The 109,386-nt window shown below is 71.1% G+C and carries 103 protein-coding genes and 1 pseudogene; 36 read left to right on the top strand and 68 right to left on the bottom strand.

The window, feature by feature from the left end:
• Positions 1 to 771: 771 nt before the first annotated feature.
• The 5 genes from AC2EAQ_RS18570 to AC2EAQ_RS18550 form a co-directional block, all read right to left on the bottom strand.
• Positions 772 to 1,074 carry a hypothetical protein gene (locus tag AC2EAQ_RS18570; RefSeq protein ID WP_484645926.1) on the bottom strand — a complete coding sequence of 101 codons (303 nt, stop codon included), beginning with the start codon at positions 1,072 to 1,074 and terminating at the stop codon, positions 772 to 774.
• A 234-nt stretch (positions 1,075 to 1,308) separates the two neighbouring features.
• Positions 1,309 to 1,791, bottom strand: a complete 483-nt coding sequence (locus AC2EAQ_RS18565; RefSeq protein ID WP_484645925.1) for a DUF6714 family protein — start codon at positions 1,789 to 1,791, stop codon at positions 1,309 to 1,311.
• Between the two features lie 155 nt (positions 1,792 to 1,946).
• The gene (locus AC2EAQ_RS18560) at positions 1,947 to 2,648 is read right to left on the bottom strand and encodes a hypothetical protein (protein ID WP_484645924.1); all 702 of its coding nucleotides are present in this window, start codon (positions 2,646 to 2,648) and stop codon (positions 1,947 to 1,949) included.
• 158 nt (positions 2,649 to 2,806) lie between these two features.
• Complete coding sequence (locus AC2EAQ_RS18555; protein WP_484645923.1) at positions 2,807 to 3,256, bottom strand: hypothetical protein; 450 nt, start codon at positions 3,254 to 3,256, stop codon at positions 2,807 to 2,809.
• A gap of 138 nt (positions 3,257 to 3,394) precedes the next feature.
• Positions 3,395 to 3,697: a hypothetical protein gene (locus AC2EAQ_RS18550; protein WP_484645922.1), complete on the bottom strand. Its 303-nt coding sequence runs from the start codon at positions 3,695 to 3,697 to the stop codon at positions 3,395 to 3,397.
• Between the two features lie 396 nt (positions 3,698 to 4,093).
• Here AC2EAQ_RS18550 and AC2EAQ_RS18545 point away from each other — a divergent pair, with 396 nt between their 5' ends.
• A complete protein-coding gene (locus AC2EAQ_RS18545; protein WP_484645921.1) occupies positions 4,094 to 5,557 on the top strand; it encodes an AAA family ATPase in 1,464 nt (487 codons plus the stop codon).
• Between the two features lie 7 nt (positions 5,558 to 5,564).
• A complete protein-coding gene (locus tag AC2EAQ_RS18540; protein ID WP_484645920.1) occupies positions 5,565 to 7,067 on the top strand; it encodes a vWA domain-containing protein in 1,503 nt (500 codons plus the stop codon).
• Positions 7,068 to 7,109: 42 nt separating this feature from the next.
• Here AC2EAQ_RS18540 and xdhC read toward each other — a convergent pair whose 3' ends face one another.
• The 4 genes from xdhC to gcl form a co-directional block, all read right to left on the bottom strand.
• Positions 7,110 to 7,934, bottom strand: a complete 825-nt coding sequence (xdhC, locus tag AC2EAQ_RS18535; protein WP_484645919.1) for a xanthine dehydrogenase accessory protein XdhC — start codon at positions 7,932 to 7,934, stop codon at positions 7,110 to 7,112.
• 412 nt (positions 7,935 to 8,346) lie between these two features.
• Positions 8,347 to 9,243, bottom strand: a complete 897-nt coding sequence (glxR, locus tag AC2EAQ_RS18530; protein ID WP_484645918.1) for a 2-hydroxy-3-oxopropionate reductase — start codon at positions 9,241 to 9,243, stop codon at positions 8,347 to 8,349.
• A gap of 22 nt (positions 9,244 to 9,265) precedes the next feature.
• Complete coding sequence (gene hyi, locus AC2EAQ_RS18525; RefSeq protein WP_484645917.1) at positions 9,266 to 10,045, bottom strand: hydroxypyruvate isomerase; 780 nt, start codon at positions 10,043 to 10,045, stop codon at positions 9,266 to 9,268.
• A 5-nt stretch (positions 10,046 to 10,050) separates the two neighbouring features.
• The gene (gene gcl, locus AC2EAQ_RS18520; protein ID WP_484645916.1) at positions 10,051 to 11,841 is read right to left on the bottom strand and encodes a glyoxylate carboligase; all 1,791 of its coding nucleotides are present in this window, start codon (positions 11,839 to 11,841) and stop codon (positions 10,051 to 10,053) included.
• Positions 11,842 to 11,962: 121 nt separating this feature from the next.
• Between gcl and AC2EAQ_RS18515 the strand changes: the two genes are divergently transcribed.
• Together AC2EAQ_RS18515 and AC2EAQ_RS18510 are read left to right on the top strand one after the other, a co-directional pair.
• Positions 11,963 to 12,871, top strand: coding sequence for a LysR family transcriptional regulator (locus tag AC2EAQ_RS18515; RefSeq protein WP_484645915.1), 909 nt, complete (start codon positions 11,963 to 11,965; stop codon positions 12,869 to 12,871).
• A 149-nt stretch (positions 12,872 to 13,020) separates the two neighbouring features.
• Positions 13,021 to 14,940, top strand: a complete 1,920-nt coding sequence (locus AC2EAQ_RS18510) for a diguanylate cyclase (protein ID WP_484645914.1) — start codon at positions 13,021 to 13,023, stop codon at positions 14,938 to 14,940.
• A 16-nt stretch (positions 14,941 to 14,956) separates the two neighbouring features.
• On the opposite strand, the pseudogene AC2EAQ_RS18505 reads toward AC2EAQ_RS18510, so the two are convergent.
• From AC2EAQ_RS18505 to uraH, 6 genes and pseudogenes are all read right to left on the bottom strand, one after another.
• Positions 14,957 to 15,187 (bottom strand): annotated as a pseudogene (locus AC2EAQ_RS18505) (4-oxalocrotonate tautomerase); the annotation flags it as partial.
• 28 nt (positions 15,188 to 15,215) lie between these two features.
• Positions 15,216 to 15,938, bottom strand: coding sequence for a class II aldolase/adducin family protein (locus AC2EAQ_RS18500; protein WP_484645913.1), 723 nt, complete (start codon positions 15,936 to 15,938; stop codon positions 15,216 to 15,218).
• A 5-nt stretch (positions 15,939 to 15,943) separates the two neighbouring features.
• Positions 15,944 to 17,449 (bottom strand): nucleobase:cation symporter-2 family protein, encoded by a 1,506-nt coding sequence (locus AC2EAQ_RS18495; protein ID WP_484645912.1) that lies wholly within the window; start codon positions 17,447 to 17,449, stop codon positions 15,944 to 15,946.
• A 28-nt stretch (positions 17,450 to 17,477) separates the two neighbouring features.
• Entirely contained in the window at positions 17,478 to 18,689 is a 1,212-nt protein-coding gene (locus tag AC2EAQ_RS18490; RefSeq protein WP_484645911.1) for a urate hydroxylase PuuD, read from the bottom strand.
• Between the two features lie 171 nt (positions 18,690 to 18,860).
• Complete coding sequence (locus AC2EAQ_RS18485; RefSeq protein ID WP_484645910.1) at positions 18,861 to 19,817, bottom strand: Bug family tripartite tricarboxylate transporter substrate binding protein; 957 nt, start codon at positions 19,815 to 19,817, stop codon at positions 18,861 to 18,863.
• A 160-nt stretch (positions 19,818 to 19,977) separates the two neighbouring features.
• Positions 19,978 to 20,334, bottom strand: a complete 357-nt coding sequence (uraH, locus tag AC2EAQ_RS18480; RefSeq protein WP_484645909.1) for a hydroxyisourate hydrolase — start codon at positions 20,332 to 20,334, stop codon at positions 19,978 to 19,980.
• A gap of 156 nt (positions 20,335 to 20,490) precedes the next feature.
• On the opposite strand from uraH, the gene AC2EAQ_RS18475 reads away from it, so the two are divergent.
• The 4 genes from AC2EAQ_RS18475 to AC2EAQ_RS18460 are packed head-to-tail and all read left to right on the top strand — an operon-like array spanning position 20,491 to position 25,136.
• Positions 20,491 to 21,159, top strand: coding sequence for a GntR family transcriptional regulator (locus AC2EAQ_RS18475; RefSeq protein WP_484645908.1), 669 nt, complete (start codon positions 20,491 to 20,493; stop codon positions 21,157 to 21,159).
• Positions 21,156 to 22,118 (top strand): allantoinase PuuE, encoded by a 963-nt coding sequence (puuE, locus tag AC2EAQ_RS18470; RefSeq protein ID WP_484645907.1) that lies wholly within the window; start codon positions 21,156 to 21,158, stop codon positions 22,116 to 22,118. Before AC2EAQ_RS18475 ends, puuE begins: the two co-directional genes overlap by 4 nt.
• Positions 22,119 to 22,131: 13 nt before the next feature.
• The gene (gene uraD, locus AC2EAQ_RS18465; protein ID WP_484645906.1) at positions 22,132 to 23,904 is read left to right on the top strand and encodes a 2-oxo-4-hydroxy-4-carboxy-5-ureidoimidazoline decarboxylase; all 1,773 of its coding nucleotides are present in this window, start codon (positions 22,132 to 22,134) and stop codon (positions 23,902 to 23,904) included.
• Complete coding sequence (locus AC2EAQ_RS18460) at positions 23,901 to 25,136, top strand: M20/M25/M40 family metallo-hydrolase (protein ID WP_484645905.1); 1,236 nt, start codon at positions 23,901 to 23,903, stop codon at positions 25,134 to 25,136. The genes uraD and AC2EAQ_RS18460 overlap by 4 nt, the downstream gene beginning before the upstream one ends.
• Before the next feature lie 30 nt (positions 25,137 to 25,166).
• Here AC2EAQ_RS18460 and AC2EAQ_RS18455 read toward each other — a convergent pair whose 3' ends face one another.
• Positions 25,167 to 28,601, bottom strand: coding sequence for a PAS domain-containing protein (locus tag AC2EAQ_RS18455; protein ID WP_484645904.1), 3,435 nt, complete (start codon positions 28,599 to 28,601; stop codon positions 25,167 to 25,169).
• A 188-nt stretch (positions 28,602 to 28,789) separates the two neighbouring features.
• On the opposite strand from AC2EAQ_RS18455, the gene AC2EAQ_RS18450 reads away from it, so the two are divergent.
• From AC2EAQ_RS18450 to AC2EAQ_RS18440, 3 genes are read left to right on the top strand one after another with little or no spacing between them, the layout of a single operon-like run.
• Complete coding sequence (locus tag AC2EAQ_RS18450) at positions 28,790 to 29,845, top strand: ABC transporter substrate-binding protein (RefSeq protein ID WP_484645903.1); 1,056 nt, start codon at positions 28,790 to 28,792, stop codon at positions 29,843 to 29,845.
• Positions 29,842 to 30,663 (top strand): ABC transporter ATP-binding protein, encoded by an 822-nt coding sequence (locus tag AC2EAQ_RS18445; protein ID WP_484645902.1) that lies wholly within the window; start codon positions 29,842 to 29,844, stop codon positions 30,661 to 30,663. The genes AC2EAQ_RS18450 and AC2EAQ_RS18445 overlap by 4 nt, the downstream gene beginning before the upstream one ends.
• The gene (locus AC2EAQ_RS18440) at positions 30,660 to 31,430 is read left to right on the top strand and encodes an ABC transporter permease (protein WP_484645901.1); all 771 of its coding nucleotides are present in this window, start codon (positions 30,660 to 30,662) and stop codon (positions 31,428 to 31,430) included. The genes AC2EAQ_RS18445 and AC2EAQ_RS18440 overlap by 4 nt, the downstream gene beginning before the upstream one ends.
• 21 nt (positions 31,431 to 31,451) lie before the next feature.
• Here the strand turns inward: AC2EAQ_RS18440 and AC2EAQ_RS18435 are convergent, their stop codons facing one another.
• Both AC2EAQ_RS18435 and AC2EAQ_RS18430 read right to left on the bottom strand, forming a co-directional pair.
• Positions 31,452 to 32,438 (bottom strand): tripartite tricarboxylate transporter substrate binding protein, encoded by a 987-nt coding sequence (locus tag AC2EAQ_RS18435; RefSeq protein WP_484645900.1) that lies wholly within the window; start codon positions 32,436 to 32,438, stop codon positions 31,452 to 31,454.
• Between the two features lie 69 nt (positions 32,439 to 32,507).
• Complete coding sequence (locus AC2EAQ_RS18430; protein ID WP_484645899.1) at positions 32,508 to 33,596, bottom strand: tartrate dehydrogenase; 1,089 nt, start codon at positions 33,594 to 33,596, stop codon at positions 32,508 to 32,510.
• A gap of 116 nt (positions 33,597 to 33,712) precedes the next feature.
• Here AC2EAQ_RS18430 and AC2EAQ_RS18425 point away from each other — a divergent pair, with 116 nt between their 5' ends.
• Entirely contained in the window at positions 33,713 to 34,633 is a 921-nt protein-coding gene (locus AC2EAQ_RS18425; protein WP_484645898.1) for a LysR substrate-binding domain-containing protein, read from the top strand.
• Here AC2EAQ_RS18425 and AC2EAQ_RS18420 read toward each other — a convergent pair.
• Positions 34,625 to 35,518, bottom strand: a complete 894-nt coding sequence (locus AC2EAQ_RS18420; RefSeq protein ID WP_484645897.1) for a LysR family transcriptional regulator — start codon at positions 35,516 to 35,518, stop codon at positions 34,625 to 34,627. The genes AC2EAQ_RS18425 and AC2EAQ_RS18420 overlap by 9 nt on opposite strands.
• A 136-nt stretch (positions 35,519 to 35,654) precedes the next feature.
• Here AC2EAQ_RS18420 and AC2EAQ_RS18415 point away from each other — a divergent pair, with 136 nt between their 5' ends.
• Genes AC2EAQ_RS18415 through AC2EAQ_RS18405 form a run of 3 tightly spaced genes read left to right on the top strand, consistent with a single transcriptional unit; the run spans position 35,655 to position 39,200 of the window.
• Positions 35,655 to 36,641: a Bug family tripartite tricarboxylate transporter substrate binding protein gene (locus tag AC2EAQ_RS18415; RefSeq protein ID WP_484645896.1), complete on the top strand. Its 987-nt coding sequence runs from the start codon at positions 35,655 to 35,657 to the stop codon at positions 36,639 to 36,641.
• Between the two features lie 28 nt (positions 36,642 to 36,669).
• Complete coding sequence (locus AC2EAQ_RS18410) at positions 36,670 to 37,878, top strand: M20 aminoacylase family protein (RefSeq protein ID WP_484645895.1); 1,209 nt, start codon at positions 36,670 to 36,672, stop codon at positions 37,876 to 37,878.
• Positions 37,875 to 39,200: a D-amino acid dehydrogenase gene (locus tag AC2EAQ_RS18405; RefSeq protein ID WP_484645894.1), complete on the top strand. Its 1,326-nt coding sequence runs from the start codon at positions 37,875 to 37,877 to the stop codon at positions 39,198 to 39,200. Before AC2EAQ_RS18410 ends, AC2EAQ_RS18405 begins: the two co-directional genes overlap by 4 nt.
• Here AC2EAQ_RS18405 and AC2EAQ_RS18400 read toward each other — a convergent pair.
• Genes AC2EAQ_RS18400 through AC2EAQ_RS18385 form a run of 4 tightly spaced genes read right to left on the bottom strand, consistent with a single transcriptional unit; the run spans position 39,160 to position 43,664 of the window.
• Complete coding sequence (locus AC2EAQ_RS18400) at positions 39,160 to 40,050, bottom strand: DUF6999 family protein (protein WP_484645893.1); 891 nt, start codon at positions 40,048 to 40,050, stop codon at positions 39,160 to 39,162. The two genes, AC2EAQ_RS18405 and AC2EAQ_RS18400, sit on opposite strands and share 41 nt — an antisense overlap.
• Complete coding sequence (locus tag AC2EAQ_RS18395) at positions 40,047 to 41,969, bottom strand: iron-containing redox enzyme family protein (protein ID WP_484645892.1); 1,923 nt, start codon at positions 41,967 to 41,969, stop codon at positions 40,047 to 40,049. Before AC2EAQ_RS18395 ends, AC2EAQ_RS18400 begins: the two co-directional genes overlap by 4 nt.
• A 13-nt stretch (positions 41,970 to 41,982) precedes the next feature.
• Positions 41,983 to 42,864, bottom strand: coding sequence for a fatty acid desaturase (locus AC2EAQ_RS18390; RefSeq protein WP_484645891.1), 882 nt, complete (start codon positions 42,862 to 42,864; stop codon positions 41,983 to 41,985).
• Positions 42,861 to 43,664 (bottom strand): sterol desaturase family protein, encoded by an 804-nt coding sequence (locus tag AC2EAQ_RS18385; protein ID WP_484645890.1) that lies wholly within the window; start codon positions 43,662 to 43,664, stop codon positions 42,861 to 42,863. The genes AC2EAQ_RS18390 and AC2EAQ_RS18385 overlap by 4 nt, the downstream gene beginning before the upstream one ends.
• Before the next feature lie 90 nt (positions 43,665 to 43,754).
• Here AC2EAQ_RS18385 and AC2EAQ_RS18380 point away from each other — a divergent pair, with 90 nt between their 5' ends.
• Positions 43,755 to 44,231, top strand: coding sequence for a nucleoside deaminase (locus AC2EAQ_RS18380; RefSeq protein ID WP_484645889.1), 477 nt, complete (start codon positions 43,755 to 43,757; stop codon positions 44,229 to 44,231).
• Positions 44,228 to 45,058, top strand: a complete 831-nt coding sequence (locus AC2EAQ_RS18375) for an urease accessory protein UreD (RefSeq protein WP_484645888.1) — start codon at positions 44,228 to 44,230, stop codon at positions 45,056 to 45,058. The genes AC2EAQ_RS18380 and AC2EAQ_RS18375 overlap by 4 nt, the downstream gene beginning before the upstream one ends.
• A 19-nt stretch (positions 45,059 to 45,077) precedes the next feature.
• On the opposite strand, the gene urtE is transcribed toward AC2EAQ_RS18375, so the two are convergent.
• The 5 genes from urtE to urtA all read right to left on the bottom strand — a co-directional run bounded on the left by urtE (position 45,078) and on the right by urtA (position 51,325).
• Positions 45,078 to 45,770 (bottom strand): urea ABC transporter ATP-binding subunit UrtE, encoded by a 693-nt coding sequence (gene urtE / locus AC2EAQ_RS18370; RefSeq protein WP_484645887.1) that lies wholly within the window; start codon positions 45,768 to 45,770, stop codon positions 45,078 to 45,080.
• Between the two features lie 615 nt (positions 45,771 to 46,385).
• Positions 46,386 to 47,270, bottom strand: coding sequence for an urea ABC transporter ATP-binding protein UrtD (urtD, locus tag AC2EAQ_RS18365; protein WP_484645886.1), 885 nt, complete (start codon positions 47,268 to 47,270; stop codon positions 46,386 to 46,388).
• Positions 47,267 to 48,424, bottom strand: a complete 1,158-nt coding sequence (gene urtC, locus AC2EAQ_RS18360) for an urea ABC transporter permease subunit UrtC (protein WP_484645885.1) — start codon at positions 48,422 to 48,424, stop codon at positions 47,267 to 47,269. Before urtC ends, urtD begins: the two co-directional genes overlap by 4 nt.
• Positions 48,421 to 50,019: an urea ABC transporter permease subunit UrtB gene (gene urtB, locus AC2EAQ_RS18355; protein ID WP_484645884.1), complete on the bottom strand. Its 1,599-nt coding sequence runs from the start codon at positions 50,017 to 50,019 to the stop codon at positions 48,421 to 48,423. Before urtB ends, urtC begins: the two co-directional genes overlap by 4 nt.
• A 10-nt stretch (positions 50,020 to 50,029) precedes the next feature.
• The gene (gene urtA / locus AC2EAQ_RS18350) at positions 50,030 to 51,325 is read right to left on the bottom strand and encodes an urea ABC transporter substrate-binding protein (protein ID WP_484645883.1); all 1,296 of its coding nucleotides are present in this window, start codon (positions 51,323 to 51,325) and stop codon (positions 50,030 to 50,032) included.
• A gap of 101 nt (positions 51,326 to 51,426) precedes the next feature.
• Between urtA and AC2EAQ_RS18345 the strand changes: the two genes are divergently transcribed.
• From AC2EAQ_RS18345 to ureC, 4 genes are read left to right on the top strand one after another with little or no spacing between them, the layout of a single operon-like run.
• Positions 51,427 to 51,729 carry an urease subunit gamma gene (locus AC2EAQ_RS18345; protein WP_484645882.1) on the top strand — a complete coding sequence of 101 codons (303 nt, stop codon included), beginning with the start codon at positions 51,427 to 51,429 and terminating at the stop codon, positions 51,727 to 51,729.
• Positions 51,726 to 51,905, top strand: coding sequence for a hypothetical protein (locus AC2EAQ_RS18340; RefSeq protein ID WP_484645881.1), 180 nt, complete (start codon positions 51,726 to 51,728; stop codon positions 51,903 to 51,905). Before AC2EAQ_RS18345 ends, AC2EAQ_RS18340 begins: the two co-directional genes overlap by 4 nt.
• The gene (locus AC2EAQ_RS18335) at positions 51,902 to 52,207 is read left to right on the top strand and encodes an urease subunit beta (protein WP_484645880.1); all 306 of its coding nucleotides are present in this window, start codon (positions 51,902 to 51,904) and stop codon (positions 52,205 to 52,207) included. Before AC2EAQ_RS18340 ends, AC2EAQ_RS18335 begins: the two co-directional genes overlap by 4 nt.
• On the top strand, positions 52,204 to 53,919 hold the full coding sequence (ureC, locus tag AC2EAQ_RS18330) for an urease subunit alpha (protein WP_484645879.1): 1,716 nt from the start codon (positions 52,204 to 52,206) through the stop codon (positions 53,917 to 53,919). Before AC2EAQ_RS18335 ends, ureC begins: the two co-directional genes overlap by 4 nt.
• A gap of 10 nt (positions 53,920 to 53,929) precedes the next feature.
• On the opposite strand, the gene AC2EAQ_RS18325 is transcribed toward ureC, so the two are convergent.
• Together AC2EAQ_RS18325 and AC2EAQ_RS18320 are read right to left on the bottom strand one after the other, a co-directional pair.
• Positions 53,930 to 54,745, bottom strand: a complete 816-nt coding sequence (locus tag AC2EAQ_RS18325) for a crotonase/enoyl-CoA hydratase family protein (RefSeq protein ID WP_484645878.1) — start codon at positions 54,743 to 54,745, stop codon at positions 53,930 to 53,932.
• 28 nt (positions 54,746 to 54,773) lie between these two features.
• Positions 54,774 to 55,742: a LysR family transcriptional regulator gene (locus AC2EAQ_RS18320; protein ID WP_484645877.1), complete on the bottom strand. Its 969-nt coding sequence runs from the start codon at positions 55,740 to 55,742 to the stop codon at positions 54,774 to 54,776.
• A 286-nt stretch (positions 55,743 to 56,028) separates the two neighbouring features.
• On the opposite strand from AC2EAQ_RS18320, the gene AC2EAQ_RS18315 reads away from it, so the two are divergent.
• Positions 56,029 to 56,289: a hypothetical protein gene (locus AC2EAQ_RS18315; RefSeq protein ID WP_484645876.1), complete on the top strand. Its 261-nt coding sequence runs from the start codon at positions 56,029 to 56,031 to the stop codon at positions 56,287 to 56,289.
• Positions 56,290 to 56,326: 37 nt separating this feature from the next.
• Here AC2EAQ_RS18315 and AC2EAQ_RS18310 read toward each other — a convergent pair whose 3' ends face one another.
• The gene (locus AC2EAQ_RS18310; RefSeq protein ID WP_484645875.1) at positions 56,327 to 56,659 is read right to left on the bottom strand and encodes a 2TM domain-containing protein; all 333 of its coding nucleotides are present in this window, start codon (positions 56,657 to 56,659) and stop codon (positions 56,327 to 56,329) included.
• Between the two features lie 182 nt (positions 56,660 to 56,841).
• Here AC2EAQ_RS18310 and ureE point away from each other — a divergent pair, with 182 nt between their 5' ends.
• The 5 genes from ureE to AC2EAQ_RS18285 are packed head-to-tail and all read left to right on the top strand — an operon-like array spanning position 56,842 to position 61,265.
• On the top strand, positions 56,842 to 57,426 hold the full coding sequence (gene ureE / locus AC2EAQ_RS18305; protein ID WP_484645874.1) for an urease accessory protein UreE: 585 nt from the start codon (positions 56,842 to 56,844) through the stop codon (positions 57,424 to 57,426).
• A complete protein-coding gene (locus AC2EAQ_RS18300) occupies positions 57,423 to 58,112 on the top strand; it encodes an urease accessory protein UreF (RefSeq protein ID WP_484645873.1) in 690 nt (229 codons plus the stop codon). The genes ureE and AC2EAQ_RS18300 overlap by 4 nt, the downstream gene beginning before the upstream one ends.
• The gene (gene ureG, locus AC2EAQ_RS18295; RefSeq protein WP_484645872.1) at positions 58,109 to 58,774 is read left to right on the top strand and encodes an urease accessory protein UreG; all 666 of its coding nucleotides are present in this window, start codon (positions 58,109 to 58,111) and stop codon (positions 58,772 to 58,774) included. Before AC2EAQ_RS18300 ends, ureG begins: the two co-directional genes overlap by 4 nt.
• Positions 58,775 to 58,824: 50 nt before the next feature.
• Positions 58,825 to 60,534: an ExeA family protein gene (locus AC2EAQ_RS18290; RefSeq protein WP_484645871.1), complete on the top strand. Its 1,710-nt coding sequence runs from the start codon at positions 58,825 to 58,827 to the stop codon at positions 60,532 to 60,534.
• On the top strand, positions 60,531 to 61,265 hold the full coding sequence (locus tag AC2EAQ_RS18285; RefSeq protein WP_484645870.1) for a general secretion pathway protein GspB: 735 nt from the start codon (positions 60,531 to 60,533) through the stop codon (positions 61,263 to 61,265). The genes AC2EAQ_RS18290 and AC2EAQ_RS18285 overlap by 4 nt, the downstream gene beginning before the upstream one ends.
• A gap of 84 nt (positions 61,266 to 61,349) precedes the next feature.
• On the opposite strand, the gene glgA is transcribed toward AC2EAQ_RS18285, so the two are convergent.
• Positions 61,350 to 62,828, bottom strand: a complete 1,479-nt coding sequence (gene glgA, locus AC2EAQ_RS18280) for a glycogen synthase GlgA (protein ID WP_484645869.1) — start codon at positions 62,826 to 62,828, stop codon at positions 61,350 to 61,352.
• Entirely contained in the window at positions 62,828 to 64,105 is a 1,278-nt protein-coding gene (gene glgC, locus AC2EAQ_RS18275) for a glucose-1-phosphate adenylyltransferase (RefSeq protein WP_484645868.1), read from the bottom strand. Before glgC ends, glgA begins: the two co-directional genes overlap by 1 nt.
• A gap of 125 nt (positions 64,106 to 64,230) precedes the next feature.
• On the opposite strand from glgC, the gene lysM reads away from it, so the two are divergent.
• Together lysM and AC2EAQ_RS18265 are read left to right on the top strand one after the other, a co-directional pair.
• Entirely contained in the window at positions 64,231 to 64,719 is a 489-nt protein-coding gene (gene lysM / locus AC2EAQ_RS18270) for a peptidoglycan-binding protein LysM (RefSeq protein WP_484645867.1), read from the top strand.
• Between the two features lie 31 nt (positions 64,720 to 64,750).
• Positions 64,751 to 65,356: a thymidine kinase gene (locus tag AC2EAQ_RS18265; RefSeq protein ID WP_484645866.1), complete on the top strand. Its 606-nt coding sequence runs from the start codon at positions 64,751 to 64,753 to the stop codon at positions 65,354 to 65,356.
• A gap of 3 nt (positions 65,357 to 65,359) precedes the next feature.
• Here the strand turns inward: AC2EAQ_RS18265 and asd are convergent, their stop codons facing one another.
• The 5 genes from asd to AC2EAQ_RS18240 all read right to left on the bottom strand — a co-directional run bounded on the left by asd (position 65,360) and on the right by AC2EAQ_RS18240 (position 69,343).
• Complete coding sequence (gene asd, locus AC2EAQ_RS18260) at positions 65,360 to 66,211, bottom strand: archaetidylserine decarboxylase (protein WP_484645928.1); 852 nt, start codon at positions 66,209 to 66,211, stop codon at positions 65,360 to 65,362.
• 76 nt (positions 66,212 to 66,287) lie between these two features.
• Entirely contained in the window at positions 66,288 to 67,325 is a 1,038-nt protein-coding gene (locus AC2EAQ_RS18255; RefSeq protein ID WP_484645865.1) for a S49 family peptidase, read from the bottom strand.
• Positions 67,322 to 67,762: a Rieske (2Fe-2S) protein gene (locus tag AC2EAQ_RS18250; RefSeq protein WP_484645864.1), complete on the bottom strand. Its 441-nt coding sequence runs from the start codon at positions 67,760 to 67,762 to the stop codon at positions 67,322 to 67,324. The genes AC2EAQ_RS18255 and AC2EAQ_RS18250 overlap by 4 nt, the downstream gene beginning before the upstream one ends.
• Positions 67,755 to 68,414 (bottom strand): HAD family hydrolase, encoded by a 660-nt coding sequence (locus AC2EAQ_RS18245; protein WP_484645863.1) that lies wholly within the window; start codon positions 68,412 to 68,414, stop codon positions 67,755 to 67,757. The genes AC2EAQ_RS18250 and AC2EAQ_RS18245 overlap by 8 nt, the downstream gene beginning before the upstream one ends.
• Positions 68,411 to 69,343 carry an RluA family pseudouridine synthase gene (locus AC2EAQ_RS18240; protein ID WP_484645862.1) on the bottom strand — a complete coding sequence of 311 codons (933 nt, stop codon included), beginning with the start codon at positions 69,341 to 69,343 and terminating at the stop codon, positions 68,411 to 68,413. The genes AC2EAQ_RS18245 and AC2EAQ_RS18240 overlap by 4 nt, the downstream gene beginning before the upstream one ends.
• 555 nt (positions 69,344 to 69,898) lie before the next feature.
• Between AC2EAQ_RS18240 and AC2EAQ_RS18235 the strand changes: the two genes are divergently transcribed.
• Positions 69,899 to 72,754 carry an Rne/Rng family ribonuclease gene (locus tag AC2EAQ_RS18235; protein WP_484645861.1) on the top strand — a complete coding sequence of 952 codons (2,856 nt, stop codon included), beginning with the start codon at positions 69,899 to 69,901 and terminating at the stop codon, positions 72,752 to 72,754.
• A 30-nt stretch (positions 72,755 to 72,784) separates the two neighbouring features.
• Here AC2EAQ_RS18235 and gtfA read toward each other — a convergent pair whose 3' ends face one another.
• The 27 genes from gtfA to AC2EAQ_RS18100 all read right to left on the bottom strand — a co-directional run bounded on the left by gtfA (position 72,785) and on the right by AC2EAQ_RS18100 (position 99,780).
• The gene (gtfA, locus tag AC2EAQ_RS18230; protein ID WP_484645860.1) at positions 72,785 to 74,269 is read right to left on the bottom strand and encodes a sucrose phosphorylase; all 1,485 of its coding nucleotides are present in this window, start codon (positions 74,267 to 74,269) and stop codon (positions 72,785 to 72,787) included.
• Positions 74,266 to 75,585, bottom strand: coding sequence for an MFS transporter (locus tag AC2EAQ_RS18225; protein WP_484645859.1), 1,320 nt, complete (start codon positions 75,583 to 75,585; stop codon positions 74,266 to 74,268). Before AC2EAQ_RS18225 ends, gtfA begins: the two co-directional genes overlap by 4 nt.
• Positions 75,582 to 76,580, bottom strand: coding sequence for a PfkB family carbohydrate kinase (locus AC2EAQ_RS18220; RefSeq protein WP_484645858.1), 999 nt, complete (start codon positions 76,578 to 76,580; stop codon positions 75,582 to 75,584). Before AC2EAQ_RS18220 ends, AC2EAQ_RS18225 begins: the two co-directional genes overlap by 4 nt.
• A gap of 89 nt (positions 76,581 to 76,669) precedes the next feature.
• Positions 76,670 to 79,021 (bottom strand): TonB-dependent receptor domain-containing protein, encoded by a 2,352-nt coding sequence (locus AC2EAQ_RS18215; protein WP_484645857.1) that lies wholly within the window; start codon positions 79,019 to 79,021, stop codon positions 76,670 to 76,672.
• A gap of 181 nt (positions 79,022 to 79,202) precedes the next feature.
• Positions 79,203 to 80,261: a LacI family DNA-binding transcriptional regulator gene (locus AC2EAQ_RS18210; protein WP_484645856.1), complete on the bottom strand. Its 1,059-nt coding sequence runs from the start codon at positions 80,259 to 80,261 to the stop codon at positions 79,203 to 79,205.
• Positions 80,258 to 81,352: a beta-N-acetylhexosaminidase gene (gene nagZ, locus AC2EAQ_RS18205; protein ID WP_484645855.1), complete on the bottom strand. Its 1,095-nt coding sequence runs from the start codon at positions 81,350 to 81,352 to the stop codon at positions 80,258 to 80,260. Before nagZ ends, AC2EAQ_RS18210 begins: the two co-directional genes overlap by 4 nt.
• Positions 81,353 to 81,413: 61 nt before the next feature.
• Complete coding sequence (locus AC2EAQ_RS18200) at positions 81,414 to 82,199, bottom strand: pyridoxine 5'-phosphate synthase (RefSeq protein WP_484645854.1); 786 nt, start codon at positions 82,197 to 82,199, stop codon at positions 81,414 to 81,416.
• Complete coding sequence (gene recO, locus AC2EAQ_RS18195) at positions 82,196 to 82,966, bottom strand: DNA repair protein RecO (protein ID WP_484645853.1); 771 nt, start codon at positions 82,964 to 82,966, stop codon at positions 82,196 to 82,198. The genes AC2EAQ_RS18200 and recO overlap by 4 nt, the downstream gene beginning before the upstream one ends.
• Positions 82,963 to 83,877 carry a hypothetical protein gene (locus AC2EAQ_RS18190; protein WP_484645852.1) on the bottom strand — a complete coding sequence of 305 codons (915 nt, stop codon included), beginning with the start codon at positions 83,875 to 83,877 and terminating at the stop codon, positions 82,963 to 82,965. Before AC2EAQ_RS18190 ends, recO begins: the two co-directional genes overlap by 4 nt.
• Positions 83,864 to 84,781 carry a GTPase Era gene (gene era, locus AC2EAQ_RS18185; protein WP_484645851.1) on the bottom strand — a complete coding sequence of 306 codons (918 nt, stop codon included), beginning with the start codon at positions 84,779 to 84,781 and terminating at the stop codon, positions 83,864 to 83,866. The genes AC2EAQ_RS18190 and era overlap by 14 nt, the downstream gene beginning before the upstream one ends.
• A 2-nt stretch (positions 84,782 to 84,783) precedes the next feature.
• The gene (gene rnc / locus AC2EAQ_RS18180) at positions 84,784 to 85,491 is read right to left on the bottom strand and encodes a ribonuclease III (protein ID WP_484645850.1); all 708 of its coding nucleotides are present in this window, start codon (positions 85,489 to 85,491) and stop codon (positions 84,784 to 84,786) included.
• Between the two features lie 23 nt (positions 85,492 to 85,514).
• Entirely contained in the window at positions 85,515 to 85,886 is a 372-nt protein-coding gene (locus AC2EAQ_RS18175; RefSeq protein ID WP_484645849.1) for a DUF4845 domain-containing protein, read from the bottom strand.
• Between the two features lie 18 nt (positions 85,887 to 85,904).
• The gene (gene lepB / locus AC2EAQ_RS18170; protein WP_484645848.1) at positions 85,905 to 86,879 is read right to left on the bottom strand and encodes a signal peptidase I; all 975 of its coding nucleotides are present in this window, start codon (positions 86,877 to 86,879) and stop codon (positions 85,905 to 85,907) included.
• Entirely contained in the window at positions 86,879 to 88,687 is a 1,809-nt protein-coding gene (gene lepA, locus AC2EAQ_RS18165) for a translation elongation factor 4 (protein ID WP_484645847.1), read from the bottom strand. Before lepA ends, lepB begins: the two co-directional genes overlap by 1 nt.
• 453 nt (positions 88,688 to 89,140) lie before the next feature.
• Positions 89,141 to 90,637 (bottom strand): DegQ family serine endoprotease, encoded by a 1,497-nt coding sequence (locus tag AC2EAQ_RS18160; protein WP_484645846.1) that lies wholly within the window; start codon positions 90,635 to 90,637, stop codon positions 89,141 to 89,143.
• A 76-nt stretch (positions 90,638 to 90,713) separates the two neighbouring features.
• The gene (locus tag AC2EAQ_RS18155; protein ID WP_484645845.1) at positions 90,714 to 91,736 is read right to left on the bottom strand and encodes a MucB/RseB family sigma factor regulatory protein; all 1,023 of its coding nucleotides are present in this window, start codon (positions 91,734 to 91,736) and stop codon (positions 90,714 to 90,716) included.
• Positions 91,737 to 92,360, bottom strand: coding sequence for a sigma-E factor negative regulatory protein (locus tag AC2EAQ_RS18150; protein ID WP_484645844.1), 624 nt, complete (start codon positions 92,358 to 92,360; stop codon positions 91,737 to 91,739).
• 23 nt (positions 92,361 to 92,383) lie between these two features.
• Entirely contained in the window at positions 92,384 to 92,995 is a 612-nt protein-coding gene (gene rpoE / locus AC2EAQ_RS18145) for an RNA polymerase sigma factor RpoE (RefSeq protein WP_484645843.1), read from the bottom strand.
• Positions 92,996 to 93,002: 7 nt separating this feature from the next.
• On the bottom strand, positions 93,003 to 93,446 hold the full coding sequence (locus AC2EAQ_RS18140) for a hypothetical protein (protein ID WP_484645842.1): 444 nt from the start codon (positions 93,444 to 93,446) through the stop codon (positions 93,003 to 93,005).
• A gap of 11 nt (positions 93,447 to 93,457) precedes the next feature.
• On the bottom strand, positions 93,458 to 94,702 hold the full coding sequence (fabF, locus tag AC2EAQ_RS18135; protein WP_484645841.1) for a beta-ketoacyl-ACP synthase II: 1,245 nt from the start codon (positions 94,700 to 94,702) through the stop codon (positions 93,458 to 93,460).
• Positions 94,703 to 94,718: 16 nt separating this feature from the next.
• Positions 94,719 to 94,961, bottom strand: coding sequence for an acyl carrier protein (gene acpP, locus AC2EAQ_RS18130; RefSeq protein ID WP_484645840.1), 243 nt, complete (start codon positions 94,959 to 94,961; stop codon positions 94,719 to 94,721).
• A 110-nt stretch (positions 94,962 to 95,071) separates the two neighbouring features.
• Entirely contained in the window at positions 95,072 to 95,803 is a 732-nt protein-coding gene (gene fabG / locus AC2EAQ_RS18125) for a 3-oxoacyl-ACP reductase FabG (protein WP_484645839.1), read from the bottom strand.
• Positions 95,800 to 96,738 carry an ACP S-malonyltransferase gene (fabD, locus tag AC2EAQ_RS18120; protein ID WP_484645838.1) on the bottom strand — a complete coding sequence of 313 codons (939 nt, stop codon included), beginning with the start codon at positions 96,736 to 96,738 and terminating at the stop codon, positions 95,800 to 95,802. Before fabD ends, fabG begins: the two co-directional genes overlap by 4 nt.
• A 28-nt stretch (positions 96,739 to 96,766) precedes the next feature.
• Positions 96,767 to 97,759 (bottom strand): beta-ketoacyl-ACP synthase III, encoded by a 993-nt coding sequence (locus tag AC2EAQ_RS18115; RefSeq protein ID WP_484645837.1) that lies wholly within the window; start codon positions 97,757 to 97,759, stop codon positions 96,767 to 96,769.
• Positions 97,756 to 98,808 carry a phosphate acyltransferase PlsX gene (gene plsX / locus AC2EAQ_RS18110; RefSeq protein ID WP_484645927.1) on the bottom strand — a complete coding sequence of 351 codons (1,053 nt, stop codon included), beginning with the start codon at positions 98,806 to 98,808 and terminating at the stop codon, positions 97,756 to 97,758. Before plsX ends, AC2EAQ_RS18115 begins: the two co-directional genes overlap by 4 nt.
• A 122-nt stretch (positions 98,809 to 98,930) precedes the next feature.
• Positions 98,931 to 99,113: a 50S ribosomal protein L32 gene (rpmF, locus tag AC2EAQ_RS18105; RefSeq protein WP_109036156.1), complete on the bottom strand. Its 183-nt coding sequence runs from the start codon at positions 99,111 to 99,113 to the stop codon at positions 98,931 to 98,933.
• 127 nt (positions 99,114 to 99,240) lie between these two features.
• Positions 99,241 to 99,780: a YceD family protein gene (locus AC2EAQ_RS18100; RefSeq protein ID WP_484645836.1), complete on the bottom strand. Its 540-nt coding sequence runs from the start codon at positions 99,778 to 99,780 to the stop codon at positions 99,241 to 99,243.
• Positions 99,781 to 99,818: 38 nt separating this feature from the next.
• On the opposite strand from AC2EAQ_RS18100, the gene AC2EAQ_RS18095 reads away from it, so the two are divergent.
• The 3 genes from AC2EAQ_RS18095 to AC2EAQ_RS18085 all read left to right on the top strand — a co-directional run bounded on the left by AC2EAQ_RS18095 (position 99,819) and on the right by AC2EAQ_RS18085 (position 102,614).
• Positions 99,819 to 100,409, top strand: a complete 591-nt coding sequence (locus AC2EAQ_RS18095; RefSeq protein WP_484645835.1) for a Maf family nucleotide pyrophosphatase — start codon at positions 99,819 to 99,821, stop codon at positions 100,407 to 100,409.
• Between the two features lie 88 nt (positions 100,410 to 100,497).
• Positions 100,498 to 101,832: a capsule assembly Wzi family protein gene (locus AC2EAQ_RS18090; RefSeq protein ID WP_484645834.1), complete on the top strand. Its 1,335-nt coding sequence runs from the start codon at positions 100,498 to 100,500 to the stop codon at positions 101,830 to 101,832.
• Positions 101,832 to 102,614, top strand: coding sequence for an SAM-dependent methyltransferase (locus AC2EAQ_RS18085; RefSeq protein ID WP_484645833.1), 783 nt, complete (start codon positions 101,832 to 101,834; stop codon positions 102,612 to 102,614). Before AC2EAQ_RS18090 ends, AC2EAQ_RS18085 begins: the two co-directional genes overlap by 1 nt.
• Here AC2EAQ_RS18085 and AC2EAQ_RS18080 read toward each other — a convergent pair.
• The 3 genes from AC2EAQ_RS18080 to AC2EAQ_RS18070 are packed head-to-tail and all read right to left on the bottom strand — an operon-like array spanning position 102,582 to position 105,512.
• The gene (locus AC2EAQ_RS18080) at positions 102,582 to 102,956 is read right to left on the bottom strand and encodes a VanZ family protein (RefSeq protein ID WP_484645832.1); all 375 of its coding nucleotides are present in this window, start codon (positions 102,954 to 102,956) and stop codon (positions 102,582 to 102,584) included. The genes AC2EAQ_RS18085 and AC2EAQ_RS18080 overlap by 33 nt on opposite strands.
• Positions 102,957 to 102,961: 5 nt before the next feature.
• Positions 102,962 to 104,392, bottom strand: coding sequence for a DEAD/DEAH box helicase (locus AC2EAQ_RS18075; protein WP_484645831.1), 1,431 nt, complete (start codon positions 104,390 to 104,392; stop codon positions 102,962 to 102,964).
• Between the two features lie 7 nt (positions 104,393 to 104,399).
• A complete protein-coding gene (locus AC2EAQ_RS18070; RefSeq protein WP_484645830.1) occupies positions 104,400 to 105,512 on the bottom strand; it encodes an MraY family glycosyltransferase in 1,113 nt (370 codons plus the stop codon).
• Between the two features lie 177 nt (positions 105,513 to 105,689).
• Between AC2EAQ_RS18070 and AC2EAQ_RS18065 the strand changes: the two genes are divergently transcribed.
• Genes AC2EAQ_RS18065 through AC2EAQ_RS18055 form a run of 3 tightly spaced genes read left to right on the top strand, consistent with a single transcriptional unit; the run spans position 105,690 to position 109,089 of the window.
• Positions 105,690 to 107,555: an SLBB domain-containing protein gene (locus AC2EAQ_RS18065; RefSeq protein WP_484645829.1), complete on the top strand. Its 1,866-nt coding sequence runs from the start codon at positions 105,690 to 105,692 to the stop codon at positions 107,553 to 107,555.
• A 6-nt stretch (positions 107,556 to 107,561) separates the two neighbouring features.
• A complete protein-coding gene (locus AC2EAQ_RS18060; protein WP_484645828.1) occupies positions 107,562 to 108,734 on the top strand; it encodes a Wzz/FepE/Etk N-terminal domain-containing protein in 1,173 nt (390 codons plus the stop codon).
• On the top strand, positions 108,727 to 109,089 hold the full coding sequence (locus AC2EAQ_RS18055; RefSeq protein WP_484645827.1) for a phosphomannose isomerase type II C-terminal cupin domain: 363 nt from the start codon (positions 108,727 to 108,729) through the stop codon (positions 109,087 to 109,089). Before AC2EAQ_RS18060 ends, AC2EAQ_RS18055 begins: the two co-directional genes overlap by 8 nt.
• Positions 109,090 to 109,386 lie beyond the last annotated feature (297 nt).

The raw sequence follows: 109,386 nt of genomic DNA, 5'->3' as shown, positions 1-109,386 counted from the left end.
GGAAAACATGAGGGGAGTCCAGTCCTCGCCGAGCTGCCAGCGCCAGTGTTCGCGCAGCGAGTCGACAGCTGCCCCGCTCGGCTGAATGGTGATTTGCGACCAGGTCGCCATGTGCGGCCTAACGTTTGAGCTGAGGGGCCGGAGCCGGGATGGCGCTAGGCCCGCGAGGCGGATGATGACAGCGAGCGCCTCGCGGGCCAAGTGCCAGGCCGGCGGAGGTCCCGCTCCAGCGAAGGGTTAGGCCGCACTCTCGGGTTGGCTCGCGATGGGTCCGGGAAGCTTGAGGCACCAGGAAATGGTTCTTGAAGGTACGAGCTCGAAGGCCAGGTACGAGAAGGTGGCTCCCGACGTGACCCAGAACGTGCAAGTTTGCTCAGCGTTGGCTTCGCAATCGAGGGCAAATCGCTTCATCTCTGCAGCCAGCTCACTCCTGCCTTGTGTTGCGGCAATCTCGCTCCGTACGCGATACGTTCTCGCTAGCTCCGAGCACGAGGCGCCGGTATGGTGGGCGTGTAGCTCTACCTTCCCGGCTCGAATGGCCTCAAACATCTCTCGAACGCGCTCGTCCTGGTTAAGCGCAAGTCGTTCTAGAAGGCCCGCAAACGCCTGAGCAATGGACTCTGTCTGCATAGATTCGGCGGATGTAGTGCGGCCTAACGTTCGAGCTAAGCGGGCGACGACGGCAGGACGCCAGGCCCGCGAGGCGGAGGATAGCCAATGCCGCCTCGCGGGCCTGGCGGCCTGCCGTTGGCGCTCCGCTTGAGCGAGGAGTTAGGCCTCACTCGTGCCACTTTGATACTTGCTTGCGACTGCGCGCCGCAACCGCTGGCCGAAGTGGTCTTCGACGTTCCTGAATTCAATAACCCCCTCGGTCCACAACACAAACATCTCCTCGTCTTGCGCGGTCACGACATCGCCATTCTCTATAAGGAGCTTTCGAAGCTTTTCTGCGCCCGTACGCACCGTTTCGGGCTCAAGAGTGTTGAGCTTGGCGTCGATGTCTGCGATCGCATTGGCCAGTGCAAGTTGTTCAATCGGCACTAGTTTGCCATCCTTGCTGTAGCCAAACTTCATTGGATCTCTCATTCTCTTCCTCCAATCGAGGCCGATCGCACCTAGTGTCTTGCATTAGACAAAGGCGCACTTAGAACTAGAAGGTTCTGAACGCGCATGGTCGTCAATTGTGAGGCCTAACGTTTGAGCTGAGGGGCCGCCGCCGGCATGGCGCTTGGCCCGACGGCCGGATGATGGACCACACCGGCTGGCGGGCCAAGTGCCATGCCGGTGCGAGTCGGCTCCAGCGAAGGGTTAGGCGTCATTCGGCGGGCGATACATAGCGTTTGGTGCCCACCATTCCTCAGTCGTTTGGCAGGCCAATTCGTGATAGGCCGATTCAGGAGAGAAGCACAAGACATCAAGGACTCTGGAGATGATCGCCTCTTGCTCGATTGAAAGCGACGCTAAACGAGGTGGAGTTCGGTCCGGTGGGCGCAAGCTGCTGAGCAATGCATCCACCGCAGCGGATGGCTTCTCAAGCGTTCTCACTGCGTAGGAGAGAAGGAAAGGCAGCGCATGTCGCCAAGACTGGGCATCTAGGTGCGGCAAGCCCCAGTGGTACGCCTCGACATACTCGTCGGTGATCTCGTCAAGCTGCGGGTCGAAGCTAGGCGGCGTCTTGCCGTTGTCTATGGCGTCGCCGCCACGCAGCGTGAGTGCGGGCGGGAGTTCGACGTCGCTTGCAAACGCCGAGTGGGCCTCTTCCGAAATCTCGGCGATGCGCAACGGATCCATTGATGACGCCTAACGTTCGAGCTAAGCTGCCCGCGGAGGCGGGCGCTGTAAGCCTGGTTCGCGATGATGCACCATGTGCCGCGGACCAGGCTTACAGCGCCTGCCGTAGCGGGTCAGCTTGAGCGAGGGGTTAGGCCTCACTGCGGCAATAGCTTCTACGACTTGACAGTCAAGATCGATAGGACGATTGAGAGTAAGCCAAAAACAACAGTCCCCGCAGTGCCCCACTTTGTCCAGACAGCAGCCTTTGCGTTCTCGGTTTGTAGCTTCGCAAGGTCCTGATGCTTGATCTTGATGATGCTGGCAAGCTGCAGTGCCTTCTGTCGAACAATCGACTTCGATCCATCAATCTCAGACATGATGTCAATGAGCAGCGACCGCTCTGGATCCTGAATGTCGTTGAACGGCTCCTTTTGTTGGAGCGTCGCCCGCTCAATTCGCACCTGGTCAAGCAGCGCCAGAATGCGATCCTTGGTCTGGGAGAAGTCAGAAGTCTTGACAGAATTGCGGAGTGAGTCCCTGAGCTCTGATTGAATGCCGTCAAGCGCCTGAAGTCGTATGGCGTCAGCGGAGCCATAGTTGCGCGAGTATGGGTAGCGAGGTACCTCGTAGACTTCTTCCAAGAGCCGCAACGTGACATCGGGTTGCCCGAGAAGCAACTGGAAAGCACTTGGTTCGTCCGGGGTTCTGGAAGAATCGCGCATATCACGGATGCGCATGTATTCCTTTAGACGCTGCAGCTCCATTTGACGGTTGATCCGTCTGCGTTGCTCTAGGAACCAGAGCAGCACAAGGATGAGAGTGACCGGGAACAGCCATGCCCAGTACTGAGAGGCGAAATCTAAGGCGAACTGCACTGAGCTCTCCAATGGGGGTGGTTGTGAGGCCTAACGTTCGAGCTGAGCCGCCCGCGGAGGCAGACGACGACTGGCTGCGGAGGGACGATGACTACTGTAGCCCGGAGCGGCCAGGCGTTGGCTGCCGTAGCGGGTCGGCTCGAGCGAGGGGTTAGGCGTCACTTGCTCTCCAGCCAGACTTCGTTGGTTCCGCTACTGCGCCGAACCTTGAAGACGGCTGCAGCACGGGGTATGCCGCTATCTCCGAACGAGACGTCGAAGCGCCCATTGTCGAGGGCGTGGAACTCGAAATGTGTGACCTGCCCCCGAAGGTCGAAGACCATGGCGAGATGACCCTCGGGCGTGCGCTCCACGCGGATAACCCGGCCGCAGATGTTGCGACTAGCGCCGAGGAAGCGGCACATCTCCTCGCGTGTTGCGCCAGGTTTGAAGACGTAGACGCGGTCCCAGCCAAAGGTGGTTAGACGGCCTAGGTCGACTTCGCTGACACCAGGCTGCCTCGCGGCCTCGCCGATGCGCTTGCTGATCGTGCCCGTACTGTTCGTACTCTCCGAGCACGCGCTGACAAGCGCCGAGGTGGCCAAGACTGCGAGGAGCGCCGCGCGCACGGTTCTGTGACGCCTAACGTTTGAGCTGAGCCGCGAGCGCCGGCGTGGCGCTTGGCCCGCCGGATGGATGATGTACCACTCCAGGAGGCGGGCCAAGTGCCATGCCGGTGCGAGTCGGCTCCAGCGAAGGGTTAGGCGTCATCGCGGCATTTCGGCAGCGGCGTTGCCGCCAAAGCCTTGGTAGTACCGACGCCGCTCGCGCACTGTGTCTGCGAAGGGGATCCCGTAGTCGAGAGCGACGATCTGTCCACCCAAGATCCCGTAGTCCTCGTGCTTCGTTTCGGCCGTGATGTCGGGGTAGTAGTCGGGCAGCGCATCCACCTGCTCTTGTGGCACCGGTTGTATTGCTCTGGGCATGACGACAATCAGACCGCACGAATCAGCCCAGAGCACCGGACAAAGCGTCTTCCATTGAAAGCGCGGCTGCCAGTAGAACCACATTTCCCTTTCCCATCGGTTGCTTCGCAAGCCCTTGGCGAAGCTTTGGAGGCGCGGTGTCTTGACGGCATAGCTCCCCACCAAGAAGACTCTTCTGAAGACTCCGCGTGGCATTGGCAGTCGGATCAGCGGATGTTGTTTCGCCGAAGATTCACATGACGCCTAACGTGTTTTCGGGAGACTGGATAAAACCGGAGCCTGCTGCATAAAGCATCCCTGCGCAGTTCCTGCAAGTCCTTGATGCATCTGTTTTTCTCCCCGTTTCGGCCGTCCAAACGGGCCATTCCGGCGGCTGCATAAAGCGGCGTTTTGCCCGCCCGATTCTGTGGGGGGGCCTCTGCCCTGGCAAGCCCCGGCGCGGGCGGGGGCCGGTACCGGCCGGTGCACCACAATCACCCCATGGCACCCGCTTCCGTGCCCTCCCCCGCCCGCCTGCGCGCGCTGCTCGCGGCGCTGGAGCATGGGCTGCTCGAGCGCGACGCGGCGGTGCGGCTGTCGCTGCTGGCGGCATTGGCCGGCGAGCATGTGCTGCTGATCGGGCCGCCCGGCACGGCCAAGAGCGCGCTGGCGCGGCGGCTGCATCGGGCGCTGGCCGGCACGCGCTACTTCGAGCGGCTGCTCACGCGCTTTTCCACGCCGGAGGAGTTGTTCGGCCCGCTGTCGCTCAAGGCGCTGGAAGACGACCGCTACGAGCGCCTGGTGGACGGGTTCCTGCCCACCGCGGGCATCGCCTTCCTGGACGAGGTGTTCAAGGCCAACTCGGCCATCCTCAACGCGCTGCTGACGCTGCTCAACGAGCGCGAGTTCGACAATGGCACCGGCCGCCTGCGCACGCCGCTGGTTTCGGTGGTGGCCGCCAGCAACGAGGTGCCGGTGGACGACGCGCTGCAGGCCTTCTTCGACCGCTTCCTGGTGCGCGTGCCGGTGGCGCCGGTGGGCGACGAGCGCTTTGCCGCGCTGCTGGCGCTGGAGGACGACGCGCCGGTCGGCGCCGACGCCGCCGCGCTTCAAGGTGCCGAGCGCAACGCCATCGCGCAGGCCGCGCGCCACGTGGCGCTGGGCGACGGCTTCGTCGCCGCCTGCACCGCGCTGCGCGCGCACCTGGCGGCGCAGGGCGAGCCCGCGCTGTCGGACCGTCGCTGGCGCCAGCTGGTGGCGCTGTCGCGCACCGCGGCCGCGGCCGAAGGCCGCACCACGCTCGACACGCTGGACCTCTGGCTCGCGCCCTACGTGGCCGCGTCGCGGCCCGAGGCCGTGCCCGCGCTGCAGGCCTGGGTGGACGACGCGGTGTTCGCGCTGCCGCCCGCGCAGGCGCCCTGGCTGGAGCGGGCGGTGCAGGCGTTCGAGCAGCAGCTGTCGGTGGAAAGGCAGATGCCGGGCGAGGACGGTGACGACGGCGCCGGCAAGCTGGCGCTCGCGCGCGCGCTGGGCGCGACCGACGACCCGCAAGGCGGCATGGCGCGCATCGTGTCCGCGCGGCTGGAGGAGCGGCTCGCGCGCCGCTGGAGCTCCGTGCACATCGCCGCCCGCGTCGCACAGGTGGCGCAGGTGCAGGCCCAGGTGGCCGACGCGCGCGAGCGCATCGCTCAGCACGCCGCCACGCTGGCGCAGGCCCACGCCGCGCGCGTGTGGCTGCCGCCGTCGCTGGTGGCGCGCGTGGCCGACGCCCATGCGCAGGCGCTGCACTGGCTGGACGAGCGGGCCGCGCGCCTGGCCGACACGCAGGCGGGCTTTGCGGGGCTGCCCTGCGACGACACCGCCGGCGATGCATCGCCGCCCGCGCCGGTGGCGCTGGAAGCGCCCGCCGCTTCAACGCCTTCGGCGCCTTCGGCCTCCGCGGCCGCGCCCGCCACGGCGGCCTGACCGGCCCGTGACCGCCGCTGCTGCGCCCTCCGCTGCGTCGAGCGCGCTCGACGCGCCCTACCACCAGCTGGCCGCGCTGCCGCGCGGCACGTGGCTGCCGGTGCTTACCGCCGCCGTGGGCACGCGCGAGGCCCGGCTGGCCCACGCGCAGGCGTGGCTGGCCGCGCTGCAAGCCGGCGAGCTGCCCGACGCCGAGGCGGACTTTGCGGACCCGGCCGCCACGGCGCCGCTGCGGCAGGCCGTGGCCGACCTGCGTCTGCCGGCGCTGGCGCGCGGCATCGACGCGCTGGCCGAGCAGATCCTGCGCACCCTGCTCTGGCACCTGGACCGCCTGGTGGACCTGCAGCCGCGCCTCACGCGCGCGCAGGCCATCGCGCAGGCGGCGCAGGAGTTCCGCGCCGAGTGGACGCTGGAGTCGCAGTCGCTGGAGCCGGACCTGGCCCTGCTGCGCGACCTGGCCGGCGGCGCGCACCTGGCCTGGGCCGACCTGCGCGGCCAGTTGCGCCAGCGCGGCTGGCAGCAGGCGCGGCGCGCGGCCGACCGGCTGGCGCGCCTGCCCGACGTGGTGGCGCTGATCGACGCGCTCGGCCGGCGCGAACCCGGTGGCGCCGCACGCCCGGCTCCGGCCGAGCCCGCGGCCCTGCCGTCGCGGCGCCAGCCGGTGCGCGCCATCGCCACCGACCTGCCCGGCGCGCCGGGCGAGATCACCGGCATCCGACTGGACTCGCGCATCGAGCACATGCTGCCGAGCGAGGCACTGTGGCTGCGTCATCCGGTGCTCGGCCGGCTGTGGCGCGCGCGCCGCGCCGAGGGCCGACTGCTGGCCCACGACACGTCCGCGCGCGTGGTGGACCATCGCCCCGACCCGCAGGGCCGGCCCGACGCGGCGCCGCCGCCCACCGCCGTGCAGGCGCAGCGGCGCGGCCCCTTCGTGCTGTGCCTGGACACGTCGGGCTCGATGGCCGGTGCGCCGGAGCATGTGGCCAAGGCGGTGGCCATTGCGGCACTGCGCGCGGCGCACGCGGCCGGGCGCGGCTGCCGCGTGGTGGCCTTCGGCGGCCCGGGCGAGGTGGTGGAAAGCGAGCTCGCCGCCGGTGCCGAGGGCCTCGCCGCCACGCTGGCGCTCATGTCGCAGGCCTTCGACGGTGGTACCGACGTGCAGACGCCGATCGAGCGCGCGGTGGAGTCGATCCACGACGCCGGCTGGCACGGCGCCGACCTGCTGATCGTCAGCGACGGCGAGTTCGGCTGCGTGCGCGCCACGCTGGACAAGCTCGACGCCGCGCGCACGCAGCTCGGCCTGCACGTGCAGGGAGTGCTGGTGGGCGACCGCGAAACCATGGGCATGCTCGAAGCCTGCGACGCCATCCACTGGGTGCGCGACTGGCGCCAGTTCGCGGAGACGGGCGAACCCGTGCGCGCAAGCCCGGTGCACAGCAAGAGCCTCACGGCGCTGTACTTCCCCAACGCGCTGTCGCCCCAGGCGTCGCGGCACCGCCGCGGCGGCTGACTTCATCGGTCCTGCGTCGCGGCACCGCCGCGGCGGCTGATCTCAGCGCAGCTGCATCAGCTGCGCCGCCACCGCGGCGGCGATCACCTCGGGCTCCTTGCCCACCACGCCCGGCACGCCGATGGGGCAGGTGACGCGCGCGATCTCGTCGGCGCCGAAGCCGCGCGCCTCGAGCCGATGTCGGAACGTGGCCCACTTGCTGCGGCTGCCGATCAGGCCCACGAAGGGCAGGTCGTCTCGCTCGCGGATGCGGCGCAGGCACGCGGCCACGATCTCCAGGTCCTCCGCGTGCGAGAAGCTCATCACCAGCACGCGCGAGCCCGGCGCCACGTCGGCCACGGCGGCTTCCACCGGCGCGGAATGCTCGGTGGACACCTGCGGCGGCAGGCCGGGCGGAAAGATCTCGTCGCGGCTGTCCACCCACCACACGCGCACCGGCAGCGGCTGCAGCGCACGCACGATGGCGCGCCCCACATGTCCGCCGCCGAACAGCGCCACCGGCAGGCGCCGCGCGTCCTGCGCCGCCAACAGCCGCACCTGCACCTCGGCGCCCTGCCCCGCGGCCAGGCGCTCGAAGCCCAGGTGCATCACGCCACCGCAGCACTGCCCCAGCGACGGCCCGAGCGCATAGCGTCGCTCGGCCGGCATCGCGCCGCCCGCCAGCCCCGCGCGCGCCAGCGCCACCGCCTCGTGCTCCACGTGCCCGCCGCCGATGGTGCCGAGCAGCCGATCCGCAAACACCGCCATCCAGGTGCCCTCGTCCCGCGGCACCGAGCCCTGCGTGCGCTGCACCGTCACCAGCACGGCCGCTTCGCCGGCCAGCCAGTCAGCAAGCGTGTCGGGGGTAGGTTCAGGCAGCGGCGGCATGGTGCGGCGATGTTATGCCTGAGCGTGTTTCGTCGCCTGCCGATGGATGCGCGTCGTGGCGGGCGGTGCGCGGCACCGAAGAGGCGTGCCCCCCTCGTTGCGAACCCGTGCCTGCCTGCCCGGGCGCGGGCGGGCGGGGGCGGGCGTGCATGGGGCGGCGCCGAGGCGCGCAGGGATTGCGGCCGCGCGCGCAGCGCGCTTCGTCATCTGACTCGTGGACGCTGTCCGAGCGCAGCGAACGCAGTGAGCGAAGCGAGTCCGGCCACGGGGCCGCAAGACCGAGCACCGCAGGGCAGTCGCCGCAACGCGGCGACCGCCGACGTTGCACGCCCGCCCCCGTCCGCCCACGCCCGGGCCGCGCGGACATCGGCAGTCCACGCCGAAGCGCCAGCGAGGCCAGCGGCCAGAGAGATCAGCCGCCGATCTCGAACGAAGCCAGCTTCTCCAGCGCCCGCACCATGGCCGAGTGGTCCCAGCCCTTGCCGCCCGCCGCCGAGCAGGCGTTGAACAGCTCCTGCGCCGTCGCCGTGTTGGGCAGCGACACGCCGAGCGCACGGGCGGAGGACAGCGCGAGGTTCAGGTCCTTCTGATGCAGCTCGATGCGAAAACCCGGGTCGAAGGTGCGCTTGATCATGCGCTCGCCGTGCACTTCCAGGATGCGCGACGACGCAAAGCCACCCATCAGCGCCTGCCGCACGCGCGCCGGGTCGGCGCCGGCCTTGGCGGCGAACACCAGCGCCTCGGCCACCGCCTCGATGTTCAGCGCCACGATGATCTGGTTGGCCACCTTGGCCGTCTGGCCGTCGCCCACGCCGCCCACCCGCGTGATGTTCTTGCCCATGCAATCGAACAGCGGCTTCACGCGGTCGAAGGTGGCCTCCTCGCCGCCGACCATGATCGACAGCGTGGCGTTCTTCGCGCCCACCTCGCCGCCGGAGACCGGCGCGTCCAGGTAGTCGGCGCCGGTGGCGCGCACGCGCGCGGCGAAGTCCTTGGTGGCGATGGGCGAGATGGAGCTCATGTCCACCACCACCTTGCCGCCGCCGATGCCCGCGGCCACGCCCTGCTCGCCGAACAGCACCCGCTCCACGTCGGGCGTGTCGGGCAGCATCAGGAACACGATGTCGGCGCGCTCGGCCACGCCGCGCGCGGTGGTGCACAGCGTGGCGCTGGAGTCGACCAGCGCCGGCGGCACCTTGCTGCGCGTGTGCACGAACAGCTGGTGCCCCGCGGCGATGAGATGGCCGCACATCGGCGCGCCCATGATGCCCAGGCCGATGAAGCCGATCTTCTGCGGTTGCGATGTCATGCGGAGGTGTCCGATCGATGCGTCACAGCGCGTAGCGCTGCAGCCAGCCCAGGCCGGCCTCGGTGGAGGTGGCGGGCTTGTACTCGCAGCCCACGTGCCCGGCGTAGCCGATGCGGTCGAGGTGGCGGAACAGGAAGCCGTGATCGATCTCGCCCGTGCCCGGCTCGTGGCGCCCCGGGTTGTCGGCGATCTGGATGTGCGCGATGCGCGGCAGGTGCTTCTCGATCGTCGCCGCCAGCTCGCCTTCCATGCGCTGCATGTGGTACGCGTCGTACTGCAGGTAGGCGTTGGGCGCGCCCACCTCGTCCAGGATCGAGATCGCCTGCGCGGTGCGGTTGAGGAAGAAGCCGGGGATGTCGAAGGTGTTGATCGGCTCGATCAGCAGCTTCAGGTTCGCCGCCTTCAGCTCCGCCGCGGCGTAGCGCAGGTTGCCCACGAAGGTGGCGCGCAGCATGGGCTCGGGCACGCCGGCCGGCGCCTTGCCGGCCAGGCAGTTGAGCTGGCCCACGCCGAGCTGCCTGGCATAGACGATCGCGCGGCCCACGCCGTTGCGGAACTCGTCCACCCGGTCGGGCAGGCAGGCGATGCCGCGCTCGCCGGCGTCCCAGTCGCCGGCGGGCAGGTTGTGCAGCACCAGCTTCAGGCCGTGGGCGTCGAGCCGGGCCTTGATCTCCTCGGCCGGGAACGCGTACGGAAACAGGAACTCCACCGCCTTGAAGCCGGCCTTGGCGGCGCGCTCGAAACGGTCCAGGAAGGGATGCTCGGTGAAGAGCATCGTCAGGTTGGCGGCGAACTTGGGCATCGCGCTTACTCCAGCAGGCCGGCCATCTCCAGGCCCTGCTTGCCCTGCGGGTGGCGGCAGTCGATCTCCTCGAACTCCATCACCTTGTCGATCTCGGTGCCCATCGAGATGTTGGTCACCTTCTCCAGGATCACCTCCACCACCACCGGCACGCGGTGCTCGTGCGCCATCGCCTTGGCCTGCACCAGCGCGTCGCGGATCTTCTCCGGGTCGGTCACGCGCAGCGCCTTGCAGCCCAGGCCCTCGACCACCTTCGCGTGGTCCACGCCGTAGCCCTGCAGCGCCGGGTCGGTGACGTTCTGGTTGTCGAACGCGAGCTGGACGCAGAAGTCCATCTCGAAGCCGCGCTGCGCCTGGCGGATCAGGCCGAGGTAGCTGTTGTTCACCAGAACCTGCACGTAGGGCAGGCGGAACTGCGCGCCCACCGCCAGCTCCTCGATCAGGAACTGGAAGTCGTAATCGCCGGACAGACCGACCACGGTCTTGGTCGGGTCGGCGGCGGCCACGCCCAGCGCGGCGGGGATCGTCCAGCCCAGCGGGCCGGCCTGGCCGCAGTTGATCCACTGGCGCGGGCCGTACACGTTGAGGAACTGCGCGCCGGCGATCTGGCTCAGGCCGATGGTGGTCACGTACACCGTGTCGCGGCCGAAGGCGTGGTTCATCTCCTCGTACACGCGCTGCGGCTTGATCGGCGTGTTCTCGAAGTGGGTCTTGCGGTGCATCAGGCGCTTGCGCTCGGCGCAGCGGCCGGCCCACTCGCCCACGTCGGGCAGCGTGCCCGCGGCCTTGCGCTCGCGCGCGGCCTGCACGAACAGCTCCAGCGCGGCCTTGGCGTCGGAGACGATGCCGTAGTCGGGCGCGAACACGCGGCCGATCTGCGTGGGCTCGATGTCCACGTGGATGAACTTGCGGCCCTTGCAGTACACCTCGGGGCTGCCGGTGTGGCGGTTGGCCCAGCGGTTGCCGATGCCCAGCACGAAGTCGCTCGCCAGCATGGTGGCGTTGCCGTAGCGGTGGCTGGTCTGCAGGCCGCACATGCCGGCCATCAGCGGATGGTCGTCGGGGATCGCGCCCCAGCCCATCAGCGTCGGGATCACGGGGATGCCGGTCAGCTCGGCGAACTCCACCAGCAGGTCGCAGGCGTCGGCGTTGATGATGCCGCCGCCGGCCACGATCAGCGGCCGCTCGGCCTGGGCCAGCATGTCCAGCGCCTTGTCGATCTGCTTGCGCGTGGCCGCGGGCTTGTACACGGACAGCGGCTCGTAGGTGTCGATGTCGAACTCGATCTCGGCCATCTGCACGTCGAACGGCAGGTCGATCAGCACCGGGCCCGGGCGGCCCGAGCGCATCAGGTGGAAGGCCTGCTGGAACGCGCGCGGCACCTGCGCCGGCTCCAGCACGGTGGTGGCCCACTTGGTGACCGGCTTGACGATGGACGCGATGTCCACCGCCTGGAAGTCCTCCTTGTGCAGGCGAGCGCGCGGCGCCTGGCCGGTGATGCACAGGATGGGGATGCTGTCGGCCTGGGCCGAGTACAGGCCGGTGACCATGTCGGTGCCGGCCGGGCCCGACGTGCCGATGCACACGCCGATGTTGCCGGCCTTGGCGCGGGTGTAGCCCTCGGCCATGTGGCTGGCGGCCTCGACGTGGCGGGCCAGGATGTGGGCGATGCCCTGCCGCTCGCGCAGCTGGGCGTACAGCGGGTTGATCGCGGCGCCGGGCACGCCGAAGGCCTGCGTGACGCCTTCCTTTTCCATCACCAGCACGGCGGCCATGGCGGCCTTCATCTTTGCCATCTCGGTCTCCTGGGGTTCGGGTTCCAACTGGCCGCGATGGTCAGGCGCAGGGGCCGCGGCGTGAATGCCAGCGCGGGCATGTTTGCTATTCCACGGCGGAATAACTGGCTAGGATCGGGCCATGGACCGTGTCACCGCCGTCGCCCTGTTCGCCCGCATCGTGGAGACCGGCAGCTTCAGCAAGGCCGCGGCCGAGTTCGGCATCACGCAGCCCACGGCCACCAAGGCGGTGGCGGCGATGGAGCAGCGCCTGGGCGCCCGCTTGCTGCACCGCACCACGCGCGGCGTCAGCCCCACCGAGGTGGGCCTGCGCTACTACGACCGCTGCAAGGCGATCGCCAGCGAGATCGAGGCCGCCGACAACCTGGCCACGCTGATGCAGGGCGGCGTCGGCGGCACGCTGCGCGTGAGCACCTCGGTGGCGTTCGGCCGCCGCGTGCTGGTGCCGCTGGCCATGCGCTACATGCGCGAGCACCCGAGCCTGACGGTGGACCTGAGCTTCGAGGACCGCTACGTGAACATGGTCGAGCAGGGCGTGGACCTGGCCGTGCGCATGGGCCGCCTGGCCGATTCCACGCTCGGCGCACGCTGGCTCGGCCGCAATCCATGGGTGATGGTGGCCGCGCCGGCCTACCTCAAGGCGCACGGCACGCCGAAGCACCCCGCCGACCTGACGCAGCACGCGGGCCTGATCTACAGCACGGTGCAGGGCGACGACCGCTGGATGCTCACCGGCCCCGACGGCGTCGAGCAGGTGGTGCCAGTGCGCGGGCCACTGCGGTCGAACAACCTGTCGGCGGTGCTGGCGGCCGCGCGCGAGGGCCTGGGCGTGGCGATCCTGCCATGCTACGTGGCGCGCGAGTCGCTGGCCGACGGCTCCGTGCGGCCGATCCTGGAACGCTTCACCCTGCCCACGCAGGAGATCCATGCGGTGTATCCGTCGCCCAAGCTGGTACCGGGCAAGGTCAGCTCGTTCATCGAGCACCTGCGGGGCGCGCTCGAAGGGGCGTGGTGGGACCGGCCGGCGTAGCTGCCGGCCTGGGCGCCAGCGTGGGCGGCAGCGGCACGGCCGACCCGGCCCGCAGCGGGGTCACCCTCGGGAATCTCCCGAGCCTTCCCCGGGCCCGCACCCGGGTGGACGCTCAAGGCGGCAGGCGGCCAAGTCGATAGAGTCGGACCGTGGCCCACCTGTCCCGCCCTGCCCTGGCCCTCGGCCTGATGCTGCTGGTGGCGCCAGCCTGGGCCGCGGACCGCCTGGAAGAGCGCCTGCGCCAGGTGCGCGAGGCCGCGGCCGCGCTGCCGCAGCGCGGCCTGGCCCTTTTGCAGCCGATGCGCGCCCAGGCCGTCGCCGCGGACCTCCTGGACGAACGTCTGGCCGCCGACGAGGCCGAATGCCGCATCGTCAGCGACCTGGACGCGCAGCAGGCGCTGGCGGTGGCCGACGCCGGCCTGTCTGCGGCAGACCCGTCTTCGGCCGGGCCCTCGGGAGACGCCCGCCCCTGGTGGCTGCGCCTGCGTGCCTGCCGCGCCGGCATGCTGGTGGAGGTAGGCCGAATCGCCGAAGCCCGATCCGAATTCGAGGCCCTGCTGGTGCAGACGGCCGATCCCGCACTGGAAGTAGCGCGCGCCATGGTGCGGCTCGAGCGCGGGGTGCACCGCTCGCGCAGCGGCGACCTGCAGGGCGGGCAGTCCGACCTGCTGGCGGCCTGCGAGGTGCTGGTGCACCGCGGCCTGGCCGGCGACGGCGACCTCTGCCGCTGGCACCTCGCGAGCCACTACAAGCGCATCGGCGACATCGACGAGTCGCTGCGCCTGATGAAGCTGCTGCAGGCCGGCGCCCGGGCGCGCGACGCCACCTACGACGAGTCCATCTATGCCTTCGGCCTGGCCCAGGCCTACCAGGGTGCCCAGCGCTGGGAGGAGTCGCTGCCGGTGTTCCAGGAGGCGCTGCGGCTGAGCGAGAAGCTGGCCGACCGCCCTGGCATGGCCTATGCGGAAAACGGCATCGCGGTGTCGCTGCTGAAGCTGAAGCAGCCGCGCGAAGCGCTGCTGCGCACCGACAACGCGATGCGGCAGCTGGACGCGGCGGGCGACCCGCGCCAGTACGAGATCCAGGCGATCACGCGCGCCGAAGCCCTGGAAGGCGTGGGCCGGACGGCCAACGCGCTGGCCCTGCTCGACAGCGTGGACCGGCGCGTGCGCGAGCGCGGCGACCGGAACACGCTGGCCATTTACGAGCGCGTGCGCTCGCAGGCGCTGTCCGCGCTCGGCCGCTGGGCCGACGCCTACCGCGCGCTGGAAGCCGCCGCGTCGCTCGACAGGGACCTGGCCTGGCAGAAGAGTTCCGAGCAGGCGGCCCGCATGCGCCAGCAGTTCAACCGCGACCGCGACGGCGAGGACCTCGCCACGCTGCGTCAGTTGCACGAGCAGGAACTGCAGTTGCGCCAGACGCAGGCCGTGGCGCTGGCGCTATTTGTGGTGCTGCTGGGCGTGGTGGCAGCCTTCGCGCTGCGCAAGGTGATGCAGGCACGCCGCCTGCAGGCGCTGGCCACGACCGACGAGCTGACCGGCCTGGCCAACCGCCGCGCCACGCTGGCCTTCCTCGACGACGCGCTGGCCCGCGCCCGGCGCGACCGTGCCGAGGTGGCCGTGCTGATGATCGACGTGGACCACTTCAAGCACATCAACGACAGCTGGGGCCATGCCACCGGCGACGACGTGCTGCGCCACCTGGCGCGCGTGCTCGGCGGCGGCCTGCGCGACCGCGACCGGCTCGGCCGGCTCGGCGGCGAGGAGTTCCTGGCGGTGCTGCCCGGCGCCGGCGCCGAGGTGGCGCGCGGCGTGGCCGAGCGCATGCGCGCGTCGATCGCCGGCAACCCGATGCTGGCCGGCACCACGCGGGCCGTGGCCTACACCGTGAGCATCGGCGCTGCGGTGGGCGACGGCTCGGCCGCGTCCGACGCGCTGCTGGCCCAGGCGGATGCGGCGCTCTACCGCGCCAAGGGCAGCGGCCGCAACGCGGTGGTGCTGCATGCCGAGGCGCCGGCCGACACGGCGCCCGAGCCCGGGCAGGGGTCGGCGCCGGCCCAGGCCGCGTAGGTACGGCTGCGGGCCCTCAGCCGGCCTGGGGCGGTGGCGGCGGCACCTGGCTCCACAGCACGCCGCCGGTGGCCCAGTCGTGGCGCTTCATGTCGTGGAAGAGCACGTCCACGCCGCCCGGCGAGCCGCCGAGCACGCGCACGCAGGCGTCGGTGATCTCGCGCGCCAAGGCGGCTTTCTGTTCGGGCGTGCGGCCCTCGAAGAGTTCGACGCGGATGGTCGGCATGGCAGGGCTCCGGAGTCGGTGTCGGTATCGGTGTCGGAAGGGCGACGCTTCAGTCGTCGAGCGAGCGTAGCAGCGCGGGCCATTCGTCCTCGCCCTCGGGCACGCGGCCGTCGCCGATCCACTGGCGCTGGGTGCGCTCGGCCACGTCGTCGGCCACGCAGTGCACCGTGCCCGCGGCCATGGCCGCGAGCTGCACCTGCGCGGCGCGTTCCAGCAGGTGCATCAGCACGAAGGCCTCGGCCACGGTGCGGCCCACGGTGAGCGTGCCGTGATGCAGCAGGATGAGCCCGTCGAGCGCGCCCAGCGCGGCCACCAGCCGCGCGCGCTCGGCGGCGTCGAAGGCCAGGCCCTCGTAGGCGTGGTGGCCGATGCGCCGCCACAGGCGTAGCGCCGGCTGCGAGCACGGCAGCACGCCGCCCGGCACCGGAGGCAGTGCCGCCAGCGCCTGGCCCCAGCGCGTATGCAGGTGCATCACGCACATCGCGTCGGGCCGCGCCGCATGCACCGCGCCGTGGATCGCGAAGCCGCTCGGGTTGACCGGCGCGCCCGAGCCGTCGACGACGCGGCCGGCCACGTCCACCTTGACCAGGTTATCCGGCCGCACCTCGGCGAATCGCAGGCCGAAGCGGTTGATCAGGTAATGGCCGGGCTCGCCCGGCACCGACGCGGAGAGGTGCGTCCAGACGATGTCGTCCCAGCCGCGGCGCGCCGCCAGCCGGTAGGCGGCGGCGAGGTCGCGCCGGACTTCGGCTTCGGACGACGCGTGCTGCATGCGGCTCAGTGTGCCTCGGCGGTCTTGGCGGCTTCCACGCTGCCCGCCGTGTCGCCGCGCGCGCCGTTGAAGAACACGTTGAGCACCACCGCCGACACGGCCGTCAGCAGGATGCCCGACTCCAGCAGCGGGTGCAGTCCGTGGGCCATCTGCTGGGTCCAGCGCGGCGCCACCAGCGGGATGAGGCCGAAGCCGATCGACAGGGCCACGATGTAGAGGTTGTGGCGCTGAGTCTTGAAGTCCACCGTGGACAGGATGCGGATACCGGTGGCCGCGACCATGCCGAACATCACCAGCCCCGCCCCGCCGAGCACAAAGGTCGGGATCGATTCGACGAAGGCGGCCATCTTGGGCAGCAGGCCGAGCACGATCATGATCACGCCGCCAGCCACGCAGACCCAGCGGCTCTTGACGCCGGTGACGCCGACCAGGCCGACGTTCTGGCTGAAGCTGGTGTAGGGGAAGGTGTTGAAGACGCCGCCGATCAGCGTGCCCACGCCGTCCGTGCGCAGGCCCGCGGCCAGCTCCGCCTGTCCGATACGACGGCCGGTGATGTCCGACAGTGCGAGGAACATGCCGGTGCTCTCGATCATGACGACGATCATCACCAGGGTCATGGTCAGGATCATCACGATGTCGAAGGTGGGCATGCCGAATGCGAAGGGCGTGACGAACTCGAACCAGCCCGCCTTGGCCACCTTGTCGAAGTGCATCTTGCCCATCGCCGCGGCGACGACGCAGCCCGCGACGATGCCCAGCAGCACCGAGATGTTGGCCACGAAGCCCCGCCCGTACTTGACCAGCAACAGGATGAACACCAGCACCGCGGCGGCGACGGCCAGATTGTCGAGCGCACCGTAGGCCGGGTTGTCGACCATCGGCACCGGCGCGGGCAGGCGCATCGGCGCCGCCGTGGCACCCGGCGGCGCGGAGGCGGCCGCAGCAGCGGCGTTGGCCTTCATGCCGTCGACCATCGCCACCAGTTTGGGCACGTCCACGCTCTGCGCGGCCGGAGCCGGCCCGCCGAGCGCCCAGCCCACGCCCACGCGCATCAGGCTGATGCCGATGATGGCGATGATCGTGCCGGTGACCACCGGCGGAAAGAACCGCAGCAGCTTGCTGACCACCGGGGCGATCAGGATCGAGATGACGCCGGCGCCGATGATCGCTCCGAAGATCGCGCGTGCCCCGTCGACGCCGGGCGTGGCATTGGCGAACGCCACCATCGGCCCCACCGCGGCGAAGGTCACGCCCATCATCACGGGCAGGCGGATGCCGAACCAGCGCGTCACACCCAGCGACTGGATCAGCGTGACCAGGCCGCAGCAGAACAGGTCGGCGCTGATCAGCAGAGCCACCTGCTCCGGCGACAGCTTCAGCGCACGGCCCACGATGAGCGGCACCGCGATGGCGCCGGCATACATCACCAGCACATGCTGCAGGCCCAGCGCCGCCAGGCGCGGCGCAGGCAGCCGCTCGTCCACCGGGTGGACAGTCGTCGTTGTCTCCATGGGATCTCCTCGTTGTGTGCCGGGGCGGCTACTGGGCGGGTGCGCCGGCCTCGAACCAGCGCTTGAAGAGCGCGCGCTCCTCGTCGGTGATCTGCGTGGCGTTGTTCAGCGGCATCAGGCGCAGCACCGCCACCTGCTGGTACATCGCCTGCGCATGCTGCTTGAGCAGCTCCGGCGTGTGCAGCGCCACGTTCTTCTGCGCCAGCTGCGCGTTGTGGCACATGACGCAGCGCTGTTCCACCACCGCCTGCACCTGGGCCAGCGTCACCGGCTGGGCCGCTGCGGCGCGGGCCTGCGCGCTGGGCGGCGGCGGCGCCAGCCACAGGGCCAGGCCCAGCAGCACCAGCGTGCCCACGACCGCGTGCTCCCACGGGGTGCGTCGGCCTTCCACGTGCGCCTTGTGCCGCGCCACGAAGCTGTGGCGGATCAGCGCGCCGGCCAGCATCAGCAGCACCAGCACCAGCCAGTTGTGGCGGCCCTGGTAGAGCCAGCCGTAGTGGTTGGACAGCATCGCGATGATGACCGGCAGCGTGAAGTAGGTGTTGTGCACGCTGCGCTGCTTGCCGCGCCGGCCGTGCACGGGGTCCACCGGCTGGCCGGCGCGCAGCTGCGCCACCACCTTGCGCTGGCCCGGGATGATGCAGAAGAAGACGTTGGCGCTCATCGCGGTGGCCAGCATCGCGCCCACCAGCAGGAACGCCGCGCGGCCAGCGAAGAGCTGGCAGGCCAGCCACGACGCGAACACCACGAAGGCCGTGACGATCACGCCGACGATCAGGTCGCCCCGCTCGCGCTCGCCGAACAGGCGGCAGATCGCGTCGTAGACGAACCAGAAGGCGACCAGGAAGCCCAGCGCCGCGGTCACCGCCGCCGCCGGCGACCAGTCGAACACCGCCTTGTCGATCAGGAAGGTGCCGGCGTTGAACAGGTACAGCACCGTGAACAGCGCGAAGCCCGTGAGCCAGGTGCTGTAGCTTTCCCAGTAGCTCCAGTGCAGGTTGTCAGGCAGCGGCCGCCAGCGCGGCGCCACCATGTACTTGTTGGAGTGGTAGAAGCCGCCGCCGTGCACGGCCCACATCTCGCCGTCGACGCCCTTGGCCTTGAGGTCGTCGCTGTCGGGCCGCGACAGGCTGTTGTCGAGCAGGACGAAATAGAACGACGCGCCGATCCAGGCGATCGCCGTGATCACGTGGGCCCAGCGCAGCAGCAGGTTGAGCCAGTCGAGCAGGTAGGCGTCCATCGCGGTCGGCCTTCGGGGACGGCGTCAGGCACGGCCTGGCGCGATCCCCTCACCACAGCGGGCTCTGTGAGGAGCGACCGTCGCAAACCGCCGACCGGAAGGTCGGCGGGCACCGCGGCGACGAGAACCAAAGTGTATGCACGCCGGTATGCATTCCGGCGCGGAGAAACCCTATTTGAGGTCGGCCGCCTTGATGGCCGGCTGCCAGTCGGCCACCTGCTTGGCGACGAAGGCGGAGAAATCGGCGCTGCCCATCTTCACCGTGGTGATGCCCAGTTCCTCGAAGCGCTTGACGATGGCCGGGTCGGCCACCAAGGTGGCCAGCGCGGCGCCGAGCTTGTCGGTCACCTCCTTGGGCAGGCCGGCCGGGCCGCTGACGCCGAAGTAGTTCTCGGCCACCAGCTGCGGCAGGCCGAGTTCCACCACGGTGGGCACGTCCGGCAGCAGCGGCGAGCGGGTGCGCGTGGTGACCGCCAGCGCCCGGATCTGCCCGGCCTTGACCATCGGCACGAAGGCCGTGATCACGTCGATGCCCACCGGGATCTGCCCGGCGATCAGGTCGGTGGTCATCGGCGCGCCGCCCTTGTACGGGATGTGCGTCATCTGGATCTTCATCGCGTCCTTGGTCATCTCGCCCACGATGTGGCCGATCGACCCCGGGCCGCCCGAGCCGAAGGAGTAGCCCGGCGCCGCGGCGGCCTTGGGCAGGTCCTTCAGGCTGGCGGGGCCCGCCTTGGGGTTGGCCATCAGCAGCACCGGCGCGACGCCGAGCATGCCGACATGGGTGAACTGCTTCACCGGGTCGTACGGCGGCTTGGGCACCGTGAACGGCCCGATCGACGTCGGCGTGCTGTTGGACAGCATCAGCGTGTAGCCGTCCGGTGCGGCACGCACCACGTCGAGCCCCCCGATGGTGCCGCCCGCCCCCGGCTTGTTGTCCACCACCACCGGCTGCCCCAGCGCCTTGCCCAGCGGCTCCGCGATCGCCCGCGCCACCATGTCGCTCGCCCCGCCCGCCGCGAACGTGACCACGATCCGCACCGGCTTCTCCGGCCACGCCGCGTGCGCAGCCAGAGGAAGCGCCAGCACAGCCAGCGAAGCCAGTGAAACAAAGCGCCGAAGTCTCATGATGTCTCCAGAAAGTTGGGCGAGTGGCATGCAATCCCCGTGCCCCAGCAGGGGCCGCGGGTCCGGCTCCGCCGGCCCGCAGGCGCCGCCCCCCAGGTCCACGAAGGGGACCCTGTCGGGTCCCGGGGGAGCCGCGAAGCGGCAACGGGGGGGGTCGCCATCAACTCCCCCGATAGGTCGAGTAGCTCCACGGGCTCACCAGCAGCGGCACGTGGTAGTGGCCGGCGGCGTCGGCGATGCCGAAGTCCAGCGGCACGGCGTCGATGAAGGGCGGCTCGGGCAGCGCGACGCCGCGCCCACGGAAATAGGCCGCCACCTCGAACACGAGGCGGTAGCGGCCGACGGCCATCGCCGCGGCGTCGAGCAGCGGACCGCCAGCGCGGCCGTCGTGGTCGAGCGTGAAGCTGCGCAGCAGCGTCGTGGCGCCCGAAGGCTCGACGCGCAGCAGCGCGCCCTTCATGCCGGCCGCGGGGCAGCCGTGGGCGGTGTCCAGGACATGGGTGCTGAGGTGGCCCATCGGCGGCGGCTTTCGGCGGGGGTGGGTAAGGGGTGGTGCGGCGGGGTCTTTCGGCCCGGGTCTGCGCAAAAGTGTATACACTTTCGAATACACGTCAACCGCTCCCGCCCTGCCCCGTCGCACCCCGTGGCCCGCAGCCCCGCTCCCCCAAAGGCGATGCCCGCCGCCAGCAGCAGCACGCAGCGCATCGTCGACTCCATCGTCGAGGCCATCGTCGAGCGCCGCCTGATGCCGGGCACCAAGCTCGCCGAGGCGCAGATCGGCCAGCTGTTCGACGTGTCGCGCACGGTGGTGCGCCAGGCGCTGAACCAGCTCTCGCGCGACCGGCTCGTCACGCTGGAGCCCGCGCGCGGCGCCTTCGTCGCCCAGCCCGGCGTGGACGAGGCGCGCCAGGTGTTCGAGGCACGCCAGCTGATCGAGGCGTCGATCGTGCGCGAGCTGTGCGCGCGCATCACCGACACGCAGGTGGCCGAGCTGCGCGCGCACCTGCGCGACGAGCGCGCCGCGGTGGCCCGCACCGACGTCAGCGGCCGCACCCGGCTGCTGGCGGACTTCCACGTCGTGCTGGCACGCATGCTGGGCAACCAGGTGCTGGCCGACCTGCTGGCCGACCTGCTGTCGCGGTCCTCGCTGATCGCGCTGATGTACCAGTCGTCGCACTCCGCCGAGCATTCGCAACAGGAGCACGAGGCCATCGTCGACGCGCTGGAGCAGCGCGACGCGCGCGCCGCGGCGCGCCTGATGAACCGGCACCTGCACAGCGTCGAGCACAACCTGCGGCTCGACCCGCTTTCCACCGACCTTGCCAAGGCACTGCGCCGATGAACTACCCCCGCGACCTGAAGGGCCACGGCCCCAACCCACCCCATGCCCGCTGGCCCGGCGGCGCCCGCGTGGCGCTGCAGTTCGTGCTGAACTTCGAGGAAGGCGGCGAGAACTCGGTGCTGCACGGCGACGCCGGCAGCGAGCAGTTCCTGTCCGAGATGTTCAACCCGCCGGCCTTCCCCGCGCGGCACCTGAGCATGGAAGGCATCTACGAGTACGGCTCGCGCGTGGGGGTCTGGCGCATCCTGCGCGAGTTCGAGCGCCGCGGCTGGCCACTCACGGTGTTCGGCGTGTCGATGGCGCTGGAGCGCTGCCCCGAGGTGACGCAGGCCTTCGTCGAGCTGGGTCACGAGATCGCCTGCCACGGCTGGCGCTGGATCCACTACCAGAACGTCGACGAGGCCACCGAGCGCGACCACTTGCAGCGCGGCATGGCCATCATCGAGCGACTGACCGGCCGGCGCGGCTCGTCGCCGGGCCATGTGCATGGCCTGGGCTGGTACACCGGCCGCGACAGCCCGAACACGCGCCGCCTCGTCGCCGACCACGGCGGCTTCGAGTACGACAGCGACTACTACGGCGACGACCTGCCGTTCTGGCTGCAGGTGCGGCGCAGCGACGGCGCGCTGGCGCCGCACCTCGTGGTGCCCTACACGCTGGACTGCAACGACATGCGCTTCGCACTGCCGCAGGGCTACTCGCACGGGGACGAGTTCTACGCCTACCTGCGCGACGCCTTCGACCTGCACTGGGCCGAAGGCGCCGAGCGGCCGTCGATGATGTCCATCGGCATGCACTGCCGCCTGCTCGGCCGGCCCGGCCGCTTCCGCGCCTTCCAGCGCTTCCTCGACCACGTGGCGCGCCACGACGGCGTGTGGATCGCGCGCCGCATCGACATCGCGCGCCACTGGCGCGCCACCCACCCCTTCGACGCGGCCACCGCGTTCACCTGGGAATGAACCGGAGCCTGCCGTGCCGCTGACCCTGGACCAGATCAACGCCGCCAGCCAGGCCGAGTTCACGGCCCTGCTCGACGGCAGCTACGAGCACTCGCCGTGGATCGCCGAGCGCGCGTGGCACCTGCGCCCGTTCCGCACGCTGCCGCAGCTGCAGCAGGCCTTCGTGCAGGTGCTGCGCAAGGCCGGCCGCGACGCCCAGCTGCGCCTGGTGCGCGCCCACCCCGAGCTGGCGGGCAAGGCGATGGTCAGCCGCACCCTCACCGCCGAGAGCACGAACGAGCAGGGCAAGGCGGGCCTCGCGGACTGCACGCCGGCGGAGTTCGCCCGCATCCAGCAGCTCAACGCCGACTACAACGCGAAGTTCGGCTGGCCGTTCATCCTGGCGGTGCGCGGGCCGCGCGGCAGCGGCCTGACCCGGCACCAGATCATCGACGTGTTCGCCCGCCGCCTCGCGCAACCAGCGGACACCGAGTTCGCCGAGTGCCTGCGCAACATCCACCGCATCGTGGAGATCCGCCTGGCCGACAAGTTCGGCGTCGAGCCCGTGCTCGGGCAGCAGGCCTGGGACTGCGCCGAGCGCCTGGCCACCTGGAGCGACCCGCCGTGGGACGCGCGCGGCGAGCTGACGGTGACCTATCTCACCGAGGCCCACCTCGCCTGCCAGCGCCAGCTGCTGCACTGGATGCGCGAGTGCGGCTTCGACGAGGCGCGGCTCGACGCGGTGGGCAACGTGGTCGGCGTCTATCACGGCAGCGACCGCCGCGCCCCGCGGCTGCTGACCGGCAGCCACTACGACACCGTACGCAATGGCGGCCGCTTCGACGGGCGGCTGGGCATCTTCGTGCCGATGATCGCGGTGCGCGAACTGCACCGCGCCGGGCGCCGCCTGCCCTTCGGCATCGAGGTCGTGGCCTTCGCCGAGGAAGAAGGCCAGCGCTACAAGGCCACCTTCCTCGGCTCGGGCGCGCTCACCGGCCACTTCGACCCGGCGTGGCTGGACCAGACCGACGCCCAGGGCGTTGCGATGCGCGACGCGATGCGCGCGGCCGGGCTGCCGGCCTCGCTGGCGGCCATCCGCGCCGAGACGCGCAACCCGGCGGCCTACCTCGGCTTCGTCGAGGTGCACATCGAGCAGGGCCCGGTGCTCAACGCGATGGACCTGCCGCTGGGCGTGGTGACCTCGATCAACGGCAGCGTGCGCTACCTCGGCGACGCCGAAGGCACGGCCAGCCACGCCGGCACCACGCCGATGACGATGCGCCAGGACGCCGCCGTGGCAGTGGCGGAACTGGCGCTCTTCCTCGAACGCCGCGCGGCGTCGGTGCCGGACCTCGTCGGCACCGTCGGCCTGCTCGAAGTGCCCGGCGGCTCGATCAACGTTGTGCCCGGGCGCTGCCGCTTCTCGCTCGACATCCGCGCCACCACCGACGCGGTGCGCGACGCCTGCGCCGCCGACGTGCTGGCCGAGGCGGCCCGCATCGGCGCCCGGCGCGGCGTGCGCTTTGGCTTCGAGCAGACGATGCAGGCCGCCGCCGCGCCCAGCGACGCCGCACTGCAGCGGCGCTGGGAAGCCGCCGTGGCCGCCCTCGGCCTGCCGGTGCACCGCATGCCCTCGGGTGCCGGCCACGACGCGATGAAGCTGGCGCAGGTGATGCCCCAGGCCATGCTCTTCGTGCGCGGCGAGAACGCCGGCATCAGCCACAACCCGCTCGAGTCCTCCACCGCGCACGACTGCGACCTGGCCGTGCGCGCCTTCCAGCATTTCATCGAGAACCTGAAGCCATGACCGACCGCCACGCCGCCCTCGACGCCTGGATCGACGCCCACTTCGACGAGGAGGTGCGCTTCCTCCAGGCCCTGGTGCAGGTGCCCACCGACACGCCGCCCGGCCACAACGCGCCGCATGCGCAGCGCACCGCCGAGCTGCTGGGCGGCTTCGGCTACGCGGCCGAACAGCACCCGGTGCCCGAGGCGCTGGTGCGGGCCCAGGGCATGGCCTCGATCACCAACCTGATCGTGCGGCGTCGCTTCGGCGACGGCGGCCGCACGATCGCTCTCAACGCGCACGGCGACGTGGTGCCGCCGGGCGAGGGCTGGACGCATGACCCCTACGGCGGCGAGGTGGTCGACGGCCGCCTGTACGGCCGCGCCGCCGCGGTGAGCAAGAGCGACTTCGCCACTTTCACCTTCGCGCTGCGCGCGCTGGAGGCCGCCGCACGGCCGGCGCGCGGTGGCGTCGAGCTGCACTTCACCTACGACGAGGAGTTCGGCGGCGAACTCGGCCCGGGCTGGCTGCTGCAGCACGGGCTGACGAAGCCCGACCTGCTGATCGCCGCGGGCTTCAGCTACCAGGTGGTGACCGCGCACAACGGCTGCCTGCAGCTCGAGGTGACGCTGCACGGGCTGGCCTCGCACGCCGCCTACCCGAGCACGGGGGTCGACGCGCTGCAGGCCGCCAATGCGCTGCTGACCGCGCTGTACGCCCACAACGGCGTGCTGCGCGAGCGCCGCTCCAAGGTGGCGGGCATCACCCATCCCTACCTCAACGTCGGCCTGATCGAGGGCGGCAGCAACACCAACGTCGTGCCCGGCAAGGTGTCGCTCAAGCTCGACCGTCGCATGATCCCCGAGGAGGACGCCACCGCGGTGGAAGCCGAGGTGCGCGCGCTGATCGAGCGCGCGGTGGCGGCGCACGACCCGCGCGTCAAGGTGGAGATCCGCCGCATGCTGCTGGCCCAGGCGCTGCAGCCGCAGTCGGCCAACGCGCCGCTGGTGGAAGCGATCCAGCGCCATGCGGCGACCGTGTTCGGCGAGGCGCCGCCGGTGGTGGGCACGCCGCTGTACACCGACGTGCGGCTGTACGGCGCGCACGGCGTGCCGGCGGTGATCTACGGCGCCGGCCCGCGCACCGTGCTGGAGAGCAACGCCAAGCGCGCCGACGAGCATCTCGTGCTGGAGGACCTGCGCCGCGCCACCAAGGTGGTGGCCCGCGCGCTGTCGGACCTGGTCGGGGGCTGAGGCCCTGCCGGAGCCGCGCCCGGCCCGGGCTCAGGGCCGGGTGACGCTCTGCGCCGCGGCGCGCGCGAGCACCGACTCGATCGCCTCCACGAGGTTGTGCATCGAGAAGGGCTTGCCCAGGTAGCCGTCGAAGCCCGCGGCGATGAAGCGCTCGCGGTCGCCCGCCATGGCGTGGGCGGTCAGGGCCACGACCGGCGTGCGCGCCGTCGCCCGCGTGGACTCGATCTCGCGCCACTGGCTGACCACGTCGGTGCCGTCGAGTTCGGGCATCTGGATGTCCATCAGCACGAGGTCGAAGCGCTGGTCGACCAGGGTGGCCAGCGCCTGCGCCCCGTCGCGCACGCAGACCACGTCGATGCCCAGGCGCGACAGCATCGTCTGTGCCAGCAGCAGGTTCACGTCGTTGTCCTCGGCCAGCAGCACCGACAGGCCGGCCAGCCGGCGCGTCTCGGGCGCCGGCGGCTCGTCAGCCGCGTCGCCGCGGCTTTCGAGCCGGCGCGACAGCGCACCATGCAGCTCGCGCGGGGTCAGCGGGCGGGTCAGGCGTTGCACCGGCAGGCCGCGGGCGGCCGGCAGCAGGCTGCCCGGGCGCTCGACCAGCATGTCCACCGCCCCCACCGGGTGCACCACGACGACACGCCGCAGCTCGCCGCGCCCGCGCCACTCGCGCACGGCGGCGTCGTAGGGCGCAGGCTGCGCCACGCCGTCGATCACCAGCGTGTCCACCGCCAGGTCGCGCTGGCCCAGGGCCTGGGCCGGGTGGCGCACGACGACCGAGCGCACGCCCCAGTGGTCCAGCCACGGCTGCCAGGCTTCGTAGCTGCCGCCCTGGTCCTCGACCCAGGCCAGGCAATGGCCGGCGAGCGCCGGCAGCGGCGAACCGGCGGCCGCCTCCAGCGGCAGCTCCAGGGTGAAGCAACTGCCACGCCCCGGTGCGCTGTCCACGCCGACGGTGCCGCCCATCAACGTGGCCAGCTCGCGGCAGATCGCCAGCCCGAGCCCGGTGCCGCCGAACCGCCGCGTGGTGGACTCGTCGCCCTGCACGAAGGGCTCGAACACCTGCGCCTGCTTGTCGGCGTCGATGCCGGGGCCGGTGTCGATGACCGCGATGGCGTAGCGTCCGCTCCGGGCCCCGCGCACCACGCGGGCCGCCCGCACCGTGACGGCGCCGCTCTGGGTGAACTTGATCGCGTTGCCGACCAGATTGCCGACCACCTGGCGCAGCCGTGCCGGGTCGCCCATCACGGACTCGGGCAGGTCGGGGGCGATCACGAGCGAGAACCCCAGGCCCTTGGAACGGGCGCGCAGCGCCATCGGCCGGCACGCCTCGGCCAGCAGCAGGTGCAGGTCGAACGCCGTGTGCTCGACGTTCATCGCACCGGCGTCGATCTTGGACAGGTCGAGCACGTCGTTGACGATGCCCAGCAGGCCCTGGGCCGCGGCGCGGGCCAGGGTCAGCCACTCGCGCTGCTGCACCGTGAGCGGGCTGGCCAGCACGAGGTCGGTCAGGCCCAGCATGCCGTTGATCGGCGTGCGCACCTCGTGGCTGATGTTGGCCAGGAAGCGGCTGCGCGCCTCGACGGCGGCCTGCGCCTGCTGCATGGCGCGCCGCAGCTCGGCCTCGTGGCGCCGCTCGTCGGTCACGTCGCGGATCACCGTGAGCACGCCCACGCTGCCGTCGGCCAGCTCGATCGGCCGGCGATCGGCCAGCAGGATGCGCTCGCCGGTGCCCGTGCCAAAGTCGACGCGCTCCTCGCGGACGATGGTCACGCGCTCCTCCATGACCCTGCGGTCGATGTCAGGGATGCCAAGGGCCAGCGCACGATCCGGGAACACCTCCGTCAGCGTGCGGCCGACGATGTCGGACACGCGCAGGCCGTTGGCCTGGGCGTAGGCCGGATTGACGAGCAGGAACCGCTGCTGCGCGTCCTTGACCATGACGTAGTTGTCCTCGAGGTCGATCACCTCGCGCACCAGGCGCTCGTGATGCTCGATCTCGCGCGCCTGGCGGCGCAGTTCGGTCACCTCGCGCGCCACCACCAGCAGCAGGGTCCGGCCGTCCGGAGCGGCCACGAGCTTGCGCAGCACGACGAAGTCGCAGTCCTCGGTCACGCCACCGACCTTGCGGCCAAGCCGCTGCTCGTCCTGCAGCGGGCCGCCCCCGGCCCAGACGCGGCGGTCCAGCTCGAGGCTGCCCAGCACGCCCGGCAGGTTGCCGAACACCTCCAGCGAGTTGCGCCCGATGACCTGGGACGCTTCCAGGCCCCAGAAGTCGAGCATGGCGGTGTTGACCATGACGAAACGGCCGTCGGCGTCCTTGAGCGTCATCGGCGCATCGTCGGCGTCGAACACCGCCCGCAGCAGGCGGCGCGCGTTCTCGGTCTCGCGCTGCAGGCTGCGCAGTTCGGACACGTCGGCGGTCATCGTCAGCACCAGCGGGTCGTCGCTTCCGGGCAGGCGCACCAGGGTCTTGGTCACGAGGTGCGGCACCTGGTCGCTGAGCAGCCGGTCGGCGTCGGCATCGACGACGACGCCCTGCTGCTGCGCCAGCAGGCGCAGGTCCAGCTCGCGCATGCGCTGCGTGTACTCCGGGCGGCCGATCTCGACCACCGAGCGGCCCTCGATCTCCTGCGGCGTGGTGCCCAGGCGCGCGGCGTTGTAGGCGTTGACCAGCACCAGCCGGCCGTCCAGCGACTTCAGTGCCAGGCCGCTGGGCATGCTGTCGATCACGGCCCGCAGCAGGGCCCGCTGCTCGGCCAGCTCGCGCGTGCGCGACTCGAGCAGGTCGCCGGCACGGTTGAGCGCGTCCCGCACCTCGTCGATCTCGGCCAGGTGCGAGTCGCGCCGGGACAGACGGCGCCCGCCGGCGTCGGGCAGCCCGGCCGCGAACTGCGCCATTTCGCGCAGCGACGCCAGGGGCACGGCCAGCAGGCGGCGGAACAGCAGCGCGACGGCGAGCAACATCGCCAGCAGCGTCGCGATCGCCGGCCAGATCATGGCCGCCCAGGCATCGACCAGCGGTTCGGCGTCGAAGACCATGCGCAGCACGCGGTCGTCGGCCAGGGCATGGTCCAGCACGTAGGCGCTCGGCAGACGCAGCCAGCGGCTGGGTTCGACCGCCTGCAGCCCGACCCGCGGGTCGGGCGGGGGCAGCTTCATCGCGAAGCCGCGGCTGTCCAGCGAGCTGTGCTCCAACGCACCCGCACTGCGCACCACCTGCAGCGCCCGCAGGCGCGGGTCGTCGCGGTGCCACTGGTCCAGCAGTGCCTGCCGCTCCCTCGACCCGGTCGTCTCGTCCAGGTGGGTCGCGGCATGGCTGGCAGTGTTGGTGGCCCCGATGGCCAGCACGCTCTCCAGCGTCGCCAACTGGGCGGACGCGCTGTGCCAGCGAAAGGCCAGCAGCACGAGCGCCACGACACCGACGAGGACGGTGAAGCGCAGGGTCAGGCGGCTGACGTTGACCAAAGGTGCGCTGGGGTCGGCGGGGTGGGGTCGGCACCGAGTGTAAGCGCGCCCGGCACGCACCTTGCATCGGTTTTCCCCGGCCTGCAGGCTGGCATTGCTACCGATGGCGCCGGCCCGCGCCGCCCGGACAATCCATGCCGATCCCACCCGATTCCCCTTTTCCAGAACCCTCCCGAAGGACACCGCCCATGAACCGACCCACCTCCTCCACCCGCCGCCGCTGGACCCAGGCCGCCGCCCTCGCGCTGGCCGCGCTGGGCACGCTGCCCTCGACGGTCCTGGCCCAGACGCCGGTGAAGTTCCAGCTCGACTGGCGCTTCGAGGGGCCCGCCGCGCTGTTCCTCGCCTCGTCGGCCAAGGGCTACTACAAGGCCGCCGGCCTGGACGTGACCATCGACGCCGGCAACGGCTCCGGCGGCACGGTGCAGCGCGTGGCCTCGGGCACCTACGACATGGGCTTCGCCGACCTGGCCGCGCTGATGGAGTTCCATGCCAACAACCCGGACGCGCCGAACAAGCCGGTGGCCGTGATGATGGTCTACAACAACACGCCGGCCGCGGTGCTGGCGCTGAAGAAGAGCGGCATCAAGACCCCGGCCGACCTGAACGGCAAGAAGCTCGGCGCCCCGGTGTTCGACGCCGGCCGCCGCGGCTGGCCGATCTTCGCCAAGGCCAACGGCGTGACCAACGTCACCTGGACCAGCATGGACCCGCCGCTGCGCGAGACGATGCTGGCGCGCGGCGAGGTCGACGCGATCACCGGCTTCTCGTTCACGTCGCTGCTCAACCTGGAAGCGCGCAACGTGAAGGCCGAGGACGTGGTCATCCTGCCGTACGCCCAGCACGGCGTGAAGCTCTACGGCAACGTGATCATCGCCACGCCGAAGATGCTCAAGGAGCAGCCGCAGGCGGTGAAGGCCTTCCTGTCGGCCTTCCTTAAGGGCGCCAAGGAGGTGATGGCCAACCCGGACGCGGCGATCGACTACGTCAAGGCGCGCGACGGCATCATCAACGTCGACCTGGAGAAGCGCCGCCTGCGCATGGCCATCGACGCGGTGGTGGCCAGCCCCGACGCGCGCGCCGAGGGCTTCGGCACGGCCGTGCCCGGGCGCCTGGCGCTGATGGCCTCGCAGGTGAGCGACGCCTTCGCCACCAAGACCCGCGTGGACCCGACCACCGTGTGGACCGACGCGTTCCTGCCGCCCAAGGCCGAGCTCAACGTTCTGCCGCCGGCCAAGAAGTGAGCTTCGTCCACTTCGACAAGGTCTGGCTGGCCTACAACGACGAACTGCTCGCCAAGGGGCAGTTCGCCGTCGAGGACATCTCGCTGTCCGTCGGCGAGGGCGAGTTCATCGCCATCGTCGGCCCCTCGGGCTGCGGCAAGTCCACGTTCATGAAGCTGGCCACGGGCCTGAAGATGCCCAGCCGCGGCTCGATCGCCATCGGCGGGCAGCCGGTGACCGGGCCGCTGAAGATCAGCGGCATGGCCTTCCAGGCGCCGAGCCTGCTGCCCTGGCGCACCACGCTCGACAACGTGCTGCTGCCGCTGGAGATCGTCGAGCCCTACCGATCGAACTTCAAGGCGCGGCGCGCCGAGTACGCCGACAAGGCGCGCGAGTTGCTGCGCTCGGTGGGCCTGGCCGGCTACGAGGACAAGTTCCCGTGGCAGCTGTCGGGCGGCATGCAGCAGCGCGCCAGCATCTGCCGCGCGCTGGTGCACGAGCCGAAGCTGCTGCTGCTGGACGAGCCCTTCGGCGCGCTCGACGCGTTCACGCGCGAGGAACTCTGGTGCAACCTGCGCGACCTGCAGGCGGCCAAGAAGTTCAACGTCATCCTGGTCACGCACGACCTGCGCGAGAGCGTGTTCCTGGCCGACACCGTGTACGTGATGAGCCGCAGCCCGGGCCGCTTCGTCGTGCGGCGCGAGATCGACCTGCCGCGCCCGCGCGACCTGGAGGTGACCTACACGCCGCACTTCACCGACATCGTGCACGAGCTGCGCGGGCACATCGGCGCCATCCGCGGCGGGGCGCCGGCGCAGGAAGCGAAGGTGGCCGGATGAAGATCACCCGTCGCATGGAGCGCTGGTCGCCGCTGGTGGTGCTGGTGGGCGTGCTGCTGCTGTGGCAGGCCATCGTGTCGGCCTTCGGCATCGCGGAATACATCTTCCCGAGCCCGTGGCAGATCGCGCAGGAGTTCATCGCCTTCAAGGGCCCGCTGCTCGAAGCGGCCTGGAAGACCTTCTGGGTCACGATGCTGGGCTTCGGCCTGTCGATCGTGGTCGGCGTGCTGCTGGGCTTCCTGATCGGCAGCTCGCGCCTGGCCTACACCGCGCTGTACCCGCTGATGGTGGCGTTCAACGCCGTGCCCAAGGCGGCCATCGTGCCGATCCTGGTGGTGTGGTTCGGCATCGGCCTCGGGCCCGGCATCCTGACCGCGTTCCTGATCTCGTTCTTCCCGATCACGGTCAACATCGCCACCGGCCTGGCCACGCTCGAACCCGAGCTGGAAGACGTGCTGCGCGTGCTCGGCGCGCGGCGCTGGGACGTGCTGGTCAAGGTCGGCCTGCCGCGGTCGATGCCGTACTTCTACGGCTCGCTCAAGGTGGCGATCACCCTGGCCTTCGTTGGCACCGTGCTGGCCGAGATGACCGCGGGCGACTCCGGCATCGGCTACCTGATGCAGTCGGCCGGCAGCCAGCAGCGCATGCCGCTGGCGTTTGCCGGGCTGGTGACCATCGGCGCGATGGCGATGGCGATGTACGAGCTGTTCTCGTGGATCGAGAAGCGCACCACCGGCTGGGCGCACCGGGGGTCGCAGGCCGCCTGAGGCGCAGCGCGGGGGTGGCGGTCAGTCGATCGTCACCTTCGCGTCCTTCACCAGCTTGGCGAACTTGTCGGTGTCGCTGCGGATCGCCTGGGCCATCTGCTCGGCGCTGTTGCCGATCGGCTCGGCGCCGATCTCCTCCATGCGCTTGCGGAAGTCGGGCGACTGGATCACCTTGACCATCTCGGCATTGAGCCGCGCCAGGATGTCCCTGGGCGTGGCGGCCGGCGCCAGCACGCCGAACCACGTGCCGATGTCGAAGCCCTTCAGCCCCGCCTCGTCGAGCGTGGGCACGTCGGGCAGCGCGGACGAGCGCTTCGCCGTGGTGACCGCCAGGGCGCGCAGCTTGCCGGCCTTGACATGCGGCAGCACCGGCGTGACGGTGTCGAACGACATCGTCACCTGGCCGCCCAGCAGGTCGGTGGCCAGCGGGCCGCTGCCCTTGTACGGGATGTGGGCGATCTCGCTGCCGGTGAGGCTCTGGAACAGCGTGCCGATCAGGTGCTGCGCGGTGCCGTTGCCGTTGGAGCCGTAGTTGTAGGCGCCGGGCCGCGCCTTGAGCATCGCCACCAGTTCGGCGACGTTGCGCGCCGGCGTGGCGGCATTGACCACCAGCACGTTGGGCACCAGCGCGATCGTGGTGATCGGCGCGAGGTCCTTCTGGAAGTCGTACGGCAGCTTGCGGTAGACGCTGGTGGCGATGGTGTGGTGCACCGCGCCCACCAGCAGCGTGTAGCCGTCGGGGCGGGCCTTGGCGACGTGGTCCGCGCCGAGCGTGGCGCCGGCCCCGGGCTTGCTCTCGACGATCACCGGCTGGCCAAGGCTGACGGACAGCCTCTCGGCCAGCGCGCGCGCGAGCACGTCGGTGGTGCCCCCGGCAGGGAACGGCACCACGAGGCTGATCGGCTTGGCAGGCCAGGCCTGCGCCTGGGCGCCGGTGGCGACCATGGCCGCCGCCAGTGCCACGGCCTGGACGAGGCGGCGGCGGGACCACTCGGAACACTTGGGCATGAGCGTCTCCACGGGCGCCCTGCGGCACCCTTTGTCGTTGAGGAACGGAAAGAGGAACCGGCGTCCGTGTCAGGCGGCCTGCCGCCGCTGGCCACCGGCCAGGATGGCGCACACCGCGTCCGTGACCTGGGCCATGGTCGCGCGGCCGCCCAGGTCGCGCGTGTGCAGCGCGGGGTCGGCGGTGACGACTTCGATGGCCTGCATCAGCCGGCGCGCGGCGTCGGCCTCGCCCAGGTGCTCCAGCAGCATCACGCAGGACCAGAACGTGCCCACCGGGTTGGCCACGCCCTGGCCCATGATGTCGAAGGCCGAGCCGTGGATCGGCTCGAACATGCTCGGGTAGCGGCGCTCGGGGTCGAGGTTGGCGGTGGGCGCGATGCCCAGGCTGCCGGCCAGCGCGGCCGCGAGGTCGCTCAGGATGTCGGCATGCAGGTTGGTCGCCACCACGGTGTCGATCGACGCCGGGCGGTTGACCATGCGCGCGGTCATCGCGTCCACCAGTTCCTTGTCCCAGCGCACGTCCGGGTAGTCGGCCGCGACGCGGGTGGCGACCTCGTCCCACATCACCATGCCGTGGCGCTGGGCGTTGCTCTTGGTCACCACGGTCAGCAGCTTGCGCGGGCGCGACCGGGCCAGTTCGAAGGCGAAGCGGATGATCCGCTCCACCCCGGCCCGGGTGAGGATCGACACGTCGGTGGCCACCTCGATCGGGTGCCCCTGGTGCGCGCGGCCGCCGATGCCGGCGTACTCGCCTTCGGAGTTCTCGCGCACGATGACCCAGTCCAGGTCCTTCGGCGTGCAGCGCTTGAGCGGGGCGTCGATGCCCGGCAGGATGCGCGTGGGGCGCACGTTGGCGTACTGGTCGAAGCCCTGGCAGATCGCGAGTCGCAGGCCCCACAGCGTGACGTGGTCGGGAATGTGCGGGTCGCCCGCGCTGCCGAACAGGATCGCGTCCTTGTGGCGGATCGCGTCCAGGCCGTCGGCCGGCATCATCCGGCCGTGCGCGCGGTAGTGGTCGCCGCCCCAGCCGAAGTCCTCGAACTCGAAGGCAAAGCCCCCGGACGACGCCGCCACCGCCTCCAGCACCTGGCGCCCCGCCGGCACGACCTCCTTGCCGATGCCGTCTCCGGGGATGGTGGCGATGGAATAGATCTTCATGTCGTGGTGTCCTGGGGCGGGAAATCGATGGCGCACTGTAGGGAGTGGACGAACTTTCAACACATGCCTAAAGTGAATCCATCATTGAGCTGGATTCAACAATCCGGAAACCCTGCATGTCCTCCGCGATCCAGCCCGCCGACCTGGGCTTCTTCTCCGTGCTGGCGGGCGCCGGCAGCCTGAGCGCCGCCGCACGCGAGCTGGGCCTGACCACGCCGGCCGTCAGCAAGCGCCTGGCGGCGATGGAGGCCCGGCTGGGCCTCACGCTGGTCAATCGCACCACGCGGCGCATGGGCCTCACGCCCGAGGGCGAGCTGTACCTCGACAACGCCCGCCGCATCCTGGGCGAGATCGACGGCATGGCCGAGCAGCTGGGCCTGTCCCGCAGCACGCCGCGCGGCCTGCTGCGCGTCAACGCCACGCTGGGCTTCGGCCGCAGCCATGTGGCGCCGCTGATCTCGCGCTTCGTGCGCCAGCATCCGCAGGTGGAAGTGCAGCTGCAGCTGTCGGTGAACCCGCCGCCGCTGACCGACGACGAGTTCGACGTGTGCATCCGCTTCGGGCCGCCGCCGGACGCGCGCGTGGTGGCCCGGCTGCTCGCGCGGAATCGCCGCCTGCTATGCGCCGCGCCGGCCTACCTGGCGCGGCATGGCACGCCGCGCGTGCCGCACGACCTGACGCGGCACTCGTGCATCGGCATCCGCCAGGGCGAGGCCTACGGCGTGTGGCGCCTGTCCAGCGGCCGCGGCCGGCAGGCGGCCACCGAGACCGTGCGCATCCGCGGCAACCTCACCACCAACGACGGCGAGATCGCCGTCAACTGGGCGCTCGACGGCCACGGCATCCTGATGCGCGCCGAGTGGGACATCGAGCGCTACCTGAAGAACGGCCGCCTGGTGCAGGTGCTGCCGCAGTGGCAGACGCCCGACGCCGATCTCTATGCGGTGTGGCCGCAACGCCACCAGCACGCCGCCCGCGTGCGCGCCTTCGTCGAGCACATGGCCCAGGCGCTCGGCCGCAAGGCGGCCTCAGGCTGACGCGTCGCTCAGGTGCTGCGCCATCAGCGCGCGCAGCATCGCCAGCGAGGGCGGCTCGGTGCGCCGCTGCAGCGTGACCATCGCGAAGCGGGCCGACGCCGCCAGCGGCGGCTGCAGCGCCAGTTCCACCAGGTCCGGCGCGGCCGCGCGGATCGCCAGCAGCACCGCGTCGCTGTGGCGGGCCGTGTCGACGAGGCTGGGCAGTTCCTCGCAGCGCAGCGTGACGCAGGCGTCCGGGTGCGCCTGCGGGCCGTAGCGTTCCACCAGCACGCGGGCCACTTCGTCGGACAGCGGGGTCGACGCGATGGGGAACGCCAGCAGGTCCTCGAACACCGGCCGGCGGCGGCGGCGCGCCAGCGGATGGCCGCGCCGCACCAGGAACGCGCCGCGCATGTCGTGCAGCGCCTGCGTGCGCAGGTCGGGCCCCGGCCGCAGCGACCGCGCGTCCACCACCAGGGCGTCGAGGTCGCGGTCGCGCAGCGCCTGCACCAGGCGCTCGGTGCTGGCGCGCGCGATGTCCACGCGCAGCTTCGGCCGGTCCTGCGCCACCTTCAGCAGCAGCGGCGTCATCAGCATGGCCCCCGGGCCCGAGCCGAGACCGACGCGCAGCACCCCGGCCTGGCTGTCGCCGGACAGGCGGGCGCGTTCGCGCAGGTCGTCGGCCGCCAGCACCAGCTCGCGGGCGCGCTCGAGGGCGTCGCGGCCGAAGGGCGTGAGCTCGCTGCGCCGCCCGATGCGGTCGAACAGCGGCTGGCCCAGTTCGTCCTCCAGCGCCTTGATGCTGCGGCTGAGCGCCGGCTGGGTCAGGAACAGCGCGGCGGCCGACTGGCTGAACGAGCCCGTTTGCGCCAGAGAGATCAGGTGCCGCAGTTGCACGAGGGTCATGGCCGGTCTCCCGAAGTGTGCACGTCGAACTCATCGTAAATCAAAGAACAATGCATTGGACTTCGAGTTTTCGGACTCCTACATTCGCGCCGCAGTCCCCCTCAAACGCCGCCTCGCGCGCCACCCTGGAGTTCCCATGACGAAGCTCAAATTCCCCCGGATGCTGGCCGTGATGGCCGGCCTTGCCCTGTCGACCGGCCTGGCCCTGGCCCAGGGTTACCCGTCCCGCGTGGTGAACCTGATGGTTCCCTACCCGGCCGGCGGCCCGTCCGACGCCATCGCCCGCATCCTCAACACGTCGCTGGGCAAGGAACTGGGCCAGCAGGTGCTGGTCGAGAACCTGGGCGGCGTCAGTGGCGCGCTGGCCGCGCAGAAGGTGCTGGCTGCCCCGGCCGACGGCCACTACCTGTTCCAGGGCTCGCCCAACGAGGTGATCCTCGCGCCGCTGGCCAACGCCGCGGTCAAGCTGCGCACCGAGGACTTCCGGCTGGTGCACCCGGTGGCCGACGCGGTGATGGTGTTCGTCACCCGCAAGGACCTGCCGGTCAACAGCGTCGACGAACTGATCGCGCTGGCCCGCAAGTCGGCGGACAAGCCGCTGACCTACGGCAGCGTGGGCATCGGCTCGCTCTACCACCTGATCCTGGAGAACGTGCAGTCCACCACCGGCGTCAAGCTGGCGCACGTGCCCTACAAGGGCAATGCGCCGCTGCTGCAGGACCTGGGCGGCGGCCAGGTCGACTTCGCGGTGCTGGTGTACAGCGCGGCGATGGGCGCGCTGGCGGACCAGGGCAGGATCAAGGTGATCGGCCAGCTCGGCGCGCAGCGCTCCGACCTGCTGAAGAACGTGCCGACCGCCGGCGAGGGCCAGGCGCTCAAGGGCTTCGCCTACAAGATCTGGACCGGCTTCATGGTGCCGAAGTCCACGCCCGAGGACGTGGTGGTGCGCCTGCACGCTGCGATCGGCAAGGCGCTCCAGGACCCGACCGTGCGCACGCAGTTGGCGGCCCAGACGCAGCACCCGTCGGCGCCGATGACGCTGGCCGAGTCGGCCCGCTTCTTCGAGACCGAGACCGCGCGCTACCGCGCCATCGCCAGGCAGATCAACCTGCAGCCGCAGTAACGGCCGACGTGCCACCGGGAGCCGCGCCGTGACCTACCTGCTGGACGCCCTGCACGCCCGCATCGGCGAGTTCGTCGAGCTGCGGCGCGACATCCACCGCCATCCGGAGCTGGCCTTCGACGAGCACCGGACCTCGGCCCTGGTGGCCGGCAAGCTCGCCGACTGGGGCTACCGCGTCACGCGGGGGCTGGGCGGCACCGGCGTGGTGGGCACGCTGACGCGCGGCCACGGCAAGGGGCGCCTGGGCATCCGCGCCGACATGGACGCGCTGCCGATCGCCGAGGCCTCCGGCGTGGCCTGGGCCAGCCAGCGCCCGGGCCTGATGCACGCCTGCGGCCACGACGGCCACACGGCGATGCTGCTGGCCGCGGCGCGCCACCTCGCCGAGCAGGGCCGATTCGACGGCACCGTGCACCTGATCTTCCAGCCCGCCGAGGAAGGTGGCGGCGGCGCGCTGCGCATGATGGACGACGGCCTGTTCGACCTGTTCCCCTGCGACGCGGTGTTCGCGATGCACAACATGCCGGGCGTGCCCCAGGGGCATCTGGTGCTGCGCGAGGGGGCGGCGATGGCGTCGTCGGACTACGCCACGATCACCCTCACCGGCAAGGGCGGCCACGGCGCGATGCCGCAGCACGCGGCCGACCCGGTGGTGGCCGCGGCCAGCCTGGTGATGGCGCTGCAGACCGTGGTGTCGCGCAACGTGGACCCGCTGCAGGCGGCCGTGGTCACCGTGGGCGCGCTGCACGCCGGCCAGGCCAACAACGTGATCCCGGCGCAGGCCACGCTGGAGCTGAGCGTGCGCGCGCTCGACCGCGGCGTGCGCAGTCTGCTGGAGCAGCGCATCAAGGCGCTGGCGGCCGCGCAGGCCGACAGCTTCGGCGTGCGCGCCGAGGTGGACTGGCGCCCCGGCTACGCCGTGCTGGTGAACTCGGCGCGCGAGACCGCCTTCGCGCGCGAGGTGGCGCTGGACCTGCTGGGCCCGGATCGGGTCACGCTGCAGGGCCCGCCGCTGACCGGCAGCGAGGACTTCGCCTTCATGCTCGAACGGGTGCCGGGCAGCTACGTGCTGATCGGCAACGGCGACGGCGAAGGCGGCTGCATGGTCCACCACCCGGGCTACGACTTCAACGACGACAACGTCGCCGTGGGCAGCGCCTACTGGGTGCGCCTGACCGAACGCTTCCTGAGCGCCGCAACGCTCGTCAACGACCTGAACCGAGGAGAGACGACATGAACGTGGTGGTCCTGGGCGCCGGCCTGCTCGGCGTGACATCGGCCTACTTCCTGCGCCAGCAGGGTCACGAGGTGACGGTGATCGACCGCCAGGCGACACCGGCCGCCGAGACCAGCTTCGCCAACGGCGGACAGATCTCGGTCAGCCATGCCGAGCCGTGGGCCAACCCCTCGGCCCCGCTGAAGGTGCTGGGCTGGCTCGGGCGCGAGGACGCGCCGCTGCTGTTCCGCCTGCGCGCCGACATGCGCCAGTGGCTCTGGGGCCTGCAGTTCATGCGCGAATGCACGCCGGCGCGCACGCGCCACAACATCGAGCAGATCGTGCGGCTGGGCACCTACAGCCGCGACACGCTGCAGCAGCTGCGCCGCGAGCGCGGCCTCGAGTACGACCAGCGCACCCAGGGCATCCTGCACTTCTACACGAGCCAGAAGGAGTTCGACGGCGCCGAGGCGCCCGCGGCGCAGATGCGCGAGCTGGGCTGCGACCGCCGCGTGATCTCGGCCGACGAGGCCGTGCGCATCGAGCCCGCGCTGCGCCATGTGCGCTCGCAGCTCGCCGGCGCCACCTACACCGCCGAGGACGAGTCCGGCGACGCCAACCGCTTCGCCCGCGAGCTGGTGCAGCGCTGCATCGAGGACGGCGTGCAGTTCCGCATGAGCCACACCGTGACGGCGCTGCGCGAGGCCGGCGGCGCGATCGACCATGTGGAAGCCACCGACAGCGAAGGCCGCTTCCAGCGCATCCGCGGCGACGCCTACGTGCTGGCCATGGGCAGCCTGAGCCCGCTGCTGGCCGCGCCGCTGGGCGTGCAACTGCCGATCTACCCGGCCAAGGGCTACTCGGTGACGATGCCGGTGAAGGACGCCTCGATGGCGCACCAGGTGTCGCTGACCGACGACGAGTACAAGCTGGTGTTCTCGCGCCTGGGCGACCGGCTGCGCATCGCCGGCACGGCCGAGTTCAACGGCTACGACCGCGACCTGAACCGCGTGCGCTGCGAAGCCATCGTGCGCCGCGTCGAACAGCTGTTCCCCGGCGCCGGCGACGCCAGCCAGGCCCAGTTCTGGACCGGCCTGCGCCCGGCCACGCCGAGCAACGTGCCGATCATCGGCCGCTCGAAGCTGCCCAACCTGTTCCTGAACACCGGCCACGGCACGCTGGGCTGGACCCATGCCTGCGGCTCGGGCAAGAGCATCGCGCGCATCGTGAGCGGCCTGCGGCCCGAGGTGGACTTCGCGTTCACGGGCGTCGACGCCGAGCGCCGCCGCGCGGCGGCGGCGGTCAGCCGCCCGGCGCCGGCGCGGCCTGCTGCCTCGCCTTGAGCTGCAGCAGCAGCCCGTGCAGCATCTCGGTCGACAGACCGTGCAGCACGAGCCGGTAGCCGGCGCGAAGCGTGCTCTCGGGCACCAGCGGATGCTTGTTGTTCAGCAGCACCAGGTGCTCGGGCATCCCGGTGATCTGCGCGCAGTAGATGCCGATGGTCTCGTCGAGCTGCAGCGAGTTGCTTGCGCGCCAGAAGTCGTTGTCGGTCAGCAGCAGCTGGTACATCGGCGTGAAGATCTCGATGGCCGTCTGCAGGTCGATGAAGTTGAGCCGCCCGTGCGGCATGTCGGCCAGCTGCACCGGGCAGGGATTGACCATCGACAGGTCCAGCGCGGGCACCGGCGCCAGCGTGCGGCCCTCGTCCTGCAGCGCGCGGTTCAGGTAGATGACGAAGTTGAACAGGTTCAGGTCGTGCTGGACGAACAGGTTGTCCTTCAGGTCGTCCAGCGTCATCGGCCGCAGCGGGCGCGACGGGATCTTCACGCCGGCGTTGGCCGCGATGAAGGCCAGGATGTCGCTGCCGAAGTGGAAGTGGCGCAGGATCATCCACGTGGCCTGCGGCGAGACCCAGGTCTTCAGGCCCTCGGCCAGGATGCGGTGCAGGAACACCGGCGCCTGCCAGCGCTGGGGCAGCACCGCCTTGACGAGCTGGAACAGCACGATGCAGGCGCGCGCCAGCGGCCGCACCACCGGCATCAGGAACTGGCGTGACCTGGACGCCGAGTCGGCCAGCCAGGCCTGCTTGATCTCGTCGGACAGCGGCGAGCTCTTGTCCAGGTAGAGCGCGAGCCAGGGGCTCGGGTCGGCCGGGTTGTGCTCGTGGAGCAGGAAGTCGGGCAGCGTCTTCATGGCGAACAGGCGTCCTCCCATTGCATCAGGTACAGCTGCGCGGTACGCCGCGCGGTGGCGACGATGTCGTCGTCGGCGCGGCCGGTCGGGTCGGCCTGCAGCACCAGGCGCACCGCGGCCAGCCAGCGTGCGAGATGGTTCTCGTCGTTGGCGCCGTGGTAGGCCAGGAAGCGCCACGCCTGCGGCCCGAGCGGCAGCTGGGCCTGCAGCAGCGGCAGCAGCGCCGGGATGATTCGCTGGCCCGTGCCCTCGATCACGTAGATGGCGCCCAGCAGCCCCACCGGACTGGGCGTGGCCGCCTTGGCGTGCAGGAAGGCGTTCAGCGCCTCGCCGCCGGCATTGCGGCGCAGCGCGTCGATGTGCGTCTCGGTGCCGCCGGCATGGCGGTAGTCGTCGAACAGGATGTGGAAGTCGAACTGCTCCTCGCGGGCATGCGTTTCCACCAGCGCGCCGAGCGCCTCGTAGGGCGGGCGCATGCTGGCGATGGCCTCGCGCATCCAGCGGCTGCCCTCGCGCACCTGCGGGATCCAGCAGGCCATCCAGCGCAGGTAGCCGTCGACGCCGAAGCGCCGCTGCACGATCGAGCGCACGAGCGGCGTGCGCCACGCGGCGGAACGGTAGTCGTGCCACACCGCGGCCAGCCGCTGCAACAGGCTCGCCAGCCGGGCATCGCCCGCCGCCTGCGCCGGATCGTGCGGCGCGGCCACGTCGGGCAGCGCTTCGGCGTCGGCCGGTGGCGACGGCGGTGGCACCTGCGCCGGGGCCCGTCCCGCCGGCACCGCGCGGCGCGCGCCCGGCCGCTCCACCTCGAACAGCGCATAGGCCACGCTGAATCGGCCCGACTCGGGCACGAAGCAGAAGATCTGCTCGCCGTCGGCCAGGGCCCGGGTGCGCACGAACTCCGACAGCATGACGAACAGGCTGGCCGCGCCGGTGTTGCCGCGCGTGGCCAGGTTGTTCCACCAGCGCGCCGGCTCGATGGCGAGCTCGGCCTTGCGCATCAGATCGTCCACCACCGGCCGGAAGCGCTCGGACGAGTAGTGGCACAGGAAGTGGTCCACGCGCCTCGGGTCCACCAGGCCGGCGCGCACGAGGCCCGCGTACTCGTGGATCGCGACGTCGAACAGGTTGGGCAGCAGGCGGATGTCCTGCCGCAGCGCCAGTGCGCCGTCCGCCTCGGCGGCGCTGCTGCTGTCGTAGTCGAGGTAGCTGCGCTGCCCGTCGGCGTTCAGGCCGAGCTGCATGCACACCGGGTGGTCGCCCGAGAACGACTTCAGGTGCACCCACTTCAGCCGCAGGCGCGGCAGCGCCGCATCGAGCGTGTCGCGCCGCGCCAGCAGCAGCGCCCCGGCGCCGTCGGACAGCATCCAGCGCAGGAAGTGGGCGTTGAAGTCGGCCTCGTAGCCGCGCGGCGCGAAACGGGTGGACTTGAACATGCGCGACGGCAGGTCGCTGCCCACCGCCAGCGCGCGCCGGGCGTCGCCGTGCTGCACCTGGCCGGCGGCGAAGGCCAGCGCGCCCAGGCTGGCGGCGCAGACGCCGACGCTGGTGTGGGTGTGCATCGGCGGCGCGCCCAGCTCGCCCTGCACCATGTTGGCGAAGCCCGGCATGATCGCGTCGCCGCCACTGGTGCCGCAGGCCAGCAGGTCCACCGCATCCAGGCCGCAGCCGGCGTCGGCCAGCGCGGCGCGCACCGCGGCGGCGGCCATCTGCGCATTGCTTTCGCGGGTGCGGCCGTCGGGCCCGATGGCGTAGTGCCGGCTCGCGATGCCGTTCTCGGCCAGGATGCGCTGCTTGATGCGGCGCGACGCTCGGTTGATCGGCGCCACGTAGGCGTCCATGCCGTCGTTGTCGACCGGCTCGCCGGGCAGGTGCAAGCCGGTGCCGGCGATGAAGACGTCGTCGTAGAGGGTGGGCATGCGTGCAGGCGGTTCAGGCGCGCGGCGCCGGCAGGGTCATCAGGGAGCGGCTGCGCCAGCGCGGCACCAGCGGCGCCAGCAACAGCGTGCGCAGCACGTAGCGCAGGAAGCTGCGCTCCTCGAGCGCCGGGTCCACGCGCTCGCGCAGCGTGCGGTGCAGCGCCGGCATCGTGCTCCAGTGCTCGCGCGGGTGCTCGTGGTGCGCGGTGTGCAGGCCGATGTTGAAGTACACGCGGTTGACGGCCCCGGTGAAGTTGCGCGCGTAGTTCCAGCGCGAGCGTGGGTCGGCATGCGCATGCTGGAAGTAGTTGGCGCCGAGCAGCATGTGCATCGCCACCGCCTGCGGCAGCAGCACGTAGAGCAGCGCACCGCGCAGGTCGACGGCCAGCGCCACCAGCCACGTCAGGGCCACCAGCGCGTACTGCAGCAGCGCCCAGCGCCACACGCCCGGGCGGTGCCGGCGCTGGCGCGCCAGGTGGCGCAGGAAGTGCGGGTACAGCGCGGCCGCGGCCTGGAAAGGGTGCAGCAGCCAGCCCGCCAGGTCGTTGGTGTCGCCGCGCGCGAAGCGGTAGGTGCGCGCCCAGTCGCCGGGACCGTGCCGGTGGCGGTGGTGGTTGGCGTTGTGCGTGGCGGCGAACGCGTAGGTGGGGTGGCCCTGCAGCATCGCGAGCAGCAGGTCGGTGGCGCGGTTGAGCACGCGGCCGCGCCACATCGGCCGGTGGGCGTGATGGTGGTGGATGACGCCGATGCCGATCCACATCACCAGCATCGGCGCGTACAGCAGCGCATGGAATCCGTGCCGCCATTGCCACAGCGCCAGCGCCGGCACGGCCGCGAGGTAGGCCAGGCTCTGCAGGTCGCGCCGATGGCGCAGCGGCCCGAGGCCGGCCGTCATGGCGCCCCACCACCGGCCGGCGAGCCGGCAGCGCCGGCCTCGCGGGCCTCGCGCGCCAGCCCGGCCTCGATCACCGCGCGCGCCGCGTCGTGCGGCAGCGCGGTGCGGCACCAGCGGTCCATGAAGGTGAACAGGAAGCCGTAGTTGCCGCGGTGGCAGGCATGGTGCAGGTGGTGGTCCTGCGCGTTGGACAGCCAGCGCCAGCGCCGCGGCAGGGCGCTGAAGTTGCCATGGCCGATGACGTTGTAGGTGAGAGACAGCACCGGCAGCAGCGCCAGGGCCAGCGGCGTGAAGTCCCACGCCAGCATCGGCAGCAGCAGCACGCTGCCCAGCAGCAGCGCTTCCACCGGGTGGAAGGCGTAGGTGGACCAGGGCGTGGTGACCACCGACCGGTGATGCGCTCCATGCACCGCGCGCAGCAGCCAGGGCAGGTGCAGCGTGCGATGGATGACGTAGAAGTGGATGTCGTTCCAGATCAGCAGCGCGATCAGCTCGGTCACCACGCGCAGCGGCTCGTTGCCCGGGTGCAGGCCGGCCCAGCCCTGCACCAGCATCTGCCACGGCACGAGCAGGCCCACGCCGAAGATCAGCACCGACACCGCGCTCTGGCGCCACTCGCGCGCCACCTGGCCGTCGGGCACGCGGCGCGGGTCGAGCAGACGCGCCCAGCCGCGGCGCAGCAGCGCCGCCCGCACCCCGCCGGCCACCCACCCCGCCAGCAGGTAGATCGCGGCGAAATAGGCCACACCGCCGGCCGCGACGGCCAGGGGGTTCCAGGTTTCGGGTTGCAGCGGTGCCATGGTGCGGATGCAGGCGCAAGTGTGCCTTGCCATCGCGGCACGGCTCTTGCGCTATAAGCAGCGCCACCCCCCAGAACCGATGGGCCGACCATGACCCCGCAACAGATCCTCCAGCACCTGCAGCGCGCCAACGAGGTGGCGCGCGAGTCGATGGCCCAGGGCCGGCACCCGTTCGGCGCGATCCTGGTCGACGCCGACGGCCACACGGTGCTGATGGAGCAGGGCAACGTGGACACGGTGGAGCATGCCGAGTCGCTGCTGGCGCGCCGCGCGGCGCGCGAGTTCGCGCCGCAGCGCCTGTGGGGCTGCACGCTGGTGACCACGGTGGAGCCCTGCGCAATGTGCGCCGGCACGCAGTACTGGGCCCACATCGGCCGGCTGGTCTACGGCATGACCGAGCGCGACCTGCTGGCGCTGACCGGCAACCATGCCGAAAACCCCACGCTGGACCTGCCCTGCCGCGAGGTCTTCGCGCGCGGGCAGAAAGCGATCGACGTGGTGGGCCCGGTGCCCGAGGCGGCATCCGCGATCGCCGCGCTGCACCGCGACTTCTGGTCCGCGCGATGACCTGGACCGGCCGGCTCGAACTGCGCTACCGGCGCGACGGCGCGCGCTGTGTGGCGCACGACCGCCACGAGGGCCCGCTGCGCGTGCTGCAGGCGCTGTACCCCGAGGGGCCCGGCATCTGCCACCACGTGCTGGTGCACCCGCCCGGCGGGGTCGTCGGCGGCGACCTGCTGGACATCGACGTCGAACTCGGCGCCGGCACGCATGCGGTGATCACCACGCCCGGCGCGACGCGGTTCTACCGCAGCACGGGCGCGGTGGGCGAGCAGCGCGCGCTGCTGCGCGCCGGCGAAGGCGCGCGCATCGAGTGGCTGCCGCTGGAAGCCATCGCCTACCGCGGCTGCCGCGCCGTCAATGCGGTGCGCTTCGAACTCGCCGAAGGCGCCGCGATGATCGGCTGGGACCTGCTGGCCCTCGGCCTGCCGGCCGCGGGCGAGGCGTTCGACGCCGGCTCGATCGAGCAGCGCCTGGAGTGGCCGGGACGCTGGCTCGAACGCGGCCGCATCGCGGCGAGCGACCGGCGCCTGCTCGACAGCCCGCTCGGCCTGGGCGGCCATGGCGTGCTGGCCAGCGTGTGGTTCGCCTCGGGCTCGGCGCTGGCCCCGGCGCAGCGCGACGCGCTGGTGGACACGGCGCGCGAGGCGCTGGCGGCGTCGGGCTTCGCGCTGCCGGCCGGGGTGACCGCCCCGGCGCCCGGCGTGGTGCTGGCGCGCGCGCTGGCGCACCGGGTGGAACCGGCCTTCGCGCTGGCGTCGGCCGTGCGTGCCGCGTGGCGCCGGGCGGCCTGGCAGCTCGACGCGCAGCCGCCGCGCGTGTGGCGCACCTGATCCGCGCCCCGGCGCCGGATCAGATCGACATGCGTTCCTTGACGCCGTCGCGCGCCATGTCGGCGCCGCGGCCGCGCATCACGATCTCGCCGCGCTCCATCACGAGGTACTGGTCGGCCAGCTCGGCGGCGAAGTCGTAGTACTGCTCCACCAGCACGATGGCCATCGTCTTGCGGTCGGCCAGCATGCGGATCACGCGGCCGATGTCCTTGATGATGCTGGGCTGGATGCCCTCGGTGGGCTCGTCGAGCATCAGCAGCTTGGGGCCGGCGGCCAGCGCGCGCGCGATGGCCAGCTGCTGCTGCTGCCCGCCGGACAGGTCGCCGCCGCGTCGGCCGATCATCTGCCGCAGCACCGGGAACAGCTCGAACAGCTCCGGCGGCACGGCAGTGCCGCCCGGCTTGGTGGCCAGGCCCATGCGCAGGTTCTCGTCCACCGTGAGGCGGCCGAAGATCTCGCGCCCCTGCGGCACGTAGCCGATGCCGGCGCGCACGCGGCCGTAGCTCGGTGCGCGCGTGATATCGGTGCCGTCGATGACGACGCTGCCGGTCTTGACCGGCACCACGCCCATCAGGCTCTTGAGCAGCGTGGTCTTGCCCACGCCGTTGCGGCCGAGCACCACCGTCACCTCGCCCACCTTCGCCTCGAAGGACAGGTTGCGCAGGATGTGGCTGCCGCCGTAGTACTGGTTGAGGCCGTCGACCTTCAGCATCTGCGTTCCTTGGCCTTCGTCTGGGAGGCGGGCCTGTCGCGCCGCATCGGCGTGGCGCCCGACGCGGCGGCGCGCGACGTCGGCGGTCGGCGCTGCGCGCCGACAGCCCTGCGGTGCTCGCCCGCCCGGCCCGTGGCCGAACTCGCTTCGCTCACTGCGTTCGCTGCGCTCGGACAGCCGCCACGAGTCAGATGACGAGGCGCGCTGGCGCGCGCGGCCGGGCGCGCTGCGCTCCTCGGCGCCGCCCACGCGCACCGCCGCGCCGGGCGCCACGCCGAGGGCCACCGCAGTGGCATGCCAAGGGTCTGCACGCCGGTGTCAGTGTCGGCCTGTGCGGGCGGGCCGGTGCGGCTCGGCGCCCTGTGGAACGGCGAGGCGCGCAGGGTCCGGGGTCGGCGCGCGCAGCGCGCTTCGTGAACTGACTCGCCGCGGCTGTCCGAGCGCAGCGAACGCAGTGAGCGAAGCGAGTTCGGCGGCGCGACCCCGGTCCCGAGCACCGCAGCGCAGTCGTCGCGCAGCGACGACCGTTCCAGCGGGCGCCGAGCCGCACCGGCCCGCCCGCACAGGCCCGAGAAGAAGGCCCGCATGCACGCGCTGGCGTGGGACAGTCTCGACTCAACGCCCAAGGTACACCTCGACCACCTTCTCGTTGGCCTGCACGTCCGACAGCAGACCCTCGGCGAGCACGCTGCCCTCGTGCAGCACGGTCACCTTCTTGCGGCCCTGCGTGAGCTGGTCGACGAACTTCATGTCGTGTTCCACCACCACCAGCGAGTGCTCGCCTTCCAGGCTGAGGAACAGCTCGGCGGTGCGCTCGGTCTCCTCGTCGGTCATGCCGGCCACCGGCTCGTCGAGCAGCAGCAGCTTCGGGTCCTGCATCAGCAGCATGCCGATCTCCAGCCACTGTTTCTGGCCGTGCGACAGCAGCCCGGCGGTACGTTGCGCCTCGTCCTTGAGGTGGATGCGCTCCAGCGTGGCGCCGATGCGGTCGAGCTGCTCGCCCGACAGGCGCGAGAACAGCGCCGCGCGGGCGCGTCGGTCGGCGGCGAGCGCCAGCTCCAGGTTCTCGAACACCGTCAGGCGCTCGTACACGGTGGGCTTCTGGAACTTGCGACCGATGCCGATCTGCGCGATGTCGGGTTCCTTCAGGCGCAGCAGGTCGATGTTGGAGCCGAACGAGATCGTGCCGCCGTCCGGGCGCGTCTTGCCGGTGATGCAGTCCATCATCGTCGTCTTGCCCGCGCCGTTGGGGCCGATGATGCAGCGCAGCTCGCCGACGTTGATCGCCAGCGACAGAGCGTTCAACGCCTTGAAGCCGTCGAAGCTCACCGTCACGTCGTCCAGGTACAGCGCCACGCCGTGGGCGAAGTCGGGCACGCCATGGCGCAGCACGCGGCCGTAGGCGGCACTCCGGTCGCCGCCGTTGACCTGGGCCGCGGCCACGCGCTGGGCATAGGCCTCGCGCCGGCGGGCGCCCTCCTCCATCAGGTCGGGCGTCATTCCCTGCGCTCCTTGCGCCGCCACTGCGTCACCAGCCCCACCAGGCCGTTCGGCAGGAACAGCGTGACGGCGATGAACATCGCACCCAGGAAGTAGAGCCAGAACTCGGGGAACGCCGCGGTGAACCAGCTCTTGGCGCCGTTGACGAAGAAGGCACCGACGATCGGGCCGATCAGCGTGGCGCGGCCCCCCACCGCGGCCCAGATCGCGATCTCGATCGACGCGGCCGGGCTCATCTCGCTCGGGTTGATGATGCCCACCTGCGGCACGTACAGCGCGCCGGCCACGGCGCACATCACGGCCGACAGGGTCCAGATCGCCAGCTTGTAGGCCACCGGGTTGTAGCCGGTGAACATGACGCGGCTCTCGGCGTCGCGGATGGCCTGCAGCACGCGGCCGAACTTGCTGGTGACGATGGCGCGCGCCATCAGGAAGAAGCCGATCAGCACCAGCCCCGACAGCACCGCCAGCGCCACGCGCATCTGCGGCGTGGCGATCGGGATGTCGAGGATGCGCTTGAAGTCGGTGAAGCCGTTGTTGCCGCCGAAGCCGGTCTCGTTGCGGAAGAACAGCAGCATCGCGGCGAAGGTGAGCGCCTGCGTGATGATCGAAAAGTACACGCCCTTGATGCGCGAGCGGAAGGCGAACCAGCCGAACACGAAGGCCAGCAGCCCGGGCACCAGCACCACCAGCAGCGCCTGCGCGACGAAGCTGTCCGACAGCGCCCAGTGCCAGGGGAACTCCTTCCAGTTCAGGAACACCATGAAGTCCGGCAGGTCCGACTGGTACTGCCCCTCGCGGCCGATCTGCCGCATCAGGTACATGCCCATCGCGTAGCCGCCCAGCGCGAAGAACAGCCCATGCCCCAGCGACAGGATGCCCGCGTAGCCCCAGATCAGGTCCATCGCCAGCGCGCAGATCGCATAACAGAGGATCTTGCCCACCAGACTGACGTAGAAGTCCGGCAGATGCAGCCAGGACCCTTCCGGCACCACCAGGTTGAGCACCGGGATGCCCACCGAAACAACGACAAGGCAGACAAGAACGGCAGTCCACCCCCGCCAGCCCAGCAGGCGAGGCCGGTCCGGCTCCGCCGGCCGGCTCGCGCCGCCCCCCTGGGGGGGAGCGCCGAAGGCGCTACGGGGGGGGGTCATACCTCCGCGCTCCGGCCCTTCAGGGCAAACAGCCCGGAAGGCCGCTTCTGGATGAACAGCACGATCACCACCAACACCATGATCTTGGCCAGCACCGCGCCGGACCAGCCTTCCAGCAGCTTGGTCAGCACGCCCAGGCCGAGGCCGGCGACGACGGTGCCCGCGAGCTGACCCACGCCGCCCAGCACCACCACCATGAACGAGTCGACGATGTAGCTCTGGCCCAGGTCCGGGCCCACGTTGCCGACCTGGCTCAGCGCGCAGCCGGCCAGCCCGGCGATGCCGGCGCCCAGCGCGAAGGCCCAGGTGTCCACGCGCGCGGTGTTCACGCCCATGCAGGCCGCCATCGGCCGGTTCTGCGTCACGCCGCGCACGAACAGGCCCAGCCGCGTGCGCGCGATCAGGAGCGCCACGCCGGCCAGCACCAGGGCGGCGAAGACCAGGATCGCGATCCGGTTGTAGGGCAGCGTCAGGTTGGGCAGCACGGCGACGCCGCCGGACAGCCACGCGGGATTCTCCACCGGCACGTTCTGCGCGCCGAAGATCGAGCGCACGGCCTGCATCAGCATCAGGCTGATGCCCCAGGTGGCCAGCAGCGTCTCCAGCGGCCGGCCGTAGAGCCAGCGGATCACGCTGCGCTCCAGCACCGCGCCCACCAGCGCCGCGACCACGAACGAGGCCGGCACCGCGGCCAGCAGGTACCAGTCGAAGGCGTCCGGCAGGTAGGCCCTGAACAGGTTCTGCACCACGTAGGCGGCGTAGGCGCCGATCATCATCAGCTCGCCATGGGCCATGTTGATCACGCCCATCAGCCCGTAGGTGATGGCCAGGCCCAGCGCCACCAGCAGCAGGATCGACCCGAGCGACAGCCCGGTGAACAGCACGCCCAGGCGCTCGCCCCAGGCCAGGCGCGACTCGATGGCCGCCAGCGTGCGCTGCATCGCGGCCTTGACCTCGGCGTCGCTCTCGGCGGCGAGCTTTTCCAGCAGCAGCGAGCGCGTCGCGGGGTCGCGGCTGCCGGTCAGCAGCTCGGCCGCGGCCAGGCGCTTGGCCTTGTCCTCCGACGAGATCAGCGCGGCCGCCTTGAGCATCTCGAACTGGGCCTTCAGGCGCGGGTCGGTCTCGGCGGCAGCGGCCTTGTCCAGCAGCGGCAGCAGGCCCTCGTCGACGTTGTCCTTCAGCGCCGCCAGCGCGGCGGCGCGCTCGGCCACCTCGGGCGACGCGAGCTTGAACGCGGCCTGCGCCCCTTCGAGCGCAGCACGCATCCGGTTGTTATTGATGACGTCCTCCGCATCGTCCGGCAGCGCCGCCTTGGCGCCGGTGGCGGCGTCGACGACGGCCTCGCCCTGCACCAGCAGCACCTTGCCGCCGGCGATCTTGGCTTCGTCGTCGAGCAGCGCCTTCACGAAGGGCAGCACGCTCGCGTCGCCCGCCGCGACGCGCTCGTTGAGCGCGGCCACACGGCTGTCGACATCGCCCTGCGCGATCGCCAGGGCCTGTTCGGGCGTCAGGGCGTGAGCCCGTCCGGCCCAGCCGCCCGCCACGAGGGCGGCGGCCAGGAACAGGCCTCCGAGGAGGCCTTTCGGGAACGTCATCAGGGGCGCTTTACTTCTTGGCCACCACGGGCTCGTTGACCTTGCCCTTGTTCTCGGGGATGTAGTCGCTCCACGGGTCGGCCACGACCGGGCCCGGGGTCTTCCACACCACCTTGAACTGGCCGTCGGCCTGCACCTCGCCGATAAACACGCTCTTGTGCAGGTGATGGTTCTTCGGGTCCATCTTCGAGGTGATGCCCGACGGCGCCTTGAAGGTCTGGCCGGCCATCGCGGCGATCACCTTGTCGGTGTCCGTGCTCTTGGCCTTGGTGACGGCCTGGGCCCACATGTGCACGCCGATGTAGGTGGCCTCCATCGGGTCGTTGGTCAGCGGCTTGTCCTTGTGGCCGGCGATGCCCTTGGCCTTGGCGTAGTCGCTCCACTTCTTGATGAACTCGGCGTTGGTCGGGTTCTTGATCGACTGGAAGTAGTTCCAGGCGGCCAGGTGCCCCACCAGCGGCTTGGTGTCGACGCCGCGCAGTTCCTCCTCGCCGACCGAGAAGGCGACGACCGGCACGTCCTTGGCCTTCAGGCCCTGGTTGCCGAGCTCCTTGTAGAACGGCACGTTGGAGTCGCCGTTGATGGTGGAGACCACGGCGGTCTTCTTGCCTTCGCTGGCGAACTTCTTGATCTTGGCGATGATCGACTGGTAGTCCGCGTGGCCGAAGGGGGTGTACTCCTCCATGATGTCGGCGTCGGGGATGCCCTTGGCCTTCAGGAAGGCGCGCAGGATCTTGTTCGTGGTGCGCGGGTACACGTAGTCGGTGCCCAGCAGCACGAAGCGCTTGGCGCTGCCACCGTCCTTGCTCATCAGGTACTCGACCGCGGGGATGGCCTGCTGGTTGGGCGCGGCACCCGTGTAGAACACGTTCTTCGACAGCTCCTCGCCCTCGTACTGCACGGGGTAGAACAGCAGCGAGTTGGTCTCCTCGAACACCGGCAGCACGCTCTTGCGGCTGACCGAGGTCCAGCAGCCGAACACCACGGCGACCTTGTCCTGCGTGATCAGCTGCTTGGCCTTCTCGGCGAACAGCGGCCAGTTCGACGCCGGGTCGACGACCACGGGCTCGAGCTTCTTGCCGAGCACGCCGCCCTTGGCGTTGATCTCGTCGATGGCCATCAGCACGGTGTCCTTGAGCACCGTCTCGGAAATCGCCATCGTGCCGGACAGCGAGTGCAGCACGCCGACCTTGATGGTGTTGCCCTGGGCCAGGGCAGGCGCGGCACTGAACATGCCGGCAGCGACGAGCGCGGCACCGACCGCCTTGAGGGCATGGCGGCGCGGCAGCGATTTGGTTTTGTGCATGGGTTCTCCGTCCTGTGGGTTGGTGGGGGACGGGACCCGTTACGCAACCGGCGTGCCAAGTCCTTCACGAGGGTGGCACCGAAACTGCAAGAATCCGGGCGATGGACCTGACCCCCCGAGAGAAAGACAAGCTGCTGCTGTTCACCGCCGCGCTGCTGGCCGAGCGGCGCAAGGCGCGCGGCCTCAAGCTCAACGTGCCCGAGTCGATCGCGCTGATCAGTGCGGCCATCCTCGAAGGCGCGCGCGACGGCCGCACCGTGGCGCAGCTGATGAGCGAAGGCAAGACCGTGCTCACGCGCGCGGACGTGATGGACGGCGTGCCCGAGATGATCCCGGAGATCCAGGTCGAGGCCACCTTCCCCGACGGCACCAAGCTGGTGACCGTGCACCAACCCATTGCATGACGGAGAAAATCGTGCGCACCACTTTGGCCTGCCTCGCGCTGCTGATCACCACGGCCGCGTCGGCCCACGACGGGCACGGTGCCGCGGGCACCCACCTGCATGCGTCCGACGTGTTCGGCCTGCTCGCGCTGGCCGCCGGCGTGGCCTGGTGGCTCGGCCGCCGGAGCGGCCGATGATCCCGGGCGAGCTGCTCGTCGACGGGGCCGACATCGAGCTCAACGCCGGCCGCCGCACGCTGACCGTGGTGGTGGAGAACGCCGGCGACCGGCCGGTGCAGGTGGGCTCGCACTACCACTTCGCCGAGACCAACCCGGCGCTGCGCTTCGACCGCGCGGCCGCGCGCGGCATGCGGCTGAACATCGCCTCGGGCACCGCCGTGCGCTTCGAGCCCGGCCAGCAGCGCACCGTGGAGCTGGTGGACTACGCCGGCGACCGCGCGGTGTGGGGCTTCCGCGGCACCGTCATGGGGGCGCTATGAGCCGGATCGGGCGCCGGGCCTATGCCGAGATGTTCGGCCCGACCACGGGCGACCGGGTGCGCCTGGCCGACACCGCGCTGGTGATCGAGGTCGAGCGCGACCTCACCGTCTACGGCGAGGAGGTCAAGTTCGGCGGCGGCAAGACCATCCGCGACGGCATGGGACAGAGCCAGCGCGTCAACGGCCCCGGCGCACACGAGGCCTGCGACTGCGTCGTCACCAACGCGCTGATCGTCGACCACTGGGGCATCGTCAAGGCCGACATCGGCATCAAGGGCCAGCGCATCGCGGCCGTCGGCAAGGCCGGCAACCCGGACGTGCAGCCCGGCGTGGACATCGTCATCGGCCCGGGCACCGAGATCATCGCCGGCGAGGGGATGATCGTCACCGCCGGCGGCATCGACAGCCACATCCACTTCATCTGCCCGCAGCAGATCGACGAGGCGCTGGCCAGCGGCGTGACCACCATGCTCGGTGGCGGCACCGGCCCGGCCACCGGCACCTTCGCCACCACCTGCACGCCCGGGCCGTCGAACATCGCGCAGATGCTGCGCGCGGCCGACGCGTTCCCGATGAACCTGGGCTTCCTGGGCAAGGGCAACGCCAGCCGCCCCGAGGCGCTGCGCCAGCAGGTCGAGGCCGGCGTCATCGGCATGAAGCTGCACGAGGACTGGGGCACCACGCCGGCGGCGATCGACCAGTGCCTGTCGGTGGCCGACGAGACCGACACGCAGGTGTCGATCCACAGCGACACGCTCAACGAGAGCGGCTTCGTCGAGGACACCATCGCCGCCACCAAGGGCCGCACGCTGTGCGCCTTCCACACCGAGGGCGCGGGCGGCGGTCATGCGCCGGACATCCTGCGCGTGGTGGGCGAGCCCAACTTCCTGCCCAGTTCCACCAACCCGACGATGCCGTTCACGGTGAACACCGTCGACGAGCACCTCGACATGCTGATGGTGTGCCACCACCTCGACGCGTCGATCGCCGAGGACCTGGCCTTCGCCGAAAGCCGCATCCGCCGCGAGACCATTGCCGCCGAGGACATCCTGCACGACCTGGGCGCCATCAGCATGATGAGCAGCGACAGCCAGGCCATGGGGCGCGTGGGCGAGGTGGTGATCCGCACCTGGCAGACGGCGCACAAGATGAAGCTGCAGCGCGGCGTGCTGCCGGGCGACAGCGAGCGCCACGACAACACCCGCGTCAAGCGCTACGTGGCCAAGTACACCGTCAACCCGGCCATCGCCAACGGCATCGCGCACGAGGTGGGCAGCATCGAGCCCGGCAAGTGGGCCGACCTGGTGTTCTGGCGCCCGGCCTTCTTCGGCGTCAAGCCGAGCCTGGTGATGAAGGGTGGCTTCATCGCGTCGGCGCTGATGGGCGATGCCAACGCCAGCATCCCGACGCCGCAGCCGGTGCATGTTCGCCCGATGTTCGGCGCCTTCGGCGGCGCGCTGGGTCGCTCGTCGATCACCTTCGTCAGCCAGGCCTCGCTGGCCAACGGCGCGGCCGAGGCCTACGGGCTGCACAAGCACCTGTCGGCGGTGCGCGGCTGCCGCCGCGTGACCAAGGCGGACATGATCCACAACGCCTACGCGCCGAAGATGCAGATCGACGCGCAGACCTACGAGGTGCGCGCCGACGGCGTGCTGCTGACCTGCGAGCCGGCGGCGGTGCTGCCGATGGCGCAGCGCTACTTCCTGTTCTGAGCGGCGCCGCTCAGTCGCGGAACGTCGGCGCCTTGCGCGCCTGGGCCGCGCTCGCCGCGGCCATCAGGTCTTCGCTGAGCAGCATCGCCGCGTTCCACGTCGCCACGTGGTTCAGGCCGTCGGCCACGCTGTGGTCGCGCGCGTAGTTGAGCATCTCCTTGATGCCGCGCACCGACAGCGGCGACTTGGCGGCGATGGCCTGCGCCACCTCACGCACGCCGGCGGCCAGCGCCTCGCGCGTGTCGAAGACGCGGTTGACCAGGCCGATGGCCTGCGCCTCGGCCGCACCGACCTCGCGCCCGGTGTAGGCCAGCTCGCGCACCAGCCCCTGCGAGCCGGTCAGCTTCGGCAGGCGCTGCAGCGTGCCCACGTCGGCCACCATGCCGATGTCGATCTCCTTGATGCTGAAGCGGGCGTCGGCCGACGCGTAGCGCATGTCGGCGCAGCAGATCAGGTCGATGCCGCCGCCGACGCAGGCGCCGTGCACGGCGGCCAGCACCGGCTTGCGGCAGCGCTCCAGGCTGGTCAGCGTGTCCTGCAGGTCGAGGATGAAGCGGCGCAGCTTCTCGCGCGTGCGGCCGTCGCAGTCGTCGTGCAGCGACGGCATCAGCTCGCCGAACATCTGCAGGTCGATGCCGGACGTGAAGTGCCGGCCCTCGCCTTCGAGCACCACCACGCGCACCGCGGGTGCCTCGTCGAGCGCGGTGAAGGCGCGGCGCAGCTCGTGCCACATCGCCAGGTTCATGGCGTTGGCCTTGTCGGGCCGGTTCATGCGGACGGTGGCGACGGGGCCGTCGGCGGTCACGGTGAGGGTGTCGTAGGTCATGGCAGGGCGCGGGTGGAAGGCCCGCGCATCATGCCTCGACCCGGGCTGCGGCCACCGCGCGCGGCCCGTGCTCGCGCGCCGCGGCGCCCACCGTCTGGCGCAACCAGCGGTGCGCCGGGTCGCGCTCGTGGCGGCGGTGCCAGAGCAGGCCGACCTCGATGGGCGGCAGCTCGAACGGGGGCTCGCGCAACACCAGGTCGGCGTCCAGGCCGCTCACGGGCAGGTAGCTGCGCGGAAACACGCTGATCAGGTCCGACTGGCGCACCACCTGGGCGGCGGTCGAGAAGTGGTTCACCGTCAGCGCCACGCGGCGGGCCCGCCCGAGCCGGGCCAGGGCCTCGTCGACGAAGCCGTGGCGGCGGCCGGCGAAGCTCACGCGCACATGGTCCGCCGCGCAATACGCGTCCAGCGTCAGCGACGGCCCGCGCGCCAGCGGATGGCCGGCGCGCATCACGCACACGTAGCGGCAGGTGTAGAGCGGCTCCAGCACCACCTCGCCCTGCCCGCCGGCGGCCGCCAGCGCGCGCGCCACGTCGGGGAAGAAGCCGATCGCGGCGTCGGCCTGGCCATGCTCGAGCTGCGGGCGCGGGTCGCGCGTAGTGAGCGGCTCGACGCGCAGGTCGATGCCGGCGGCGCTGGCAGCCAGGCCCGCCGCCAGCGGCGGCATCAGCACGGTGGCGCTGGCGTCGGCCATCGTCAGCGTGAAGCTGCGCTCGTCCCGGGCCGGGTCGAAGGCCTGCGGGTCGAACACCTCTCGCAGCGCCGACAGCGCCTGGCGCACGGCCGGCCAGGCCGCCGCGGCATAGGGCGTGGGCGCCACGCCGGTGGGCCCGGGCACGAAGAGGTCCTCGCCGAGCGTCTCGCGCAGGCGGCGCAGGGCATTGCTGACGGCCGGCTGGGTCATCGCCAGTCGGGCCGCGGCGCGGGTGACGTTGCGTTCGACCATCACCACGTCGAACACGCGGAGCAGGTTCAGGTCCAGGGTGCGGAAGTTCATGGGCGATCCCGGTCGTGAGGTTTTCGGCCCGGTATTCACGGGCGTGATGGCCGGATTCTGACTCGCAATTTCCAAGGGATAAGTAAAAACCCTAGTCTGCGCGCCATGGGCCTGTTTCGGCCCGCTGCCATGAAAGGGAAAGCACCATGTCGACCCCACAGGTTCGAGTGATGGTTCCGTCCCGGACCGAGGCCCCACGAGGCGCGGACTGGGCGGTCAATGCAGTGATGTGGCTCGTGCGCCGGTTCCGGCTGGTCACGGCCCCGGCGCGCCACGGAGGCGCGGCATGAACACCCTCGCCCGACCGGCGCTGGCGCCGGCCGCGGCGCCCGCGGGGTCGGTCTATCGCCGGACCACGCCGACGCTGCTGCAGGCGGTCGGTGCCACCCTGCAGGCCTTGGGCGCCGCCCTGTGGGCGTCGCTGGAAGCCGTGGGCGAGCGCCGGGCGCGGCGCGAACTGGACCGGCTGGCCCGGCGCTGGGCGCCGTTCGACCCCGGCCTGGCCACCCAGCTGCGCCAGGCGGCGTCGCGCGGCACGCGGCGCTGAGGCGCCAAAACGCCCGGCCGCGGGGCCTTCGCGCGCGCTAGGCGCGCGCCGGGCCCTGCAGCAGGCGGCTCACCACGTCGGCGGCGGCGGGCCGGGTCCGGCCGGCCCAGTCGTCGAACGCGGCGCGCGCCGCCGCGCCGTAGCGGCGGTAGATCCACCACCCGGCCAGGGCCACCAGCGCCAGCACGGCCAGCGAGCGGGCGCCCTTGGCCAGGGCCACCACCGTGGCGATGCCCATGCCCAGGGCCACCCACTTGAACCACCAGTGGCCGCTGTAGGTCATGGCGTTGATCACGGCGCACAGGCCGACGACGAACAGGGCGCGGAACGGCATCGTCAGGGCCTGGGTCAGGTCGCGCAGCGGGTTCATGGCAGCTTCCTCGTGGGGGTGGGTGGGTCGATGGGCGCATCGTGTCGCAGGGCCGGCCCCCTGTCGCCCACGGTGCGACGAATCGACAGGCGGCGGCGCGAACCGACGCTGCGGGCAGGCCATTTGCTATAAGCAGCGCTGACCCGTGGCCACGCCGGCCCCGGCCAGCCCCCTGCCCGCCCATGCTCAGCGTCAACAAGATCCTCCCCGCCGGCCGCGGCCTCGCCGCGCCGCTGCTGCGTCGCGCCTCCAGCGTCGAACTCGACTGGGACCTGCGCCAGAAGAGCCGCTTCGAGGCCACCGACAGCGCCGGCCGCCACCTGGGCGTGTTCCTGCCGCGCGGCAGCGTGCTGCGTGGCGGCGACGTGCTGGTGGCCGAGGACGGCTCGCTGGTGCGCGTGGTGGCGGCGCCGCAGCCGGTGTTACGCGTCACCGCCTGCCCGGCCCACGGCACCGCGCTGGACCTGCCGCGTGCGGCCTACCACCTGGGCAACCGCCATGTGCCGCTGGAGGTGCGTGCCGACCACCTGCAGTTCGAACCCGACCCGGTGCTGGCCGACATGCTGCGCTCGATGCACCTGATCGTGACCGAGGTGCAGGCGCCCTTCGAGCCCGAGGGAGGCGCCTATGCGACGGGGTCGGGCCACGGGCATGGTCACGGGCATGGCCACGGTCACGAACACGCGCACGACCACGGTCACGACCACGGTCACGATCACGCGCATGACCATGGCCACGATCACGGCCACGGCCACGATCACCGATGAACCCCGCCCCGGACGCCCTGCTCGGCCTGATGTGGCTGGCCTCCCCGGCCCTGCCGGTGGGCGGCTTCAGCTATTCCGAGGCGCTCGAGGCGGCCGTGGAGGACGGCACGGTGCGCGACGCCGCCACCGCCGGCGACTGGCTGGCCGACCAGCTGCACCTCGGCCTGGGCCGGGCCGACCTGCCGCTGGTGGCCGCGGCCCATGCGGCCTGGTCGGCGAACGACCTGCCGCGGGTGGCTGACCTGAACGCCTGGGCCCTGGCCACGCGTGAGACCGCCGAGCTGCGTGCGCAGTGCGAGCAGATGGGCCGGTCGATGCACGAGTGGCTGCGCCAGCGCGGCGACGACGGCGACGCGCGCGTGGCGGCGCTGGGCGCGCTGGCGCCGGCGCCGGCCTGGCCGGTGGCGTTCGCGCTGGCCGCGGCGCGCACCGGTGCCGATGCCCCCGCCAGCCTGCTCGCCTACGGCTTCTCCTGGGCCGAGAACCAGGTGCAGGCGGCGCTGAAGGCGGTGCCGCTGGGCCAGTCCGCCGGGCAGCGCATCCTGGCCCGGCTGGCGCAGGACTTGCCTGCCGTCGTGCGGCACGCCCTCGACATCGACGACGACGCGCGCCAGGCCTTCACGCCGCTGCTGGCGGTGCGCAGCGCCCTCCACGAAACCCAGTACTCCAGGCTGTTCCGATCATGACCACCGCACTGCACAACGTCCCCCGCCGCACCAAGAAGCTGCCGCCGCTGCGCGTCGGCGTCGGCGGCCCCGTCGGCTCCGGCAAGACCACGCTGGTCGAGAAGCTGTGCAAGACGATGCGCGAGCGCTGGGACCTCGTGGTGGTCACCAACGACATCTACACCAAGGAGGACCAGCGCCTGCTCACCGTGGCCGGCGCGCTGCAGCCCGAGCGCATCGTGGGCGTCGAGACCGGCGGCTGCCCGCACACCGCGATCCGCGAGGACGCGAGCATCAACCTCGAGGCGGTGGACCGCATGCTCGAGAAGTACCCCGACGCCGACATCGTGTTCATCGAGTCCGGCGGCGACAACCTCGCGGCCACCTTCAGCCCCGAGCTGTCGGACCTGACGATCTACGTGATCGACGTCGCCGGCGGCGAGAAGATCCCGCGCAAGGGCGGCCCGGGCATCACCAAGAGCGACCTGCTGGTGATCAACAAGACCGACCTCGCGCCCCATGTCGGCGCCGACCTCGCGGTGATGGAAGCCGACACGCGGCGCATGCGCCCGGCGCACGCCAGCACGCGCCCCTATGTGATGACCAACCTGCACACCGGCGCCGGCCTCGACGCGGTGGTGCGCTTCATCGAGCAGCGCGGCCTGCTGCAGGCCGCCGCCTGAGGGTCGGGCCCCGGGCGCGGGGGCCGGCCCGGGCGCTATCCTCCCGCCCCATGTACGCCCAGTACTTCGGCCTCAAGCACGAGCCGTTCTCCATCGCGCCGGACCCGCGCTACCTCTACATGAGCGAGCGCCACCGCGAGGCGCTGGCGCACCTGCTGTACGGCGTCAAGGGCGGCGGGGGCGGCTTCGTGCTGCTCACCGGCGAGATCGGCGCGGGCAAGACCACGGTGTGCCGCTGCCTGCTGGAGCAGATCCCCAAGCGCTGCAACGTCGCCTACATCTTCAACCCCAAGCTCACGGCGCTGGAACTGCTCAAGACCGTGTGCGAGGAGTTCCACGTGCCGGTGCAGCACGACGGGGTGGGCGCGCCGACGGTCAAGGACTACCTCGACCCGCTCAACCGCTTCCTGCTCGAGACGCATGCGGTGGGCCAGAACAACGTGCTGATCATCGACGAGGCGCAGAACCTGTCGGCCGGCACGCTGGAGCAGCTGCGCCTGCTGACCAACCTGGAGACCAACGAGCGCAAGCTGCTGCAGATCGTGCTGATCGGCCAGCCCGAGCTGCGCACGATGCTGCAGCGGCCCGAGCTGGAGCAGGTGGCGCAGCGCGTGATCGCGCGCTACCACCTCGACGCGCTGTCCGAGCGCGAGACGGCGCGCTACCTGCGGCACCGGCTCCAGGTGGCCGGGCTGACGTCGGCGTTCCCGTTCAGCAAGAGCGCCGTGCTGCGCATCCACGAGCGCTCGCGCGGCGTGCCGCGCCGCATCAACCTGCTGGCCGACCGCGCGCTGCTGGGCGCCTATGCCGAGGGCGCCGCGGGCGTGGACCAGCGCATCGTCGACAAGGCGGCGGCCGAGGTGTTCGGCGTGCAGGAGCGCCTGGGCGCGCTGCGCCGCTGGGCGCCGTGGGGCCTGGGCCTGGCGCTCGGCGCGGCGCTGACCGGCGCCGCGGTGTGGCTGTGGCCGAGCGACGGCGGCAGTACGCCCGCGCCGACGGCCGCGGCGTCGGGCGCGGTGCGTGCCGCACCCGCGGCGTCCGCGGCCGGCACCGTGCCAGCCGCCGCGTCCGGGGCCGCGACCACGGTGGCCCGCGGCACCGTGACGGCGCCCGCGGCGTCGGCCCCGGTGTTCCTGACTGCCGCCGACGTGGCCACGCGCGCCGCCGGCGCGGCACAGACCGAGGCCGATGCGTGGCGCGAACTGGCGCCGGCCTGGGGCATCGGCCTGCCCGAGGGCGTGACCGACCCGTGCGCCGCAGCGCAGCGCGCGCAGTGGCAGTGCTTCCGCAGTGCCAACGGCGGGCTGCCGCTGATCCGCCAGCTCGACCGGCCGGGCTTCATCACGCTGCGCGACGAGTCCGGCCGCACCGTGCACGCGCTGCTGCTGGGCCTGCAGGAGCGGCATGCCACGCTGCGCCTGGGCGGCCAGCCGATCCATGTCACCCTGGTGTCGCTGGCCAACGTGTGGCAGGGCGACTTCGGCACCTTCTGGCGCGCGCCGGAAGGCTATGTCGGCGTGCTGGCCGACGGCGCGCGCGGCCCGGCGGTGGACCTGCTGGCCACGCAGCTCGCCGCGCTGCGGGGCGAGGCCGCGCCGCCGGCCGGACAGGCCTATTCCGCGGCGCTGCGCGCGCGCGTGCAGGCCTTCCAGCTGTCGCAGGGCATCCAGGCCGACGGCCGCGCCGGCCCCACCACCTTCATGCAGCTCGCGCGGGCCACCGGCACGTCACGCGAGCCGCGCCTGGACACCGCACCATGAGCTACATCCTCGACGCGCTCAAGAAGGCCGACGCCGAGCGCGAGCGCAGCCCGGTCCCCGGGCTGCATGCGCACGACGGCGGCTTCGGCATCGCCGACCGGCGCGACGGCCCGCCCTGGCGCGCCATCGCGATCGGCACCGTGGCCTTGCTGCTGGCGGTGCTGGCCTGGCTGTGGTGGGGCCGCGCCGACCCCGCGGTGCCCGCGCCGGCGCCCGTGCCGATGGCGGCCGCGCCGGCACCGACCGAGCTGCCCCCGCCGAGGCCGATGCCGGCCCCCGCACCCGCGCCGGCCCCGGCCGCTGCGCCCGTGTCGCTGCCCCTGGCCGATGGCCGCGCCCCCACGCCCGCGGCGGCACCCGCCCGGCCCGCGGCCCCTGCGGCGCCACCGGCCCTGCCCGCCCCCCAGCCGGCACCTGCAGCGACAGCGACGCCCCGGGCCCCGGCCGCATCGCCGGCCACGCCCCCGGCGGCCGCCGTGGCGAGCGCGCCGGCCGCGACGCCGCGCGTGCCGACGCGCAACGAGCTGGCGGCCGACCTGCGTGCCGCGCTGCCGGCGATCAACGTGAGCGGCGCGGTCTATGCGCCGCAGCCGGCCAGCCGCCTGCTGTTCGCCAACGGCCTGGTGCTGCGCGAGGGCGATGCCATCGCCGACGGGCTGACGGTCGAGCGCATCGGCCCGACGTCGAGCGTGCTGGTGTTCCGCGGCCAGCGCTTCGAGCAGCCGCACTGACGCACGGCGCGGCGACCCAGGGCGCCGCCACCGCGGTCGCTGCGTCGACGTCAGGGCGCCGCCACCGCGGCCGCCACTTCGTCGTCAGGGCGCCGCGACCGCGGCCACCGCCTCGCCGTACAGCGCCGCGTAGCGCGCGGCCGCACTGTCCCAGCCGAATCGCAGCGCCATGCCGCGCCGCTGTACCGTGCGCCAGTCGCGCGGGCGCGCCCACAGCGTGAACGCGCGCCGCAGCGCACGCTGCAGGTCGTCGGTGTCGAAGCGCTCGAACACGAAGCCGGTGGCCAGTCCGTCGGCCAGGTCCTCGAGGCTGCAGTCGACCACGGTGTCGGCCAGGCCTCCGGTGCGGCGCACGAGCGGCAGGCTGCCGTAGCGCAGCGCGTACATCTGCGTCAGGCCGCAGGGCTCGAAGCGCGACGGCACCAGCGTGACGTCGCTGCCGGCGAAGATGCGGTGCGCGAGGCCCTCGTCGTAGCCCTGGCGCAGCGCCACATGCTGCGGGTGGCGCGCTGCGGCGCGGCGCAGCGCGTCTTCCAGCGCGGCGTCGCCGCTGCCCAGCACCACGAGCTGCGCGCCCCGCGCCACCAGGCTGTCCACCACGTCCACCACCAGCGGCATGCCCTTCTGCTCGGCCAGGCGGCTGACGACGCCGAACAGCGGCGCGTCGTCCTGCGCCGCGAGGCCGCACTCGGCCTGCAGCGCGCGCCGGCACTGCGCCTTGCCGGCCAGGCGCGCGGCGCTGAAGCGCGCCGCGATGGCATCGTCGTGCTCCGGGTCCCACACGGCGTCGTCCACGCCGTTGAGCACGCCGCTGACCACCGCGCTGCGCTGCCGCAGCAGGCCGTCGAGGCCGCAGCCCAGCTCCGGGCCCTGGATCTCGCGCGCGTAGCCGGGGCTCACGGTCGTGATGCGGTCGGCATAGTGCAGCGCGGCCTTCATGAACGACAGCTGGCCGTGGAACTCGACGCCGTCCACGCCCCAGGCCTGCGCCGGCAGGCCGAGCTCGGCGAAGTGGCCGCGCGCGAACAGGCCCTGGTAGGCGAGGTTGTGGATGGTGAACACGCTGGCGGCGCGGTGGCGCCCGGCCTGGCGCGACAGCGCGGCATAGGCTTGCGCGAGGCCGGCGTGCCAGTCGTGGCCGTGCAGCACCTGCGGCTGCCACGCCGCGTCGGCGCCATCGGCCAGGCGCGCCGCGGCCAGGCCGAGCAGCGCGAAGCGGCGCGCGTTGTCGGGAAAGGCATGGCCGCTGCCGTCGCCGTAGGGCGTGCCCGGGCGCGCGTAGAGGCCGTCCTGGCGCAGCAGGTAGGCGGGCACGCCGGCCAGCGACGGCGCATCCAGCCGGCCGCGCACCAGCTCGGCCGGCATGCCGCCCCAGGGCGGCTGCACGCGCGCCACCACCGTGGCCTCGCGCAGCACCTTCGCCAGCGGCGGCAGCGCCGGCAGCAGCACCCGCACGTCGGTGCCGGCGGCGGCCTGCGCCGCCGGCAGCGCGCCGATCACGTCGGCCAGGCCTCCGGTCTTGACGAAGGGGTAGATCTCGGTGCCGACGTGCAGGACACGCATCAGGCCAATCGCTCGAGCATGTCGCGGGTGATCAGGCACACGCCCTTCTCGGTGCGCTCGAAGCGCTGCGCGTCGAGCACGGGGTCGTCGCCCACCACCAGCCCCTCGGGCAGCGTGCAGCCGCGGTCGATCACCACCTTGCGCAGCCGGCAGCTGCGCTGCACGGTCACGCCGGGCAGCACCACGGCGTCCTCGACATGGCAGAAGGAGTGGATGCGCACGTTGGAGAACAGCACCGAGTTGGCCACGTGCGAGCCGCTGACGATGCAGCCGCCCGAGACGATGGTGTTGACCGCCAGCCCGTGCGAGCCGTGGCTGTCCGGCGTGAACTTGGCCGGCGGCAGCTGGCGCTGGTAGGTCCAGATCGGCCACTCGGTGTCATAGATGTCGAGCTCCGGGTTGATCGACGCGAGGTCGAGGTTGGCCTCCCAGAAAGCATCGATCGTGCCCACGTCGCGCCAGTACGGCGGCGCGCCATTGGGATTGCGGATGCAGCTCATCGAGAACGGGTGCGCCAGCGCCTTGCCGTCGGCCACGGCGCGCGGGATCACGTCCTTGCCGAAGTCGTGGCTGGACTGCGGGTTGGCCAGGTCGGCCTCGAGCAGGCGGTACAGGTAGTCGGCGTCGAAGACGTAGATGCCCATGCTGGCCAGCGAGCGGTCGGGCTGGCCCGGCATCGGCGGCGGGTCGGCCGGCTTCTCGACGAAGCTGGTGATCTTGCGCAGGTTGTTGATGGCCATCACGCCGAAGGCGCGCGCCTCGTCGCGCGGCACCTCGATGCAGCCCACGGTGCACGACGCCCCGGACTCGACGTGATCCTTGAGCATCAGCGAGTAGTCCATCTTGTAGACGTGGTCGCCGGCCAGCACCACGATGTACTCGGGGCGCGAGCTCTGGATGATGTCCAGGTTCTGGAACACCGCATCGGCGGTGCCGCGGTACCAGTGCTCCTCGGCGACGCGCTGCTGCGCGGGCAGCAGGTCGACCATCTCGTTCATCTCGGAGCGCAGGAAGCTCCAGCCGCGCTGCAGGTGGCGCAGCAGCGAGTGGCTCTTGTACTGGGTGACCACGCCGATGCGGCGCATGCCCGAGTTGACGCAGTTGGACAGCGCGAAGTCGATGATGCGGAACTTGCCGCCGAAGTACACGGCCGGCTTGGCCCGCTTGTCGGTCAGCTGCTTGAGCCGCGAGCCGCGCCCGCCGGCCAGCACCAGCGCGGCGGTGCGGCGCACCAGCTGGTGCACCGGCACCGCGGCGGCCCTGGAAGTCTTGTCCATCGCGAAGGTCTCCTGCAGCACGCGGGGGGCGCGTGACGCGGTCGATTGTGCGCCGACGCGCCCTGTCACGCCGCCCGCCCGGCGCGCCGCTAGGATGGGGCTTCCCCCAACCCCAGGAGCACCCCATGGGCCTGATGACCTTCATCAAGGAAGCCGGCGAGAAGCTGTTCGGCGGCAAGGAAGCCAAGGCGGCCGAGGCGGCCCCCACCGCGGAGAACCTCGCGGCGCTGAACGCGACGGCCGGGCAGGCGATCGCCACCTACATCGGCACCCAGAACCTGCCGGTCGACGGCCTGGACGTGGCCTTCGACGCGGCCAGCGCCACCGTCACCGTCTCCGGCACCGTGCCCGACCAGGCCACGAAGGAGAAGGTGCTGCTGTGCTGCGGCAACGTGGCCGGCGTGGGCGCCGTCAACGACATGCTGGTGGTCAATGCGCCCGAGCCGGAATCGCAGTGGCACACCGTGGTCAGCGGCGACAACCTGTCGAAGATCGCGAAGAAGTTCTATGGCGACCCCAACAAGTACCCGCTGATCTTCGAGGCCAACAAGCCGATGCTCAAGCATCCGGACAAGATCTATCCGGGCCAGCTGCTGCGCATCCCGGGGGCATGACCGCCCGCCGGCCCGAAGGGCGCGCACGGCCGTGACCAAGCTGTACTTCCGCTATGCGGCGATGAACGCCGGCAAGAGCACGGCGCTGCTGCAGGCCGCGCACAACTACGAGGAGCGCGGCATGCGGGTGCGCCTGTTCACCGCCGCGCTGGACGACCGCGGCGGCCCGGGCGTGATCGGCTCGCGCCTGGGCCTGTCCCGGCAGGTCGAGACCTTCGGCGCGGACACCGTGTTCGAGGCCGGCTGGCTGCTCGACGGCGACCCCGTGCGGCCGGCCTGCGTGCTGATCGACGAGGCGCAGTTCCTGACGCCGGCGCAGGTGCGCGACCTGCACCGGCTGGCGCACCGCGAGCGGGTGCCGGTGCTGTGCTGGGGCCTGCGCAGCGACTTCCAGGGCCGCGCCTTCCCCGGCGCCGCCGAGCTGCTGACGCTGGCCGACGACCTGGAGGAGATGAAGACCATCTGCGCCTGCGCGCGCAAGGCGTCGATGAACCTGCGCATCGACGGGCAGGGCCGCCGCGTCGATGCCGGCGAGCAGGTGCTGATCGGCGGCAACGACCGCTACCGCGCGGTGTGCCCGGGCTGCTTCTACAGCGACGCTGCCGACCCGGTGCGGGCCCCGGGCCTGTTCGGCTGAACCCTAGCCGGCGCGCGAGGCCATGGCCTCGCCCATGCGGATGGGGCTGCCCGGCCGCCACGCCGGGTTGAACGCCAGCGGCCCGGGCGGAAACAGCAGCACCACCGTGGAGCCGAGCAGGAAGCGGCCCATCTCGGCGCCGCGCTCCAGCGGCACCGCCTGCTCGCCGTCGTAGTGCCAGTCGCGCACCGCGCCCGGGCGCGGCGGGTTCACCACGCCGTGCCACACGGTGGCCATGCTGCCGACGATGGTGGCGCCCACCAGCACCAGCACGAACGGACCGTGCTCGCCGTCGAACTGGCACACGACACGCTCGTTGCGCGCGAACAGCCCCGGCACGCCGCGCGCCGTGGTGGGGTTCACCGAGAACAGGTCGCCCGGCACGTGGATCATGCGGCGCAGGCGGCCGGCGCACGGCATGTGGATGCGGTGGTAGTCCTTCGGGCTGAGGTACAGCGTGGCGAAGTGGCCGCCGAGGAACGGGCGCGCCAGCGCCGGGTCGCCGCCCACCAACGCCTGCACCGTGTAGGTGTGGCCCTTGGCCTGCACGATGGCGTCGCCGTGCACCGGGCCGAGCTGGCTCACGGCACCGTCCACCGGGCTGACCAGCGCCGCGTCGGCCAGCGGCCGCGCGCCGGGTGCCAGCGCGCGGGTGAAGAAGTCGTTGAAGGTGGCGTAGGCCGCCGGGTCCGGGTTGGCGGCCTCGGCCATGTTGACGCGATAGCGGTCGATGAACCAGCGGATCACCCGCGTGGTGAGCGCCCCGCCGCGCGCGCCCGCCAGCTCGCCGGCCAGGCGCGTGAGCGCCTGCTTGGGCAGCAGGTACTGCGGCAGCACCGCCATGCGGTCCGACACGAGCGGGCCGAGGGCGTCGGTGGGGTCGCTCACGGCCGGTGGCCCTGCGGCGGGTGCGCCTGGCGTGCCGCGGTGCTCATCGGATCGGCGCGAGCTCGCGCAGCGCCTTGACCGCGCCGTGGCCCACGGCCGCGCCGAAGCGCTTGGCGAAGCGCTCGGCGATGTTGTCGTGCGGCGTGTAGTCGATGATCTCCTCGGCCTTGATCACCTCGCGCGCCACGTAGTCGATGTTGCCCACCTTGTCGGCCAGGCCCAGGCGCACCGCTTCTTCGCCGTTCCAGAACAGGCCGGAGAAGGTGTCCTTGTTCTCCTTCAGTCGGTTGCCGCGGCCCTGCTTGACGACGGCGATGAACTGCTGGTGGATCTGGTCGATCATGGCCTTGGCATAGGCCGTCTGCTGGGCGTTCTGCGGCGAGAACGGGTCGAGCATGCCCTTGTTCTCGCCGGCGGTGAGCAGGCGGCGCTCGACGCCGAGCTTCTCCATCGTACCGGTGAAGCCGAAGCCGTCCATCAGCACGCCGATGCTGCCCACGAGGCTGGCCTTGTCGACGTAGATCTCGTCGGCGGCCACCGCGATGTAGTAGGCCCCCGACGCGCAGACCTCCTCGACCACGGCATAGACCTTCTTGCCGTGCAGCGCCTTCAGGCGCCGGATCTCGTCGTTGACGATGCCGGCCTGCACCGGGCTGCCGCCGGGCGAGTTGATGCGCAGCACGATGGCCTGCGCCGCCTTGTCCTCGAACGCGCTCTTGAGCGCCGACACGAGCCGCTCGGCGCTGGCCTCGGTGTCGGGCGCGATCTCGCCCTGCACCTCCACCAGCGCGGTGTGCGGGCCGCCGGGCGCCGCGACATGCGTGCGCGCCACGAACAGGGCCCACATCAGCGCCAGGGCCACGCCCAGCCACGCCAGGCGGAAGAACACGCGCCAGCGCCGCTCGGCGCGGCGGTCGCGCAGCATGTCCTGAGCCAGCCGCTGCAGGGTGGTGTCCAGCCCGGGGCCGGCGCCGGCCACGGCGGCGGCGGCCCGGCCGGGCGTCGAGGCGGCGCTCGGATCGGCGCCGGGCGGGTGCGCGTCGGGCAGCTGCGAGGACGCGGGATCGTCGGAAGGGTTCATGGGGTCGGGGGCTCCGTGTGCGCCGGGTCGGCGGCGCCGGGGCCGTCGAAGGCCACCGGTGCGATGTCGCGGGAAGGATACCAATGCACCTGACCGTCCTGCTCGGACACGGTCACCGGCATCAGCCGTCCGCGGCCGCAGGGCCCGCCGAGGCAGGCGCCGCTGGTGGGCGAGTACTGCGCGCTATGCACCGCGCAGACGATGGTGCGGCGCTCGGCGTCGAGGAACTCGCCCGGGGTCCAGTCGAGCTCGGTCGGCACGTGCGAGCAGCGGTTGATGTAGGCCACCACGCGGCCGTCGATGCGCAGCGCGAAGCCGCGCGCCGGCTGGCGCCACAGCACGACGTCGAAGCCCACGCCCCGGCCGCGCTCGGCGAGGTCCTCGCTGCGGCACAGCCACTGCGGCACGGGGGCCGCCGGCGCGACGGAGTCAGGCATGGGCCACCAGCCAGTCGTGCAGCTCACGCGTGGAATGGGCCACGTGCAGCGGCGCGTACTCGGCGAAGGTCTCGTGCTGGTGCGCGCCGAAGGCCACGCCGACGCCGGCCGCGCCGGCGTTGCGCGCCAGCAGCAGGTCGTGCGTGGTGTCGCCGATCATCAGCGTGCGCCCGGGCTCGACGCCGAACTCGCGCATCAATTCCATCAGCATCAGCGGGTTGGGCTTGGAGGCGGTCTCGTCGGCGGTGCGGGTGGCGTCGAACACGCCCTTGAGCTGGGCGTGGGCCAGCGCCTCGTCCAGGCCGCGCCGGCCCTTGCCGGTGGCCACGCCGAGCCAGTGGTGGCGCTGCTTGAGCGCCTGCAGCATCTCCAGCGTGCCGGCGAACAGGCTCAGCTCGTGCTGGCGCGAGAAGTAGTGGTGGCGGTAGCGCGCCCCCAGCTCGGGGTAGCGCGACTCGGGCAGCCCCGGCGCCACGTGCCGCAGCGCGTCGCCCAGCCCGAGGCCGATCACGTAGGACGCGTCGTACAGGGTCGGCTCGGGTGCGCCGACGTCGCGGCAGGCGGCCTGGATGCAGCGCGCGATCAGCGCGGTGGAGTCGTACAGGGTGCCGTCCCAGTCGAAGACGATCAGGTCGAAGCGGCGAGGTCTCATCGTGCGGGGGCCAGTGCGTCGAGGAGCCGCAGGCACTCGGCCGGCAGCGGGGCGTCGAGGGCGACGCGGGCGCCTCCGGCGGGATGGTCGAAGGCGAGGTGCCGCGCGTGCAGGAACATGCGCGCGAAGCGGTGTTCGCCGCGCGCCATGTCGCGGTTGGCGGCGAAGTCGCCGTACTTGGGGTCGCCCACGATCGGGTGCCCCTCGTGGGCGAGGTGCACGCGGATCTGGTGCGTGCGGCCGGTCTTGAGCGTCACGTCCAGCAGCGTGTGCGCCGGCAGGCGCTGCGCCACCTTGACCAGGGTGATCGAGCGCCGCGCCTCGTCGTGGCCCTCGGCCACGGCCTTCACGTGGCGCTCGCCGCGCGCGTCCAGCGTGCGCAGCAGGGCCACGTCGATCACCTTCTTCGACGCCGGCCACGCGCCGTTGACCAGCGCGGCGTAGATCTTGACGGTGCCGCGCTCGCGGAACTGGTCCTGCAGCGCGGTGAGCGCCGAGCGCTTCTTGGCCAGCAGCAGCACGCCGGAGGTCTCCTTGTCGAGCCGGTGCACCAGTTCGAGGAAGCGCGCCGCGGGCCGCGCCCGGCGCAGCTGCTCGATGACGCCGAAGCTCACGCCGGACCCGCCGTGCACCGCCACGCCGGCCGGCTTGTCGATGGCCAACAGGTGGTCGTCCTCGAGCAGCACCGCGAATTCGCGCGCCGGCGCCGCGCTCGCGTCCGGCCGTTCGGCGGTGCGCACCGGCGGCACCCGCACCTCGTCGCCCAGCGCCAGCCGGGTGTCGGCCCCGGCCCGGCCCTTGTTGACCCGCACCTCGCCCGAGCGGATCACCCGGTAGACGTGGGTCTTGGGCACCCCCTTGAGCTCGCGCAGCAGGAAGTTGTCCAGCCGCTGGCCGGCGCTGCCTTCGTCCACCACCAGCCGCCGCACCGTGGGATTTGCACGTTCGGCGGGGGCGCGGCGCGTGGCCCCGGCGTTCGCCCCTATAATCGGTCCGTCCACGTGTGCGCCGTAAGTGCTTGATTCGCTGAGAGTTTAGCGGGGCATCGAGAGCGCGCGTGGAGGTGATGCAACTCCCGCAACGCGCCGCGGGCCGCGGTCCCGAAGAGACCCGGCAGCCGCGCGACGCGGGTGGCAGAGAAACGCGAATCCAACCCTCGGTCGGCGCCCAAGCCGGCCGCGAAAAGCAGAACAAGGTTTACGGCGCCGGCCGACCCATCGACCGGCGTCCGCGTCCAGCCCTCCGGACCATGACGTTCCCGCCCGCCTTGACCCCATGCCGCGCCGCACACGATGCGTCGCGCGGCCGGTCGGCCGTGCGCGACGCAGGGGCCGCATCGGCTGCCACGCACGCGCCAACGCCGCAGCCGCGCTGACTCGCTGATCCCAGCGACGCTTCGCGCGGCCTCGGTCCAGGGCGATTCCTTGGTGGGGCTTGCGCTTCTCTTGCATCGGTGACGAGTCGATGTTTGGAGAACACGAGACATGAAGCGCATGCTGATCAACGCGACGCAGCCGGAAGAGCGTCGCCTGGCCATCGTCGATGGCCAGAAACTGCTGGACTTCGAGACCGAGATCGAGGGTCGCGAACAGCGCAAGGGCAACATCTACAAGGCGGTGGTGACGCGCGTCGAGCCGTCGCTGGAGGCCTGCTTCGTCGACTACGGCGAGGACCGCCACGGCTTCCTGCCGTTCAAGGAGATCTCCAAGCAGTACTTCAAGGAGGGCGTCTCGGTGCGGGACGCCAAGATCCAGGACGTGATCTCCAACGGCACCGAACTGCTGGTGCAGGTGGAGAAGGAAGAGCGCGGCAACAAGGGCGCGGCGCTGACGACCTTCGTGTCGCTGGCCGGCCGCTACCTGGTGCTGATGCCCAACAACCCGCGCGGCGGCGGCGTCAGCCGGCGCATCGAGGGCGAGGACCGCGAGGAGCTGAAGGAAAACCTCGACCAGCTCGACTACCCCAAGGGCATGAGCCTGATCGCCCGCACCGCCGGCATCGGCCGTTCCGCCGCCGAGCTGCAGTGGGACCTGAACTACATGCTCAAGCTGTGGGACGCGATCGACGGCGCGGCCAAGGCCGGCAAGGGCGCGTTCCTGATCTACCAGGAGTCGTCGCTGGTGATCCGCGCGATCCGCGACTACTTCACCGCCGACATCGGCGAGATCCTGATCGACACCGACGACATCTACGATCAGGCGCAGCAGTTCATGAACCATGTGATGCCGGAGTCGGCGTCCAAGGTCAAGCGCTACCGCGACGACGCCTCGCTGTTCTCGCGCTTCCAGATCGAGCATCAGATCGAGACCGCGTTCAGCCGCACGGTCAACCTGCCCTCGGGCGGCGCGATCGTGATCGACCACACCGAGGCGCTGGTGTCGATCGACGTCAACTCCGCCCGCGCCACGCGCGGCAGCGACATCGAGGAGACCGCCACCCGCACCAACCTCGAGGCCGCCGACGAGATCGCGCGCCAGATGCGCCTGCGCGACCTGGGCGGCCTGCTGGTGATCGACTTCATCGACATGGAGGAGTCGAAGAACCGGCGCGACGTGGAGCAGCGCCTGCGCGAGGCGATGAAGTACGACCGCGCGCGCGTGCAGTACAGCTCGATCTCCAAGTTCGGCCTGCTCGAACTGAGCCGCCAGCGCCTGCGCCCGGCCCTGAGCGAGGGCAGCCACATCACCTGCCCGCGCTGCAATGGCACCGGCCACATCCGCGACACCGAGAGCAGCGCGCTGCAGATCCTGCGCATGGTCCAGGAGGAGGCGCTGAAGGACAACACGGCCGCGGTGCACGTGCAGGTGCCGGTGGAAGTGACCAGCTTTCTGCTCAACGAGAAGCGCTCGGAGATCACCAAGATCGAGCTCAAGCAGCGCGTCAACGTGCTGCTGATCCCCAACCCGCACATCGAGACGCCGAACTACAAGCTCGAGCGCCTGCGCCACGATGACCCGCGCCTGGACGCGTTCAAGGCCTCCTACACCATGATCGAGGAGCCGGACGACGAGGTCGGCATCACGCGGCGCGAGAAGGCCAAGGCCAAGCAGGAGCCGGTGATCAAGGGCGTGCTGCCCGACCAGCCCGCGCCCATCGCGGCGCCCGCCCCCGCGCCCACCCCGGCGCCGATGGCGGCGGCGCCCGTCGCACCCGCGCCGACGCCGGCCGCGCCGGCCGCTGCGCCCGGCGGTGGCTTCTTCTCGTGGGTGCGCAAGCTGTTCGGCGGCGCCGAGCCCGAGGCGGCACCGGCCGCCGCGTCGGCCCCGGCCGAGACCCGCGCAAAGGGCCAGGAACGTGGCGACGGCCGCGGCCCGCGCGGTGAACGTGGCGAGCGCGGCGGCGAAGGCCGCCGCGAAGGACGCCGCGGCGGTCGTCGCGGCGAAGGACGAGGCGAAGGGCGTGAAGGACGCGAGGGCCGCGAGGGCCGCGAGTCCCGTGAAGGTCGCGAGCCGCGCGAGAACCGTGAACCGCGCGAGGCCCGCGAGCCGCGTGAGAACCGTGAGCCGCGTGAAGCCCGTGAGCCGCGCGAGAACCGTGAGCCGCGCGAGAACCGTGAGCCGCGCGAAGGCCGCGAGGGCCGTCGCGACGGCCGCCCGGCCCGCGGCGAAGGCGGCAGCCGGCGCCAGGACGGTGCGGCGGCCCGCCCGGAGGGCGACGCCGTCGCGCCGGTGCAGCCGCTGATCGACACCGTGCCGCTGGGCAACGGCGTGGACGCCGCGCCGGCCGAAGCGCTGGCCGCGGGTGACGGCACCGATCGCGAGGGCGCGCGCCGCCGCCGCCGTCGCGGGGGCCGTGGCCGCAACCGTGGCGAGGGCGCGGGCGCCGACGCCCAGGGCACGCTCGACGACGGCAGCGCGGACGCCGCCGCCAACGGCTTCGACGACGAGGCGCAGGCCGCGTCCGCCGAGGGCGTTGCCCCTGCCGCCGCAGACGAGCCGATGGCGCAGGTCGCCGCGCCGGCGACGGTTGCATCCGCAGCCGACGAAGCGCCCGAGCCCGCGCCGGTGGCCACTGCACCGGTCGCGCCGGCCGTTCGCGCCGCGGCGCCGGCCCCGTCGCAGCCGATCGTGGTGCCGCAGGCCGCGACCCGCGCGCAGCCCTATGCCCTGCCGATCGAGTCGCTCAACGCGGTGGCCAGTGCTGCCGGCCTCGAATGGGTGCACTCCGACAGCGACAAGGTGCGCGCGGTGCAGGCCGCGATGGCGGCGGAGCCGAAGCCCGTGCACGTGCCGCGCCAGCCGAAGCCGCCCGTGGTGCTGGACGACGGCCCGCTGGTGCTGGTGGAAACGAAGAAGGACCTGTCCCAGATCCGCCTGCCGTTCGACAACGCGGCCTCCTGAGCGCGGGCCGGGGCACCGCCCCGGTGGCGCTCAGGCGCTAAAGCTGATCTGCTGCGGACCGTCCGGCCCTTCGCACTGCAAGGTGCCGCCGGGGCGCTTCAGGTCCACGTCGAGCCGGGCCCGGTGCGGCCCGGCCGTCCATTGCATCGACAGCTGGCCGTCGTCGCCGTCGAGCAGCTCGAAGGTGCCGTCGAAGGCGGGGTGCCGGTTGCGCAGGCGGATCAGCGCCAGCAGATCGCGCACCACCGGCCGCTCCAGCGCGGCGTCGATCTCGTCGCGCGAGAAGTGGTGGCGGTTGATGTCGCGGCCCACGCCGGTGCGGGCCAGCAGCGCCATGTCGTTCTCGCCCGCCAGCAGGCCCACGTAGTACACCTGGGGCACGCCGGGCAGGAAGAACTGGATCGCGCGCGCCACGAGGTAGGCCGCGTCGTCGCGCCCCACGGCGTCGTAGAAGGTGCAGTTCACCTGGTACAGGTCCAGGTTGGACGCGGCCGCGCCGGTGGCCTGGCGACTCTGGCCGCGGCTGTTGACGTGGATGCGCTCGACGAGGCGGTCCAGCTCGTCGGGCGGCACCAGGCCGGGGTGGCCTTCGCGGTCGGCCGCGTCGGCGCCGATGTCGATGATGCCGATGCCGTCGTGCGTGTCGAGCACGGTCAGCGCGTTGGCCGGGCGCAGCCCGATCCAGCGCCGCAGCGGCGCCGACGTGCCGAAGAACAGCGCGTGCAGCACCAGCGGCGGCAGCGCGAAGTCGTACACCCAGTCGACCCGGCGCGCGATCTCGATCTGGCGCTGGTAGTAGGAGTGCACTTCCACCAGCACCTCGATGCCCCGCGTGCGCGCGCGCGCGGCGAACTCGTCGATGAAGTCGAAGGTCTGCGGGATCATGAAGCAGCTCGTGCCCGGCTGCTTGATGGCGTAGCCCACCGCGTCCAGCCGCACCATGCGGATGCCGCTGGCGGCGAAGGTGTCCAGGATGCTGTCGAGATACGCGCGGCCCTGGGGGTGCCGCACGTCGATGTCGAGCTGCTGCGGCGTGAAGGTGGTCCACAGCACCTTCTTCTCGCCATTGGCCAGCGTGGCATAGGTGAGCGGCAGGCCCGGGCGCGGGCGGTAGACGGCGAGCAGCTCGCGCTCGGTGGCGCCGTCCGGGAACACCGAGCCCAGGGTCAGGAACAGCCCGGCGTAGGGCGACGCGCTGCCGCGCGCCGACCAGTCGAGGAACTGCGGCGACTGCGACGACACGTGGTTGACGATCACGTCGCCCATCACGTCCACGTGCTGCGACAGCGCGCGGATGTCCGCCCAGGTGCCCAGCCGCGCGTCGACCTGCGTGTGATCGATCGGGTCGAAGCCGGCGTCGGCGCCGTCGATCGGATGGAAGAACGGCAGCAGGTGCACGCCGCCGAACACGCCGCCCAGCGGCGCGCCGGGCCGGCCGATCAGCGCGGCGAGATCGTTCAGGCCGCCGCCGCCGAGGCGGTCGACGTAGGTGATGAGCTGGACCTGGTTCTTCATGCGGTGGGTTTCTCGGGCGCGGTGCGCACGAACAGCACGCAGACCGCGGCGACGATCAGCAGCGTGCCCGCCAGCCGGATCACGTTGGCCGGGTCGCCGCCGAGCAGCGACTGGTAGTACAGCGGCAGCGTCACCATCTGGATCAGCATCGGCACCACGATGAACATGTTGAAGATGCCCATGTAGACGCCGGCCCGCTCGGGCGGGATGCTGCCGGCCAGCAGCACGTACGGGTTGCCCATGATCGAGCCCCAGGCCAGGCCCACGCCGATCATCGGCACGAACAGCCACGCCTTGTCTCGGATCGACGGGATCGCCCACATGCCGATGCCGGCCAGCACCAGGCACACCGCGTGCACCGGCTTGGCGCCGAGGCGGCGCGTGAAGGGCACCATCGCGAAGGCCGCGACGAAGGCCACGAAGTTGTAGAAGCCGCCGATCTGCCCGTTGAGCAGGCTCGCGTCGCGGAAGCCCTGCGAGGTCGGGTCCGACGTGCCGAACATGGTGCGCGCCAGCGCCGGCACGATGTAGATCCAGTAGCACATCATCCCGTACCACTGGAACAGCTTCATCCACCACAGCTGGCGCATGGTGGCGGGCATCTCGCGGAACGCGACCACGATGTCGGAGAAGGTGGCGGCGATGCCGCGCGGGCGCGCGCGCAGCGCGTCCTTCTCGGCGTCCGACATCGGCAGCTCGGGCACGGTCTTGATCGACCAGTACACCGTGGTGAAGGACAGCAGCGCGCCCACGAGGAACGCCGCCACCGTGATGTGCGGGATGTTGTTCGCGTTGACGGCGTCCTTGTTCATGCCCAGGAACACCAGGATCGACGGTGCCAGGTAGGCCAGGGTCTGGGCCAGCCCGGTGAAGGCACTCTGGGTCAGGAAGCCCAGCGAGTGCTGCGGCCGCTCGAGCCGGTCGCTGACGTAGGCGCGATACGGCTCCATGGTCACGTTGTTGGCCGCGTCCAGGATCCACAGCAGGCCGGCGGCGAACCACAGCGTCGGCGAGAACGGCATCACCAGCAGCCCCAGGCTGCACAGGATGGCGCCGATCAGGAAGTACGGCGTGCGCCGGCCCCAGCGCGACACGGTGCGGTCGCTCATCGCGCCGACGATGGGCTGCACCAGCAGGCCGGTGACCGGCCCGGCCAACCACAGCAGCGGCAGCTTGCTCTCGTCCGCGCCGAGGTAGGCGTAGATCGGGCTCATGTTGGCCTGCTGCAGGCCGAAGCTGAATTGGATGCCGAAGAAGCCGACATTCATGTTCAGGATCTGCCAGAACGACAGGTGCGGCTTGACGGAAGTGCTCATCGGACGGCCTCGGCGCAAAGGGGGTGCGGCACGCCGGTGCGGGCCGCGGGCTGCAGGCCGAGCGCGACGCGCCAGGCCCTGAAGAACGCCTGATCTTCGGGCAAGGCGCCGCGCTCGCCGCAGACGGCCGCGGCGTACCGGTTGCCCGCGTCGAGCGAGGCCTTCAGTGGGCGCCCGGCCGACAGCAGCGCGAGGCAGGCGGCGCTGAAGGCGTCGCCCGCGCCGACCGTGTCCACCACGCGGCCCACGGGATACGCCGAACCACAGGCGATGCGACGCGCGCGCGCGTCGTAGGCCGCATAGCCGCGCTCGCCCCGCGTGACGATCAGGCGCGACAGCGCGAAGCGGTCCATCAGCAGCCTCACGCCCTCGCGCATCGCCGGGCTGTCGTCGTCGGTGGCGGCGTCGAGCGACGGCGCGAACCACACCAGCAGCGTGCGCAGCTCGTCGTCGTTGACCTTGACCCAGTCAGCGCGCTGCAGCGACTGGGCGGCGATGTCGCGGTTGTCCTGCCCCGCGCGCAGGTTCAGGTCCAGGTAGCGCAGGGCCGGCGTGCGGTCGAGCAGCGTGCGGATGGCCTGCGCGGACACCGGGTGGCGCTGGGCCAGGGTGCCGAAGTAGACGATGCGCGGCGCCGACCAGGCGAGCGCGCGCTGCGCCTCGTGCAGGTCGAGATGGTCCCAGGCCGCGTCGTCGTGGATCTGGAAGCGGTGCTGGCCGTCGCGCTCGACCACGGTGACCACGCCCGTGGGCCGGAGGTCGTCGCGCTGGATCGCCGCGTCGTGCAGGCCGAAGCGCAGCGCGCTGTCCAGCACGCGGGCTCCGTCGTCGTCATGCCGCCCGATGCGGGTGACCATCGTCGTGGGCACGCCGAACGCGGACAGCGAGCGCGCCACGTTGAACGGAGCGCCGCCCACCACCACGCCGTCGGCGAAGCGGTCGACCAGGGCCTCGCCCAGCACCAGCACCGGACGCGTCGGGCGTGCGGCGGGCATCGGGGTCGTCGGGCGGCGTTGCGGCACGGCAGGCTCGGAACCGGCGCGACGCGGAAGGGCCCGCGCCGCGCCGGCGTGATGCGCCAGGGTCAGAACGCGTAGCGCAGCGTCGCCTTGGCACTGCGGCCGTTCAGCGCGCGGGCCACGTACAGCGGGTTGTTGGTCAGGTTGCCCTGCCCTTCGGCCTCGGTGTAGGCGAGCTTGTCGAACACGTTGTTGATCGACAGCGACAGCGACAGCTTGTCCGACAGCTGGTAGCTGGCGTACGGATTGACCACCACGTAGGCCGGCAGCACGACCTGGTTGTCGTTCTGGGCGTACGACTTGGTGGTGCCGACGACCGAGGCGCCGAACTCGAACGCGCCGAGCGTGTAGTTCGGCGTGACCTGGTAGACGAAGTCGGCCTGACGGCGCGGCTTGTTGCCGTTGTTGGCGCCCGGCGTGGTGATCTTGGCGCGGGTCCAGGTGGCACCGCCGTTCACCGCGAAGGCGCCGGCGCGCCAGGCCAGCTCGGCCTCGATGCCGCGCGCGCTGTAGCTGTCCTTCAGGTACTGGCGCGTCGTGACCTCGAAGCCGCCGTCCTCCTTGGTCTTCGCGTCGAAGAAGGTGAAGAAGCCGTTGAACGCGCCCTGGCGCAGCTTCAGGCCCACTTCCATCTGCTTGAGCTCGTTGACCGGGTAGGGCTGGCTGCCGCCGGCCACGGCCGCGTCCCAGATGGTGCGGTCGGGCGAGGCCCACGACGAGCCCTTGCTGTAGCGGGCGAACGCTGCCATCGCGCGGCTGAACTCGTAGTTGCCGCCGAACGAGTACGAGGTGGCCGAGGTCGAGTAGCTGACGTTGGTGCGGCCGGCGTCGTTCCAGCCGGTGAACTGGCCATTGGCGCCGGGGGTGTTGTCGAACAGCTGCCAGCCCGAGGCGCGCTGGCGGTCGCGCCGCACGCTCGCGTCCAGCGACAGCGGGCCGGCGTCGTAGGTGAGCGCGGCGAACGGCGCCACGGCGGTGATGTCGACGTCGATGGCGCGCACGCAGCAGCCGCCCCAGGTCTGGGTGGCCGGCGCGGTGGGCACCGTGCTCGGGTTGCCCGCGTTGTCGAGGTAGCGCGCGCCCTCGCCCTTGAGCTCGACGGTGTAGCGGTTCCAGTACCAGGTCTGCGCGATCGACTGCTTGCCCCAGAACAGGCCGCCGGTGCCGGTGAGCTTGGCGCCGCCGCCGAGGTCGAAGGTGCGGGCCAGGCGCGTCTCGCTGAACACGTTGCCCATGTCGTCGAGCGACGTGTTGAACAGGTGCATCGAGAACGCGGGCACGGTGCCGGTGTAGGTGTTGGCACCGTTGGCCGGGTCGGTCGGCGCCGCGCCGGCCGGGAACGCGCCGATGAAGCGGCCGTCGATCGCGCTGCGGCGCAGGCGCTGCGTCAGCGTGATGCCGTTGCCGACGTCGGCCTGCAGTTCGAGACCGAAGGACGTGTTCTTCACCGCCAGGCCGTCGGACGGATTGGACGTGACGAGGTTGCCGTTCTTGTCGTAGGTGCGGTCCTGCGCCAGGTTGCTGTTGATGAAGAACGCGGTGCGCGGGTCCACGCCGGCGATCGCCTGGATCGAGTTGCCCGACAGGCGCACCGGCACCGGCAGGTAGGTGGGCGTCTTGTCGTCGAGGTGCTTGAACGACAGGCGCAGGTAGCCGCCGTCGAAGTCCTGCGTCAGGTTCATGCGCAGCTGCCCGCCGTCCTCGAGCGTGACGTTGGACGGCCGCGCGCCTTCGCCGATGCGCTGGAAGCCGCCGATCTGGAAGCGGGTCTTCGGGCCCAGGCGCGCGCCGAGGTCGAAGTCCAGCCGCGCGTGGTTGTGGTCCAGGCCGACCGTCAGGCCGGCGCTGCCGCCGCCGTCGCGGCCGGTCTTGGTGATGAAGTTGACGATGCCGGCAGGCGAGTTGGTCGCCAGCGTCGACGCCGACCCGCCGCGGATGGCCTGGATCGACTCGACCATGCCGTCGGCGCGCACGAACTGGTCGGCGGTGCCGAAGGAGATGTCACCCACCAGGATCACCGGCAGGCCGTCCTCCTGCAGCTGCAGGTAGCGCGAGCCGCCGGCGGAGATGGGCGCGCCGCGCACGGTCATGTTGGCGTTGCCTTCGCCGCCGCTGGACTCCGAGCGGATGCCGGGCACGGACCGCAGCACCTCGGCCGCGCTGACGGCGCCGGACTTCTGGATCTGGTCCGGGTCGAGCGTGCTGACGGACACGCTCTGCTTCATCTTCGTCCGGGCCGTGGTGGTCCCGGTGACCACGATGCGCTCCAGGTTGAGCGAGCCGCTCTTGTCGGCCTCGCCTTCCTTGGCGGGGGCGGCGGGTGCCGCGGCGGTCTGGGCGTGGGCGGCGGACAGGGCCAGCACGGCCAGCGACGCGGCCATGGCCAGGGGCTTCAGGGCTTGCGGGCAACGGGACATGGGAGTCTCCTCTTTATGGGTGCAACACGCGGACGGGCTGTGCGACGCGGACACTCAGGCCCGGGTTCGACGTCCGGGATTCTGCGATCTTTGCAATCGATTGCATCCAGTGGAAACACCAGTGTTTCAGGCAGGAACAAACAGTTCAATGCAATCGAATGCAAACGCCCGGACCGAACCGTCAGGCGGCGGAGCTGCGGCGTACCACCAGCGACACCGGCAGGGTGCGCGGCGCCACCGACTGGCCCTCCAGCATCGCCAGCAGCGCGTCGGTCAGCTCGACCGCCGCATCGGCCACCGGCTGGTGCACGGACGTCAGCGGCGGGTCGCAATAGGTGGCCAGCGACATGTCGTCGTAGCCGACCACGGCCACCTGCCCGGGGACGTCGATGCCGCGCTCGCGCAGCACCTGCATCGCGCTGATGGCCAGCAGGTCGGAGCAGCCGAACACCGCGTCGAACGGCACGCCGTGGTCGACCAGCGCGGCCACGGCGTCGCGCGCGGCCCCGGGCTCGAACGGCACCGCGAGTTCGAGCGCCGGCTGCGCGGCGACGCCGGCGGCGGCCAGCGCCGCGCGGTAGCCGTCGAAGCGATGTCCCACCTCGGGCAGCTGGGGATCGCCCAGGAACACGATACGGCGCCGGCCCTGGGCCAGCAGGTGCTCGGCCGCGACGGCACCGCCGCGCACGTTGTCGCCGCCGACGGTGCAGTACAGCTGCTGCGGCAGCTGCGCGCCCCACACCACGATGGGCAGGCGCCGGGCGGCCATCGCATTGAGCTGGTCGTGGTGGCGCCACTGGCCGATGATCACCACGCCCAGCGCGACGCCGGAATCGATCAGCCGCGCCGCGGTGTCCAGCCGCTCGGCGTCCACCCGCGACAGCAGCATGTCGTAGCCGCGGTCGGTGATGGCGTCGGCCAGGCTGCCCAGCATCGACAGGAAGAACGGGTCGGTGACGTGCTGCCGCGACACGCTGTCGTAGGGGATCACCACCGCGATCGTCTGCGTGCGCTGCAGGCGAAGGTTCTTGGCACCGAGGTTGATGCTGTAGTTGAGTTCGCGCGCCAGCGTGGCGATGCGTTCGCGCGTCTCGGTATTGACGAGGTGGCTGCCGTTGAGCGCCCGCGACACGGTGGACACCGACACGCCCGCCAGCCGCGCGATGTCGGCCATCTGCAGCCGGCGCCGCGCCTCGCTGTCGCGGGGCAGCTCGGTGGGGGTCGAGACGTCGTCGCTCATCCGGCCGAAGGCAGGCGTTCGAGCGCCTGGCGGTACGCCGGGTCGTGCATCAGGTCGTCCCAGGGCAGCGGCTCGGCGCGCGGCAGCAGGGCCAGGCGCCGCGCCTGCGCGAGGTGCGACGTGACCACGCGCCCGTCGGCCACGGCGCGCTCGACACCGGCGATCAGCGCGTCGACCGCGCGACCGCCGTCGGCCACGCTCTGGTTGCACAGCAGCACCATGTCGCAGCCGGCCTCCAGGGCCGCCACCGCGGCGTCGGCATAGCCGACCTCGCGACCGTCGATGCGGCGCGCGCCTTCCATGCTGAGATCGTCGCTGAAGATCGCGCCGGTGAAGCCGAGCCGGTCGCGCAGCACGTCCTGCAGCCAGCGCCGCGAGAAGCCGGCGGGCCGGGCGTCCACCTTCGGATAGATCACGTGCGCCGGCATCACGCTGGGCAGGGTGGTCGACAGCCAGCCGTACGGGGCGGCATCGTCGGCCAGCAGCGCGGAGAGGCTGCGCCGGTCCACCGGCACCTCGGTGTGCGAGTCGGCGGCCACATGGCCATGGCCGGGGAAGTGCTTGCCGCAGGCGGACATGCCGGCCTGCAGCAGGCCGTGCATCACGCTCTTGGCCAGCAGCGTCACGACCCGCGGGTCGCGGTGGAAGGCGCGGTCGCCGATCACGCCCGACGGGCCGTGGTCGAGGTCGAGCACCGGCGTGAAGGACAGGTCCACGCCGCAGGCGCGCAGCTCGCTGGCCAGCACGAAGCCGCAGGCGCTGGCCGCGTCGGTGGCCGCCATCGCGCCCGACCCCGGCGCGCCCTTGCCGTCGTCCATCCACAGGCGGCCGAGCTGGCGCATCGGCGGCAGGTGGGTGAAGCCGTCGGTGCGGAAGCGCTGCACGCGGCCGCCCTCGTGGTCGACGCAGATCAGCAGGTCGTCGCGGATCGACTTGATGGCCGCCGTCAGCTCGGTGAGCTGGCGCCGGTCGCGCCAGTTGCGGGCGAACAGGATCAGGCCGCCGACGAGCGGGTGCGCCAGGCGCTCGCGGTCGCGCGCGTCGAGCTCCAGGCCGGCGATGTCGATGATGAGGGGGGACTGTTCGATCATGGGGAGGGGAGTGTCGGCAGGCCGGGCGCGGGCAGGACGCGAGCGTAGCCCGATTCGGCGATCAGGCCGCGGCACCCGCGGCGCGGATGCAGGCGAGGTACTCGCGCACGGTGGCCGCATAGCCGAGTTCCAGGGCGTCGGCGATGAGCGCGTGGCCGATCGACACCTCCTGCACGCCGGGCACGGCACGCAGGAAGGGGCCGAGGTTGTCGCGGTTGAGGTCGTGGCCGGCGTTGACGCCCAGCCCGGCGGCCAGGGCCGCGCGCGCGGTGGCGGCGTAGCGGTCCAGTTCGGCGGCCTGCCCCGCGGTGCCCCAGGCCGCCGCATAGGGCTCGGTGTAGAGCTCCACGCGGTGCGCGCCGATGGCGGCCACCGCGGCCATGGCGGCCGGGTCCGGGTCGACGAACAGGCTGACGCGCACACCGAGGTCGCGCGCCTGACGCACCAGGGGCGCCACGCGCGGCAGGTCGGCGACGGACCAGCCGTGGTCGCTGGTGAACTGGCCCGGCGCATCGGGCACGAAGGTGGCCTGGTGCGGCCGGTGCTCGCGCACGAAGTCCATCAGGTTGTCGAACGGGTTGCCCTCGATGTTGAACTCGGCCTCGGGCCACCGGGCCAGCAGCGCGGCCAGGTCGGCCACGTCCTGCGCCCGGATGTGCCGGCCATCGGGCCGCGGATGGACCGTGATGCCCTGGGCGCCGGCCTCCAGGCAGGCCGTGGCCGCGCGCACGACGCTGGGGATGCCCAGGTGCCGGGTGTTGCGCAGCAGCGCGACCTTGTTGACGTTGACCGACAGTGCGCACAGCGCGTGACGGTGCGGGGGCTCGGGGGCGATCAGCGGGTTCATCGGGGGCTGGACAGGGTCTGGAGGTCGCGCACCAGTTCGCGCGTGTGCAGCGTGGTGCCGGCCAGATGGTACGCAAGGCACTGCCGCAGCTGGCGCCGCAGCGCGCTTTCGCAGCCGACGCAGGCGGCGCGCAGGGCGTCCAGGTCGCGCGACGCCACGAGCGCCTGCAGCGCACTCCAGACGGCGCCGTCCAGGCCGCCCGGGGTGTCCGGGCTGGCGGTCACGAGGCCCGCTTCCGGCCGCAGCAGGTAGTGCCGCCCGGCGGCAACACCCTCGGTGGTGGCCGTGACGCGGGACAGGTCCGGCAGGTGACCGGTCTCGGCCAGCAGCACCAGTTCGAACGCGCGCAGCGCCGCCGCCTCGTCGCCGCCGCCGAGGCGGGCCAGCGTGGCGGCATAGGCGTCCCACAGCAGCGGATGGGGGTCGTCGCGCGCCAGCAGGCGCAGCAGCAGCTCGTTGAGGTAGAAGCCCGACAGCAGCGCGTCGCCGCCGCGCACGGGCGTGCCGCCGCCCCATTCCGCGCTGCGCAGGTTGCGCACCTCGGCCGACGACTCGTCGCGTGGCGATGCCGACACCGACACGGCGATGCGCTGGAAGGGCATCAGCACCGCGCGCAGCTGCGAGGTCGGCCGCTTGGCGCCCCGTGCCGCCACCACCACGCGCCCGGCCTCGCGGGTGAACAGGTCGACGATCTGGCTCGACTCGCTCCAGTCGTACTGGTGCAGCACGTAGGCGGCCTGGGCCGCCGCGGCGGCGCGCGGCCTCATGCGGGCGCCGCGAGGGCGAGCAGCGTGTCGAGCGTGCCCCGGCAGCCGGCCTGGCCGTCGGCGTCGAGCTGCTCGAACGCCGACTGCGCCGCCTGGCGGTGATGGACGAAGGCCGCCGCGTCGCCGCGCGCATGCTGCACCCGGGCCAGCGCCTCGTGACCGAAGAACAGCTCGTAGGGCGGCGCATCGTGGGCGATGCAGGCGGCCAGGCACTGGGCCGCATGGCGCAGTGCCTCGTCGGCACGCCCGGCCGACAGGGTCGCCAGCGCCAGGGTGTAGTCGGCACGCTCGACCTCGAACCAGGTGCCCGCCGCGGCCCAATGCTCGCGGCTGGCGGCGGCGATCTCGAGCATCGCGGCGGTCTCGTCGGCGCTACGCGCGGCGCCGCGGTCGTGCAGTTCCCACGCCATGTTGTTGCAGGCGACGGCCAGCGGTCGGTGCTCGACCGGGCCGGCGGCGGGCATGCGGCCCAGCTCGGCGCGCGCCGCCGCGAGGAACCCCTGCGCGCGCTCCACTTCGCCGCGCCCGAGGCACAGCGCGGCCGCCGCCCCCCGGGCCCGCACGCGCTCGGCCGGCGACAGCCTCGACTCGGCGCCAGGGCGTGGCCTGGCCAGGGCCAGCACGGCCCGCGACACCCGCAGCTCGGAGGCGGCCACCGGGTCGCGCGCCAGGCGATGCCCGGCCAGGCCGGTCAGGCGCCAGTCCGCATCGTCGAAGCGGCCGAGATGCTCGCCCAGCAGGTGGGTGACCAGGCGCGCCAGCGCCGCCACCTGGGCCGGCGTGGCGGGTTCGGGGGTGTCGGTGCGCAGGCGCTCGGCCACCGCCTCGGGATGGTCCGCGTGGTCGGCCCAGGCGCGCGACAGGAACGCGTCGAAGCGCGCCCCGCGCCCGTCGGCGTCACTCGTAGCCATAGCTGCGCAGATGCTCCTCGTTGCTGGCCCAGCCGGCGCGCACCTTGACCCAGATCTCGAGGAAGACGCGCGCCTGCAGCAGGCGCTCGAGCTCCTGGCGCGCCTCGCTGGCGATGCGCTTCAGGCGTTCGCCGCCCTCGCCGATGATCATGCCCTTGTGCGCCTCGCGCTCGACCACGATGGTGGCCGCGATGCGCCGCAGCGGGCCGGCGGAGGCGCCCTCCTCCTCCTCGAACTTGTCGATCACGACGGTGGAGCTGTAGGGCAGCTCGTCGCCGGTGAGCCGGAACAGCTTCTCGCGGATCAGCTCGCTGGCCAGGAAGCGCTCGCTGCGGTCGGTGAGCATGTCCTCGTCGTAGAACCAGTCCTGCTCGGGCAGGTAGGGCGCGAGGATGCCCAGCAGCCGTGCCACGTCGGCGTCGCGGGTGGCGCTCAGCGGCACGAACTCGGCGAAGTCGCGCCGCTCGCGCATCGTGGCCAGCCAGGGCAGCACGTCGTCGCGCCGGTGCACGGCGTCGAGCTTGTTGGCCACCAGCAGCACCGGCTTGTCCTCGGGCAGCAGCGCCAGCACCTTGGCGTCGTCGGGCGTGAACTTGCCGGCCTCGACCACGAACAGGACCACGTCGACGTCCGCCAACACACCCCGCACGGTGCGGTTGAGGTTGCGGTTGAGCGCATTGCCGTGGCGCGTCTGGAAGCCCGGCGTGTCGACGAACACGGCCTGGGCCGCCCCCTCGGTGCGCACGCCGGTGATGCGGTGGCGCGTGGTCTGCGGCTTGCTGGAGGTGATGCTGATCTTCTGCCCCACCAGGGCGTTGAGCAGCGTGCTCTTGCCGACGTTGGGACGGCCGACGATGGCCACGAGGCCGCAGCGCTGCGGCGCGGGGGTTGCGGCTTCGGTCATGCTCAGGCGCGCAGCGGGCCGTCGGGCCGGTCGCTGGCCTTCAGGCTGGCCAGCATGCGGTGGGCGGCGTCCTGCTCCGCGGCGCGGCGCGAACGGCCCTCGCCGCGCTCGGTCAGGCCGAGCGCCGGCACGGCGCATTCGACGTCGAAGGTCTGCGCATGCGACTGGCCGCGCGTGGCGACGATCCGGTAGGCCGGCACCGGCAGCTTGCGCGCCTGCAGCCATTCCTGCAGTTCGGTCTTGGCGTCCTTGGCCCAGTTGTCGATGCCGGTGCTGGCGATGACCTCGCCGAACAGCCGCTGCACCAGGGCCTGGGCCTTGGCGAAGCCGCCGTCCAGGAAGGCCGCGCCGATCAGCGCCTCCAGGGCGTCGGCCAGGATCGACGGCCGGGCGGCGCCGCCGCCTCGGGCCTCGCCCTCGGACAGGCGCAGCACCTCGGGCAGGCCCACGGCCGCGGCCACGCGGGCCAGGCTGTCCTCGCGCACGAGGTGGGCGCGCACGCGGGTGAGGTCGCCTTCGTCGGAACCGGCGAAGCGCTGATACAGCAGGGCCGAGACGGCCGTCTGCAGCACCGCGTCGCCGAGGAACTCGAGCCGCTCGTTGTGCTCGGAGCCGGCGCTGCGGTGCGTGAGCGCGCGCTGCAGCAGGGCCGGATCGGCGAAATCGAGCCCCAGACGCTGCTGCAGTGCCGACAGGCGCGGATCGACCATCGCGGCGGCGACCCGGGGGCCGCTCAGTTGGACCGGCCCTCGCCGGAATACTTGATCAGCAGGTACACGGGCTCGAAGATCGGCACTTCCTTGTTGTACTCGAAGCGGATCACGACCTTGTCGTTCTCCTTCGTGATCTGCAGGTCCTGGCCGCTGACGCTGGAGATGGAGTACTCGATGTCGCGCTGGCGGTCGAAGGCCTTGCGCGCCTCGGCCACCGTGCCCGGCTGCTCCTGGGCGATCTTCTTGACGGTGCGCAGGACGGTCGTGTACTCGTTGATCGTGGGCAGCACGCGCACCACGATCAGTGCGACGAAGGCCACCACGATGGCCCAGATCAGCAGGCCGATCAGCGAGATGCCGGACTGGCTTCGGAACGATGCAGCACGCAACATGAATCGACTCTCCGACGGTCAGCGGAAACCACCGATACGGCCGAGGTTACCGAAATTCATCCACACCAAGAAGGCCCGGCCGACCAGATTGCGGTCCGGGACGAAACCCCAGTAGCGCGAATCGATGGAATTGTCACGGTTGTCGCCCATGACGAAATAGTGCCCTGCGGGCACCTTGCAGGTGACGCCCTCGGCGCTGTAGCGGCAGGCCTCGCGCATCGGGAAGGCCTCGACGCCCGAGATGAACGGCGGCCGGTCGTCGCGCAGCAGGATGCGGTGTTCGGCCTTGTCGAGCGACTCGACGAGCTGGCGCGCGTAACGCTGGCTGTCCTCGTCGTAGTAGTCGGGCAAGGGGCTGGCCGCGATCGGCTTGCCGTTGAGCGTGAGCGTCTTGTTCAGCCACGCCACCTCGTCGCCGGGCACGCCGATGACGCGCTTGATGTAGTCGGTGCGCGGGTCGGGCGGGTAGCGGAACACCACCACGTCGCCGCGCTGCGGGTCGCCGTTGGCGACGATCTTGCGGTTGATCACCGGCAGGCGGATGCCGTAGTCGAACTTGTTCACCAGGATCAGGTCGCCCGACTCGAGGGTGGGCAGCATCGAGCCCGAGGGGATCTTGAACGGCTCGAACAGGAACGACCGCAGCAGGAACACCACCAGGATCACCGGGAACAGGCCGGCGGTCCAGTCGAGCCACCAGGGCTGCATCAGCAGGCGCTGGCGCGCGTCCTCGATGTTGCCGTCGACCCGGTCGATGCCCTGGCGGGCCAGCTCGGCGCGCCGCGCCGCGTCCTGCGCCTGAAGCGCGTCGGCGGCCGCCTGGCGCGCGGGCAGGAAGTGGAAACGCTCGGCCAGCCAGTAGCCCAGCGTCACCAGCGTGAGCAGGAACAGCAGCAGCGCGAAGTCGCCGATCCACCGGCCCATGAACCAGCCGCCGAGGTAGACCGCCAGCACCGCGTACAGCGCGGCGGTCAGGGTGCCCATGAAACCCATCAGTCGTCCACTTGAAGAATGGCCAGGAAAGCCTCCTGAGGCACCTCGACCGTACCGATCTGCTTCATGCGCTTCTTGCCGGCCTTTTGCTTTTCGAGCAGCTTGCGCTTGCGCGTGATGTCGCCGCCGTAGCATTTTGCCAGCACGTTCTTGCGCAGCGCCTTGATGTTCTCGCGCGCGATGATGTTGGCGCCGATGGCGGCCTGGATCGCCACGTCGTACATCTGGCGCGGGATCTGCTCGCGCATCTTGGCCGCCACGGCGCGGCCGCGGTACTGGCTCTGCGCCCGGTGCACGATCATCGCCAGGGGGTCGACCTTGTCGCCGTTGATCAGGATGTCGACCTTCACCACGTCGGCCGCGCGGTACTCCTTGAAGGCGTAGTCCATGCTGGCGTAGCCGCGCGACACGCTCTTGAGCTTGTCGAAGAAGTCCAGCACGATCTCCGCCAGCGGCAGCTCATAGGTCAGGTGGACCTGCTTGCCGTGATAGGCCATGTTGAGCTGCACGCCGCGCTTCTGGTTGCACAGCGTCATCACCGGCCCGACGCAGTCCTGCGGCATGTACAGCTGCACGGTGACGATCGGCTCGCGGATCTCGCGGATGCGCCCCATGTCGGGCATCTTGCTCGGGTTCTCGACCATCTCCACCGTGCCGTCGCCGAGTTCCACCTCGTAGACCACGCTGGGGGCGGTGGTGACCAGGTCCTGGTCGAACTCGCGCTCCAGCCGCTCCTGGACGATCTCCATGTGCAGCAGGCCGAGGAAGCCGCAGCGGAAGCCGAAGCCCAGGGCCTGGCTCACCTCGGGCTCGTAGCGCAGGCTGCTGTCGTTGAGCTTGAGCTTCTCGAGCGCGTCCCGCAGCGAGTCGTACTCGCTTGCTTCGGTGGGGTACAGCCCGGCGAACACCTGCGGCTGGATCTCCTTGAAGCCCGGCAGCGGCTCGGTGGCCGGGCCGGCGTTGTTGGGCAGCTTCTTCTCCAGCGTGATGGTGTCGCCCACCTTGGCCGCCTGCAGCTCCTTGATGCCGGCGATCAGGAAGCCGACCTCGCCGGCGCGCAGCTCGTCGCGTGGCGACGACTTGGGCGTGAACACGCCCAGCTGCTCCAGCGGATAGACGGCGTTGGTGGCCATCATCCGGATGCGGTCGCCCTTGCGCAGCACGCCGTCGACCACCCGGGCCAGCATCACCACGCCGACGTAGTTGTCGAACCAGCTGTCGATGATCATGGCCCGCGGCGGACCGTCCGGGCGGCCGCGCGGCGGCGGCATGCGGGTGATCACCGCCTCCAGGATCTCGTCGATGCCCTCGCCCGTCTTGGCCGAGCACGGGATCGCATCGGTGGCGTCGATGCCGATCACGTCCTCGATCTCGGCCTTGGCGCGCTCCGGGTCGGCCTGGGGCAGGTCCATCTTGTTGAGCACCGGCACCACCTCGACGTGCAGGTCGAGCGCGGTGTAGCAGTTGGCCACCGTCTGGGCCTCGACGCCCTGGCTGGCGTCCACCACCAGCAGCGCCCCCTCGCAGGCCGACAGCGAGCGGCTGACCTCGTAGCTGAAGTCGACGTGCCCGGGGGTGTCGATCAGGTTGAGGTTGTAGACCTTGCCGTTGCGGGCGGTGTAGTTCAGCGCAGCCGTCTGGGCCTTGATGGTGATGCCGCGCTCGCGCTCGATGTCCATCGAGTCCAGCACCTGAGCCTCCATCTCGCGGTCCGACAGTCCGCCGCAGCGCTGGATGATCCGGTCGGCCAGCGTGCTCTTGCCGTGGTCGATGTGGGCAATGATCGAGAAGTTGCGGATGTGGTCCATGGAGAAGGCGTCGGAGCGCGTCGGCGGCACTCAGCGGGGGTGTCGCGCGCAGGGCGTCGAGGAGCGTGCCCTACGGGCGAAAAAAAGGCGCGTCGAAGAGGGGACGCGCCTTCCAACAAAACGTATGGCAACTGCTTGTTGGGCTTTCATTGTAGCCAAAGCAACCCCGCCGGAACCCGCGCCAACCCTCGTTTTTTCGTCGTTGCAGGGTTCCAACAGGGAATTTCATACACAGGTTATCCACAAACCCTTGTGGAAGGCCTGGGGACAGTTTCCGGCCTTGCGGGAAGACGCACCGCCGGCATGGAAAAGCCCCAGGGCAAGGGCTCATTATAGGTTCCGGACGTGATGAATCCGGTCGCCACCGTCGCGTAAGTTGGCGACCGCTTCCAACCCGAGGCCATTTGCCGGCACGGCGGACATTCCGTGATGCGGAATGTCCGGGTGGCCCAGTCAGCGGGCGGTCGGCCGGATGACCATGTAATTGGTCCAGTCGCCGCGGCGCACCATCACGCTGGCCGGCTTGGTCTTGTCCAGCTTGGCCACCAGCGCATTGAACTGCTTGGCGTCGGTGACCTCGGTGTTGTCGAGCGCGACGATCACGTCGCCCTCGCGCATGCCGGCCCGCGCCGCGGCACCTTCCACCGACTCGACGCGCACGCCGCCGCGCAGCTTCAGTTCCTTCTTCTGCGCGTCGGTCAGGTCGGCCACGGCCAGGCCGATCGCCGTCTTGGGCTGCGGCGCGGGCGGCGCTTCGCCGGACTGGGCCACGCGGCGCGCGCGCTCGGGCTCGAACTCGACCACGGTGACGCTGACGTCGCGGGTCTGGCCGCGGCGGTACAGCTGCAGCGTGGTCTTCGCGCCCGGCTTGGTGGCGCCGATCAGGCGCGGCAGATCACCCGAACGCTCGACCGGCTTGCCGTCGACCTTGACGATGATGTCGCCGGGCTCCACGCCGGCCTTGTCCGCCGGCAGGCCGGCCTCGATGCCCTGCACCAGCGCCCCGCGCGGCGCGCCCAGGCCGATCGCCTCGGCCACTTCCTTGGTCACCGGGGCGATGGTCACGCCGATGCGGCCGCGGATGACCCGGCCGTTGGCGCGCAGCTGGTCGGCCACGCGCATCGCCTCGTCGATCGGGATCGCGAAGCTGATGCCCATGAAGCCGCCCGAGCGGCTGTAGATCTGCGAGTTGATGCCGATCACCTCGCCGCGCATGTTGATCAGCGGCCCCCCGGAGTTGCCGGGGTTGATCGCCACGTCGGTCTGGATCATCGGCAGGAAGTCGCCGGTGTCGCGCTGCTTGGCGCTGACGATGCCGGCGGTGACGGTGTTGTCCAGCCCGAACGGCGCGCCAATGGCCATCACCCAGGCGCCCACCTTGAGCGCGTTCACGTCGCCGATCTTCACCGCCGGCAGACCGGTGGCCTCGATCTTGACCACCGCGACGTCGGTGCGGCGGTCGGCGCCGACGATGCGGGCCTTGAACTCGCGCCGGTCCGTCAGGGTCACGATGACCTCGTCGGCACCGTCCACCACATGGGCATTGGTCATCACGTAGCCGTCGGCGGTGAGCACGAAGCCCGAGCCGACGCCGCGCTGCTGGGGCTCGCTCTCGTCGGGCTGCTGCGGGGCGCCGCGGCGCGGCGTGCCGCGTTCGTTGGGCAGCGGGATGCCGAAGCGCCGGAAGAACTCGCGCATCTGCTCGTCGATCTCGCCGCCGGCGGCCGACCCGGGCCGCGCGCGCTCGGAGGTCCGGATGTTGACCACCGCCGGCCCGACCCGGTCGACCAGTTCGGTGAAGTCCGGCAGCTCGCGCACGACCGCCGCGGACTGCGCCACGGCGGGACGGGGCGCCAGCTGGAAAGCGGCCGCCGCCATCACCACGACGGCGGATGCGCCCAGCACCCAGCGGGCCGCGACAGAGGGGATTCTGGAAGTCTTGGAGTTCATGGCAGGTTCCGACACCGGAAGGACTTGGGGTTGGGACACACAGCAGCGCACGACGGGTCGGCGCCGATGACAGGAATCAACGCGTTCGCTCGAGGGCCGCGGCGAACTGCTTGAGCGTGGCCATCGGCACGTCGCCCATCACGGTGACCTGATGCGCGCCCACGGTCTGCATCCAGGTGTGCGTGGCCCCGGTGGCGGCGCCGCCGGTGCGCGGGCGGTCCGCCCGGGCGGGCTCGATGAACAGCGACACATGCGTCAGGCCGTCGGTGAAGATGGCCTGGACCACCTCGGCGCCGTCGCCCGTCGCCTTGACGGCGTCGTGGCCGAGCCGCCGCTTGACGCAACTGGTCTGGCGGAACCCGGGCACGGGCGACTTGATCTGCCAGCCCTCGGCCTCGAGCGTGGTGCGGTGGTGCACCGCCTTGGTGACCTGCCAGCCGTCCAGCGAGCGCATGGCGGCCTGGACGGTGTCGGGCTTGCTGCGCGGCCCCAATGTGACGTCGCTGAAGGCGCTGGTCTCGAGCACGCGCCCGTCCGCCGCGAGCACGTCGGTGCGCAGCAGCAGGCCCGTGCTGCGCTCGGACCAGACCCGCTGCGCGAAACGGCTCGCATCGCGCGGCCGCAGCAGGTAGATCGCGGCCTCGTGGCCGGCCAGGCGTCCCAAGCCTTCGGCCACGAGGTCGTAGCGGTCGAACAGGTGTTCGTCGCTGCCGGCCTGGAGCGCGGGAAACGGCTGGATCGGATCGCGCTGGTCGAGCCGCGCGGTCCGGGTCTGTGGCCAGAGCGTCAGCACCTGATCGTTGTGCCGGAGCACCTTGCGCGGCTGCCCGTCGAGCACGTCGACCCGCTCATAGGCGTTGGGGCCCTCGCACACATGCGTCACCCTGGAGCTGGAGATGCTGCCGCCCGACGTGACCACCAGCGTGCCCTGGTAGCTGCGCTGCGTGGCGGCCTGGTGCACCCGCTGCAGCCACAGGCGGGCATCGGCGGCGGACACCGCCTCTCCCGCGGCACGGGTCGGCGCCTGAGCCAGCAGCGTCGCCGCGCCCACCAGCAGGGCGGCGCAGCCGGGCCAGCGCAGGGTCGCTACCGAGGTCATTCAGCGCGCCGGTTCCACCACCGACACGTTGCGGACCGCGCCGCCGGGCAGCGCCAGCGTCGACGTGGTCGAGTACTGCCGGTGCGCAGCCAGGTATCGGTCAAGTTCGCTGTTGCGGATGAGCGTGGCCTGTTCCGGCCAGGCCACCACGGCCACCGACGGCGCGCCGGGGGCATCGGCGGCACCCGCCTGCACCACCGCGGTGCCGGGCACCGATGCCAGCGTCGCGCCGCCCGCCACGCCGGGCTCGGGCGCGCGCAGGATCACCATCACGCCTGCGACCGCCGCGAAGCCGGCCGCGACGGCGCCGGACAGCGCCCAGCCCCGGCGGCGACGCGACTTCGCGTAACGCGCCCCCGAGTCCGGCGTCGGCGCCAGCACCACCGGCTCGGCGGCCATCCGCTCGCGCAGCCGGCCCAGGAAGGCGGCGTCGCGCGCCGGGTCGCTGCGATGCTCGTCGCTGCGCAGCAGATCGCCGATCAGGTGGTAGGTGTGCCAGTCCTCGCGCGCCGCAGGGTCGCGCCGCCAGGCACCACAGGCTGCGTCCGCCGCCTGGGCGTCTCCGTCCATCAGGGCGGAAAGGGCTGCCCGCCGGGCCGATAGATCGTCGTCTGGGTGCTGCATGGTCGTGTTTCCTGGGAACTCGGCTACCAACGCTCGCCTTCGCGGGTTCCGAGCAAGGGCCGCAACCGCGTTGCGATCGCTTCCCGGGCACGAAAGATCCGCGACCGCACGGTTCCGATAGGGCAATTCATCACGTCGGCAATCTCTTCGTAGCTCAGGCCCTCGATCTCACGCAGCACGATGGCCTGGCGCAGATCTTCGCTCAGCGACTCGATGGCTGCATTGACCGTCGCCGCGATCTCCTTGCTGGCAAGCAAGGATTCCGGGCTGGAGCCATCGCTTAGTTCGTTCTCGACCCGGGAAGGTTCCTCCCCGTCCTCGGTGGAAACCATGGCGGACTCGCTGACCAGGGGGTCGCGCTTGAGTTCCATCAGGGCTTTCTTGGCCGAGTTGACCGCGATCCGGTACAGCCACGTGTAGAACGCGCTCTCGCCCCGGAACTGGGGCAGCGCACGGTAGGCGCGGATGAAGGTCTCCTGGGCGATGTCCTGCACCAGGTCGGCGTCACGCACCATCCGGCCGATCAGGCGCTCGATGCGGCGCTGGTACTTCACGACCAGCATCTCGAACGCGCTGACGTCGCCGCGCTTGGCGCGCTCGACGAGCAGGGCGTCGGCGTCGGACGCTTCGGTCATCGCTGCCTCACGCCAGCGGCACGGGCTCGGGATCGCCCGAGCCTTGCGCATACAGCGCTGCCCTGAGGCCGGCCCGGTCGCCAGCGTTCGCCGCCGTGGCCACCACGACCCAGAGCGCGCGCCCTGAGGCGGTGCGGATCGACAGCAGCAGTCGGCTGCCGGCGTCGACGGCCACGGTGGCGCGGCATGCCTCGCCGCGCCAGAGCCAGACGCGGCCGTCCCAGCCCAGATCCCCCGTGGCCTGGCCGTGCCAGGACCGTGCCGCGGCGATGGCGGCCGACGCCAGCGCCAGGAGCAAGGCCGCGACGCCTGCGGCAGCCTCGCTGCAGCCCACGCGCAGCAGGGCCCACGCCGACACATTGGCCACCGCGGCCGCCCACACGGCGGCCACGAAGGCGGCCCACCCGGTGCTGCGGGCGATGGTCACGCGCACGGGCGGCGCGGCGTGCACGGGCCGGCGCCTCAGGCGCGGCGGAACAGCAGGGTGCCGTTGGTGCCGCCGAAGCCGAAGTTGTTCTTTGCTGCCACGTCGATCTTCATCTCCCGGGCCGTGTTGGCGCAGTAGTCCAGGTCGCACTCGGGATCCTGGTTGAAGATGTTGATCGTGGGCGGGCTGACCTGGTGGTGAACCGCCAGCACCGTGAACACGGACTCGATGCCGCCGGCACCGCCGAGCAGGTGGCCCGTCATCGACTTGGTGGAATTGACCACCAGCTTGCGGGCGTGATCGCCGAAGGCCAGCTTGATGGCGTTGGTCTCGTTCACGTCGCCCAGCGGCGTGCTCGTGCCATGGGCATTCAGGTACTGGACCTGGTCGGCATTGAGGCCCGCATTGCGCAGCGCGGCCTTCATGCTGCGCTTGGGCCCGTCGACGTCGGGCGCCGTCATGTGGTGGGCGTCGGCCCCCATGCCGAAGCCCGCCAGCTCGGCGTAGATCTTCGCGCCGCGCTTGCGGGCGTGCTCGTACTCCTCGAGCACCAGCACGCCGGCGCCCTCGCCCAGCACGAAGCCGTCGCGGTCCTTGTCCCAGGGGCGCGACGCCGTGGCGGGATCGTCGTTGCGGGTGGACAGCGCCCGCGCGGCGGCGAAGCCGCCGATGCCCAGGGGCGACACCGTGCTCTCGGCGCCGCCGGCGATCATCACGTCGGCGTCGCCATACTCGATCAGCCGACCGGCGGCACCGATGCAGTGCAGGCCGGTGGTGCAGGCGGTGACGATGGCCAGGTTGGGGCCCTTGAATCCGTAGTGGATCGAGACGTGCCCCGAGATCATGTTGATGATCGATGCCGGCACGAAGAACGGCGAGATGCGCCGCGGGCCGCGGGTGCGGTACTCCTCGTGCGTGGCCTCGATCATCGGCAGCCCGCCGATGCCCGACCCCACCATCACGCCGATGCGCTCGGCGCGGTCCTCGTCCAGCGCCTCGCCCGTGGGCAGCCCCGCGTCGCGTACCGCCTGGATCGACGCCGCCATGCCGTAGTGGATGAAGGTGTCCATGTGCCGGGCTTCCTTCGCGGGGAAGTAGTCCTCGACATTGAAACCCTTCACCTCGCCGGCGAATCGGCACGCCAGTGCCGATGCGTCGAACTTGGTGACGTTGGCGATGCCCGAGCGGCCGGCCACGAGACTGGCCCAGCCTTCGGAGACCGAATTGCCCACCGGGCTGATCAGCCCGAGCCCGGTGACGACGACCCTGCGACGGCTCATGCGGGGGTGCCGGACGTCAGGCGGCCTTCTGGTGCGACTTGGCGTAGTCGATGGCCAGCTGCACCGTGGTGATCTTCTCGGCTTCCTCGTCCGGGATCTCGATGCCGAACTCGTCCTCGAGGGCCATCACCAGTTCGACCGTGTCCAGCGAGTCCGCGCCGAGGTCGGCGACGAAGGCCTTCTCGTTGGTCACGTCGGCTTCGGGCACGCCGAGCTGCTCGGCAACGATCTTCTTGACACGGGCTTCGATATCGCTCATTGACTCCTCCAGGAGTAGGGAAACGCAAAACGGCCCGGATTCTACGCGGCGCGGGTCACCCCCCTCGGGGGCCCTCGAATGCCGCGGACCGGTCGGGCGGAACCGGAAGGTCAGTTCATGAACATGCCGCCGTTGACATGCAGCTCGGCGCCGGTGATGTAGCCGGCCTCCTCGGACGCGAGAAAGGCGACCGTGGCGGCGATCTCCTGCGGCGTGCCCAGGCGGCCCAGCGGGATCTGCTGCATCAGCGCGTTCTTCTGGGCCTCGGGCAGGTGCTCGGTCATGTCGGTGGCGATGAAGCCGGGCGCCACGCAGTTGACGGTGACGTTGCGGCTGCCCAGTTCGCGCGCCAGTGCCCGCGTCATGCCGGCCACGCCGGCCTTGGCGGCAGCGTAGTTGGCCTGGCCCGGGTTGCCCGACGCGCCCACCACCGACGTGATGTTGATGATGCGGCCGAAGCGCTGCTTCATCATCGGGCGCATGGCCGCGCGGCTGGCGCGGAACACCGCCTTGAGGTTGGTGTCCTGCACCGCGTCCCAGTCGTCGTCCTTCATGCGCATGGCCAGGCCGTCGCGCGTGATGCCCGCGTTGTTCACTAGGATGTGCAGCCCGCCGAGGCGCTTGACGATGGCGTCGATGGCGGCGTCCAGCGCCGGACCGTCGGTCACGTCCAGCACGATGCCCTCGCCGCCGAACGGGGCCAGGGCCTCGGCAATGCCCGCCGCCCCGGCCTCGGACGTGGCGGTGCCCACGACGCGGGCGCCACGCTCTGCCAGGGTCAAGGCGATCGCGCGGCCGATGCCGCGGGACGCGCCGGTCACGAGAGCGATACGGTCCTTCACGACAGCTGCCCCTTCACTTCGGCCAGCGACGACGGGTCGAACAGGGTCGACGCGGCCACAGCCGGGTCGATGCGCTTGACCATGCCGGCCAGCACCTTGCCCGGACCGCACTCGACCATGTGGCCGAGGCCGCGGCCGGCCAGCGCGCGCACCGCCTCGACCCAGCGCACGGGACCGAAGGCCTGCCGGACCAGCGCGTCGCGGATCGCCTGCGGATCGGTCGGCGCGGCCACGTCGATGTTGTTGACGACCGGGATCGACGGCGCGGCCAGTGCCACCGAGGCCAGGCGCTCCTTCAGGCGGTCCGCAGCCGGCTTCATCAGGCTCGAATGGAAGGGCGCGGACACGGCCAGCGGCAGCGCGCGCTTCGCGCCCCGGGCCTTGAGCAGCTCGCAGGCGGCATCGACGCCGGCCTTGGTGCCGGCGATCACGGTCTGCTTCGGGTCGTTGAAGTTGACGGCCTCGACGGCCTGGCCGCTGGAGGCGGCGGCGTCGGCACAGCCCGCGACCACGGCGTCGGCCTCCAGGCCGAGGATGGCGGCCATGGCGCCCATGCCCACCGGCACCGCGTCCTGCATCGCCTGGGCCCGGAAGCGCACCAGCGGCACCGCGTCGGCCAGCGTCAGCGCGCCGGCGGCCACCAGCGCGGTGTATTCGCCGAGCGAATGCCCGGCCACCGCCGCCGGCGCGGCCCCGCCCTCGGCGCGCCAGGCGCGGTAGCAGGCGATGCCGGCCGTCAGCATCACCGGCTGGGTGTTGGTGGTGAGGTCGAGCGACTCCTTCGGGCCCTCGCGGATCAGGCGGGCGAGGTCCTCGCCGAGCGCCTGCGAGGCTTCCGCCAGCGTGTCGCGCACCGCAGGGTGGTCGCCCCAGGCGTCGAGCATGCCCACGGCCTGGGATCCCTGGCCGGGAAACAGAAACGCGAATGCGTGCATCGATGTCCCCTGTTGTCGTCGGTGCGGCTCAGAAGTCGAGCAGCGCCGCACCCCATGTGAAGCCGCCGCCGACGCCTTCGAGCATCAGGCGATGCCCGCGCCGCACGCGGCCCTGGCGCACCGCGGCGTCCAGCGCCAGCGGGATCGACGCGGCCGACGTGTTGCCGTGCTCGTCCACCGTGACGACCAGCTTCTCGGGCGCCAGCCTCAGCTTGCGCGCCGTGCCCTGCATGATCCGGATGTTGGCCTGGTGCGGGATCAGGAAGTCGATGTCGGCTTCGGTGCGGCCGGCCTTGGCCAGCACCGAGCGCGCCACGTCCTCGAGCACGCCCACCGCCAGCTTGAACACCGCCTGGCCGTCCATCTTCAGCGTGGGGTCGCCGAGCACCTTGCCGCCGGCCACGGTGCCGGGCGTGCACAGGATGCCGGCATGGCGGCCGTCGGCATGCAGTTCCGTGGCCAGCAGCCCGGGCTCGTCGCTGGCCTCCAGCACCACGGCCCCCGCCCCGTCGCCGAACAGCACGCAGGTGGTGCGGTCGTCGAAGTCGAGGATGCGCGAGAACACCTCGGCGCCGATCACCAGCGCCGTGCGGGCGGCGCCGGTGCGGATGAGCGAGTCCGCCACGGTGAGCGCAAAAATGAAGCCGGAGCACACGGCCTGCACGTCGAACGCGGCCGACCCGTTGTGCACGCCGAGCTTGGCCTGCAGCAGCGTCGCCGTCGACGGAAACACCATGTCCGGCGTCGAGGTGGCCACGATGATGAGGTCGACGTCGGCCGCGCTGCGCCCGGCGGATTCGAGGGCGGCGCGGGCGGCCACCAGGGCCAGGTCGCTGCACACCTCGCCTTCGGCGGCGAAGTGGCGCGCCCGGATGCCGGTGCGCTCGACGATCCAGTCGTCGGACGTCTCCACGCCGCGTGCGGCGAGTTCGCGGGCCAGGTCGGCATTGGTGACGCGCCGCGCCGGCAGGTGGCTGCCCGTGCCCGTGATGCGCGAGAAGCGCGGAAGGGACTGGTTCATGCGGCTTGGGTCGAGGCTTCGGCGACCGGCATCGCGCGCATCGACTCTGCGATGCGGCCCTGCACCCGGTCGAGCAGGCGATTGCGCGCCGCATCATAAGCGCGCGTGAGCGCCTGCTCGAAGGCGAACGCGTCCGCCGAGCCGTGGCTCTTGAAGACCAGGCCGCGCAGGCCCAGCAGCGCCGCGCCGTTGTAGCGCCGGTGGTCGACGCGGTCCTTGAACCGCTTGAGCACCGGCAGGGCCGCCAGGGCCGCGAGGCGCGTCAGCGCACTGCGGGTGAACTCCTGGCGGATGAAGTCGCTGAGCATGCCGGCCAGGCCCTCGCTGGCCTTGAGCACGACGTTGCCGACGAAGCCGTCGCAGACGACGATGTCGGTGGTGCCGGCATAGATGTCGTTGCCCTCGACGTTGCCGTGGAAGGCCAGGTGCCCCGCGGCGGCGGCGGCCCGCATCAACTCGGCCGCGCGCTTGATGGTGTCGCTGCCCTTGATCGCCTCTTCGCCGATGTTGAGCAGGCCCACCGTGGGATCGCTCTTGCCTTCCACCGCCGACACCAGGGCACTGCCCATCACCGCGAACTGCAGCAGGTGCTCCGGCGTGCAGTCGACGTTGGCACCGAGGTCCAGCACGGTGGTGAAACCGTCGCGGCGGTTGGGCAGGACGGTGGCGATGGCCGGGCGGTCGATGCCTTCCATCGTCTTGAGGATGTAGCGCGCCACGGCCATCAGCGCGCCGGTGTTGCCGGCCGAGACGCAGGCGTGCGCGGCGTCGGGGGCGCCGGGCTCCTGCCTGAGCTGGGCGATCGCCACGCGCATCGAGGAGTCCTTGCGGCGGCGCAGCGCCACCTCGACGGCGTCGTCCATCGCGACGACCTCGCTGGCATGGACGACGCGGGTGCGCGGCCAGCCGGCAGCGGCATCGACGGCCTCCGGACGGCCGACGAGCACCAGCTCGGCGTCGGGGTGCTTGTCCAGGAAGGCCCTGCAGGCCGGCAGGGTGACGGACGGGCCGTGATCGCCGCCCATCACGTCGACAGCCAGCCGCACCAGGGGCAGTGGAGGCAACGTTGCTTGCAAGGTCGTCCGCAGACTGTGCGACGGCTAGCGGGGCTTCGCCGTCGGCCCGACCGGACGCGCAGGCGTCCGCGCGCCGGGCGGAGCCGGGTCGACGATCAGGCGTCGGCCTTGGTCTTCAGGACCTTGCGGCCACGGTAGAAGCCGGTCGGGCTGATGTGGTGACGCAGGTGCGTCTCGCCGGTGGTGGCCTCGACGGCGGTGCCGGGCGTGACCAGGGCGTTGTGCGAACGGTGCATGCCGCGCTTGGACGGCGACTTCTTGTTTTGCTGGACGGCCATGATGGGCTCCTACAGGGCTGCTCGTCGGACCCTGCCGGAAGGACGTTCCGGATCTCGACGTGAAGGGGGGCAGGCAACCGGGCAGGCTGCCGCGCGAAAAGCCGCGAAGTATAGCAAAGGCGGCTGTTCAGCGCCCTCCGGGGCGCTTCAGGGCCGCCAGGGCCGCGAACGGGTTGGCCTGGGGCTCCTCCGGCAGGTCCGCGGCGGGCACCGGTAGGGGGGCCGGGCAAATGTCGTGCCGGGGCACGATCGGCAGGGCCAGCAGCAGTTCGTCCTCCACCAGTGCCTGCAGGTCGAACTGGGCGCTGGCCACGAGGACGTCCTCCTCCGCCTCCGCGTCGAGTTCCGCCGCCGTGGCCTCGTCGTCGACGAATAGCATCTCGCGGTCGACTTCCAGGGGCAGCAGCACGGGCTGCAGGCAGCGCTGGCATTCGCGCGCCACGCCCGCCGCCACGGTGAGGCGAACGCGCTTCTCCGGACGCCCGGCGTGCACCTTGCGCTCCGAGAACACCGCCGACCAGACCACGGGCTGGTCCGTTCCGGCCCTCGTGCCGGGCTCGATCAGGCGCTCGAAGCCGGCCAGGGGCGAGCGGCCTTCCAGCGCCCAGCCCTGCGCGCAGGCCGCGGCCACGTCGATTCGTCGGGGATCCTTCTCGCGCCTGCCCATGAAGCCAGTTTACGGCCGCGCCCGACGACAATCGCCGCATGTCCCTGCCCCGCCTCGTCCTCGCGTCCACCTCGCCCTACCGGCGCGAACTGCTGTCCCGCCTGCGTCTGCCCTTCGACGTGACGGCCCCGGGGGTCGACGAGACGCCGTCTCCCGGCGAGCCGCCCGCGGCGCTGGCACTGCGCCTGGCCCTGGCCAAGGCCGAAGCCGTGGCCCGCCTGCAGCCCGACGCCGTGGTCATCGGCAGCGACCAGGTGGCCGACCTCGACGGCGTGCCGATCGGCAAGCCGCTGGTGCACGACAGGGCTGTGGCGCAGCTGCGGGCCATGAGCGGGCGCACCGTGGTGTTCCAGACCGCCGTGGCGGCGGTGCGCGCCGACACCGGGTTCGCCAAGGCGCTGCTCGCCCCGGTGCGGGTGCGGTTCCGCTCCCTGGACGACGCCCGCATCGAGCACTACCTGCGGGTCGAGCAGCCCTACGACTGCGCCGGCAGCGCCCGCAGCGAATCGCTCGGCATCGCGCTGCTCGAGTCGATCGAGTCGGACGACCCCACGGCGCTCGTCGGCCTGCCGCTGATCCGCACCTGCTCGCTGCTGCGCGAGGCCGGCCTCGACCCGCTCAGTAGTTGATTTCCGGGCATTCGTGGCTGCTGGCGCAGTGGCTAGGTGACGCGACCCATGCTCCGCGCCCGGGACTTCCCGGGCGGGGCTGGTTTGCATGGAACACTGGAATCTTACGAAGTGGCACCCTCTGGGGCGGTACTTGATGGTGAGCGCGGCCCTGCTGACCCAGACGCCATGCCTGGCCGGGCCGACGCTGGATACCGCGCTCGATTGGACGCCGCGCGAGCAGGTGAGTTACTGGACATCCACCCTCCGGCACGCCGGCCAGCCCAGGGAGGGCCTCGTCACGGTCCTGTCGGGGCCTGGCCCCGACGCGCCTTGGTTGGTCCCCGGCGGCAGCGCTGGGCGCTTGAGCGCCCACCTCGTTTCCAGGGTCCATCAGCTCGACAGCACCGGCTCGGTGCGATGGCGTGCAGGCTTCGGTTGGAGCGACGGGCCACGTCCCAGTTGGAGCTTCGACGGCACGATGGTCGCAACCGCAATCGGCCGATCCGAGATCTACGCGTCGGTCGAGCGCAGACACTGGGGCCCCGGCTGGGTGGGCAGCCTCATCCTGGACGCTGCCGCCACGGCATTGCCAGCTGTCGGCTGGCGTCGACCAGAGTCGCCCCATTCAGCTTCGGACGGAGGCCTCCCCTTGCTCGGGCCCTGGAGCGCCGACGTATTCATAGGGCGGCTGCAGGGTCACACCGAGCCCCGTCGACCTACTCTCGTAGGCACTCGCCTGCAGTTCCGCCCGACACCTAGTCTGTCGATCGGCCTGTCCCGCACCTTGCAGTGGGGTGGCCAGGGACGCGACGAGAGCCTGCGTTCGCTCGTCGGCGGACTGCTGGGCCGGGACAACCTCGGAGCTTCCGGGGTGAACCTGGCCAACGAACCGGGCAACCAGCTAGCCGGCTTCGACTGGCACTGGCGGTCGCTCCCCGAGGGAGAGCTGTCTTGGTATGGACAGGTCATCGGCGAGGACGAAGCCGGGCTGATGCCCAGCAAGAACATGATCCTGCTCGGTGCAGATGCCAGCCTGGTGCTGGGTCACACCATGGCACGCCTATTTCTCGAAGCCGCCGACACCACGGCCGGCGCTCTGCGCCCGGACCCCGCCTACGGTGCCGCGTACCGGCATCACGCCTTCCGCCAGGGCTACACCCATGCCGGGGCGCTGCTGGGGCACCCGATGGGCGGCGATATGCAACTGCTGAGCCTGGGCGTCGCCATGCGCAGCGGCCCCTGGAGTTGGATGGCAACGCTGGGCTCGGGCCGAGCCAACGAAACCGCGCAGCGCTTCGCAAACGGACCCGTTCGAACACTCAACCTGTCAGTTCACGGAGACGCATCACGAGACGGGAGGCTCGGAGCGGGGCTGTGGTGGTCATCCGATCGCCGCCAGCGGCGCGGGGCCGCCCAGCTGTGGTGGCAACATCGCAGTTGATGCAACCCCTTTCAGGCAATGCGACCGGGACGATCTGGCTGGTGCCCAACACGCTCGACCTCGGCACCGACGCCGCGGGCCCGCTGGACGACACCCTGCCCGCCGGCGTGCTGCGGCGTGCGGCCACGCTGACCCACTGGGTGGTGGAGGACGCCAAGACCGCCCGCGCCTTCCTCAAGCGCGTCGGTGCGCTGCAACCGCTGGCGCTGCCGCTGCAGGCGATCGACATCCGCGAGATGCCCCGGCCACCCAAGGACGGTCGGGCGGCGGCTGACGACGCGGCCTGGCAGGCGCTGCTGGCACCGGCCCGGGCCGGTGCCGACCTGGGCGTGCTCAGCGAAGCCGGAATGCCCTGCGTGGCCGACCCGGGTGCGCGCCTGGTGGCCGCAGCCCAGGCCGCCGGCTTGACCGTCGTGCCCATGGCCGGTGCGACGTCGCTGATGCTGGCGCTGGCATCCAGCGGACTGCACGGGCAGAGCTTCGCCTTCGTGGGCTACCTGCCGACCGAAGGGCGGGATCGCGCAGTGCGCGTCGCGGAGCTCGAAGCCCGATCCCGCCGGGACAGCCAGACCCAGATCGCCATCGAGACCCCGTACCGCAATGCCGCCTTGGCCGCGGCGCTGCTCGAAGCCCTGAAGCCCGACACGCTGCTGTGCGTGGCCTGCGGGCTGACGCTGCCGGGAGGATGGTGCCGCACCCGCACGGTGAAGCAATGGCGCCAGGCGCCACCGACGTTCGAGGACCGCAGGCTACCGGCCGTGTTCCTGTGGCTGGCCGCCTGAGAGTCGACGCCGCCAGGCCCGGGTCACCAGCCAGCCGAGCGACACGCCTGCGGCATCGGCCACCATGTCCTGCATCGACGCCGCACGGGTGGCGGTCAGGGACTGCGCGAACTCGATGAGGCCGCCATAGGCCAGCAAGGCCAGCGCCAGGCCCCAGCCCGGGCGGAAGCCCGCCTTGAGGCCCATCCACCAGAGCAGGCCGAAGTACCAGAGGTGGTGGATCTTGTCGGCATGGGGGAACCAGTTCTCGGGCCCCTGGTGCGGCGCCAGAGGCCGCACCGCGAAGGCCACGCCCCCCGCCATCAGCAGCACGAGCGCCACACGCCAGGCGCGCGACGACATCGCGCTCAGGCCTTGCCGCCGCCCAGCAGGGACGCCACCTTGCGCTTGGGACGGATGTTGGGCGACACGGTCCGCGACGCCGACACGGTCGGGTCGCCGGAGGGGGCCGCATCGGCGGCCGCCGGTTCGGGCATCTTCGACTCGTAGGGACGGTCGAAGAACGGGTCGGACGCGGGCTTCGGGCTCGCCGCGCGCACGGGCCGCGGCTCGTAGGCCGCCGGCGCGTCGTCACGCTCGCGCGGCTCGCGCCGCGGCCGCCGCGGGCGGTCGTCCTCGAGTTCGAAGGGCTCGATCTCGAGCTTCTTCTTGATCAGCTTCTCGATGTCCGACACCAGGCGCGAGTCGTCTCGCGTGACCAGCGTGACGGCCAGGCCCGAGGCGCCCGCGCGGCCGGTGCGGCCGATGCGGTGCACATAGTCCTCGGCGTTGAAGGGCACGTCGAAATTGAACACGGCGGGCAGGTCCGCGATGTCCAGGCCGCGCGCGGCCACGTCGGTGGCCACCAGCAGCTCGACCTCGCCGCGCTTGAACGCCTCGAGCGACTTCAGGCGCTCGTCCTGGCTCTTGTCGCCGTGCAGGGCGGCGGTCTTCAGGCCGTCGCGCTCGAACGAGCGCGCCAGCCGGGCCGCGCCGAGCTTGGAGTTGACGAACACGATCGCCTGGGTGAGCTGGCGGTCGCGCAGCAACTGGCGCACCACGCGCCGCTTGTCGTCGTCGGACACGCTGTAGAAGCGCTGCTCCACCGTGGAGGCCGTGGCATTGGGCCGGGCCACCTCGACCGAGACGGGGTCCTGCAGGTAGCTCTGCGCCAGGCGGCGGATCTCGGGCGAGAACGTGGCGGAGAACAGCAGCGTCTGGCGCTGCTTGGGCAGGTAGGACAGGATGCGCTGCAGGTCCGGCAGGAAGCCGATGTCGAGCATGCGGTCGGCCTCGTCCAGCACCACGTACTCCACCTGATGCAGTGCGCAGTTCTTGGCCTCGATGTGGTCCAGCAGGCGGCCGGGCGTGGCGATCAGCACCTCGACGCCGGCCTTGAGCTCGGCCGTCTGGGGCTTCATGTCCACGCCGCCGAACACGACCAGGCTGCGCAGCTGGGTCTGCTTGGCGTACTTGGCGACGTTCTCGGCCACCTGCACCGCCAGCTCGCGCGTGGGCGTCAGCACCAGGGCGCGCACGGGGTGGCGCGCGGGCGAGGTGCTCGGGTTCTCGTGCCGCATCATCTTCTGCAGCAGCGGCAGCGTGAACGCCGCCGTCTTGCCGGTGCCGGTCTGGGCGGCGCCCATGACGTCGCGCCCGTCGAGCACGAACGGGATGGCCTTGGCCTGGATCGGCGTCATCGACGTATAGCCGCTGTCGGCCACGGCCTTGAGCAGCTTGGGATCGAGCGCGAGGGTGTCGAACCGGACGGTTTCGACGGGCGGGGTTTCGGGGTTCACCCGGGGATTATCCCTCGCGGGGCGGACGGGACGGGCGGAACACCAGCCAGCGCGGGGCCTTGAAGCGGACGATGCGCCAGTAGAGCGCGACGTAGACGACGCCGAAGGCCACGATGAACCCGAGCTGAATCGGCGTGCTGTCGTAGAACAGGATGGCAGGCACCACTGACAAGGAGCAAAGAATCCAAAGGTATGGTGAAGTCATGGAGTTGCGGCGCGTCAGCTCCCGGGCTGTGCGCTCCCCCGCCGCCCATCTCATGAATCTCCGATAGATGAGGCTGTGCAAGTGCGCACCGTCGGGCATCCCAATGGGGCGGCCTCGTAGCCACTTGCGCCTGTAGATCGAAAACAGTGTCTCGAACACGGGGTAGATGCACAGCAGCAGCGGGAACATTGGGGAGACCTCGGGATGACGCCGCAGTACCAAGATAGCGAGCTCGGCGACATAGAAGCCCAGAAAGTAGGCCCCACCATCGCCCAAGAACACGAGCCCGGCCGGGAAGTTCCAAACGAAGAAGCCAAACAATGCGGCTATGCCGATGAGGGAAAGCATCGCAATCGTCGAGTCTCCGAGTTCGAAAGCGACGTATGCGATGCCTGCCAACATTAGCGCCACGCACATCGAAGCGAGGCCGTTGAATCCGTCGATGATGTTCACCGCGTTTGCGACACCGGCAACCACGAAGACGGTAATCACAAAGGCCCCAGCCGTAAATCCAACGATCCAATCTACTCCGATGAGGTCCGTCCTGCGAATTGACGCGTCGACCAGTACGAAGGCCAGACCCGCTGAAACGGCGGTGAAGAACAGTCTCCTGCGCGGGCTCTGTGACTTGGTAAGGTCTTCTGCCAGTCCACTGAGGAACGCAGGCAATCCGGCTACCAAGAGCAACACAGAAAGCCGAGCGTCAATGCGACCTAAGGAGACAGCCAGGATTGCCGCAATGACCACACCCACGAAGATGCCCAAGCCACCAACGCGAGGCACAGGACGGGCGTGGAACTTCTGCGGGCCAGACAAGTCGTGGTCACCGACAAACTTGGCGATGCGCGGGGCAGCTCGGACGACCGCCAGGGTGACCAGGAAAGCGGCGAAGAACGCCAAGGCAAGCATCCACATGGCTCCGGAGTGTAGTGAGGCCGGATCTGAGCAGCGTTGGCTCTTTCGGCCGGCGAGTCGGTCTGGGGCGGCGAAGGTCCCCTAGAATTCGCGCCATCTTCACGTCGTGCCAAGTGCCGGGCAGCCGGCGCCGGCACGTCTCCCGCCGCAACTTCTGACCCACGTGCAAGGGCAACGATGATCGAGACCGCGCAACGCCTGGCCGCTTCAATGCTATGCGTTGGTTTGGTGATGATCGCCGGGCTCCAGCAGGCCTATGCGCAGCCGTCGGGTTCGTCTGCGGCCACGTCGGAGGCATCTTCCGGACCTATCCGCCTGCGCCAGCCGCTTCCTGCAGCCGTAGCCGCCAGCGCACCCGCTGCTGCTCGACCTGCGGAGCGCCCTTCGCAACGGCAGGAGGCGCCCGCTCCGTCCGAGTTCGAACAGCATGTGCAGCGGATCGTCGGGCCTACGTCGTTGATCCGCCGGTTCGGTGCGGACCTGATGGCCGAGCAGAGCCCCGAGAGCGTGGAAGCTGCGCCGCTGGTGCCGGCCGACTATGTGCTCAAGCCGGGTGACGAGTTGCTGTTGACCCTGTGGGGCTCCGTCGACGCCGACATGCGGCTGCAGGTGGACCGCAGCGGGCGCGTCACGATCCCGCGGGTCGGGCCGGTCGCCCTGAGCGGTGTGCGCTACGCGGATCTGCCGGGTGTCCTGACGCAGAGAGTGGGGCAGGTGTTCCGGAACTTCCAGCTGTCCGTGGCGCTGAGCCAGGTCCGGGGGCAGCGGGTGTACGTGACGGGCTTCGTCAACAGGCCCGGCGCCTATGTGGTGGGCGGCCTTTCCTCGGTGGCCCAGGTCCTGCTGGCCGCCGGTGGGCCGACCACCGCAGGTAGCTTTCGCAACATCGAGGTGCGCCGCGGCAAGGATCGCGTCGCCACGCTCGACCTCTACGACATCCTCATGCGCGGCGATCGATCGTCCGACCGGGTGCTCCAGGTCGAAGATGTGATCCATGTCGGCCCCGTGGGCCACCAGGTGGCCATGATCGGCAGCGTCAATCGCCCCGGCATCTTCGAATTGAAGCCGCAGGAGACGCTGGGTGACCTGATCGTCATGGCCGGTGGACTGGCCGCCGTGGCCGACCCGACCCGGGTCGCGCTGGAGCAGTTGGACGACCGGGCCAGCGTGCGGATCGTGCAGGTCCCGCTGCCGCAGGGCGCGGGCACGAGGCTGGCCCAGGGCACGGTGGTGCGTGCCTTCAGCGCCGTCGACGTCGCCTTGCCAGTCCAGCGACAGAACAAGAGGGTGCGCGTGGAAGGCGAGGTGCTTCGTCCGGGCGAGTACGTCCTGCCGCCATCCAGCACCGTGGCCGACGCGCTGGCTGCCGCGGGCGGCCTGACTCCGGGCGCATTCGTGTTCGGCACCGAGTTCAGCCGGGAAAGTGTTCGCCTGAACCAGCAGCAGAACTACGACCGCGCGCTCCGGGACCTGGAGACCGAACTGGCGCGGGCCGGCACCACGCAACGCGCGGCCACCGGTGCCGACGAGGTGGCGGCGCAGGCAGCGCGGACCCAGGGCAACGAGCGCCTGCTCGCCACCCTGAGGAGCCTCAAGCCCAATGGGCGCATCGTGCTCCAGCTCGAGCCGGGCAGTCGGGAACTTCCCGCCCTGGCGCTGGAAGATGGCGACAGGCTGTACGTGCCTGCACGCCCCACCACGGTCGGCGTGTTCGGATCCGTCTTCAACGGCGGAAGCTATCTCCACGGCGAAGGGCGCACCTTGAGCGACTACCTGGGGCTGGCCGGCGGCCCGACACGGGGCGCGGACGAGTCCAGCACGTTCGTCATCCGGGCCAACGGCAGCGTGGTCAGCCGCAAGCAGGAAGGCGGATGGCTGGGAGGCAAGGCTCCGTTGCTGGCGATGCGCGCCGAGCCCGGCGACACCGTGTTCGTTCCGGAAGAGCTGAACAAGACCACGTTCATCCAGAACGCCAAGGACTGGACGCAGATCCTCTACCAGTTCGGCCTGGGTATCGCCGGCCTTGTTTCGGCGTCGAGGTAACCGGGTATGCCTCAGCAACCTGTATCGGCTGAGATTGCAGAAGAAGACGGCGTCGGTGCCTTCGATGTCGCTCTTCCGTTGGCCCAGCACTGGGTGCTGATCGTCTTCGGCGCGCTTCTGATCGGCTTACTGGCATTGGGAATTACTTACCTGATCCCGAAGACCTACACGTCTCGCACTGTGTTTCTCCCACCGCAACAGCAGCAAAGCACGGCAGCTGCGGCGCTCGCACAGTTCGGGGCACTGTCAGGACTGGCCGGCGCAGTCACAGGTATCAAGAGTCCTGCGGACCAATACGTGGCATTGCTGCAGAGCACCACAGTGGCAGATCGCCTGATTGACCAGTTCAAGTTGATGCAGGTCTATGACGAGGAGTTCAGGTTCAAGGCAAGGGAAGAGTTGGCGCGCAATTCTCGGATCGCAATTGGCAGGAAAGACGGCATGATCACGGTAGAAGTGGACGACCGCGATCCGAAGCGTGCGGCCGACATCGCCAACCGTTATGTCGAGGAATTGCGCCTGGTGACGGGGCAGCTTGCGCTCACGGAAGCCCAACAGCGCCGGGCCTTTTTCCAATCTCAGCTTGCCCAAGCTCGTGACCGCCTGACCGCCGCTCAGCAGAGCCTGCAGGCCAGCGGTTTTTCTCAAGGTGCCCTGAAGGCAGACGCCCGTGCATCGGCGGAGAGCTATGCCCGACTCCGCGCCGAAACCACCGCTGCCGAAGTGCGACTTCAAGCGCTAAGGCGCTCGCTGGCGGACAGCACGCCGGAAGTTCAGCAGGCCCTTTCCACGCTGGGTGCGTTACGCAGCCAGCTAGCCTTGCAGGAACAAACTGGTGACCAGACAGGTGGGCCAGACTACGTCAGCAAGTTCCGTGAGTTCAAGTATCAGGAAGCTCTGTTTGAGCTCTTCGCGCGTCAATACGAGTTGGCGCGCGTCGACGAAAGCAGAGAAGGCGCGCTAATCCAGGTCATTGACACTGCCACCCCCGCCGAATGGAAAAGTCGACCCAAGCGAGCCATCATTTCTTTCGTCGCGGCGCTGTGCGCATTCTTGGTTCTGGCTGTGTTCGTACTGTTGCGCCATGCGATGCGCCGTGCTGAGAAGCAGCCCGACGTCTCGGCCAAGCTCGACCAGCTGAGGATGGCCCTTGGGCGGCGACGGTCATCGAATGCATAACGAAGAATTGAGTTCAGCCAAGACTTTTCGTCCCTGGGGCTGGTACGAGAGCTTGGTGGCAGAGCAGGGATACCAAGTCAAGCGAATCGTTGTCGACCCCGGCGCCAGCCTTTCGTTGCAGCTTCACCGCCATCGGTCAGAGCACTGGGTGGTGGTCCGCGGACAAGCAGACGTGGTAAACGGAACGCTTGATTTGCGCCTGTCGGAGAACCAGAGCACGTTCATTCCCGTCGGCTGCCGACATCGCCTGTCGAACCCGGGACCAGCGCCCCTCGAAGTGATTGAAGTGCAATGCGGGAGCTACCTCGGGGAAGATGACATCGAACGCTTCGAGGACCGCTACGGCCGTTCCTGAGGCCAGAGCTGGCCGCAAAGCATTGCTAGAATCGTCAGCGTTCATATAATGAACGCCACTCGACAGCTTCACTGTCCCTTGACACGCGCTCCCATCGATTCCGACGCCGCAGAGTTGGCGGTATTGCGTCTGTTGCAGGACGAGCCCACGCTAAGTCAACGGGAACTGTCGAGGGCGATGTCCCGCTCGCTGTTGAACCGTGACCGGTGACGGCTCCTCGGTGGACATGCTACGCGGCCTTCAAGACGGCGCCGTTGTCGCTTTCGGGGCGACGGCCATCCAGGGCCTTGAGGAGGG

Source organism: Aquabacterium sp. T101, assembly GCF_057219775.1.
The sequence above is the reverse complement of the archived record's forward strand: the minus strand, read 5'-3'. Positions and strand labels throughout refer to the sequence as shown.

Excerpts from the sequence above, each read along its gene's own strand:
- AC2EAQ_RS18570 (WP_484645926.1), bottom strand. The coding sequence starts at position 1,074 with ATGAAGTTTGGCTACAGCAAGGATGGCAAACTAGTGCCGATTGAACAA.
- AC2EAQ_RS18565 (WP_484645925.1), bottom strand. The coding sequence starts at position 1,791 with ATGGATCCGTTGCGCATCGCCGAGATTTCGGAAGAGGCCCACTCGGCG.
- AC2EAQ_RS18550 (WP_484645922.1), bottom strand. The coding sequence starts at position 3,697 with ATGTGGTTCTACTGGCAGCCGCGCTTTCAATGGAAGACGCTTTGTCCG.
- AC2EAQ_RS18545 (WP_484645921.1), top strand. The coding sequence starts at position 4,094 with ATGGCACCCGCTTCCGTGCCCTCCCCCGCCCGCCTGCGCGCGCTGCTC.
- xdhC (WP_484645919.1), bottom strand. The coding sequence starts at position 7,934 with ATGCCGCCGCTGCCTGAACCTACCCCCGACACGCTTGCTGACTGGCTG.
- glxR (WP_484645918.1), bottom strand. The coding sequence starts at position 9,243 with ATGACATCGCAACCGCAGAAGATCGGCTTCATCGGCCTGGGCATCATG.
- hyi (WP_484645917.1), bottom strand. The coding sequence starts at position 10,045 with ATGCCCAAGTTCGCCGCCAACCTGACGATGCTCTTCACCGAGCATCCC.
- gcl (WP_484645916.1), bottom strand. The coding sequence starts at position 11,841 with ATGGCAAAGATGAAGGCCGCCATGGCCGCCGTGCTGGTGATGGAAAAG.
- AC2EAQ_RS18515 (WP_484645915.1), top strand. The coding sequence starts at position 11,963 with ATGGACCGTGTCACCGCCGTCGCCCTGTTCGCCCGCATCGTGGAGACC.
- AC2EAQ_RS18500 (WP_484645913.1), bottom strand. The coding sequence starts at position 15,938 with ATGCAGCACGCGTCGTCCGAAGCCGAAGTCCGGCGCGACCTCGCCGCC.
- AC2EAQ_RS18495 (WP_484645912.1), bottom strand. The coding sequence starts at position 17,449 with ATGGAGACAACGACGACTGTCCACCCGGTGGACGAGCGGCTGCCTGCG.
- AC2EAQ_RS18490 (WP_484645911.1), bottom strand. The coding sequence starts at position 18,689 with ATGGACGCCTACCTGCTCGACTGGCTCAACCTGCTGCTGCGCTGGGCC.
- AC2EAQ_RS18485 (WP_484645910.1), bottom strand. The coding sequence starts at position 19,817 with ATGAGACTTCGGCGCTTTGTTTCACTGGCTTCGCTGGCTGTGCTGGCG.
- uraH (WP_484645909.1), bottom strand. The coding sequence starts at position 20,334 with ATGGGCCACCTCAGCACCCATGTCCTGGACACCGCCCACGGCTGCCCC.
- AC2EAQ_RS18475 (WP_484645908.1), top strand. The coding sequence starts at position 20,491 with ATGCCCGCCGCCAGCAGCAGCACGCAGCGCATCGTCGACTCCATCGTC.
- puuE (WP_484645907.1), top strand. The coding sequence starts at position 21,156 with ATGAACTACCCCCGCGACCTGAAGGGCCACGGCCCCAACCCACCCCAT.
- AC2EAQ_RS18460 (WP_484645905.1), top strand. The coding sequence starts at position 23,901 with ATGACCGACCGCCACGCCGCCCTCGACGCCTGGATCGACGCCCACTTC.
- AC2EAQ_RS18450 (WP_484645903.1), top strand. The coding sequence starts at position 28,790 with ATGAACCGACCCACCTCCTCCACCCGCCGCCGCTGGACCCAGGCCGCC.
- AC2EAQ_RS18440 (WP_484645901.1), top strand. The coding sequence starts at position 30,660 with ATGAAGATCACCCGTCGCATGGAGCGCTGGTCGCCGCTGGTGGTGCTG.
- AC2EAQ_RS18435 (WP_484645900.1), bottom strand. The coding sequence starts at position 32,438 with ATGCCCAAGTGTTCCGAGTGGTCCCGCCGCCGCCTCGTCCAGGCCGTG.
- AC2EAQ_RS18430 (WP_484645899.1), bottom strand. The coding sequence starts at position 33,596 with ATGAAGATCTATTCCATCGCCACCATCCCCGGAGACGGCATCGGCAAG.
- AC2EAQ_RS18425 (WP_484645898.1), top strand. The coding sequence starts at position 33,713 with ATGTCCTCCGCGATCCAGCCCGCCGACCTGGGCTTCTTCTCCGTGCTG.
- AC2EAQ_RS18420 (WP_484645897.1), bottom strand. The coding sequence starts at position 35,518 with ATGACCCTCGTGCAACTGCGGCACCTGATCTCTCTGGCGCAAACGGGC.
- AC2EAQ_RS18415 (WP_484645896.1), top strand. The coding sequence starts at position 35,655 with ATGACGAAGCTCAAATTCCCCCGGATGCTGGCCGTGATGGCCGGCCTT.
- AC2EAQ_RS18405 (WP_484645894.1), top strand. The coding sequence starts at position 37,875 with ATGAACGTGGTGGTCCTGGGCGCCGGCCTGCTCGGCGTGACATCGGCC.
- AC2EAQ_RS18400 (WP_484645893.1), bottom strand. The coding sequence starts at position 40,050 with ATGAAGACGCTGCCCGACTTCCTGCTCCACGAGCACAACCCGGCCGAC.
- AC2EAQ_RS18395 (WP_484645892.1), bottom strand. The coding sequence starts at position 41,969 with ATGCCCACCCTCTACGACGACGTCTTCATCGCCGGCACCGGCTTGCAC.
- AC2EAQ_RS18390 (WP_484645891.1), bottom strand. The coding sequence starts at position 42,864 with ATGACGGCCGGCCTCGGGCCGCTGCGCCATCGGCGCGACCTGCAGAGC.
- AC2EAQ_RS18385 (WP_484645890.1), bottom strand. The coding sequence starts at position 43,664 with ATGGCACCGCTGCAACCCGAAACCTGGAACCCCCTGGCCGTCGCGGCC.
- AC2EAQ_RS18380 (WP_484645889.1), top strand. The coding sequence starts at position 43,755 with ATGACCCCGCAACAGATCCTCCAGCACCTGCAGCGCGCCAACGAGGTG.
- AC2EAQ_RS18375 (WP_484645888.1), top strand. The coding sequence starts at position 44,228 with ATGACCTGGACCGGCCGGCTCGAACTGCGCTACCGGCGCGACGGCGCG.
- urtE (WP_484645887.1), bottom strand. The coding sequence starts at position 45,770 with ATGCTGAAGGTCGACGGCCTCAACCAGTACTACGGCGGCAGCCACATC.
- urtD (WP_484645886.1), bottom strand. The coding sequence starts at position 47,270 with ATGACGCCCGACCTGATGGAGGAGGGCGCCCGCCGGCGCGAGGCCTAT.
- urtC (WP_484645885.1), bottom strand. The coding sequence starts at position 48,424 with ATGACCCCCCCCCGTAGCGCCTTCGGCGCTCCCCCCCAGGGGGGCGGC.
- urtB (WP_484645884.1), bottom strand. The coding sequence starts at position 50,019 with ATGACGTTCCCGAAAGGCCTCCTCGGAGGCCTGTTCCTGGCCGCCGCC.
- urtA (WP_484645883.1), bottom strand. The coding sequence starts at position 51,325 with ATGCACAAAACCAAATCGCTGCCGCGCCGCCATGCCCTCAAGGCGGTC.
- AC2EAQ_RS18345 (WP_484645882.1), top strand. The coding sequence starts at position 51,427 with ATGGACCTGACCCCCCGAGAGAAAGACAAGCTGCTGCTGTTCACCGCC.
- AC2EAQ_RS18340 (WP_484645881.1), top strand. The coding sequence starts at position 51,726 with ATGACGGAGAAAATCGTGCGCACCACTTTGGCCTGCCTCGCGCTGCTG.
- AC2EAQ_RS18335 (WP_484645880.1), top strand. The coding sequence starts at position 51,902 with ATGATCCCGGGCGAGCTGCTCGTCGACGGGGCCGACATCGAGCTCAAC.
- ureC (WP_484645879.1), top strand. The coding sequence starts at position 52,204 with ATGAGCCGGATCGGGCGCCGGGCCTATGCCGAGATGTTCGGCCCGACC.
- AC2EAQ_RS18325 (WP_484645878.1), bottom strand. The coding sequence starts at position 54,745 with ATGACCTACGACACCCTCACCGTGACCGCCGACGGCCCCGTCGCCACC.
- AC2EAQ_RS18320 (WP_484645877.1), bottom strand. The coding sequence starts at position 55,742 with ATGAACTTCCGCACCCTGGACCTGAACCTGCTCCGCGTGTTCGACGTG.
- AC2EAQ_RS18315 (WP_484645876.1), top strand. The coding sequence starts at position 56,029 with ATGAACACCCTCGCCCGACCGGCGCTGGCGCCGGCCGCGGCGCCCGCG.
- AC2EAQ_RS18310 (WP_484645875.1), bottom strand. The coding sequence starts at position 56,659 with ATGAACCCGCTGCGCGACCTGACCCAGGCCCTGACGATGCCGTTCCGC.
- ureE (WP_484645874.1), top strand. The coding sequence starts at position 56,842 with ATGCTCAGCGTCAACAAGATCCTCCCCGCCGGCCGCGGCCTCGCCGCG.
- AC2EAQ_RS18300 (WP_484645873.1), top strand. The coding sequence starts at position 57,423 with ATGAACCCCGCCCCGGACGCCCTGCTCGGCCTGATGTGGCTGGCCTCC.
- ureG (WP_484645872.1), top strand. The coding sequence starts at position 58,109 with ATGACCACCGCACTGCACAACGTCCCCCGCCGCACCAAGAAGCTGCCG.
- AC2EAQ_RS18290 (WP_484645871.1), top strand. The coding sequence starts at position 58,825 with ATGTACGCCCAGTACTTCGGCCTCAAGCACGAGCCGTTCTCCATCGCG.
- AC2EAQ_RS18285 (WP_484645870.1), top strand. The coding sequence starts at position 60,531 with ATGAGCTACATCCTCGACGCGCTCAAGAAGGCCGACGCCGAGCGCGAG.
- glgA (WP_484645869.1), bottom strand. The coding sequence starts at position 62,828 with ATGCGTGTCCTGCACGTCGGCACCGAGATCTACCCCTTCGTCAAGACC.
- glgC (WP_484645868.1), bottom strand. The coding sequence starts at position 64,105 with ATGGACAAGACTTCCAGGGCCGCCGCGGTGCCGGTGCACCAGCTGGTG.
- lysM (WP_484645867.1), top strand. The coding sequence starts at position 64,231 with ATGGGCCTGATGACCTTCATCAAGGAAGCCGGCGAGAAGCTGTTCGGC.
- AC2EAQ_RS18255 (WP_484645865.1), bottom strand. The coding sequence starts at position 67,325 with ATGAACCCTTCCGACGATCCCGCGTCCTCGCAGCTGCCCGACGCGCAC.
- AC2EAQ_RS18250 (WP_484645864.1), bottom strand. The coding sequence starts at position 67,762 with ATGCCTGACTCCGTCGCGCCGGCGGCCCCCGTGCCGCAGTGGCTGTGC.
- AC2EAQ_RS18245 (WP_484645863.1), bottom strand. The coding sequence starts at position 68,414 with ATGAGACCTCGCCGCTTCGACCTGATCGTCTTCGACTGGGACGGCACC.
- AC2EAQ_RS18235 (WP_484645861.1), top strand. The coding sequence starts at position 69,899 with ATGAAGCGCATGCTGATCAACGCGACGCAGCCGGAAGAGCGTCGCCTG.
- gtfA (WP_484645860.1), bottom strand. The coding sequence starts at position 74,269 with ATGAAGAACCAGGTCCAGCTCATCACCTACGTCGACCGCCTCGGCGGC.
- AC2EAQ_RS18225 (WP_484645859.1), bottom strand. The coding sequence starts at position 75,585 with ATGAGCACTTCCGTCAAGCCGCACCTGTCGTTCTGGCAGATCCTGAAC.
- AC2EAQ_RS18220 (WP_484645858.1), bottom strand. The coding sequence starts at position 76,580 with ATGCCCGCCGCACGCCCGACGCGTCCGGTGCTGGTGCTGGGCGAGGCC.
- AC2EAQ_RS18215 (WP_484645857.1), bottom strand. The coding sequence starts at position 79,021 with ATGTCCCGTTGCCCGCAAGCCCTGAAGCCCCTGGCCATGGCCGCGTCG.
- AC2EAQ_RS18210 (WP_484645856.1), bottom strand. The coding sequence starts at position 80,261 with ATGAGCGACGACGTCTCGACCCCCACCGAGCTGCCCCGCGACAGCGAG.
- nagZ (WP_484645855.1), bottom strand. The coding sequence starts at position 81,352 with ATGATCGAACAGTCCCCCCTCATCATCGACATCGCCGGCCTGGAGCTC.
- AC2EAQ_RS18200 (WP_484645854.1), bottom strand. The coding sequence starts at position 82,199 with ATGAACCCGCTGATCGCCCCCGAGCCCCCGCACCGTCACGCGCTGTGC.
- recO (WP_484645853.1), bottom strand. The coding sequence starts at position 82,966 with ATGAGGCCGCGCGCCGCCGCGGCGGCCCAGGCCGCCTACGTGCTGCAC.
- AC2EAQ_RS18190 (WP_484645852.1), bottom strand. The coding sequence starts at position 83,877 with ATGGCTACGAGTGACGCCGACGGGCGCGGGGCGCGCTTCGACGCGTTC.
- era (WP_484645851.1), bottom strand. The coding sequence starts at position 84,781 with ATGACCGAAGCCGCAACCCCCGCGCCGCAGCGCTGCGGCCTCGTGGCC.
- rnc (WP_484645850.1), bottom strand. The coding sequence starts at position 85,491 with ATGGTCGATCCGCGCCTGTCGGCACTGCAGCAGCGTCTGGGGCTCGAT.
- AC2EAQ_RS18175 (WP_484645849.1), bottom strand. The coding sequence starts at position 85,886 with ATGTTGCGTGCTGCATCGTTCCGAAGCCAGTCCGGCATCTCGCTGATC.
- lepB (WP_484645848.1), bottom strand. The coding sequence starts at position 86,879 with ATGGGTTTCATGGGCACCCTGACCGCCGCGCTGTACGCGGTGCTGGCG.
- lepA (WP_484645847.1), bottom strand. The coding sequence starts at position 88,687 with ATGGACCACATCCGCAACTTCTCGATCATTGCCCACATCGACCACGGC.
- AC2EAQ_RS18160 (WP_484645846.1), bottom strand. The coding sequence starts at position 90,637 with ATGAACTCCAAGACTTCCAGAATCCCCTCTGTCGCGGCCCGCTGGGTG.
- AC2EAQ_RS18155 (WP_484645845.1), bottom strand. The coding sequence starts at position 91,736 with ATGACCTCGGTAGCGACCCTGCGCTGGCCCGGCTGCGCCGCCCTGCTG.
- AC2EAQ_RS18150 (WP_484645844.1), bottom strand. The coding sequence starts at position 92,360 with ATGCAGCACCCAGACGACGATCTATCGGCCCGGCGGGCAGCCCTTTCC.
- rpoE (WP_484645843.1), bottom strand. The coding sequence starts at position 92,995 with ATGACCGAAGCGTCCGACGCCGACGCCCTGCTCGTCGAGCGCGCCAAG.
- fabF (WP_484645841.1), bottom strand. The coding sequence starts at position 94,702 with ATGAGCCGTCGCAGGGTCGTCGTCACCGGGCTCGGGCTGATCAGCCCG.
- acpP (WP_484645840.1), bottom strand. The coding sequence starts at position 94,961 with ATGAGCGATATCGAAGCCCGTGTCAAGAAGATCGTTGCCGAGCAGCTC.
- fabD (WP_484645838.1), bottom strand. The coding sequence starts at position 96,738 with ATGCACGCATTCGCGTTTCTGTTTCCCGGCCAGGGATCCCAGGCCGTG.
- AC2EAQ_RS18115 (WP_484645837.1), bottom strand. The coding sequence starts at position 97,759 with ATGAACCAGTCCCTTCCGCGCTTCTCGCGCATCACGGGCACGGGCAGC.
- rpmF (WP_109036156.1), bottom strand. The coding sequence starts at position 99,113 with ATGGCCGTCCAGCAAAACAAGAAGTCGCCGTCCAAGCGCGGCATGCAC.
- AC2EAQ_RS18100 (WP_484645836.1), bottom strand. The coding sequence starts at position 99,780 with ATGGGCAGGCGCGAGAAGGATCCCCGACGAATCGACGTGGCCGCGGCC.
- AC2EAQ_RS18095 (WP_484645835.1), top strand. The coding sequence starts at position 99,819 with ATGTCCCTGCCCCGCCTCGTCCTCGCGTCCACCTCGCCCTACCGGCGC.
- AC2EAQ_RS18090 (WP_484645834.1), top strand. The coding sequence starts at position 100,498 with ATGGAACACTGGAATCTTACGAAGTGGCACCCTCTGGGGCGGTACTTG.
- AC2EAQ_RS18085 (WP_484645833.1), top strand. The coding sequence starts at position 101,832 with ATGCAACCCCTTTCAGGCAATGCGACCGGGACGATCTGGCTGGTGCCC.
- AC2EAQ_RS18080 (WP_484645832.1), bottom strand. The coding sequence starts at position 102,956 with ATGTCGTCGCGCGCCTGGCGTGTGGCGCTCGTGCTGCTGATGGCGGGG.
- AC2EAQ_RS18070 (WP_484645830.1), bottom strand. The coding sequence starts at position 105,512 with ATGTGGATGCTTGCCTTGGCGTTCTTCGCCGCTTTCCTGGTCACCCTG.
- AC2EAQ_RS18065 (WP_484645829.1), top strand. The coding sequence starts at position 105,690 with ATGATCGAGACCGCGCAACGCCTGGCCGCTTCAATGCTATGCGTTGGT.
- AC2EAQ_RS18060 (WP_484645828.1), top strand. The coding sequence starts at position 107,562 with ATGCCTCAGCAACCTGTATCGGCTGAGATTGCAGAAGAAGACGGCGTC.
- AC2EAQ_RS18055 (WP_484645827.1), top strand. The coding sequence starts at position 108,727 with ATGCATAACGAAGAATTGAGTTCAGCCAAGACTTTTCGTCCCTGGGGC.